The organism is Streptomyces flaveolus (assembly GCF_000716535.1).
Classification (GTDB): domain Bacteria; phylum Actinomycetota; class Actinomycetes; order Streptomycetales; family Streptomycetaceae; genus Streptomyces; species Streptomyces flaveolus_A.
The window spans coordinates 113,188-224,618 of record NZ_JNWV01000002.1; the positions used below are offsets into that span (position 1 = coordinate 113,188).

The window sequence follows — 111,431 nt, forward strand, 5'->3', positions numbered from 1 at the left end:
ACAGCGTGAGCAACACCTGATGACCGCCCCGAGGGTGTCGACCAGCTCCTGCTCGATGCGGGTCTCCATGTCTGTGACGGCACCCCGGCGGCAGCATGCGGAAGACCAGTGCCGACAACTTGAACCTCCCTGCCACGAAAGGGCCGATGGCTTTCCGCCCGCTGTCCGAAACGATGTGCTGGCTTCCGTCCGCAGCGGCTCCGGGTCCATGTGACCGGGCCGTGACGGCGAATCAGGACATCACGGACGCGGCCGACCCGGCTCACCTCGGGCGGTCCGTTCCCTGTCGCCCAAGCCCGGGTGACGTGAGTTCGTCACCCCCGAATCGGGAACTTGATGACAAAGAAATCGATGCCACGCCGGAAGCACGCGTCCCGGCGGCGCCCCGTCGTGTTCGGAGCGGCCGCCATGGTGGTGGCGGGAGCCATCGCCGTTCCGGTGGTGGCGCAGGCGTCCCCGGACGCCCCTCCCGCAGACACGGCACTTCAGCGGGCGTTCGCGACGGCGTCCGCCGAGTACAAGGTGCCCCAGTCCGTCCTGATGGCGGTGGCCTACCAACAGACGGCATGGGAGGCCCACCGGGGCCACCACAGCACAACCGGCGGTTACGGTCCCCTGGAACTGACCGACGTCACACCCGACATGGTGTCCGGCGGCCCCGCCGGCATGGCCGGCCGGGCCGAGGCCGAGGAGCTGGCCGAGGGCGCGGCCCAGCACACGCACCAGGCCGCGGCGAAGCTGACAGGTCTGACGACGGAGGAACTGCGGGACGACCCCGCGAGCAACATCCGGGGTGGTGCCGCTCTGCTGGCGTCGTACCAGGAGCAGTTGAACGGCAGGACGTCCGACAACCCGGGTGACTGGTACGGCGCGGTGGCCCGCTACAGCCGCTCCACGGAGCGCCGGGGCGCGACCGCGTTCGCCGACCGGGTCTTCGCCACCATGAAGAAGGGCGTCACCCGCAGAACGGCCGACGGTCAGAACGTCGAGCTCAGCCCCGATCCCACGGTCACTCCCGTCACCTCTCAGGTGGACGGACTCAAGCTGGCCACGGCCACGGTGGCGGACACGGAATGCCCCCCGACGCTCGACTGCACCTTTGTCCCGGCCGGCCCCAAGAACGGTCAGGTGTCCGACCGGCCCGCGAACGGTGTCCGGATCGACCAGATCGTCATCCACGACACCGAATCGCCCTACGAGTCGGCCATCGCCACCTTCCAGGACCCGGCGAGCAGCACTGCCGCGCACTACGTGATGCGGTCCTCGGACGGTGCGGTGACCCAGATGGTGCCCACGAAGGACCTGGGCTTCCACGCGGGCAACTACTCCACCAACCTGCACTCGATCGGCATCGAACACGAAGGCTACGCCGCGCACGGTGCCACCTGGTACTCCGAGACCCGGCCTCCCGGTTCCCGCCGGTGCGGTCCGCCTGGTGTGTCGGTGACCCCCTTCAACTCGAGGAGACATCAATGTCGACATCATCCCTCTCGTCCGACGGCACCACCGGCGCGGCGGGCACAGAAGACCGGCTGATGGACCGCAGGGCTGTCCTGGGTGCCGGCGCCGGCGCGGTCGCCTTGGCCGTGGCGGGCGGAACGGCGGGTACCGCGGCGGCGGCGGCGCCCCGGCCCTCCGGGCAGACGTCGAAGACGGACGCGCCCGGTTCCGAGGGGAACGTCGGTACTCGGCTCGTGCTGGAGGTGCCGTTCGCGTTCGAGGAGGCGGTGGCGCGTTTCGAGGGGGCATTGCCTCAGATACCCGTGACCGCATTGCCTCAGATACCCGTGACCGCGACCCTGGCGGCCGAGCAGGCGGCGGCGGGCGGTCGCGACGGGCTGGCCGCTTTCCCGTATGACCCTCCACGAGGACCACGAGCAGAACGTCCGCTTCCTGATCGACCAGCCCAGCCTTCAGCTCGGGACCTTCGGCAGCGAGCAGATCAGCGACATCGGCCACGGCCTGGACAAGCGTGTGGGCAAGCTGCTCGGCGGCATCGGCTTCCCCGTCCCCGCCGAGCTGGCCTGACAGCCGAGGCGTGCGGTCGCCCCCCTCAGAAGACGCAGCCGCACCCCGGTCAAGGTGACCTCGGTGAGCGCGAGGCACCAGGGTGACCGGCGACTGGCACCGGCTTTCGAACTCACGCCCGGACGCACCATGACGGTGCGCCCGCGCCAGGACGAGAAATACCTCTTCGACATCCTTGTGCTCACGGTTGGCGCGCGCTCGGGGACGGCTGGGTCGTGGACGGGCTCACCGGGCTCGGGACGGGGGTCGGCGTGCCGATCGGTGGACGCGGGGAACGGGCGGGTTCGGCCGGGCGGGCCGGTTCGCCGCGCACGGAGAGGAACACCAGCGCGGCCACGGCGGCCAGGACCAGCACGCCCGCCACCGCCCGGCGCACCAGCACCCGCCGGGACCGCACCGGCCGGGTCGGCGGGCGCAGGGGCCGCAGGTCGGCCGGGCCGACGGAGTGCGCCCGCGCGGCCAGTGCGGCCCGCAGCCGCTCCTCCACCGGCGTCGCCGTGGTCCCCGTACCGGACTCGTTCATCGCAGCCCCTCCAGACGCCGGCCCAGGGCGTCCAGCGCCCTGCTGGCCGTGGACTTGACGGCACCGCGCGACAGACCGAGCGTCGTCGCGATCTCGGCCTCGGTCAGATGCGACCAGTAGCGCAGCACCAGCACCTCCCGCTGCCGCCGGGTCAGCGTGCCCAGCGCCGCCAGTACCTCCCGGTGGTCCTCGTGCAGCAGCACGTCCTCCTCGGGGGCGGGCGCGTGTCCCTCGGGGGCGGGGGTGTGCGCCCGTGCGGTCCTGCGCCGGCGCAGCACCGAGCGGGCCGCGTTGACGACACTGGTCCGCAGATACGCCTCCGGGTCGTCCAGCCGCGCGAGCCGGTGGCCGTGCCGCCGGAACAGCGCGGTGAACGCGTCCTGTACGACGTCTTCGGCCGTGGGCAGGTCGTCCACCAGCAGCACCGCCAGGCGCACCAGGGACAGCCGGCGGTGGTGGTACAGCTCCTCGATGCCCGGTGGCCGCCCGGTGTCCACGGCGGTCCGGGTGCCGGTACGGGGCTCGGTGCCGGGCGCGGCCGGTGTCGTACCCGCGCGGGTGCGGGCGAGGACGCGGGCCCGCAGCGCTCCGGTGAAGCGCCGCCAGGACGCGGGGGGCTTCCGGGTGCCCGGCCGCTCCCAGGGCACGGCCGTCGCCGGTGGTGTCGCTGTCGTCATGGATCTCCCGGAGCCGGGAGCGGGGGAGCCGCCGCGCGACGGCTCCCCCGCTCCGGCCCTGCCTCAGTGCTGCTGCGGAACCGGCGCCGGCGTGGCGTGACGGTGGTGCGGTACGGGCGCCGGACGCGCGTGTCCCGGAACGGGGGCCGGGTGCCGGGGCGCGGGAGCGGCGGTGGACGGCACCGGGCTCGGGGCCGCCGGTCCCGGGGTGGCGGGCACCGGCGAAGGCGTGGCCGGGGCGGGCGCCGGTGCGGGACCGGTCGTGTGCACGGGGGAGGGGACGGGGGACGGGGTTCCCGTGCGGACCGGCGACGGCACCGGGGACGGGACCGTGTGGCCACGCGCCGGGGCCGGGGCCGGGGCGGCGGCGCTCTCGGAGTGGGTCCGGGGGTGGGCGGCACGGCTGCCGGCCGTGGTGTGGCTGTCGCCCTGGGCCGCCTGGGCGGTCAGGGTGCCGGCGACGGCCAGGGCAGCGCCTACGGCGGAGACCCCCAGGGCGGCGCGCAGCCGGTTGGTGCGGTTCGGGCGCGGGTCACGGTGTGCGGACATGTGTTCCTTCGGTCGCTCGGGGTCGGACAACTGGACGGGGTGGAGGCCTCCACCCCGACAGACGTCCGGCCCCGGGCGAGGTTGCAGGTGACGTCCGGCGAATTTTCCGCCACCCGTTCCCGCACCCCGACGCCGGAATCCGTCTCCGCCCCGGTGCAGCCCCCCGCAGTCCCTGTGCGGCAACCCCGGTCCCGCAACCCGTGTCCCGCCACTCGCGAGCGACCGCGGCCCGAGGTGTCTCAGCCCAGCCGCTTCAGCAGTTCCTCGGCGACCGGGGCCGAGGAGGCCGGGTTCTGGCCGGTGATCAGATTGCGGTCCACCACGACGTGCGGCGCCCACGGCTCGCCCGCCCGCACCTCGACACCCGCCTCGGTCAGCCGGTCCTGGAGCAGCCACTTGGCCTGTCCGGCGAGGCCTCCCTGCGTCTCCTCCTCGTTGGTGAAGGCCGCAGCGCGATAGCCGGCGAAGGCGTTGCCGCCGTCGGAGCGGACCGCGGCGAGCAGGGCGGCCGGACCGTGGCAGACCACGGCCAGCGGCTTGCCCGAGTCCAGGGCCGCCACCAGCAGCCGGCCCGACTCGGCGTCCACGGCCAGGTCCTCCATGGGGCCGTGCCCGCCCGGGTAGAACACGGCGGCGAAGTCGGCGAGGTCCACCTCCGCGAGCTTCACCGGCGTCCGCAGCTCGGTCATCTCCTCCAGCGCGCGGGCGATCTCCTCGGCCTTCTCCTGACCGCCGTTGACCTCGGCGGCCAGGCTCGCCCGGTCGACCGGCGGCACCACACCGCCCGGCGTGGCGACGACGACCTCGTGACCGGCGGCCTTGACGGCCCGGTAGGGGACCACGGCCTCCTCGGCCCAGAAGCCGGTCGGGTGCGCGGTGCCGTCGGCGAGCGTCCAGTGATCGGCGCCGGTCATCACGAACAGGATCTTCGACATGGGTTCCCTCTCCAGAAGGCTTGCGTCCGCAGGCGGCTCGGGCCGCGGATGCGGCGGCTCGGGCCTGCGAGAAAGAACGTAGGCGAGACGACCCATAGGAATCCAATGCAGAGCCGAATAGCTGACATTGGATTTCCTATGGCGGCCGGGGAATGCACGGCGGCCATACTCGGACCCGTGGAGACCGCTTCCCTCGACCTGAACCTGCTGCGCACCTTCCTCGCCGTGTACCGCTCCGGTTCCTTCACCGGCGCCGCCCGGCTGCTGGGACTGTCACAGCCGACGGTGACGACGCAGATGCGCGCGCTGGAACGGCAGACCGGCCGGGAGCTGTTCGAACGGCTGCCGCGCGGGGTCACACCGACCCCGGTGGCCGACGAGCTGGCGGCCCGGATCGCCGCGCCCCTGGACGAGCTGGCCGCCGTCGCCGGCCCCACGCCGCCCTCCGGGACCCGGACCGAGCCCGTCCATCTGGCCGGCCCGGCGGAACTCCTGTGCACCAGGGTGCTGCCGGCCCTCGCGCCGCTGGTCGCCGAGGGCGTACGGCTGCGGGTGGCGACCGGGCTGACCGATCCGCTGCTGGACGAACTGCGCGCCGGCCGCCACGACCTGGTGATCGCCACCACCCGCCCCCGCGGCCGTACGCTGCACGCCGTCCCGCTCACCGACGAGGAGTTCGTGCTGGTCACGGCCCCGGTCTGGGCCGAGCGGCTGACGGGACGCCGGTTCGCGGGGGAGACCGGGGGGCGAGGAACCGTCGTGCGGGACGCGGACGCTGAAGGAGGGGGTGTCGTACAGGAGCCCGAGGACCAAGGAGCCGCCGGGCGGGACGCCGAGCGCCCAGAGGCCGTCGTGCGGGACGCCGACGGGCAAGGGACCGCCGCCGTGACCGTTGCGGACTCCTTCGACCCCGCCGTCCTGCACCGGGTTCCGCTCATCACCTACGCCGAGGACCTGCCGATCGCCCGCCGTTACTGGCGGCACGTCTTCGGCCGGCGTCTGTCGCGTACCGCCGCCGTGACCGTTCCCGATCTGCGCGGGGTGCTCGCGGCCGTGGCCGCCGGCGCCGGGTTCAGCGTGCTGCCCCGCTATCTGTGCCAGGACCTCCTGGCATCCGGCGCGCTCGTCGCGCTGCTGGAACCGGAGGACCCGCCGATCAACACCGGCTTCCTCGTCCAGCGCCCCGGCGCCTCCGACAACCCCGACGTGGCCCGCGTCCGCGCCCTCCTGCTGCGCGCGGCGCGCAGTTGGTAGGCCGGCGGGAGAGGCCGCTCAGGAGGAGGTGGCTGCCGGGCCGGCCGTCCACTCCGGGGCCAGGACCGACCAGATCTCCTCGTCGTGCCGCTCACCCCGGTACGGGTAACTCTCCCGCAGCACGGCCTCCTTGCGCATGCCGAGCCGGCGGGCGACCGCGATGCTGGGGGTGTTGCCGGCCGACACCCACCACTCGACGCGGTGGATGCCCCGCTCCCGGATCGCCCAGTCGATGAGCAGGCGGGCCGCCCGGGTCACCAGACCACGGCCCACCGCGGCCGGTTCCAGCCAGCAGCCCGCCTCCGCCGTACCCTGCGGCACGTCCATCCGGCGCAGGATCACCGCCCCCACCAGGGTTCCGCCGAGGCGGATCGCCCGGACGAGCCCCGCGTCGGCCGCTTCCTTCTCGGCGTACGCCTCCAGGAACGCCCGGGCGGACGCCGGATCGGTGACCACGTCCGGCAGTCCGTTGAACCGCCCGATGAACTCCCGGCCCCGGTCCACATGGGCGAGGAACTCCTCGGCCTGCCAGGGCCGGAGAGGACACAGCTCGGCACCGTCGGCACCGAGAGGGGTCGCGAACATGGTCACCTTCGGCCGAGAGGGTGGGACATCTGATACGCCAGCCTACGGTCCGCGCCCTCCCCGACGGCGGTCAGGGCTTCGTCCAGCTCCATGAACCACTGCCAGGCGGGCCGTCCGTCGGCCTCGGCCAGCCGCGCCACCACCAGGTCCTCCAGCTCCGGGACGCGCTTGTTCTTCCAGACCTTGTCGGCCAGGCTCACCAGCAGGTCCTCCACGCCGGTCCCGGGAGCCGTCCAGGACGCGTGGGTGCCGGCGAACCGGGCGAGACCCGCCGGCACACCGTGCTCCAGCAGCAACTCCCGCCCCGCCGCCTCGTGCCGTGCGCCGGGACCGGACAGCTCGGCCGGGTGCAGGGCCTTGCCGATGTCGTGCGTGGCGGCTCCGAACAGCACCGCGTCCGCGTCCAACTCAAGCCGCGGACAGTGCTGCCGCACCCATGCCACGAGCTGTGCCGCGACATCGTGCACCGCCCGGAGGTGGGCCACCAGCCGTGGCGGCGCCGCCACTTGCTCCAGCAGCAGCGCGACCCGTCCGGGCAGGGGGCGCAGGGGCGGGTCGTCGAGGTCGTCCGTCGCGATCGACGGTGTGTCGCCGGCTGTCACCGTGCCAGAGTAATCAGCGACGCGCGTCCCGACTCCTGCCCGGTGCCGCTGACATCGTTGTCCCGTAGCTCCTGGATGGCGGTGCCGGGTCGCGGGGCCGACGATGGTGGCGTGGGGCACGGCCGCCGCCGCAGCGCCGGTGCCGTCCGAGGCCGCCGGGGGACGGAGGCCGGCCCCGGCCGTGGGCAGCGGCCGGAAGGGAGGACACCGTCATGCTGGAAGTGAAGACGGTCGAGAAGCCGGACGAACGGCGCGACTTCCCCCGCGGCCACCTCGAAGCCCTCCACCTGACCGGGCTCGACTTCGCGGTGGGCACGTTCGAACCCGGGTGGCGCTGGTCGGAGTCCGTGGCGCCGATCGCGGGCACCGCGAGCTGCATGGTGCACCACAACGGGTACGTGGCGCAGGGTCGGTTGCACATCCGCATGGACGACGGCGGTGAGAGCGAGGTCGGCCCCGGCGACGTCTTCGTCTGCCCACCCGGCCACGACGCCTGGGTGGTGGGCGACGAGCAGGTCGTGGTCTACGACTTCGCCGGCACGATGGCGAACGAGTACGCGAAGGGTTAGCCGAGCACTGGATCCGTCCGCCCGTTTCCCCGCCCCGCCGGACCGCCCGCGAGCGGTCCGGCGGGGCCGGTCTACGCGCCGAAGAGCCGCGTCCCCTCCTCGGCGAAGGCGATCGTGTCCGGGTGGCCGAAGAGGCCCGGGAGGCCGCCGGTGTGGAGGAAGACCGTCCGCTCGCCCGGGCGGACGGTGCCGTCGCGGACCGCGGCGTGCAGGCCGGCCAGGGCGCGGCCGGTGTAGACGGGGTCGAGGACCAGGCCCTCGGAGCGGGCGGCGAGGCGGAGCGCGTCCCGTACCGGGGCGGTGAGGGCCGCATAGCCGGCGCCCACCTGGTCCCGGCGGATCCGCAGCGCGTCCGGTGTGATCTCCTCCGCCGTGAGCGGTGCGGCGAACTCCACGACCGCCGCGGCCGGGTCGGCCAGCGCGCCCACGTCGACGCCGAGTACCGACCCGCTGCCCAGGGCCGCGACCAGCCCTGCCATCGTGCCGCCCGAGCCGAGGGCCACGACCGCCGTTCGCAGGTCCGGCAGTTGCTCGCGCAGCTCCGTGCCGCAGCGTACGTACCCCCTGGCTCCCAGTGTGCTGGAGCCGCCGAACGGGATCAGTGCCGGGCGGGCGCCGTCGGCCCGCAGGCGCGCGCAGACCTCGGCCGCCGCCGTGTCCAGCCCGGCCTGGTCCACCTCGCCGGCCCAGGCGAGCCGCGCCCCGAACAGGCCGTCCAGGGCGAGGTTCCCGGAGCGGGAGGCACCCGGGGTGCCGCGCAGGACGAGGACGACGTCCAGCCCTAGCCGGGCGCCCGCGGCGGCGGTCAGCCGGGCGTGGTTGCTCTGCGGGGCACCGGTGGTCACGAGCGTGTCCGCGCCCTCGGCGAGGGCCGCGCCCACCGTCCACTCCAGCTTGCGGATCTTGTTGCCGCCGGCGCCCAGGCCGGTCAGGTCGTCCCGCTTCACCCACAGGTCCTCCGGCCCGAGCCCGAGCGCGGCGGCCAGTCGGGGCGCCGGTTCCAGAGGGGTGGGGAAGGTTCCCAGCGGCACGGGCGGGTGGGTCATGGTGGCGTCCTCGAATCGGTGTCGGCGTTGGGGCCAGTCGATCACGACCGGGCGCTCGGCGTCATACCGGCGGCCCAAGCGCGCATGATCGGCGCCCTGAGCCGCACGGCGTGCGGGGCAGGCCAGTCGATCACGCGGCCGTGCCGGCACACCGGGCGATCACGGTCTCGCGCCCCCTCTCACACCGGCAGCAGTCCCGCGATCAGCTCGCTGAGCTGCCTGGCCGTGCGGCACTCGTGCATCTCCACCAGCTCGGCGTACGCGGGCGCGGCCGAGTCGCCGGTGCCCCAGCGGTCGCGTGGCTCGGGGTTGAGCCAGTAGACGCGCCGGGCCCGCCGGGCCAGCTCGCGTACGGCGGGCAGGTTCGGGTCGCTCATGTTCGTGCGGGCGTCACCGAGGACGAACACCGTCGTACGCGGCCCCACCGCACCGCCGTACCGCTCGGCGAACTCGCCCAACGCCACGCCGTAGTCGCTGCTGCCGTGCCAGCCGGTGAGCGTGGCCTCGGCGCGGATGCGGGCGCCGAGACCGTCGGGGTCGGCACGGCCGTGGTCGAGCAGGCCGGTGACCTCGTCCAGCCGGTTGACGAACGCGAACACACGCACCTTGCTGAACTGGTCGTGCAGGGCCTGCACGAGGAGCATGGTGAAGTCCGAGAAGCCGGACACCGAGCCGGACACATCGCAGAGCAGCACGAGTTCCGGCCGGACCGGACGGCGCCGCCGCAGCACCGGCCGCATCGGCACGCCGCCCGTGGAGAGCGAGGAGCGCAGGGTGCGGCGCAGGTCGATCGTGCCGCGCGCGGCCCGGCGGCGGCGCGCGGCGAGCCGGGTGGCCAGCTTGCGCGCCAACGGCTGCACCGCCCTGCGGAGTTCGGTCAGCTGGTCCCGGTTCGCGATCAGGAAGTCGACCCGGTCGGCGGTCGGCCGCACACCGCGCCGCGCGATCTCGTCCCGACCGCGCCGCTCGGCCACCCGGCGCCGGGCCTCCGCCCCCACCAGCCGCCGGAACTCCTCGATGCGACGCCGGATCTCGTCGTCCAGCAACCGGTCCGCGAACCCGGCGCCGCTGTCGCCGTTCCGGCCCCGGATGTCGGCCCGCACCCGGGCCAGCAGGGTCTGGGGGCGCAGCCGGTCCAGCGTCTGGTACGCCGACCAGCCGTCCGAGCCCGGTGAACTCCCGTACCCGCCCAGCCCGTCGACCGCCTCCGCGGCCAACTGGGCCATCATCGCCCGGTCGTCGGCGGCCAGCGCCTCGGCGAGCCGGTCGCGCAGGGTCTCCCGGTCCCGGGGGGCGTCCTCGGGACCGCCGACACCGCGCGGGAAGTAGAGGTCGAAGACCGAGTCGAACACGGCCCGTTGGCCCGGTCCGTGCAACAGCGTCGCCGCCAGCCCCTCACGCAGCAGCTCCCGGTCCGCGAGTCCCAGCGCCTCCACCGCCCGCGCCGCGTCCACGGTCTCCCCGGTGCCGATCCGCACCCCGTGTGCGCGCAGCGCCCCGGCCAGGCCGGTGATCCGGTCGGCGACGGCGGTCACAGCGCGTCCAGGTCGAGCTTGGCCGCCGCCTTCTGGATGTCGTCCTGGTGCTTGAGGATCACCCCGAGGGTGTCCCGCACGACGGTCTCGTCCAGCGTGCCGGCGCCCAGGGCGAGCAGGGTGCGGGCCCAGTCGATGGTCTCGGCGACGGACGGCACCTTGCGCAGGTCCATCGCGCGCAGCGCCCCGACCACCCGGACCACGGACTCGGTCAGCGCCGCGCCGAGGCCCGGCACCTTCAGCCGTACGATCCGCCGCTCCAGCTCCTCCTCGGGGAAGCCGATGTGCAGGAACAGGCAGCGGCGGCGCAGCGCCTCGGACAGCTCACGGCCGGCGTTGGAGGTGAGGACGACGAACGGGCGGCGGGTCGCCGTGACCGTGCCCAGCTCAGGGACCGTGACCTGGAAGTCGCTGAGCACCTCCAGCAGCAGCCCCTCCATCTCGACGTCGGCCTTGTCGGTCTCGTCGATGAGCAGCACGGTCGGCTCGTCGCCGCGGATGGCGGTCAGCAGCGGACGGGGGAGCAGGAACTCCTCGGTGAAGATGTCGGTACGGGCCTCGTCCCAGCTCTCGCCGCGGCCCGCGCTGATGCGCAGCAGTTGCTTGGCGTGGTTCCACTCGTACAGCGCCCGGGACTCGTCCACGCCCTCGTAGCACTGGAGCCGGACGAGCCGGGCTTCGGCCACCTGGGCGACGGCCTTGGCCAGCTCGGTCTTGCCGACCCCGGCGGGGCCCTCCACCAGCAGCGGCTTGCCCAGCCGGGCGGCGAGGAACACGGTCGTGGCGACGGCGGGCGAGGCGAGATAGCCGGTCTCGGCGAGGCGGGCGGAGACGTCGTCGACGGACGTGAACAACGGGGCCTCCGGCGGGGTCGGGGACAGGGGCGGAGCGGAGCGGTGTCCGACGTCTATCTAAGCGCTTGTTCAGCTTCCGCGCCACGGTGTACACCGATCGGTGTCCTTTGTCGGCGTGTCGCGGTAACCTCACGGTATGACCACCAGCACGCAGAAGGCGTCCCCCCGCGACCGGCTGCTCGACGCCGCCGCGCGGCTCTCCTACCGCGAGGGTGTCTCCATCGGCATCGAGGCGCTGTGCCGGGAGGCGGGCGTCTCGAAGCGGTCGATGTACCAGCTCTTCGACAGCAAGGACGAGATGCTGGCCGCCAGCCTGGAGCGGCGGATGCCGGGGTACCAGGCCCGGCTGACCCACCCCGATCCGGCGGCCGCGACCCCGCGCGAGAGCATCCTGTACGTCTTCGAACAGATGGAGAAGGGCTCCCTGGATCCCGAGTACCACGGCTGCCCCTACCTGGCCGCGCTGGTCGAGCTGAAGGATCCCGAGCATCCGGCGAGCGTGGTCGCCCGCGAGGCCAAGGACACCCTGCTGAGCGCCTTCCGCGCCGAGGCGGAGCGGGGCGGCGCGCGGGACCCCGAGCTGCTCGCCCGCCAGCTCCTGCTCGTCTTCGACGGCGCCAACGCCCGCGCCGGCGCCCGGGTGGAACGCCTGGACGACGGACTCGCCACGACGACGGCGACGGCCCTGCTGGACGCGGCGGGAGTCCACTAGGCCCTGTCGGTTTGGATCAGCCAGCTACGAGGAGCGGTGCCATCTAGCCGAGCCGAGCCGAGCCGAGCCGAGCGGGGTCTGGTGCGTGCGGCTGCAAGGCGGAGGAGGGCGACAACGCGATGGGGGTCCCCCCGCGCGAGCGCAGCCGAGCGCGGGGGAGTCGGCAACCGACGACAACGCGGCGGATGCGCGTGCCAGGCCCCGCGACGCCGTGATGATCCAAACGACAGGGCCTAGCCACACGCCCCTGGCTCCGGGCCGCCAGGGCACACACCCCCGGTCGGGGTCGTCACGGCACGCCCCCTCACCAGCCACCAGGACCAGCCGCCACGACAGCCGCCCCCCGTCCGGGTCACCACAACGCGCCGCCCCTCTCGCCCGCCCGGTCCAATGGATCCGTGATCGCGCCCCCGGACGACTGCCTCGCGCGCAACGAGTGGATCTGCGGCGCCTATCTGAGCACCCGCCGCCAGATCCTGCTCGACGCGGTCGTCCAGCACCTTGAGCTGACCTTCCTGTCGGTCCTGATCGGCCTGGTCATCGCGCTGCCGCTGGCGGTGCTGGCCCGTCGCTGGGGCTGGGCGGCCGGCCCGGTCCTGGCCGTGACGACGATCCTCTACACCATTCCGTCGCTGGCCATGTTCTCCCTGCTCCTGCCCCTCTACGGCCTCTCGGCCACCCTGGTCGTCGCCGGACTCGTGCTGTACTCGCTCACCCTGCTCGTCCGGAACATCCTCGCGGGCCTGCGCGCGGTTCCGGAGGAGACCCGGCAGGCCGCGCGAGGCCTCGGATACGGCCCCGTCCGCCTGCTGCTGACCGTGGAGCTGCCCCTGGCCCTGCCCGCCGCGATGGCCGGCCTGCGCATCGCCACCGTCTCGGCGGTCTCCCTGCTGACGGTCGGCGCGATCGTCGGCTTCGGCGGTCTCGGCAACCTGATCTACGCCGGCATGAACACCTACTTCAAGGCCCAGGTGCTCACCGCGTCCGTGCTCTGCGTGCTGATCGCCGTCGCCGCCGACCTGCTCCTGCTGGGCGTCCAGCGGCTGATCACCCCCTGGACGCGGGCGGCCCGCACATGAGCACCCTCACCGCCGCCTGGGACTGGCTCACCGACCCCGCGCACTGGTCGGGCGACGACGGCATCCGGCACCGGCTGCTCCAGCACCTCCTGCTCACCGTCGTCTGCCTGGTCCTCAGCTGCCTGATCGCGCTGCCCGTCGCGCTCGTCCTCGGCCACCTCGGCAAGGGCGGCGCGCTCGCCGTGAACATCTCCAACGTCGGCCGGGCCGTGCCCACCTTCGCCGTGCTGGTCCTGCTCCTGCTGACCCCGGTCGGGAGGTGGGGCGACGGCCCCACGGTGGTCGCCCTCGTGCTGTTCGCCGTACCGCCGCTGCTCACCAACGCCTACGTCGGCATGCGTGAGGTCGACCGCAGCGTCGTCCAGGCCGCCCGGGGCATGGGCATGACCGGCCGACAACTGCTGTTTCACGTGGAACTGCCCCTTTCGCTCCCCCTGCTGCTGAACGGTGTACGGATCGCCGCCGTCCAGCTCGTCGCCACCGCCACGATCGCCGCGCTCGCGGGTGGCGGCGGCCTCGGCCGGATCATCACGGCGGGCTTCAACCTCGCCAGCACACCCCAGGTGGTCGCGGGCGCGCTGCTCGTCGCGGTGTTCGCCCTGCTCGTGGAGGCCGTCTTCGAGATCGCCGAGCGACTGGCACCCACCTGGGTCCGGGGCGGCCGATGAGAGACCGACCGGCGAGGACACCCGCCACCCTCGCACCACCCAGCCGCCGTACGGCACGCGCCGGGCCCGCGCTCCTGAGCCGCCGTACCGCGCTCGCCACGTCCGCCCTCCTCGCGCTGGGCGCCTGCGCCACCGGTCCGTCCCTGGAGGACCGCGGCCAGGTCACCGCACCTCCCGGGGACAGCCGTCACCTGACCATCGGCTCGGCCGGCTTCACCGAGAGCGATCTGCTCGCCCAGATGTACGCCCAGCTGCTCGATCAGGCCGGCTACAAGACGTCCCTCCTCACGGTCGCCAACCGGGAGCTGTACGAACCGGCCCTGGAGTCCGGCCAGATCGACGTCGTGCCCGAGTACGCGGCGACCCTCGCCGACTGGCTGAGCGCCAAGACCCACGGCGCCGACGCGCCCCCGGCCGGCTCGCCCGACCTCGGCACCACGATGAAGGCCCTGCGCGCCCTCGCGGCACCCCGTGGCCTCACCGTCCTCCCGCCCGGCCGTGCCGTCGACCAGAACGCCTTCGCAGTGACCGCCGCCTACGCCCACCGGCACCACCTCAGGACCCTCAGCGACCTCGGCGCCTCCGGACTGAAGGTGCGGCTCGCGGCGGGCGACGAATGCGTGCGACGGCCGTACTGCGCGCCCGGGCTGAAGAAGGTGTACGGCATCGCCATCACCGGCGTCGATCCCAAGGGTGTCGGCACCACCCAGGCCAAGCGGGCCGTGCAGGAGGGCCGCGACCAGATGGTGCTGACCACCACGACCGACGCCACCCTCGACTCCTTCGGCCTGGTCCTGCTCGCCGACGACAAGCGACTGCAGAACGCCGACTACGTCGTCCCGGTCGTCAACCGCTCCCGCGCGGGCGGTGCCGGCGTGGCGAAGGCGCTCGGAAGGCTCAACGACGTCCTCACCACCGGCGACCTGGCCGCCATGAACCGGCAGGTCGACAGCTGGCGGCGGCTGCCGGCCGACGTGGCCCGCGCCTACGTCGAGGACAAGGGCCTGCTCAAATGACCCGGCTCAGGCGTCCGCCACCGAGTCGAACGGCACCTGCCCCCGGGCCACCCCGCGCGCGTCGGCGTCCACCGAGCGGCGCAGTGCCTCGTGCAGCTTCGCCGGGGTCAGCACGCCGAGGAACCGCGCCCCGTCCAGCACGGCGACCCACCCGGCGTCGTGCTGGAGCATCACCCCGAACGCCTGCTTCAGCGGCGCGCCGACCGGCACCCAGGCGGTCATGCGGTGGGCGAGTTCCCCGACTGTGCCGCCCGCCGGCAGTTCCTCGATCCCGACCCAGCCGTGCAGGTCACCGCCCGTGTCCAGGACCACCGCCCACCGGGCGCCCTCGGACCGCAGCCGCTCCAGGGCCCGCGCGGCGGGCTCGTCGGCGCGGGCCACGGGCGGCTGCTCCAGGTCGTCCGGCTCGATCGCGGTGACCGACAGCCGCTTCAGCCCGCGGTCGGCGCCCACGAAGGAGGCGACGTACGGCGTCGCGGGCGACCCGAGCACCGCGCCGGGCGTGTCGAACTGCTCGATGCGGCCCTGCCCGTACACGGCGATCCGGTCGCCGAGCCGGACGGCCTCCTCGATGTCGTGCGTGACCAGCAGCACCGTCTTGCGCACGGCCGCCTGCATCCGCAGGAACTCGTCCTGCAACTGCTCGCGCACCACCGGGTCGACCGCGCCGAACGGCTCGTCCATCAGCAGCACCGGCGGATCGGCGGCCAGCGCCCGCGCCACGCCGACCCGCTGCCGCTGACCGCCGGACAACTGCTCCGGATAGCGGGGCCCGTACGTCTTCGGATCCAGCCCCACCAGGTCCAGCAGCTCGGCCGCCCGGGCCCGCGCCTTCGCCCGCTTCCAGCCGAGCAGCGCGGGCACGGTCGCGGTGTTGTCCAGGACGGTGCGGTGCGGGAAGAGGCCCACCTGCTGGATGACGTACCCGATCCGGCGGCGCAGCCGCACCGGGTCGACGGTCGCGATGTCGTCGCCGCCGACGAGGATCCGGCCGGAGGTCGGCTCGATGAGCCGGTTCACCATCATCATGGTCGTCGTCTTGCCGCACCCGGAGGGCCCGACGAGCGTGACCAGTTCCCCCTCGGCCACCTCGAAGGAGAGGTCGTCCACGGCCGTCGTACCGTCCGGATACCGCTTGGTGACCTGCTCGAACCGGATCATTCCCTCACGCTACGGCAGGACGCCGCGCGCCTCATTCCGTCGTGCCCCGACCGGCGGACTCGCGGGAGGTGCCGTCAGCCGAGGAGGATCACCTCCAGGGTGCGGGGGCCGTGGACGCCCTCCACCCGGTCCAGTTCGATGTCGCTGGTGGCCGACGGGCCGGAGATCCAGGTCAACGGGCGGGCCGGATCGAGGCGTTCGAGGGCCTGGGGAACGGAGGAGACGACCTGGTCCGGTACGCGGACGACACAGATGTGGTGGTCCGGGACGAGCGAGATACGGCGCCGTCCCTGGTCGGGGGAGCCGTCGAGCACGATCGTGCCGGTCTCGGCGATCGCCACGGCACACCCCGTCAGCACGCTGTCCACCCGGTCCAGCCGCTGGGCGGTGTCCGCCGCCCGGTCGTGGATGCGCACGGGATTGGCGGCGGACAGCCACTCCGGCGGCAGCCCCGGCGGGACCAGCACCTCCTGGGAGCAGCGCTCGGCCAGCAGCCGCATGACGAGCAGCGGCAGCTCCTCCGCGTCGCAGCGGTGCACGATCGCCCGGTAGTCCACCAGGTTCTCCGCCAGCAGCTCCACCGTCTCCTCGGTGCTCCGCCGCCCGTGCTCGCGCAGATAGTCCCGGGCCACGGCCTCCTCGTACGGCCCCTCGTCCGCGGGTACGTCCGCGAGCGCGCGCCGCACCCGGCCCAGGATCCGCTCCCTGCTGCTCACTTCGCACCGTCCTTCCCGCCGCGCGTGCGCTGCCACCAGTCCCGGAACGGTTCCGGCGGCACGGCCGGCAGGTCCCGGGTGCCGCTCCACGCCCGGCCGGGGCCAGGCAGGGTACGTGGGTGCAGGCGGCGGGTCCGGGAGGCCAGCCGCTGGCCCGTGCGCAGCGCGCCGGGGTGGGTGAACGCCCAGCGCGCCGCCCGCATCGCCGCCCGCTCGGCCGCGTGCCCCTTCGCCGGCTGGAGCACCACCGTGTTGCCCTGCCGTACCGCCGGGCCGCCCTCGACCACCCGCTCCCGCAGGTGCACCAGCACCTCGGGGATGTCGATGGCGACCGGGCACACCTCGTAGCAGGCCCCGCACAGGCTCGACGCGTACGGCAGGGAGGCGTCGATCTCGCTGGCCGTGCCCCTCAGCTGGGGGCTGAGGATGGCGCCGATGGGACCCGGGTAGACCGAGCCGTACGCGTGCCCGCCCGCCCGCTCGTACACCGGGCACACGTTCAGGCAGGCCGAGCAGCGGATGCAGCGCAGCGCCTGGCGGCCGACCCGGTCGGCGAGGGTGTCGGTGCGGCCGTTGTCGAGCAGGACCAGGTGGAAGGCGCTCGGACCGTCGCCGTCCGTCGTCCCGGTCCACGTGCTCGTGTACGGGTTCATGCGCTCGGCGGTGGAGGAGCGGGGGAGGGTCTGCAGGAAGACCTCCAGGTCACGCCAGGTGGGCACCACCTTCTCGATGCCGACGACCGAGATCAGCGTCTCCGGCAGGGTCAGGCACATCCGGCCGTTGCCCTCCGACTCCACCACGACCAGCGTGCCGGTCTCGGCGACCATGAAGTTGGCGCCGGAGATGCCGACCTTGGCGCGCAGGAACTTCTCCCGCAGGTGCAGCCGGGCCGCCTCGGCGAGTTCGGCCGGCGTGTCCGTCAGGCCCTCCGGGGCAGGGCGGCCCCACTCGCCCATCTCGGTGCGGAAGATGTCCCTGATCTCGCCCCGGTTGCGGTGGATGGCCGGGACCAGGATGTGCGAGGGGCGGTCCTTGCCCAACTGCACGATCAGTTCGGCGAGATCGGTCTCGTAGGCGCGGATGCCCTCGGCCTCCAGGGCCTCGTTGAGGCCGATCTCCTGCGTGGCCATCGACTTGACCTTCACGACCTCCGACTCGCCGGTCTCCTTGACCAGCCGGGCGACGATCCGGTTGGCCTCCTCGGCGTCCGCCGCCCAGTGGACCGTACCGCCGGCCGCGGTGACCGACTCCTCCAACTGGACGAGGTAGCGGTCGAGGTGGCGCAGGGTGTGGTCCTTGATCCGGCTGCCCGCCTCGCGCAGCGCCGCCCAGTCGGACAACTCGCCCACCGCCTTGGCCCGTTTGGCCCGGATGGTGTGGGTGGCGTGCCGCAGGTTGCCCCGCAGGACGGGGTTGTGGACGGCGTCGTGCGCGGCCTTCGGGAAGGCCGGCATGCCGAGATACGTTCCGGTCATACCGCCGGTTCCTCCTCCGTGCTCGCCAGGATCTCCGCGATGTGCACCGGCCGCATGCCCGTCCGCAGCCGGCTCATCGTCCCGCCCAGGTGCATCAGACACGAGTTGTCGGCCGCGCACAGCACCTCCGCGCCCGTCGACTCCGCGTTGCGCACCTTGTCGGCGCCCATCGCCGCCGACACCTCCGCGTTCTTCAGCGCGAACGTGCCGCCGAAGCCGCAGCACTCCTCCGCGCCCGGCAACTCCACCAGCTCCAGCCCCTTGACGGCCTGGAGCAGCCGGCGCGGCCGGTCGCCGAGCCCGAGGCCGCGCAGCCCGTGGCAGGTCGGGTGGTAGGTCACGGTGTGCGGGTAGTAGGCGCCGACGTCCGTCACCCCGAGGACGTCGACCAGGAACTCCGTCAGCTCGTACGTCTTCGGCACCACCGGCGCCAGCGTCCGCGCCAGCGTGTCCCCGCGCCCCTCGGCCCGGGCCCGCTCGCCCATGCGCGGATACAGCTCCCGCACCATCGCCCCGCATGACCCGGACGGGGTCACGATCGCCTCGTACTCCCCGAAGACATCGGAGAAATGCCGGGCCAAGGGCTCGGCCTCATGCCGGTAGCCGGTGTTGTAGTGGGCCTGTCCGCAGCAGGTCTGCGCCATCGGGAAGTCGACGTCGACACCCAGTCTGGTCAGCAGCTTCACCACGGCCCGGCCGGTGTCCGGATACAGCGTGTCGTTGACACAGGTCAGGAACAGGGCGACACGCATCGCGGCTCCTCGGTGTCGGTCATCGGACGAGTGCAGGGTAGTCGGCGGGCGGCCCCGACGGGAGAGCGCGGCTCACCGGGTGGCGAGCCGGGACTGGGCCGCCCGCCACGGGCCGGTGTCGCCGCGCGGTGTGTACCGGGTGAGCGGCTGGGTCCGGGTGAGCAGCCGGCGCAGGGCGGCGAGATCGCCGACGAGCCCGTCCGTGCGGGCCTGCACGAGGACGTTGCCGAGTGCCGCCGCCTCGGTGGCGCCGGCCACCACGGGCAGCCCGCAGGCGTCGGCCGTGAGCTGGCACAGCAGCGCGTTGCGGGTGCCGCCGCCGACCAGGTACACCACGTCCACCGGATGATCGGCCAGCCGCTGCGCGTCCAGCACGGCCCGCCGGTGGGCGAGGGCCAGGGAGTCGAGGATGCACCGGGTGATCTCGGCCCGGCTCTCCGGCACCGGCTGCCCCGACGCCCGGCAGGCCTCGGCGATCCGCTCCGGCATCCGCCCCGGCGCCAGGAACGCCTCGTCCCCGGCGTCCACCACCGAGCGCAGCGCCGGCACGGTCGCCGCCTTCCGCAGCAGCGCCCCGAGATCCGGCCCGCCCCAGGCCCGTACGCATTCCTGGAGCAGCCACAATCCCATGATGTTGCGCAGATAGCGGACGGTGCCGTCGAGCCCCAGCTCATTGGTGAAGTTCGCGGCCCGGCTCTCCTCGGTGAGCACCGGAGCGGACAGCTCCAGGCCGGCCAGGGACCAGGTGCCGGTGCAGATGTAGGCGAAGCGCCCCCCGGTCGCCGGGACGGCGGCCACCGCCGACGCGGTGTCGTGCGAGCCGACGGCCGTCACGGGCACGGGACCGGCCAGGCCCGTCTCCGCCAGCACCTCCGGTCGCAGTGTCCCGGCCGGATCGCCGGGCTGTCGCAGCGGCGCGAACAGGCCGAGGTCGATGCCCAGCCGCTCGGCGACCTCGTACGACCAGTCCCGGGTCCGGGGATCGACGAGCTGGGTGGTGGAGGCGTTGGTCAGCTCGGTGCCCTGTTCGCCGGTGAGCCAGTACGTCAGCAGGTCCGGGATCAGCAACAGCCGCCTGGCGTGGGCGAACTGCTCCGAGTTCCGGGCGGCCGTGAGCTGGTAGAGGGTGTTGAACGGCGCGTACTGGATGCCGGTCGCCGCGTACAGCTCCGCCGCCGGCACGGTCGCCCACACCTTCTCCGCGACGCCCTCGGTGCGGGCGTCGCGGTAGTGCACCGGGTTGCCGAGCAGGGCCCCGTCGGCGTCCAGCAGGCCGTAGTCGACGGCCCAGCTGTCGACGCCCACGGAGGCGAGCCCTCCGTCGCAATGGGCACCGGCTTCCCGGAGCCCGTCGAGGACACCGCCGTAGAGCGCCAGGACGTCCCAGCGCAGCTCCTCGGGGACGCGCACCGGCCGGTTGGGGAACCGGTGCGCCTCGCTCAGCTCCACCGAGTCCGGGCTCACCCGCCCCACCATCACCCGCCCGCTGGAGGCGCCGAGGTCGACCGCGGCGTACGACTTCACGTCCGCGCTCATCGCAGGAACGCGGCCGCCACACCCGCGTCGACCGGGATGTGCAGACCGGTGGTGTGCGTGAGCTCCCCGCCCGTGAGCGCGAACACCGCGTTCGCCACGTGCTCGGGCAGCACCTCCCGCTTCAGGATCGTCCGCTGCGCGTAGAACTCGCCCAGCTTCTCCTCCGGCACCCCGTACACGGCGGCCCGCTGCGCCCCCCAGCCCCCGGCGAAGATCCCGGACCCGCGCACCACACCGTCGGGGTTGACCCCGTTCACCCGGATCCCGTGCTCCCCCAGCTCGGCGGCCAGCAGCCGCACCTGGTGGGCCTGGTCGGCCTTGGTGGCGGAGTAGGCGATGTTGTTCGGCCCGGCGAACACGGCGTTCTTGGAGGCGATGTAGACGATGTCACCGCCCAGCCCCTGCGCGGTCATCACCCGCGCCGCTTCCCGCGACACCAGGAAGGACCCGCGGGCCATGATGTCGTGCTGGAGGTCCCAGTCCCTGGCCGACGTCTCCAGCAGCGGCTTGGAGATGGAGATCCCGGCGTTGTTCACGGCGAGGTCCACCCCGCCGAAGGCGAGGGCGGCCGTCCTGAACGCGGCGGCGATCTGCTCCTCGTCGGTGACGTCCACGGTGACGGCGACGGCCTTGTCGGGCCCGCCCAGCTCCTCGGCGACCCGCGCCGCGCCGTCGCCGTTCAGGTCGGCGACGACGACACACGCCCCCTCGGCGGCCAGCCGGTGCGCGATGGCCTTGCCGATCCCGCTGCCGGCCCCCGTCACGAGCGCGACCCGCGTGGCGAGCGGCTTGGGCTTCGGCATCCGCTGGAGCTTGGCCTCCTCCAGCGCCCAGTACTCGATCCGGAACTTCTCGGCTTCCTCGATCGGCGCGTACGACGACACCGCCTCGGCCCCGCGCATGACATTGACGGCGTTGACGTAGAACTCGCCCGCCACCCGGGCGGTCTGCTTGTCCTTGCCGAAGCTGAACATGCCGACGCCCGGGACGAGCACGATGGCCGGGTCGGCGCCGCGCATGGCGGGGGAGTCGGGCTGGGCGTGCCGCCGGTAGTAGGCGGCGTACTCCTCGCGGTAGGCGGCGTGCAGCTCCCGCAGCCGCGCGACGGCGTCCTCCAGGGGCGCGGCCGGCGGCAGGTCCAGGACGAGCGGCCGGACCTTGGTGCGCAGGAAGTGGTCCGGGCAGGAGGTGCCGAGGGCGGCCAGCCGGGGGTGCTCGGCGCGGGCGAGGAAGTCGAGCACGGCCTCGGAGTCGGTGAAGTGCCCGACCTGCGGCCGGTCCTGTGACGCCAGACCCCGGACGTACGGCGCGAGAGCGGCGGCCCGCTCCCTGCGCTCGGCCTCGGGCAGGGCCTCGTACCCTTCGACGACCGGCCCGAAGGGCTCCGCCTTCCCCTTCTCCGCGAGGAACGCCTCGGCGGTCCGGATGATGTGCAGCGAGTTGCGCTCACACTCCTCGGACGTCGATCCCCACGCGGTGATCCCGTGCCCGCCGAGGACGCAACCGATGGCCTGCGGGTTGGCCTCCTTGATCGCGGCGATGTCCAGCCCGAGCTGGAATCCGGGCCGCCGCCACGGGACCCACACCACGCTGTCCCCGAAGCACTCGGCGGTCAGCTTCTCCCCGTCGGCCGCGCATGCGAGCGCGATGCCCGAGTCGGGATGCAGATGGTCCACGTGCGGGGCGTCCACCAGCCCGTGCATGGCGGTGTCGATGGAGGGCGCGGCCCCGCCCTTGCCGTGCAGGCAGTAGTCGAACGCGCCGACCATCTCGTCCTCGCGCTCGACACCGGGGTAGACGTCCACGAGGGCCCGCAACCGGTCCAGTCGCAGCACGGCCAGCCCGGACTCGGTGAGCGTGCCGAGGTCACCCCCGGACCCCTTCACCCACATCAGCTCCACGTCACCCCCGGTGACGGGGTCGGTGGCGGTGCCCTTGGCGGACGCGTTCCCGCCGGCGTAGTTGGTGTTGCGGGGGTCGGAGCCGAGCCGGTGGGAGCGGTCGAGGAGGGCGGTAACTTCGGGATGGGTCGACATGGCAGTCAGTTCCTGTTCAGGGGAGGGGGAGGACAAGAAGGGGCGCGGGGAACGGCGCGATCAGCCACATACGGCCCGCACCCCGCAGACGACGGAACTCGGCGGACGCTTCACGCCCCCCAACCGGCCTGCTCCCCACCCACGCGCTCGGCAACGATCTTCTCGGCCCACCCGGACCGCGCATACGCGCCCATCGGATCGGGGTCCAGCCCCGACTCCTCACGGACCTCGCGGAGCAGCCCCCGCACATCCGTGTTGTACGCGTCCATCAGCACGGCATTGGCCCCCAGCACGTCACCCGAGGCCTGAGCGTCGGCCAACACGGCCTTGTCCACGAGCAGTGCCTTGGCCGTGGCCTCCTGGACGTTCATCACCGACCGGATGATCGCGGGGATCTTGGCCTCGATGTTGTGGCACTGGTCGAGCATGAAGGCGACCTCGGAGGTGAACCCCCCGCCGCGTACCACCTCGTACATGATCCGGAAGAGCTGGAACGGATCCGCCGCCCCCACCATCAGGTCGTCGTCGGCGTAGAACCGCGAGTTGAAGTCGAACCCCCCGAGCTTCCCCTCCCGCAACAGCGTCGCCACGATGAACTCGATGTTGGTCCCCGGCGCGTGGTGCCCGGTGTCGACGACCACCTGGGCCTTGTCGCCGAGCTTGAGGCAGTGCGCGTAGGCGGTCCCCCAGTCCGGGACGTCGGTCGTGTAGAAGGCCGGCTCGAAGAACTTGTACTCCAGCAGCATCCGCTGCCCCTCGCCGAGCCGCGCGTACACCTCGGCCAGCCCCTCGGCGAGCCGGTCCTGCCGGGCACGGATGTCGTCCTGCCCGGGATAGTTCGTCCCGTCGGCGAACCACAGCTTCAGGTCCCGTGACCCGGTGGCGTCCATGATGTCGACGCACCGCAGCAGGTGGTCGACGGCCTTGCGCCGCACCGCCGCGTCCGGATGGCAGATGCTGCCCAGCTTGTAGTCGTCGTCCTGGAAGGTGTTGGAGTTGATCGCGCCCAGCCGCACCCCCCGCTCCTCGGCGTACTTCGCGAGCGCCGCGTAGTCGTCCACGGTGTCCCACGGGATGTGCAGGGCGACCGTCGGCGCGACCCCGGTGAAGGCGTGCACCTGGGCGGCGTCCTCCAGTTTCTCCCACGGCGAGCGCGGCACACCGGCCTGGGCGAACACCTTGAACCGGGTGCCCGAGTTCCCGTACGCCCACGACGGCGTCTCGACGGCCTGGGTCTTGAGCGCGGCCTTCACCGCGGCGAGGTCGGTCACTTCGGGGCTCCTGTGGTGTCGGGGGTACGACTGAGCGGATGTCGGGCGGAACGGCCGAGCATGCGAACGCAGAATGTGAAACGATTCAGGACGGCAAGCTAGGTGCCGCTCGGAGGGGTGTCAAGGACTCCGGCGAACCCCGCCTTCCGTGACCCCGCTGTGACCTTTGGCTATCGAAAACTTTTCGATACGGACCCATTGACGTGACATGACTGTGGTGCCTACGGTCCCGGCAATCCATTTGAAACCTTTCACGACACCGTGGCGGCCTCGCGGCCCCTCCGCCGGTGTCGTCGAGGAGCCCCCATGACCCACCCGCCTGACACGGGACCGGCCCCGGTGCTGGCACTGAAGGGCGTCTCGAAGTCCTTCGGCGCCGTACGCGCCCTGAGGGACGTCTCCCTGGAGCTGCTGCCCGGCGAGGTGCACGCCCTCGCCGGTGAGAACGGCGCGGGCAAGTCGACGCTGATCAAGACCCTCGCCGGAGTGCACCGGCCGGACACCGGTCAGGTGCTGCTCGACGGCGAGCCCGTCGTCTTCCACGGCCCCGGCGACGCCCGCGACGCCGGCATCGCCGTCATCTACCAGGAACCCACGCTCTTCCCCGACCTGTCGATCGCCGAGAACATCTTCATGGGCCGCCGGCCCCGGCGCGCCCTCGGCCGGATCGACCACAAGGCCACCCACGCGGCCACGGCGGCCCTGATGCAGCGGCTCGGCGTCGACCTCGACCCCGACCGGCCGGCCCGCGGCCTGTCCATCGCCGACCAGCAGATCGTGGAGATCGCCAAGGCGCTGTCCTTCGACGCCCGGGTCCTGATCATGGACGAGCCGACCGCCGCCCTCACCGGCAGCGAGGTCGCCCGCCTCTTCGGCGTCGTCCGCACCCTGCGCGAACAGGGTGCGGCGGTGCTGTTCATCTCCCACCGGCTGGAGGAGATCTTCGAGATCTGCCAGAAGGTCACCACGCTGCGGGACGGCGCCTGGATCGCCAGCGAGCCCCTCGCCGGGATGACCGAGGACGACCTGGTCCGCCGCATGGTCGGCCGCGACCTGGCCGAGCTGTACCCGAAGCAGCAGGTCCAGGCCGGTGACGTCGCGCTCAGCGTGCGACGGCTGACCCGGGAGGGCGTCTTCACCGACGTCTCCTTCGAGGTCCGGCGCGGCGAGATCGTCGGCCTCGCCGGGCTGGTCGGCGCCGGACGCACCGAGGTCGCCCGGGCCGTCTTCGGCGTCGACCGCTGGGACGCGGGCGAGGTCGAGGTCGCCGGACGCCGGCTCACGAACGGTGCCCCGTCCGCCGCGATGGCGGCCGGACTCGCCCTCGTGCCGGAGGACCGGCGGGCCCAGGGCCTGGTGATGGACATGTCCATCGAACGGAACATCGGCCTGACCGGACTCCGTACGACCGCCCGGGCCGGGCTGATGAACCGGACCGCCGAACGCAGCCGGTCACTGGACTGGGCCGTGAAGCTCCAGGTGAAGTACGCCCGGATCGCGGACGCCGTCTCCACCCTGTCCGGCGGCAACCAGCAGAAGGTCGTCCTCGCCAAGTGGCTCGCCACCGGCCCCCAGGTGCTCATCGTGGACGAGCCGACCCGGGGCATCGACGTCGGCACCAAGGCCGAGGTGCACCGGTTGCTCGGCGAGCTGGCCGCCGACGGTGTCGCCGTCCTGATGATCTCCTCCGACCTGCCCGAGATCCTCGGCATGGCCGACCGCGTCCTGGTGATGCACGAGGGCCGGATCACCGCCGAGATACCCCGCGCCGACGCCACCGAGGAGACCGTGATGGCCGCAGCCACCGGGAGGGCCGCCGCATGACGGTCACCACCACCGACGAGACCCCCGTCGCCGGGGCACCCCGGTCGAGCGGCACCCGGCTGGTCGACCGGGTCTTCAAGATGCGCGAACTCGCCATCCTGGCCGTCTTCCTGCTGATGATCGCCGTCACCCAGGCGGGCAACAGCGAGTTCCTGTCCGAGCAGGGCATCAAGGACCTGCTCCTCAACGCGACGATCCTGGTGCTGGTCGCCACCGGCCAGTCACTGGTGGTCCTCAGCCGCAACGTCGACCTGTCCGTCGGCTCCACGCTCGGCATCAGCGCCTTCGCCGCCGGAAGCTATCTGCAGGGCGGCGGGAACGCGGTCGTCGCGATCCTCCTCGCCGTCCTGCTGGGCATCGGCCTCGGGCTGCTCAACGGCCTCCTCGTGAGCCTCGGCCAGGTCCCCGCCCTCGTCGTCACCCTCGGCACGCTGTACGTCATCCGGGGCGTCGACTCCATCTGGGTCGGCTCCCGCCAGATCACCGCGGCCGACCTGCCCGGCGGCTTCGTCGACTTCGGCTCCGGGGGCATCTCCGCGATCCCCTGGCTCGCCGTGATCGCGCTGGTGGTGCTCGTGGCGACGGGCTACTACCTCAAGCACTACGGCAGCGGCCGGGAGCTGTACGCCCTCGGTTCCAATCCGGAGGCCGCCCGGCTCGCCGGCATCCCGGTCCGCAAGCGCATCCTGGCCGCGTACACCTTCTGCGGGGCGCTCGCCGGACTCGCCGGCGCGATGTACCTGGCCCGGTTCGGCAACGTCGACTCCGGCACCGGCAACGGCTACGAACTCACCGTCGTGAGCGCCGTGGTGGTCGGCGGCATCGCCTTCACCGGCGGCTCCGGCAGCGTCTACGGCGCCGCCCTCGGCGCCCTGCTGCTCACCTCGATCAACAGCGTGCTGCCCGCGCTCGGCGTCAGCTCCGTGTGGGTGCTCGCCATCAACGGCGTCCTGCTGCTGCTCGCCATCGCCGTCGACCGGATCGTGGCGCTGCGCGTGGCCGCCGCCCTGAAGAAGAAGTCGGCCCCCAGGAGGTCCGCCATGGCGAAGGAGAAGGCCGGTGCCTGAGTCGCTCACCCGCGCGGTCCGCTGGGACACGGTCGTCGGCGCGCTGCTCATCGTCCTGTTGCTGCTGTCGTTCGGCTTCGTCGACGGCTTCGGCAACGCGCTCAACCTGTCGTTCCTCATCGGCAACACGCTCCCGATCGCGCTGATCGCCCTGCCGATGACCCTGCTGGTCGTCGCCGGCGAGATCGACCTGTCCGTCGCGTCCACGGCCGGGCTGTCCGGCGCGGTGATGGGCAAGCTCTGGAACGAGGGCATGGCCATCGAGACGATCATTCCGCTGTGCCTGCTGCTCGGGGTGGCGTGCGGGCTGGTCAACGGCCTGCTGGTGACCCGGCTCGGGCTGCCGTCGCTGGCGGTCACCATCGGCACGCTGGCCGCGTACCGGGGAATCGCGCAGATCGTGCTCGGCTCCGACGCCGTGACCGACTTCCCCTCGCAGTACCTGGACTTCGCCGCCGGTCGCCTCGGGGACTCCTTCCTGCCGCAGGCCTTCCTGCCCTTCCTGGTGCTGCTCGCCATCGCCGTGGTGCTGCTGCACGCCACGCCGTTCGGCCGGTCGCTGTTCGCGATCGGAGCGGGGGAGGAGGCGGCACGGTTCGCGGGGATCCGGGTGAAGCGGACCAAGCTGCTGCTCTTCGTCGCCACCGGGGTCATGTCCGCGCTGACCGGTGTCTTCTGGGCGCTGCACTACGCCAGCGCCCGGTACGACAACGCCACCGGGCTCGAGCTCTCCGTCGTGGCCGCCGTGTTGCTGGGCGGGATCGACTTCGACGGGGGCAAGGGAACGATCGGTGGTGCCATCGCCGGTGTCTTCCTGCTGGGTGCGCTGCAGAACGTGATGAGTCTGCTGAACGTCTCGGCCCAGTCGCAGATCGTCGTCACCGGTGTGCTGCTCGTGGTGTCCGTGCTGGGCCCCCGGGTCGCGCGGCAGATCTCCCTCGCGCGGGCGGCCGGTTCCACCGGATAGGCCGTCCGCCGGCCGCCCGCGGCCGGTCGCGCACGCGGCGGAGCCGCACCTCGGTACAACCCGCGCCCTCCAGGGCGCACCACCTACTCCACTCTCGACAAGGGGCCCCTTCCATGCGCAAGCCAACCCTCCGCCGCACCTGTGCCGCCCTCGCCGCCGGCACCTCCCTCGCCCTCGCGCTCACCGCCTGCGGCGGCACCACCAAGAAGGACGTCAAGGACGACAACGCCTCCGCCGCCTCCGCCGGCAAGGCCGATCCGAACGCCGCCACCAAGAAGGGGCTGACCGTCGGATTCCTGCCCAAGCAGGTCAACAACCCCTACTTCACCACCGCCGACAAGGGCGGTGAGAAGGCGCTCGCCGAGCTCGGGTCGAAGTACAAGGAGGTGGGGCCCAGCAGCGCCACCGACACCGCCGGGCAGGTGAGCTACGTCAACACGCTCACCCAGCAGCGGGTGAACGCCATGGCGGTGTCCGCGCAGGACCCGGGGGCGCTGTGCACCGCGCTGAAGCAGGCCATGAGCAACGGCATCAAGGTCGTCACCTACGACTCCGACACCAGCCCGGGCTGCCGCAACGCCTTCGTCTCGCAGGCCAGTGCCGAGGACCTGGGCCGTACCGAGGTGCAGTTGCTCGCCAAGCAGATCGGGTACAAGGGCGAGATCGCGATCCTGTCGGCCGCGCAGACCGCGACCAACCAGAACACCTGGATCGGCTACATGAAGGACGAGCTGAAGGACCCGAAGTACAAGGACGTCAAGCTCGTCAAGATCGCGTACGGCAACGACGACGCCCAGCAGTCCTTCCAGCAGACCCAGGGCCTGCTCCAGGAGCACCCGAACCTGAAGGGGATCATCTCCCCGACCACCGTCGGCATCAAGGCGGCCGCCCAGTACCTGTCGGGCTCCAAGTACAAGGGCAAGGTCAAGCTGACCGGGCTCGGCACCCCCAACGACATGCGCAAGTACGTGAAGAACGGCACCGTCGACGCCTTCGAGCTGTGGGACCCGGCCAAGCTCGGCGCCCTGGCCGCCCGGACCGCGGTCGCGCTGGCCTCGGGGCAGATCACCGGCAAGGAGGGCGAGACCTTCAAGGCCGGCGCCACGACGTACACCATCGGCAAGGACGGCGTGATCAACCTGGGCAAGCCGACCGTGTTCGACGCCAAGAACATCGACCAGTTCAACTTCTGAGACGACGGGGGCTCTTGATGCGGCGCGTGTGCTTCCTGCTGAAGGTCAGGGCGGACCGGCTCGACGAGTACCGTGAGCGTCACGCGGCCGTCTGGCCGGAGATGCTCGACGCCCTGAAGGCGACCGGCTGGCACAACTACTCGCTCTTCCTGCGCGAGGACGGCCTGCTCGTCGGCTACCTGGAGACCGAGGACTTCGCCGCCGCCCAGGCGGGCATGGCGGCCACCGACGTCAACGCGCGCTGGCAGAAGGAGATGGCACCGTTCTTCGAGTCCCTGGACGGTACCCGGCCCGACGAGGCCATGCGACCGCTCACCGAAGTGTTCCACCTCGACTGACGCGGGAGCCGCGCGGATGAGACCCTCCGTCACCCGGCAGGGCGTCACACAACTGGACGCCCACGCCGTCTACTTCGTCTCCTACGACGGCCTGGTCAACACCAACTCGTTCCAGAAGAACGGTCTGTTGACCCATCGAGGCCACCAGTACGCCGCCTGGTACACGGCGAGCCGCGACGCGGTCGTGGCCCGCCGGGCCCTCGGTGCCACCGACTGGTCGACGGTCACCCTGCCGCACCGGCTCAAGGCCGACGACTCCCACAACGTCATCTCCCTGGGCGTCTCCGCCGTCGACGGCCGCCTCCACCTGACCATGGACTCGCACAGCGACGGCTTCTTCTACGTCAAGTCCGCCGCCGGGCTGCTGGACGACCCCGCGTCCACGGCCTGGACCCCGTCCGCCTTCGGTGCCGTACAGACGACACTCGACGGCCTGGCGCTCACCTCGCGGTTCACCTACCCGCAGTTCGTCGCCACGCCCGAGGGGCGGCTCCAGCTCAGCTACCGCGCCGGAGTCTCGGGCGACGGCCGCAACGCCCTGGCCGAGTACGACGGTTCGCGGTGGACGGCGCTGGGGGAGTGGACCGACGCGACCGGCACGTACACCAGCGCGCTCGGCTCCAGCACCGCCCGGAGCATGTACCTGCACGGCATCGACTACGACAGGCGGGGCCGGCTGCACGCCCTGTTCACCTGGCGGGAGCGGGACGCGGCCGTCATGCGCGGCCGCGGCAGTCTCACCAACCACGACACCGGCTATGTGTACTCCGACGACCGGGGCCGCACCTGGCGCAACGACGCGGGCGCGGTGGTCGGTGTCACCGGCGGGTCCGAGAAGGTCTCCGTCGGCGCGAACGGTCTCGTCGTCGACCCGCTGGGCCCGGACCACGCGCTGATGAACCAGGAGAGTCAGTTCACCGACTCGGCGGGCCGCCCGCACGCCGTCGTCAGCCACGTCCCGGTCCGTTCCGGGCCGTGCACCAAGGACTACGTCGCCGACCGGACCGCCCACGGGCGCGCCTTCCACCTGTGCAAGACTGCCTCCGGTGGCTGGCGGAAGACCGAGATCCCCGTCCCGCTCCGCTCCAGTCAGCGCACCGGACTCGTCCTCGACCGGTACGACAACGCCTACGCCGTCCTCCCGTTCGGCCGGATCGCCGCGGCCTCGCGGGCCTCCGGGTACACCGACTGGACGCTCCTGTTCGACGGCGCCGGGCTGAACGCGTTCGGCGAGGTGGTGGTCGACGAGACCCGGATCAGGGCGGACAACGTCCTGTCGTTCCTGTACCAGGAGAAGTCCGCCGGCACGACGCCCTCGGCGTTGTACGTGGCCGACTTCGCCCTGTCGGCGTGACGGTAATGTGAAGGTCGTCCCGCCGCATCCCCGTTCCCTGGAGGTCCGAAGCCCGATGGCCCAGTCGGTGGGTATCAAGGATGTCGCCCGCGCCGCCGGAGTGTCGGTGGGCACGGTGTCCAACGTCATCAACCGCCCGGACACCGTCGCCGGGGAGACCCGTGCCCGGGTGCTGTCCGCGATCGACCGGCTCGGCTACGTCCGCAGCGAGTCGGCGCGCCAGCTCCGGGCGGGCCGCAGCCGGATCATGGGGCTGCTCGTGCTCGACATGGGCAACCCCTTCTTCGTGGACGTGGCGCGCGGTGCCGAGCGCGCGGCCCGGGAGGCCGGTCTCGGCGTGATGGTCTGCAACAGCGCGCAGGACGCCGCCGAGGAGGCCGAGTACCTGTCGCTCTTCGCCGAACAGCGGGTGCGGGGCGTGCTGCTGACCCCGGCGGACGCCACCGGCCGCAACATCGCCGCCTTCCGCCGGCACGGCATCCCGTTCGTACTGGTCGACCGGGTCGCCGAGGGCACCACCGAGTGCTCGGTCTCCGTGGACGACGTCGCGGGCGGCGCGCTCGCGGTGCGGCACCTGGTGGACGCCGGGCACCGTTCGATCGCCTACGTCAGCGGGCCGCCCGGGCTCAACCAGGTCCGCGACCGGCGCACCGGCGCGCTGAACGCCCTCGCCGAGGCCGGGCTCGGCCCCGAGGCCCTGCGCGAACTGCCCACCGAGCGGCTCGACGTGGCCGCCGGCCGGGACGCGGGCGCCCGGCTGCTCGGCCTCGCCGACCGGCCCACCGCCGTGTTCTGCGCCAACGACCTGCTCGCCCTCGGCGTGCTCCAGGCGATGTACGCGGCGGGCGTGACCGTGCCGGACGACCTGGCGATCGTCGGCTACGACGACATCGAGTTCGCCGCCGCGGCGGCCGTACCCCTCACCTCGGTGCGCCAGCCCGCCGTCACGATGGGCGCCCTCGCCGCCGACCTGCTGCTGGAGGAGACCGAGCAGGGCGAGGAGGACGGCAAGGGCAAGCGGAAGCACGAGCACCGGCGGGTGGTACTCCAGCCGGAGCTGGTGGTGCGCCGCTCCAGCCTCGCCGCGCGCTGAGCCCCGCGGTGTGCCCGGCGCCGAGCCTCGCGCCGGCCGGAAGCGCCGGCCGGAAGTGCTGACCGACAGTTCAGCAACAATGCATGATCCCGGGGCTCGGCCCACGCCCGCTCATGTGCTCAACTGGGAGACGTCCAGCCCGTCCGTCCCAGGAGACCCGTTGAGCCTCAGCTACCGTCAGCCCGGCGTCGTCCTCACCGACCGCCACTTCACCGTGCCCCTCGACCACGCCGTCCCGGGCGGCGAGACCATCGAGCTGTACGCCCGTGAGGCGGTGGCGAGCGACAAGGCCGGGCAGGACCTGCCCTGGCTGGTGTACCTGCAGGGCGGCCCCGGCTTCGGGGCGAATCGTTTCGTCGGGCGTCAAGCCTGGCTCGACCGGGCCTTGAAGGAGTACCGCGTCCTGCTCCTCGACCAGCGCGGCACCGGACGCTCCACGCCCGCCACCCGGCAGACGCTCCCGCTGCGCGGCGGCCCCGCCGCCCAGGCCGACTACCTCACCCACTTCCGCGCCGACTCCATCGTCCGCGACTGCGAGGCCATCCGCCCCCAGGTCACCGGCGGCGCCCCGTGGACCGTGCTCGGCCAGAGCTTCGGCGGCTTCTGCACGGTGTCGTACCTCTCCCTCGCCCCCGAGGGCGTCGCCACCGCGCTCATCACCGGCGGCCTGCCCTCCCTGCACGCCCACGCCGACGACGTCTACCGGGCCGCCTACCCGCGCGTCGAGCGCAAGGTCGCCGCGCACTACGCCCGCTACCCGCAGGACGTGGAGCGGGCCCGCCGGATCGCCGACCACCTCCTCACCCACGACGTGGCGCTGCCGAACGGCTACCGCTTCACGGTGGAGGCCTTCCAGTCACTGGGCATCATGCTGGGCACGAGCGACGGCAGCCACCGGCTGCACCACCTCCTGGAGGACGCCTTCGTGGTGACCCCGGCCGGCCTGGAGCTGTCCGACGCCTTCCAGGAGCAGGCCCAGTCCCTCCTGTCGTACGCCGCCCACCCCCTCTACGCCCTCGTCCACGAGGTGATCTACGGCCAGGACGCCCGCCCCACCGCCTGGTCGGCCGAGCGCGTCCGCGCCGAGTTCCCGCAGTTCGACGCGGCCAAGGCGCTCACCGGCGACGGCCCGGTGCTGTTCACCGGCGAGACGGTCCACCCCTGGATGTTCGACGCCGACCCGGCCCTGCGCCCTCTGCGCGAGACGGCCGGACTGCTCGCCGCCCGCACCGACTGGCGCCCCCTCTACGACCCCGCGCGGCTCGCCGCCAACGAGGTCCCGGTCGCCGCGGCCGTCTACCACGACGACATGTACGTCGACACCGGCCACTCCCTGGAGACGGCCGGTGCGATCCGTGGCCTGCGCCCCTGGGTCACCAACGAGTACGAGCACGACGGTCTGCGCGCGGGCGCGCCCCGGGTGCTGGACCGGCTGCTGGCACTGGTGCGCGACGAGGTGTGACATACGCGATATGACGGACCGGGTGCGCCGCAAAAGGCGTCGCGCGTGGGGCAGGGCGGCATAGTGTGCCGCCCATGACGGAGTCCAAGATCACTCAGCTCCAGCCCCTGCCCGACGACTGGCAGCGTGCCCTCGCCGTGGTGGCGCACCCGGACGACCTGGAGTACGGGTGCTCCGCGGCGGTCGCCGCCTGGACCGACGCCGGCCGTGAGGTCGCCTATGTGCTGGCCACCCGTGGCGAGGCGGGCATCGACACCCTGGACCCGGTCGCCTGCGGCCCGCTGCGCGAGCGTGAGCAGCGGGCCAGTGCGGCCGTCGTCGGCGTCGGCACCGTGGAGTTCCTCGACCACCGGGACGGCGTGATCGAGTACGGCAGCGCGCTGCGCCGCGACATCGCCGCCGCGATCCGACGCCACCGCCCCGAACTCGTCGTCACGCTCAACCACCGCGACACCTGGGGCGGTGTCGCCTGGAACACCCCCGACCACGTCGCCGTCGGCCGTGCCACCCTGGACGCCGCCGCCGACGCCGGCAACCGCTGGATCTTCCCCGAACTCGCCGAGCAGGGCCTCAAGCCCTGGAACGGCGTCCGCTGGGTGGCCGTCGCCGGTTCCAGCAGCCCCACCCACGCCGTGGACGCCAGGCCGGGCCTGGACCGGGCGGTGCGCTCGCTGCTCGAACACCGCACCTACATCGCGGCGTTGACCGACCAGGACCCGGAAGCCTACGTCCGTGACTTCCTGACCGAGACCACCACCGCCACCGGCAAGCGCTTCGGCGGCACACCGGCGGTGGCCTTCGAGCTGTTCGCCCGCTAGCGGCGCCCCGGGCAGCCGTCGCGGGGGCCGCGCGGGTGCGGGGGCAAGCGCGCAGGTCAGTACGCTGGACCCCATGCCGGATCAGATAGCCGACCCCTCCGACCTGCGCGGCGACTGCGCCCAGTGCTTCGGGCTGTGCTGTGTCGCCCTGCCCTTCGCCCGCTCCGCCGACTTCGCGCTGGACAAGCCCGCGGGCAAGCCCTGCCCGAACCTCCAGGGCGACCACCGCTGCGGCATCCACGCCGGCCTGCGCCAGAAGGGTTTCACCGGCTGCACGGTCTACGACTGCTTCGGCGCCGGCCAGAAGGTCTCGCAGGTCACCTTCGGCGGGCAGGACTGGCGTACGGGGTCCACGGAGCACGCGCGCCGGATGTTCGACGTGTTCCCGGTCGTACGGCAGCTCCACGAGCTGCTGTGGTACCTGACCGAGGCGCTGGGCCTGCCCGCCGCCCGGCCCGTCCACCCCGAGCTGCGCCGGGCGCTGGAGCGGACCGAGCGGCTGACCCGGCGGACTCCCGAGGAGCTCGCCGCGCTGGACGTCGCCGCGCACCGGCAGGAGGTCAACGTGCTCCTGCTGCGCACCAGCGAGCTGGCCCGGGCCGGCGTCGGCGGCAAGGGCAAGGGAAAGGGCCGGGGCAAGGACCGCAGGGGCGCGGACCTCATGGGCGCCCGCCTCAGGGGCGCCGACCTCCGCGGGGTGAGCCTGCGCGGTGCCTATCTCATCGCCGCCGACCTCACCGGTGCCGACCTGCGCGGCGCGGATCTGATCGGTGCCGACCTGCGCGATGCCGATCTGACCGATGCGGACCTGACGGGCGCCTTCTTCCTCACCCAGCCGCAGCTGAACGCGGCGCGGGGCAGCGGCGGTACTCGACTGCCGGCGTCAGTCGGTCGCCCGGTGCACTGGACAGCGGGCGGTTGAGGCCGGGCGCTCCGGCGTCGTAGCCGCGCTGTGCGTGTGCCGTGAGGTGTCGTCCGCCGTCTGCGGGTTCGTCGTGCCTGGTCGCGCCCACGCGGTGTCCGCCGCAGGTCGGACACTGCCCCTCGCCCCTTCGGGGAGCCTCTCGCCGAGCCCCTTGGGAGCCGGCCGCCGCTCCAGTCGCAGCCGCAGCCCCTCCGGCATCAGCGTGAGCCGCTCGGCCACGGTGAGCCGGTAGCCCGGGTCGGCGTGCAGGTCGTAGCGGCGCAGGAGCAGGCCGAGGACCAGGGTCGCCTCGTGGAGGGCGAACTGGCGGCCGATGCAGGCCCGTGCGCCGGTGCCGAACGGCTTGAAGGTGTGCGGTGGCCGGGACCGTACGGCCTGCGCGGTGAAGCGGTCCGGGTCGAACCGTTCGGCGTCCTCGCCCCACACCTCCGGGTCGCGGTGCAGCATCGGCGTCAGCACCAGGGCCCACGCGCCCCGGCGCATCGGATGGTCCCCGGCGAGGACGGTGTCCCGCCGGGCCTCGCGGGCGAAGGCGGGCGCGGTCGGCCACAGCCGCAGCGACTCGTCCAGCACCCGGCGGACGTAGCGCAGCTTGGCGACCTGGTCGTAGCCGGGCCGCGGGGTGTCGCCCCAGACCTGTTCGACCTCGGCGCGGGCCCGGGCGGCGATCTCCGGGTGCCGGGCGAGGTAGTGCAGGGCGAAGGAGAGCGCGCCCGAGGTGGTCTCGTGGCCCGCCACCAGGAACGTGATCACCTGCTTGCGGACGTTCTCCGACGACAGCTTCTCCCCGGTCTCCGGGTGCGCCGTCGCCAGCATGCGGTCCAGCAGGTCCCCCTCGCCGCTGCCGGACCTGCGCCGGGCGGCGACCAGGCCGTCGACCGTGCGGTCGAGGTGGGCCATGTCGGCCGCGTTGCGCCGGGCGGCGGCGCGCAGCAGCAGCGGGGCGAGCGGCCCGGGCACGCTGTTCAGCCGTTGCGCGTAGGTCAGCGTGCCGACCATCGCCGTGACGAAGGGGTGCGGCCGGTCCCGCTCGAAGGAGCCGAAGTCGTGTCCGAAACCGGTCCGGGCGATCGTCTCCAGGGTCAGCCGGGTCATGTCGTCCGGCACGTCCACCGTGCGCCCGGCCGCCACGTGACGGTCCCAGTGGTCGGTCAGCCGGCCGGCGACCGCCAGCATCATCCCGTGGTAGCCCTCCATGGCCTCCCGGCTGAACCCGGGTGCCAGGACGTCGTGCGCGAGCTGCCAGTTGGGCTCGTGGTTGTAGGCGGTGAACAGTCCGTCGCCCGCGACGGGCCGCAGGTTGGCGACGCCGAGCCCGACGTGCTTGGCGAACCGGGACTCGTCGGCGAGATCGGCCACGAGCCGCGCTCCCCACACGAACACGAACTCCTTGCCGAACGCCCGCCGCCGGAAGACCGGCCCCAGCTCGCGCGCGAAGCGCATCGAGTCCTGCAACGGCCGGTGCCGGTCGGCACCGAGCACGTCGCCGAGCAGCGGCAGCCGACGCGGCGGATGCGGGATCCGGCGCAGTTCGGGCCAGCCCTGTTCGGCGCTCCGGAAACCCTTCGGCAGCCCGGTCTGCATGGACTCCGTCGTCGCCGCCATGACGCGATCTCCCTTGATCCAGCCGATGGTTGAGGCAGTGAGCGGGCGTGTTGTACGTGGGTTCAATAACGGGTTTCAGTGTGGTGCCCTTGTTGAACCGACGTCAAGTAAAGTGACACCATGCCCGCGAACCAGGGGGAGCGCGCCCGGCGCAGACTCAGCACCGAGGAGCGCCGTGAGCAGCTCCTGTCGGTCGGCGCCAAGCTGTTCTCGGAGAGCCCCTACGACGACGTGTGGATCGAGCAGGTCGCCGAGATCGCCGGGGTCTCGCGGGGGCTGCTGTACCACTACTTCCCGACCAAGCGGGACTTCTTCGCCGCCGTCGTGGAGCGGGAGAGCAAGCGCATGCTGCGCATGACGGCGGCCGAGCCCGGGGTGCCGGTGCGCGAGCAGCTCGCCGCCGGCCTCGACACCTACCTCGGCTACGTCCAGGCGCACGCCCACGGCTTCCGCGCCTTCCATCGTGCCGACGCGGCCGGCGACCAGGCCGTGCGCCGGGTCTACCAGCGCGCGCTGGCCGCCCAGGAGAAGCAGATCCTGGCCGCGCTCGCCGCCGATCCCGAGTTCGGGCCCGCCGCCGAGGCCACCCCGCGGGTGCGCCTGGCGGTGCGCGGCTGGCTAGCCTTCACCACCGCCGTCTGTCTCGAATGGCTGCGCGGCGAGGGAGAGCTGAGCCGGGAGCAGGTGCGCGACCTGTGCGCCCGCGCTCTGCTGGGCGTTCTCGCGTAAGAGCTGCCCCGTTACTTCAGACCGCGTGGGGCGGTGCGTTCGTAGATGGTCCCGCCGGGCACGTACCAGCCCGCTTTCTTGCGGACCGCCGGGCTCGCGTCTTGGGCGTGGGACGCTCGCAAGGCGGCGATGGCGCGGGCATCGGTGTGGGCGAACTTGCCGACGAGTTCGACGGCCATGCTCCGGACGTGCGGGTCGGGGTCGGAGGCCAGGTGGCGCAGCGCGGGGTGAAGGACCCGGTCCGCGCCAGGTGCGCAGGTGTCGCCCTTGCGCCGGTCGCAGGCCAGGGCGTGGAAGGCCGCGATCCTGACCCGGGCGTCGGGGTCGTCGGCCATGGCGACGAGGTCGTCCATGGAATCGGTGTCTACCAGGTGGTCGAGGAGGCGGCAGCAGCCTTCGCGGACCGCCGGATTCTCGTGGCGCAGTCCGGTACGGATGGCGCTCAGCGCGCCCTCGGCGCGCCGCAGCAGTTCGTGGTACGCCGCCACCGCGCGCTGCGGGTCACCCAAAGAGGAGACGAGGGCCTCGTCGTCGGTCCTGACGAATCCGAGCATGACCTCAGTCTTGAGCCCCGCCCGGAAGCCTGGCAAAGGATTTGGCGGCTGCCGAGGCAAGCGCGCACCGGGAGACGACCTCGATCACGGCTCGCGTGAATGCTCGTTCGGGTGCGTTCCTCGTGCCGTTTCCGGCCCAGGTGTCCAGGCTTGACCTCGGGACGAGTCTTCTCGTGAAGGTGAAAGAACATGCCGACGTACGTCGCCCTGCTGAGCTGGACCGATCAAGGGGTCCGCAACTACAAGGACACCGCGAAGCGCGCCGAGACCTTCGGATCAGCGGCACAGAAGCTCGGGGCGAAGCTCCTGAGCATCTACTGGACCGTCGGTCCGTACGACCTCGTGGCCATCATCGAGGCGTCCGACGACGAAACCGCCACCGCGGCACTGCTGCAGCTCGGTGGTGTGGGCAACGTCCGTTCCACGACTCTGCGGGCCTTCGGCCGAGAGGAGATGGAACGCATCATCGCCAAGGCGGCCGGCTGACGGCCACCGCGTAGTGCGGGCGATGGCGTCCGGCGAGTCGGCTCAGCAGCCCGCTACGGCCCCCTGAGGTCCGAGTAGTCCATGTGCCTGCGTGTCAGGTCCGCCACCGGCGCGGTCCCGCGCGGGGGCGGTGTGGTTGGCGTGCGCCCCGATCTCCGATAGGTTAGGCAAGGCTTACCTAAGGAGGCTCGGATGGGTGACACGCAGGACTGGACGGCCGCCCCCGGAGCGGCGGAACGGGCACGCTCGGTGCTGGCCGCCGCGTGGTCGTGCGCGGTGACCGCGGACGGCGTCCGCGAGGAGTACGTCGGCGCGCACACCGTGACCGAGGACGGCGCGGTACGGCTGGCGGTGCCCGACGACAGCGGCCTGTTCGGGGCGGTGCTGTGCGCCCCGCGCCAAGAACCCTCCGCACTGCTGGAGTTCGCCGACACGGCGCCCGTACCGGTGCGCCACCGCATCCGCGCCCGGCTCTTCCTCTCCGGCTGGTTCGCCCCGTCCGGGGGCACCCTCCTGTTCCGGCCCACCCGCGTGGTGCTGCGCCGGTCGGCCGGGGCCGTGGTGGTCGGCCTGGACGAGTTCACCACCGCCCGGCCCGACCCCCTGTGCGGCGCCGAGGCCCGGCTGCTCACCCACCTCGCCGACGCCCACCCGGACGCCGTCGAGCGGCTCACCCGCCTGGTGCGGCCCGAGAGCCTGCACGCCGCGACCCGGGTGGCGCCGCTCGCCGTCGACCGGCACGGACTCACCCTGCGCATCGAACGCGCCCGCGCCCACGGCGACGTACGGCTGCCCTTCCACACACCCGCCGACGACGTCACCCAGCTCACCGAGCGCATGCACGCCCTGCTCGCCCAGGCCGGTGCCGCCGCCTGCCCCCGCGCGCTACAGCGGCAGCGTGCAGACGGCGACGGGTGACGCGAACGGCTCACCGGTCAGGCGGAGTTCACCGCGGTCCGCGTCGACGCGGAAGACGGTGACCGTGCCCGAGCGCTGGTTCGCCGCGAACAGCAGCCGGCCGTCGGGCGAGAACGCGATCTGCCGGGGGAAGTCCCCGCCCACCGGCACCGTGCCGAGCAGCCGCAGCCGGGCCCCGCCGTCCTCGACGGCGTACCGCGCGAGGCTGTTGTGGCCCCGGTTGGCGAGGAACGCGTACCGGCCGTTCGCCGTCACCAGGACCTGCGCCGGATAGTTCGTGCCGCCACCCGAGCCTGTCGACTGCGGCTCGCCGACCGTCAGGCGTCCGGATCCCGGCTCGTACGCGCACACGGCCACGGTGTCGTCCACCTCGTTGGCCAGATAGGCGTACCGGCCACCCGGATGGAAGGTCAGATGGCGCGGCCCCGCGCCGGGCCGGGTCCGCGCCCGCGCCACCTCCGCGAGCGTGCCCTTCGCCCGGTCGAGGCGGTAGGTGTAGACGGTGTCGGTGCCGAGGTCCACGGCGAGGACGTGCCCGCCGTCCGGACTCGTGAGGAACTGATGGGCGTGCGGGCCCTGTTGACCGGGGCCGGGCGGCGGAGAGCTGTGCGTGACCAGATCGGTGCGCTCGCCCAGCGCGCCGGAGGCGTCGATCGGGTGCACGGCGACACTGCCCGAGCCGTAGTTGGCGCTGAGCAGCCAGCGCCCGGAGGGATGCACCGACAGATGGCACGGGCCCGCGCCGCCGGTGCTCCGGGTGCCGAGGACGCGCCGGTCCGCGAGGCGTACGGCCGTCACCCCGCCGTCCTCCCGCTCGTCCACCGCGTACAGCGTGCGGCCGTCCGGGTGCACGGCGAGGTACGACGGGTCGGGGACCCCGGTGAGGGTGCCCGACCCGGTGATCCGGCCCGACTCGGGGTCGTACGACGCCAGGCCGATTCCGGTGCCACCGCCCTCGACGGAGGTGTAGGTGCCCACGTACAGCGGGCGCGGCCCGGACGGCTTCCGGGGCGGCGGGGCCGCCTCCGGCTTGTCCCGCCCGGCCGGCGTGTCCGTCGGCGGGGCCGCCGGGGACGGCACCGCGACGACCGCCGCCGTACCGGCCACGGCGCCGACGAACCGGCGTCTGGTCAAGCCGCCCTGCTCCCGGTTCGGGTCCCGGTCCCGCCGGGGGAGGGGAGACCCTCCTCCCGTCGTCCGTGCCTCCGTGTCCATGCCGCTACCTCAGGTCGTCGGGCCCCCACTCGTGACAGCCACCTTGGCCCGAGCACGCCGCCAAGGGCAAGCCGGGCAACAGCCGTTGCGCCCTACGCAACGCCGAGGCCCCTACCAGTCCCCGTCCTCCACCGGCTTGCCCGGCGCGTCCTTCAGCGGTGTCACCTGGCCGTCGGACGGTGCCTGCCAGGGCTCCAGGTCGTCCCCGAGCCACTCGCCGACCGGCTCGACCGCCTCCAGGGCCCGTGTGGGGGCGAGGTCCTCGGCGTCCGCGTCGTAGTAGTCGTACCAGGGCAGGCCCGCCCGGGTGTACGCCGCCCGGTCCACCGGTGACGGCGGTGCTGCCTCGCCGGTGATCCGGCGCCACTCGGGGGGCGTGACCAGGTGCACGAACACCCGCCCGGCGGGCCGCTCGGACCAGTCGTCCAGCGGCCGGTCGTCCCGGTACACCTCCTGCCGCATCGAGCCGCCGACACCGAGCCCCATGGCCGTGGCGCGCCGCGGGGGAGCGGCGGACGGGGAGGGCGGAGCGCCGAAGGCGGCGGCGGGCGCGGACGGCGGCACTCCGGGCGGTCCGCTGGGGGCCTGGGCGGCCATGGGCAGGGCCGCCCCGTAACCGCCCTGCGCGTCGGCCAGGCGCCGCTGCCGCTCCCGCTCCTGGCGCCGCCACCCGGCGAGGGCCTCCTCCTTCAGCGGGAACGACTGGAGCTGGACGCCGCCCCAGACCTCCTCGCCGGTGACCTGCCCCTCCACGGTCGCGCCCAGCCCCAGCGGTACGGCCACGAACTGGCGGACCGTGCCCTTGCCGGCGTTGATGCCGTCCAGCCAAGGCTGGCGGGGCAGCACCACGTAGTTCTGCGGACGCCGGGACAGCCGGTCGCGCCAGGGCTCGCCGGAGACCGCGCACACCTTTCCCACGCCGACCTGGAGCGCGGCCGGCTCCGACGCGGCGAAGCTCAGCCACATCGCCTCGCGCAGGTACACCGGCAGCATGACGCCGCCGCGCGCCCGCATCCGCTCGGGCACCCGGTCGGCGTGGTCGGCCACCCGCCGGACCGGGAACTCGCCCAGCCCCGGCGGCAGCGGATGCGTACCGCTCTCGGGCAGGCGCAGCGTGCGGATGAACCGCACCGCCACCCCGCCGGGCAGCCGCAGCGTGTTCCCGTCGATCCGGACTCCGTCACCGATCACCCGTACGCTCCTTCGCCTCCGGCGCCTCTGCGGTCATGGGGTGCGCCTTGCCGTTCGGCGCCGTATGGGGGCGTTCGTACGTGTGCGCTCTCGGGGTCGGCGCGGTGCGTGGTCGTGCGGGTACGCCTTCGGGTCCGGCGCGGTCCGCGGTCATGTGTACGTCTCCTCGCCCCTGGCGCCGTCACCGGTCAGCCGTGTGTGCCCCCGCCTCCGGCGCCTGCCCGGTCCGGCGGCTCCCTCACCGATAACGCTCACCGAACCCCGCGCGGTTCCGCCACAGCTCCTCCTGGACCCCGAGGCGGTCGCGCAGCCGGGCGAGCCGGGGCAGCTTGGCCCGCTGCTCGCGCGAGACCCGGTCCAGCTCCTCCAGCAGGCGGCGGGTGCGGTGCTCGGTGTTCAGCTCGTCGATGATCCTGGTCGTCTCGGTCAGGACGGCCCCGAGCAGCTGCCAGTGCGCCCAGTCCTTGCGGATCTCCTCCTGGAGCAGCTCGGCCAGCCGGTCCCGGGTGCCGGCCGCCGTGTGCAGCTCCGCCGACAGCCGTGCCTCCGCCGACTCGGCGTTCTCGCTCAGATGGGTCGTCACCAGCACCGCGAAGCTGACCACCGCGTCGGCGATCTCCGACAGCAGTTGCTCCACGGTCGCCCCCACCTGGGACGGGAACAGTTCGTCCGACCCACGGGCCTTCGCCAGGTCCGTGAACGAGCGGGCCAGTACCCGCAGCACCACCGTGCAGATCTCCAGCGTGTCCAGACCGGTGCGCAGCACCACCCGGTGCAGCAGCCCCTCCTTCACCCGTGGATTGAGCCGCAGACTGTCCTCGGCCTGCCGCAGTGCCGCGTCGACCTGCACGATGTGGTGGTCAAGCCGGCGCGCCTCGTGCAGCCGTTCGGCCGCCTGCTGCCAGGGGGTCCGGCCCGCGGCCTCCTCGCCCAGCCGCAGCATGAGCTGGCGCACCCGCCGCGCCAGGTCCTCGATGGACCGGCCGGCCTCGTCCACCCACACCGGGGGTGGCAGCAGCAGGTTGCACGCGGTGCCGACGACCGCGCCGATCAGCGTCTCGACGATCCGCGCCCACGCGGTGAACCCGACCGTGGTGACCCCGAGCACCAGCATGGCGCTGATCGCCACCTCGGCCACGTACTCGTCGACGCGGACCAGGTGTCCCACCGCCAGCGCGGCGACGATCAGCAGGGCGAGGCTCCACCAGGTCAGGCCCACCAGCACGCTGAAGGCGATGGCGACCAGGACGCCGGCGACCACCGAGTTCACCCGGCGGATGCCGTTGGTGAGCGTGGCGTAGAAGGTCACCTGGACGACCAGCAGCGCGGTCAGCGGCGCGGTGAGCGGGGCCGGCTCGGGGCTCAGTCGGAGGGCGATCACGTAGGCGACCGTCGCCGCCGCGGCCGACCGCAGCGTCTGGACGACCACCGGCTCCCGGCGGCGCTTCGCCAGTCGCAGTAGTCCCGTGGTCAACTTTCGTTCGCGCATCCCTTGGCCTGTTCCCGTTCATCGGGTGCATCGAACGTAGCCGTTTGCGGACTGATTCCGACTGATTTACGCCAGATACTTACGCGTACAGCTTGTCGATGAAGGCGGCCAGATTGCCCGTCTCGCGCGCGATCTGCTGCTCCAGGGTGAGGCTCTCCTCGAACCGGGTGCCGGACTCGGGGGCCTTCCTGCCGCGCACGTACAGCGAACAGGCCAGGTCGGTGCACATGTACAGCCCGACCGAGTTGCCCTCCCGGCCAGCCGCCCCGGCCTTCCGCGCGGTCATCAGCGACACCCCGCCGCCGGGATGCGTGGTCAGACACACCGAGCACATGCTCCGGTGCAGGAAGCCGTGCTGCGAGGCGGGGAAGCGGAGGGCCACTCCGACGAGCCGGCCGTCCCGCTCCGTGACCAGATAGCTGCGGTCGGGAGCACCCGGATCGCGCCAGCCGAGGAAGTCCAGATCGTCCCAGGGGCGGTCGCCGAGATCGCGCGGGACGGCCAACCGCTTGGCCTCGCCCTTGGAGCAGTTGATAAAGGAGTTGCGGATGTCCTGCTCGGTGAGCGATCTCATTGGGGGGGTCCTTCCGGATGTCCAGTGGGAACCTAGGGGCTCTAGGTTGTTGGCTATCGTATTTAGTCAGAGGGGGGTGAGCCAATGGATTTGCCGTGGGGGCTGCCCGGGCTGCCGCAGCGTGCCCGGCGAGCGCTGGACCATGTCACCGGTGCCGTGTCCGGGCCACCGCTCGACCCCGGCCTGCGCGTCACGCTCAACTTCCATCCCGACCGGATCTCCGCCGGCCTGCCGATCCTGGAGTCACTGGCACGGGACGGCGCCTACCACTCGCAGTTCGTCACCGGCACCAGCAACGGCGGCCTCACCGCCCACCCGGACGGCGACCGGACGCGCTGGGAGAGCCGGATCTTCGGCGGCGCGTACGACGACGCCGACCCGGCCGAGCGCCCGGTGTACGGCGCGCTGGACTTCCGGCGCCAGGTGGTCGGCGCGGCCCCACGCTTCGGCTCCTCCCACCTCAGGCTCTCCGGAGCGGTCCTGGGCCGGGCCACCTTCTGCTACCCGGACAGCTCGACCGGGCCCACCGACTTCGGCGTGGCCGGCGCCATGCCGCTGATCGCGCTCGCCGAGGCCGACGAGCAGGACGCCCTGAACGACTACATCGAGGCCCATGTGCACGGGGGCGTGCTGCTCGACCGGGACGTGGAGGCGCTGGTACTGGACGCGAGCTACCGGGGCACACCGGTGGAGACGGCCGCCCGGCGCCTGCCCTTCCCCCTCACCTGGCACCGCGGCTACCGCCTCACCGTCACCGCACTGCGCCGGCACGCCGACTACCGCGGCCCGGAGTACGCCGACCTCGGCGCCCGCATCGCCGACCGCGGCCTCATCACCCCCCGCGTCATCGGCGACGCTGCCCGCAGCGGCCGGTACGACCTCCAGGACCTGAAGATGGTCTGGCACACCCTGGCCCGCTTCGGAGCCCCGGAGGGCGCCGGAACGGCGAGGCTCTCCCCGCCACCGGCCCTCCCGCCCCGCGCCGTCGGAGGACCTGCGGCCACGGCTCCCACGGCGGGCGCCGCCGTGGAGGTCCCGCCGGAGCACTGCGACTGAGGTTTCCGGGCGCCTGCCGCCGTGGCGGGCGCGGTTCGGCTTCTGAGGGTGCTCTGAGGTGCCGCCCCTGCAAGCGCTGCCGCTGCCTGGACAGGCCCCTACCAGGACCGAACCCACCGGACGGCGCTCACCGCCCCGGCTGCGGCCTGCGTGCGCCTGACGACCTGCCCCGCCAGTCCGAGCCCGCCGCCTCGGCTACCGCCGGCCTGCCCCTAAGACCGATCCCGCCAGTCCGACCCCACCGCCTCGGCTACGGCCGACGTGCGTCTGACGACCTGCCCCGCCAGTCCGAGCCCGCCGCCTCCGCTACCGCCGCCTGCCCCGAAGACCCACCCCGCCAGCCCGAGCCCGCCGCCCCGGCTACCGCCGCCTGCCCCCGAAGACCCACCCCGCCAGTCCGAGCCCGACGACCCGAGCCCGACGACCCGCCACGGCCGACGTGCCCCAGCGTGTCCGCCCGTTACTCCCCACCCCCCGTGCCCGGCTCCGGTGGCCACACCCCCGTGGCCAGCACCCCCGTGGCATAGGCTCGGGCGACCAGTTCCGTGCGGTTCGTCGCGCCCCATCGTGCCGACAGGCGGCGCAGGTGGTAGGTGACGCCGTCCTTGGTGAGGCCGAGTTCGCGGGCGGCGCGGGCCGTGGTGGCGCCGCCGGCCAGGAGGGCCAGGACCCGTTGCTCCGTATCCGTGACCCGTACCGGCTCCGGTTCCGGTTCCGGTTCCGGTGCGGGGCGCTCGCCCAGGACCCGCAGCATCACCAGCAGCGCAGGTGTCTCCTCCACCGTGTCGCTCACCGGGTCCGCCGTCAGCTCCCCGCGCCGTTCGGCCCCGCCGGGCGCCCGCCAGCACACCGACACCTGGTAGCGGGAGCGGTGCCGCAGCCGCAGCGCCTCGGCGATCCGCCCCGGCGGACCGCTCGACGCCCTCGCCGAGCGGCACGGGCTGGTCCCGATGACGGTCACCGAGGCGTACGACCTCACCGCGCCCGGTCATCCGCGCACCAAGCGGTTCCTGCGCGTCGCCCTGCCCGAGGGGGTCACCTACCGCACCGCCGACCACCTGACCGTGCTGCCCGCCAACTCCCCCGAGCTGGTGGACCGTGCCGTCGCCGCGTTCGGCCTCGACGGCGACGCCGTGCTGGACATCCGGCCCACCCGTCCGCGCCCCGACCACCTCGTCGTCGACCGGCCCTTGACGGTACGGCAACTGCTCACGCATCACGTCGAGTTGCAGGAACGGCCGACCGGCCGCCGGCTGGCCCTCCTCGCCGAGGCCAACCCCTGCCCGCCCGAGCGGGCCGCCCTCGCCGCCCTGCCCGGCGACGACCCGCGCACCCTCGTGGAGCTGGCCGAGGACCACCCCGCCCTGCGCGGCGCCCTGGACTGGCCGCTGCTGCTCGACCTGCTGACCCCGCTGCGTCCCCGCCACTACTCCATCTCCTCCGCACCGTCGGCCGACGCCCGCCACGCCGACCTCATGGTGTCCGTGCTCGACGCCCCCGCGCGCTCCGGCAAGGGCCGCTACCGGGGCACCGGTTCCGGTCACCTCGCCTCCCTGCGGCCCGGTGACACCGTGTACGCCCGCGTCCAGCCCTGCCGCGAGGCGTTCCGGATCGACCACGCGGCACCGGTCGTGATGGTCGCCGCCGGCACCGGACTCGCCCCGTTCCGGGGTGCCGTCGCCGACCGTCTGGCCGCCCGCCGTACCGGCGCCCGACTCCCGGCGGGGCTCCTGTACTTCGGCTGCGACGCCCCCGACGCCGACTACCTGCACACCGAGGAGCTGCGGGCCGCCGAGCGGGCCGGCGCGGTCTCGCTGCGGCCCGCCTTCAGTGCCGCACCGGAGAACGGCGCCGCCTTCGTCCAGCACCGCATCGCCGCCGAGGCCGACGAGGTGTGGGAGCTGCTGAGCGCCGGCGCCCGGGTGTACGTCTGCGGCGACGGCGCCCGGATGGCTCCCGGCGTCCGCGCGGCCTTCCGTACGCTGTACCGGGAACGGACCCCCGGCGCCGACGAGGCCGCGGCCGACCGGTGGTTCGACACGCTGGTGGCGGACGGGCGTTACGTGGAGGACGTGTACGCGGCGGGCTGAGCCGCCGGGGGAGGGGTGCGGGGTGCGGGACACGGAGGAACGGGCCCGGCGGATCCTGGCCACGGCGGGCCTGCCGCCCGCCCGGCCGGGCGGGGTGCGCCCGCTCGGCGGCGGCACCTACAACACCGTCGAGGAACTGCGGCTCACCGACGGCCGCCGCTTTGTGCTGAAGGTCGCGCCGGACGGGCCGGGCCTGCGCTACGAGTCCCGGCTGCCGCGCTCGGAGGAGGAGTTCTGCCGCGCCGCCGCCGAGGCCGGCGTCCCCGCGCCCCGCACCGTGCACACCGACGGCGGCCCCGCCGCACGGCACACCCTGCAGACCCACTGCCCCGGCACCCCCTGGGACGACTCCCTCACCGCCGCCGAACAGGCCGCCCTGCGCCGGGAGCTGGGCGGCCACGTGGCCCGGCTGCACCGGGTGACCGGCCCCGGCTTCGGGTACCCGTCCGGCGCCCTCGGCCCGCTCGCCCCGAACTGGCGGACGGCGTTCACCACGATGACCGACGCCGTGCTGGCCGACGCCCGCGACTACGCGGCCGACCTGCCGTGCCCCGTGGACGAGGTGGCCCGAACCCTCCGGTCCGACCACGACGCGCTGGACGAGGTCACCGTCCCGCGCGCCGTCGACTTCGATCTGTGGCCGGGCAACATCCTGGTCCACCGCACGCCCGCCGGGCCCCGCGTCGGCGGGCTCATCGACGGCGAGCGCATGTTCTGGGGCGACCCGGTCGCCGACCTCGTCTCCCTCGCCCTGCTGGACGACATCGAGAAGGACCAGGACTTCCTCGCCGGCTACCGGGACGCCGGCGGCCGGATCTCCTTCGACCGCTCGGAGCGGCTGCGGCTCGCGCTCTACCGCGCCTGTCTCTACCTGATCATGCTGGTCGAGACGGTGCCCCGGGCGGTCGACGCGGAGCGGCGGCGCCGGACCCGGGAGACCGTCGCGCCGGAACTTGTCGCGGCGCTGGACGAGATCAAACGTCTCCGCCTTAGCTCATAGCGTGAACTAAGGGTTGGGGGAATGTCGCGCCCCGGCTGTCCGAAGGGGTATGTTGCAGGTCGGGCAGGGTTCGTGAAGGGAGCCACATGGCGGCGCGCAACGGGCGCACGGTACGCGACCTGAGACGAGGCAACCGTACGGCGGTGCTCCAGCGGCTGTACTTCGACGGCCCGCTCAGCCGGTTCGAGCTGGGCCCGGCCACCGGTCTGAGCTCCGGCTCGGTCAGCAACGTGGTCGCGGACCTGATCGCCGACGGACTGGTCGAGGAGGCCGGCAGCGTCGACTCCGACGGCGGCCGGCCGCGCACGCTGCTGCGTGTCGCCCCGCACAGCGGCCAGATGATCGGCGTGGACGTCGGCGAGACCCGCGTCCGGGTCGAGCTGTTCGACCTGGCCCTCACGGAACTGGCCCGTGCCGAACGCCCGTTGACCCCGCAGGGCTACGACGTCGACGTCATCGCCGGCCATATCCGCGACGGCGTCGCCGAGGTCCTCACCGCCGAACAGGCCGTCCCCGACCGGCTCCTCGGCGTCGGCGTCGGCGTCCCGGGCATCGTGGAGCACACCCCGGACCGGGGTGCCGTCGTGCACGGGCAGACCATCGGCTGGGACGCGGTCCCGCTGGAGCAACTGCTCCGCTCGGCCTCCCAGCTTCCCGACGGAGTGCCGTACCTCATCGACAACGGCGCCAAGACGCTCGGCCAGGCCGAGATGTGGTTCGGCGCCGGGCGCGGTGCCCGCAACGCCGTCGTCGTGCTCTTCGGCTCCGGCGTCGGCGCCTGCCTGGTCACCCCGGAGGTGGAGTACGGGCGGGCCGTGGAGTGGGGCCATCTGACGGTACGGGTGCGCGGGCGCCGCTGCCGCTGCGGAGCTCCCGGCTGCCTGGAGGCCTACGCGGGCGCCGAGTCGCTGCTCGCCCGCTGGCGCGAGGAGGGCGGCCGGCCGCCCGAGGACACCGACGAGGAGACCGCGCTCACCGCGATGCTCGCCGCCGCGTACCCCTCCGAGGGCGGTACGGCCGACCCGGTCGCGCTGGCCGTCCTGGAGGAGACCGCCGAGTACCTGGGCGCCGGTCTGTCCGACCTGATCAACCTCTTCCAGCCGGAGCGGATCCTCATCGGCGGCTGGGCCGGGCTCCAGCTCGGCACGCGGTTCCTGCCCGCCGTACGCCGGCACGCGGCCACGTACGCCCTGCGGCACCCGGCCGACAAGGTGACCATCGACCTCGGCCGGCTCGGCCCGGACGCGGTCACCGTCGGCGCCGCGATCCTGCCGCTCGCCGACTTCTTCGCCAGCGGCGGGCGCCGCCCCGAACCGGCGACCGAGGACCGACTGCCCGCCTGGCGCGCCGCACTCCAGGAACGCGCCCCGCACTGAGCCGCACGCCCGCTGGGCGAGGTCCTACTCCCCGGGCCGACACCGAGGGGCCGGGCTCAGCAGGAGGTTCGCCGGCCGAGGCTGCCGCGTCCTGGACTCAGGACCGTGCCCCGAAACCGGGCCGCCGTGTCTCGAGCAGAGTCCGACGTCCGCCGATGCCCAGGCCGCAGTGGCCGGGCTGAGGCTGCCGCGCCCTGGACCTGGGCCGCCGTGCTCCGGGGCAGAGGCCGACGTCCGGCGGGTCCAGCCGAGGCGGCCTGGGATCACGCCGACGTCCGTCAGGCCAAGCCGAGATCCGCCAGGCCAGGCCGACGTCCGCCACCTCATGCCGACGGCCCTGGGGCTCAGGCCGACGGTTCGCTGGCTGAGGCCGAGGTTCCCCGGCCGGGGCCACCGTGCCCTGAAACCGGGCCGCCAGGCTGCCGTCCTTGGGGAGAGGCTGATTTCCCGCCGATGTCCAGGCCGCAGTGGCCGGGCTGAGGCTGCCGCGCTGGACCTGGGCCGCCGTGCTCCGGGGCAGAGGCCGACGTCCGGCGGGTCCAGCCGAGGCGGCCTGGGATCACGTAGACGCCCGTTAGGCCAAGCCGAGATCCGTCAGGCCAGGCCGACGGCGCTGGGGCTCAGGCCGACGGTTCGTCCGGGCTCGGGTGTTCCGGGTGTACCGTGCCCGGCCGGGGTGCGCCCCGGGGGCCGGTGCCGGCCTCGTCCGTGTCCGGTACGACGTCCTCGTCCGGTTCGTCGTCGACCGCGTGTTCCGGGGTCACGTCCCACGGGTCCTCGCCGAGCCCGGCCTGCTGGTCGGGCAGGTCCCGGGGCACCGGCCGCTCCTCGGCTCCGGACCCGGAACCGGGCTCCCGCACCGTCATGATCTTCTCCGCTCCTCGTCGGCTCGATGCTCCGGCGACTCGTTGGGGGGCTCAGCCGACCTTCCGTCCCCGCATCGGCTCGGTCTCCATGCCGCCGCCCTTCCGCAGGCCGTCCAGGAACTCCTGGATCACCTCGGTCGCCGTGTGCCGGGGCTCCCAGCCCAGTTCGGCGCGGGCCCGCGCGCAGTCCATCAGCGGCAGCCGCAGCACGGCGTCGAAGAGGTGCGGGGAGGCGGGGAGCAGGTGCAGCCCCCAGGCGGCGGCGATGGCCGAGCGGGCCGCCGTACGCGGCAGCCGTACCGGCCGGGAGCCGAGCAGCTCGGCGAGCACACCCGCGTCCAGCGCGGGATCGGCGGCCAGGTTGAAGGCGCCCCGGGCGCTGTCCGAGCGCACCGCGAGCCGGTAGGCCTCGGCGGCGTCGTCCGTGTGCAGCGCCTGTACCCGCAGGCCGGGGACGTCCGGCAGGAACGGCAGCAGGTCCGGCCGGGCCAGCGGACCGGGCAGGAACCGCCCGCCGAAGATCCGCCGCTGCTCGCTCGCCGACTCCCACTTGAACAGGAACGCCGGGCGCATCCGGACCACCCGCACCCCGGGGTGGTCGCGCTCGAACACGTCCAGCGTGCGCTCCAGATAGGCCTTCTCCCGGCAGTACGCGGCGTCCGGCCAGCCGTGTGTGGGCCAGGACTCGTCCACCGGACGGTCCTTCGGACCCGGCGAGTACGCCCCGACGGAGGAGGCGTGCACCAGTACCGGCACCCGGGCCGCGGCGACCGCCTCGAACACCCGGATGCCGCCGAGCACATTGGTCCGCCAGGTGGTGGCCGGATCATGCGTCGGCTGGAAGGCCCAGGCCAGATGGATCACGGCGTCGGCACCCTCGAACCGCTCGGCGAGGTTCGCCTGGTCCCCGGCCAGGTCCACGGCGGACCACTCGGTCTTCGGCGGCGACCACTCGGGCGTCCGCCGCGCCAGCCCGCGCACGGACTTGATGTCCGGGTCCTCGGAGAGCAGGCGCACCACACTCGTCCCGACGTTGCCGGTGGCCCCTGTCACGACGACCCTGCTGCCCGCTGAGCTGCTCACCTTCGGCTCCTCTCGTCGGGTACGGCGGAGGCCTGCGACGAGCGGCCGGGTACCCGGGCGCCGCGTCCGCACACGCGGCTCGGGACGGCATGAGGAAGCCCCGGCCGTGACGGGGGAATCACGACCGGGGCGGTCGGTGGTGGGGGCGGATGGCGGTCGCCTCTCGGCGAGACGCTCCACAGGGCTTCAGCCGAACGATCGTCCCTGTGGGCAAAAGGTGAGGCCCGGGGACACTGTCCCATCCGCACCCACGGCTCGTTCAACGGGCAACCACACCCAGGTGTTCCAGCCCCCCAGGTGACGTGCGTCACCACCGGAACCGCTCAGGCCAGCGGGCTGTCGGCCAGCCGCGCCAGCAGATCCGCGGGGTCCGCGTACACCGCCTCCGCCCCCGCCTCCTCCAGGTCGGCCCGGGGGATCCCGCCGCACAGCACGCCCACACAGCGCACCCCGGCCTTGCTGCCCGCCCGCATGTCCCACACCGTGTCCCCGACGAACACCGCCCGCGAGGCCGGCACCCCGGCCAGCTCCAGCGCGTGCTCCACGGGCTCCGGGGCGGGCTTGCCCTCCCGCACGTCGTCCGCGCTCGCCGTGGCCGCGATGGCGTCGTCCGCGTCGATCGCCCGGCGCAGCGCACCCAGCTCGGCACCGCTCGCCGAGGTGGCGAGGACCACGGTCCAGCCGTCCCCGTGCAGCCGCCGCAGCAGCTCGCCGGCCCCGGGCAGGGCAGGGAGCCGGTCGAAGTACTGGCCGTACAGCGCCGTGTGGGCGGCGCTCAGTTCGGCGTCCTGGTCCGGGTCCCGGTCGTCGCCGAGCAGATGGGCGACGAGGTCCGCGGAGCCGAGTCCGACGGCCCGGTGCACGGCGTGCATGGGCACCTCGTGGCCCGCCTGCCGGAACGCCTCCCACCAGGTCACGACGTGCAGGTGATTGGTGTCGACGAGGGTCCCGTCGACGTCGAACACGGCGGCACGGTCCATTCCAGGTCCTCTCTGTCAGCCCCGGGTTCTTCCCTCGGCCCCGGGTCCTCACTGTCGGCTCCCGGAGCGGGTACCACGCCCGGAACCCGCCACGCGTGCCGGCAGCCGTCCCTCCCGCGTCCAGCCGAGCAGCTCGTCGGCCGACCAGGTGGTCACCACGCGCTCGGGCGGCACCCCGCACTCCTCGGCCCGGGCGCAGCCGAGGATCTGCCAGTCGAGCTGGCCGGGCGCGTGGGCGTCGGTGTCGACCGAGAACAGCACCCCGGCCTCGACCGCCCGGCGCAGCAGCCGCCGGGGCGGGTCGAGCCGTTCCGGACGGCTGTTGATCTCCACGGCGGTCCCCGACTCGGCGCACGCGGCGAACACCTCGTCCGCGTCGAACTGCGACTCCGGCCGCCCTCGGCCCGTCACCAGGCGCCCGGTGCAGTGCCCGAGGACGTCGGCATGCGGATCGCGGACGGCGGTGACCATCCGCCGGGTCATGGGCCGGGCGTCCATCCGCAGCTTGGAGTGGACCGACACCACGACCACGTCGAGCTGCTCCAGCAACTCCGGTTCCTGGTCCAGCGAGCCGTCCTCCAGGATGTCGCACTCGATGCCGGTGAGCAGCCGGAACGGCGCCCAGCGCGCGTTCAGCTCCGCGACCACCGCCAGTTGCTCGCGCAGCCGCGCGGGCGACAGCCCACGGGCCACGGTCAGCCGTGGCGAGTGGTCGGTGAGCGCGGTCCATTCGTGCCCCAGCTCGGCCGCCGCCCGTCCCATCTCCTCGATCGGGCTGCCTCCGTCGGACCAGTCCGAGTGCGTGTGACAGTCCCCGCGGATCAGTGCCCGCAGCCCGGCCCCGGCCCCTTCGGCGTCGACCGACGCCCCGGCCTCCTCCTCCAGTTTCCGCAGGTAGCCGGGCACCTCACCGCCCAGCGCCTCCCGCACCGCCTGCGCGGTCTTCGGCCCGACCCCCTTCAGGGACTCCAGCGTCCCCGCGGCGGCCCGCTCGGCCACCTCGCCCTCGGGCAGCGCGGCCAGCGTCCGGGCGGCGGTACGGAAGGCCCGTACCCGGTAGGTGGGCGCTAGCGCCCGCTCCAGAAGGAACGCGATCCGGTCGAGGGCGGCGACGGGGTCCATGAGAACCAAGGGTGCCGCAGACGCCCCAGAGGGGCGCGGGGAACCGCGCGACCAGCCGCACCGCCCGCGCCCCGGACCTTCCGTGCCCGCCATGGCGGGTCCGTTTGCCCCCACCACCCCCGGGTACTGCGTGACCCGTCCACGTGACCCACCGTGAGGAGGTTCGTCATGTCCGTACCGGATGCGCAGCGAACAGCCGTGGTGACCGGCGCAGACAGCGGCATCGGCCGGGCCACCGCCGTACGGCTGGCCGAGGCGGGCCTGGACGTCGGCATCACCTGGCACACGGACGAGAAGGGCGCCGAGGAGACGGCGGAGGAGGTCCGCGCGCACGGCCGCCGCGCCGCCGTGACCCGGCTGGACCTGACCCGGCTGCCCGAGGCCGCCGACGCCGTGGACGAGCTGTGCGAGGAACTCGGCCGGATCGACGTCCTCGTCAACAACGCCGGTACGGGCACGATGACCCCCTACCTCGACCTGACGCTCACGGATGTGCGCCGGGTCCTGGACGTCGATCTCGTCGGCCCGTTCCTGCTCGGGCAACGGGCCGCGCGGCGCATGATCCGGCAGGGCGAGGGCGGCCGGATCGTGAACGTCACCTCCGTGCACGAGCACCAGCCCCGGGTCGGCGCGGCCCCGTACTGCGCGGCCAAGGGCGGGCTCGGCCTGCTCACCCAGGTGATGGCCCTGGAGCTGGCCGAGTACGGCATCACCGTGAACGCGGTCGCGCCGGGGGAGATCGCCACCCCGATGACCGGCCAGGAGGACACCGACGTGCGGACCGAGCGCCGCCCCGGCGTGCCGCTCGGCCGGCCCGGCGACGCCCGCGAGGTCGCCGCCGTGATCGCGTTCCTCGCGAGCCCGGACGCCTCCTACGTCACCGGCGCCTCGTGGAGCGTCGACGGCGGCATGCTGCGCATGGGCCCACAGGCCGGTTCCCATCTGACCAGCGACGACTGGCGCCGGCCCTGAGGCGGCGGGGGAAGCAGGACGAGGGCGGGGGGAGAGACCACGGTGAGGCTGCGTACCAGTTCCTGCGAGGCCGCCGGCGCCGGCAGATCGCCCGGGCCGTCCGCGAGGTCAGCCGCTACCTGGGCAACACGCCCGCGGTGTGCCGGGCGTCGTACATCGACCCGAAGGTCTTCGAACTGTTCGAGCGGGGCGTGACCGTCGCCCCCGTGCTCACCCGGCTGGGCGAACACGGGGAGTTCGGGCGTCCGGCCACGCAGGGAGCCGTCGAGGCGGCCGTACTCGATCTTCTGGACGGCTCCGGCGGGTGACCCGTCGGCGCGGGTTGCGTTCTACCCTCGATTGCATGACCGAACAAGCAGCTCCCCACATCTCCCGCCCGCGGATCCTGGTCCTCGGTGTGTGCCCCGGCCGGCACGGCGAGCCGCCCTTCCGGATCATGGAGATCGACGGTCAGGTGGTCGGTGAGGCCAGGACCATCACGGACGTGCTGGAGACGGCCGCCTCCTACGGCATCCCCATCCACGACCTGGACGACCCGGACGCCGTCCGCTGGGTGGGCGGCGACAAGTACACCTGGACGCTGCACTGACCGGTCGCGGGGCCAGGCTCAGCCCACCGTCCACTTCTGGTTGGCGCCGCCCGTGCAGGTCCAGATCTGCAGCCGTGTCCCGTTGGCCGAGTTGTTGCCGGTGACGTCGAGGCACTTGTTCGCCTGCGGGTTGACGATGTCGCGGGCCGCCGGGAGGGCCCACTTCTGGGCGGGGCTGCCGTTGCAGTCCCACAGCTGGACGGGCGTGCCGTCGGCGGTTCCGCCGCCGCTGACGTCGAGGCACTTGCCGAGCGCCCGGAGCGTACCGTCCGAGCCCACCGTCCACGCCTGCGCGGCCGTGCCGTTGCAGTCGTAGAGCTGGACCGGGGTGCCGTTCGCGGGGTTGGCTCCGGCCACGTCCACGCACTTGCCCGCCAGGCCCCGGATCGGCACACCGGCGGCGCTGTCGCTCGTCGTGACCGACACCGAGTCCACCAGCAGCGTCTGCGGGAACTGCGTGGAACCGTCGGGGTCGCCGGGCCAGTAGCCGCCGACCGCGAGGTTCAGGATCAGGAAGAACGGCTTGTTGAACACCCAGGTCTTCCCGCCCAGGTCGGCCGGGGTGCGCCGCTGGTAGACGTTGCCGTCCACGGACCAGGTGATCGAGTCGGGTGCCCAGTCGACCGCGAAGGTGTGGAAGGCGTCCGCGAAGGCCTGCCCGTTCGGCAGCGAGTAGGCCGCGCCTATGCCGCCCGAGCCGGAGTAGCCGGGGCCGTGGATGGTGCCGTGGACGGTCGAGGGTTCGAAGCCGACGTTCTCCATCACGTCGATCTCACCCGAGTCCGGCCAGTTGACCGGTGTGCCGAGCATCCAGAACGCGGGCCACATGCCCTGGCCGCGCGGGATCTTCATCCGGGCCTCGACGTGGCCGTACTGCGCGTTGAACTTCCCTGCCGTGTTCAGCCGGGCCGAGGTGTACTGGCAGCTTCCGTACCAGCACTGGTAGCCGGCCGGGTTTTCCTTGCGGGCCGTGATCACCAGGTGGCCCTGGCCGTCCAGGGCGGCGTTCTTCGTGCCCGAGGTGTAGTACTGCCGCTCGTGGTTGTTGACGTTGTCACCCGTCTCCAGGGTCCACTTCGAGGAGTCGACCGCGGCGCCCGCGGGTCCGTCGAAGGTGTCGGAGAAGGTGGTGACGGCCGCCGCCGCGGGAGCGGCGGTGTCGGCCCGCGCGGGACCGACGGCGGCGGAGCCGATCAGTGCCGCGGACAGGGCGGCCAGCAGACATCTGCGGAGCAGGCGTGGGGAGGCCATGACTCTCCGTTCGTGTGGGGGTTCGAGCGGTGCGCCTCTTGATTTAAGGAGTGAGATAAGGGGCCGTCAATACTCTGGTACGGACCTGCTGCTGACGATCAGCCGGCGGACGGCTCACGCACGCGCCGGTGCACCCCGCGTCCGAGCCGCCGCCCCAGCAGCAGCCAACCCAGCAGCGCCCCGCCCGTGTTGAGGATGACGTCGTCGATGTCGAAGGCCCGCCCGGTGACCAGCGCCCCCTGGACGAGCTCCACCATCAGCATCACCAGGGCCGTCAGCGCGAGCACCTGGAGCGCACCCCGGGCGCGCGGCGCGAGGACCGGCACCAGCACCCCGAACGGCACGCCGAGCAACAGGTTCCCGCCGAGCTGCCGGACCGCGTCCCGCACCGACGCCTGCTCCAGATAGGCCCGGAGCGAGCGGCCCGGGTGCAGGTTGCTGTGCGTCAGCGGCACCGACGCGGGCGACGGTTGGAGCGTGATGCGGGCCAGGACGACGGCGAACGCCACCATGCACGCGAAGGCGACGAGGATCGCCAGCAGCCGGACGGGCAGCGGCCACACGTGCCGGGGGCGCCCCTCTCCGGCGGGCCGTCGCTTCCCGGTGTCCTCGTCCGGGCGCCGCTTCAGGGCGAATCGGGGGCGTACCTTCCCGGCCGGCCACCACTTACGGGTGGGTCGGGGGCGTACCTCGTCGGCCGGCTGCCGGTTCCGGGCGGTGCGCAGGATCTCCGGCAGGCGCGGGACGGTACGGGCCATGCGGTCCTCCACTCGTCAACTTCCGCGTTCCGATCGTCGGTTACCCGCGCCGCGGCCCAGGATGCCCGCCGCCTGGCCCGCACCCGTGGTTTCCGTTCACGCCTGAGGGGCACTCCGGGTGCGGACCCGCGTGCCGCGCGCTCCCGCCCGGGTCCGGCGGTGCTTGGATGCCCCCAGCGGCACTCCGGACACATCGCCGCACATCCGAGCACAGCGGACCGAGGAGGTGCTGCGTGACCCGTCGTACGGCGCTCCGCGCGGTCCTCCTCGCCGCCGGTGAACTCCTCGGCTGGTGGGCGGCGCTGGCGCTGCTGTGGCTGGTGTTGATCACCACGGTCGACACCCTGGAACGGATCGTCGGCGCGAGCTGTGCCGCCGTGGGCGCGGTCCTCGCCAGGACCGGCCGCCGGGCGGTGACCTGGCGGTGAACGGCTGGATCCTCGCGGCGACCGTCGAGCTGGGCGGGGGAGGCGCGGCCGCCCTGTGGGGCGTGACCACCGGCCCGCCGGCCCGCCGGGTGATCGCCCAGAACCTGACCACCTCCGTCGTCTGCCCGGCCCTGCTGCTCCTCGCCCAGGGCTACGGCCGCCCGGCTTACGTCGACCTCGCCCTGCTGCTCGCCCTGCTCGGCCCGGTCGGCACGCTCGTCTTCGCCCGGTTGCTCTCCGGCGACCTGACCGGGGAACGCCCGGGCGCCTGGGCGCTGACCTGGACGGCGGCGGGACTGGGCGCCGCGGTCGTACTGGCCGTGTGCGTGGCCGGCGATCCGGGCCGGGCGACGGCGAAGCTCCTGGTGATCGGCACCCTGCTGATCGGCGGCAACCTGATCGCCTCCCGCGCGCTGGCGGGCGGATTCCGGGGGGTGCGGGGTGGCTGACACGAGGGAGGGCGCGGCCGGTGCCGGCGCCGGAGGATTCCCGGGCGCCGGGCGCGTGGTGGCCGGACGGGCCACGGGCGGCGGCGCGGCCGGGTGCGCCGTGGCCGACGGGACGCCGGGGGTGGCCGGTGCCCGGCACGCCCCGCGCGGCGGACGCGCGCCGGCCGGCGTACCGAAGGCAGGTGCCGTGTGTCCGACGCCGTGATCGTCGTCGCCCTGCTGCTCGTGGCCGGTGCCGCCACCGCGGCCGTGGCCCAGCGCGACCCCGCCCGCCAAGCGCTCGTGCTGTCCTTCCTCGGAGTGCTGCTGGCCGCGCTGTTCACCGTGCTCCAGGCCCCGGACGTGGGCCTGTCCCAACTGGCCGTCGGCTCCGCCCTCACCCCGCTGCTGATCATGCTGTCGGTGCGCAAGGTCAGACGCCGGGGCCGCTCGAAGGAGGGGCCCGAGTGAACCGGCTGCGGCTGTGGCTGCTGGCCGTCGGCGGCGCGGGCCTGGCCGCCCTGCTCGTCGCGGCCTGCCTCGACCTGCCCGGCTTCGGCGGGCCCCGGCACCCGTACGGCGAACGCGCCGTCCACGCCTCCCTCTCCCGGCACACCGCCAACACCATCGCCTCCGTCAACTTCGACCAGCGCGCCTACGACACCCTCGGCGAGATGAGCATCCTGTTCGCCGCCGTCCTCGGCTGCGTGGTGCTGCTGCGCGAGGCCCGCGACGAGCACCGGGCACGGCCGGAACCCGCCGACGTGGCCCGCCCGGTCCGCCGCTACGCCCTTCTCGTGCTGCCCGTCGCCCTGGTCACCGGCCTGTACGTCATCGCCCACGGCCAGCTCAGTCCCGGCGGCGGCTTCCAGGGCGGGGTCGTCGCCGCGACCGCCCTGCACCTGCTCTACCTCGGCGCCGACTACCACGCGCTGGAACGCGTCCGTCCACTCGGCGTCTACGAGACCACCGACGCGCTCGCCGTCTCCTCCTACCTCGTGCTCGGCGCCGCCGGAGTCCTGGCCGGCACCGCGTTCCTCGCCAACACCCTGCTGCCGTACGGCACGTTCAACACGCTGTCGTCCGGCGGCGCCGTCCCCCTGCTGAACGCGGCCATCGGCATGGAGGTGGCGAGCGCGGTCGTCGTCCTGCTCGCCCACTTCCTCGACCAGGCCGTGGAGATCGAGGAAGAGCCCGGGAGGGGAACACCGTGATGCACGTCCTGCCGTACCTGGTCGCCGCCTACATCTTCCTGACGGGCTGCTACGGCCTCGCCACCAGCCGGAACCTCATCCACGCAGTCGGCTGCCTCGCGGTCTGCCAGTCCGCCACCTACGTCCTGCTGCTGGCGGCCGGTTACCGCGACGGCGGCACCGCGCCGGTCTTCTCCGACATGCAGCCCGGCTCCCGTCCCGTGGTCGACCCGGTGGTGCAGGCCCTCACCCTCACCGACATCGTCGTCGGCGCCACCGTCACCGCGCTGCTACTCGCCCTCGTCCTGCAGATCGCCAAACGGCACGGCACGGTCGACCCCGACGAACTGCGGGAGCTGCGCGGCTGATGCACCACCTGATCCCGCTGCCCGTCGCGGTCCCGCTGCTCGGCGCCGCCCTGCTCGTGGCCACGGGCCGCCATCTCCCCCGGATCGCCGCCGAGATCACCGGGTTCGTCTTCTCCGGCGGTACGGCCGCCCTCGCGCTGGTCCTGCTGCTGAACTCGGCCCCGCCGATGGTCGAGTGGGTCGGCGGCTGGCTGCCCGTCGACGGCGAGAGCGTCGGCATCCTCGTGGTCGGCGACGGCCCGGCGCTCGGCATGGCCGCGCTGGCCTCGCTGCTGACCCTCGCCGCACTCGCCTACTCCTGGCGCTACTTCGACGAACCCCCGCGCGACCGCACCGGCTCCTTCACCGCGCTGATGCTGGTCTTCCAGGGCGCCATGTGCGGCTTCGCCGTCGCCGGAGACCTGTTCAACGCCTTCGTGTTCTTCGAGCTGATGAGCGTGGTGGCCTATGCCCTGACCGGCTACCGCATCGACGAGGCCAAGGCCGTGCAGGGCGCCCTGACCTTCGGGATCGTCAACTCCCTCGGCGCCTACGGGCTGTTGACGGGCATCGCCCTGCTGTACGCCCGTACGGGCGAACTGGCCATGGCGAAGATCGGCCGCGGGCTCGACGCCGCCGCCGGGCAGGGCGGCCCGGACGCGCTGGTCCTCGCCTCCTTCGTGCTGGTGCTGACCGGGCTGCTGGTCAAGGCGGCGGCTGTGCCCTTCCACTTCTGGCTGCCGGACGCGCACGCCGTCGCCCCCACCCCGGTCTGCATGCTCCTGTCCGGCGTCATGGTCGAACTCGGCGCCTACGGCGTGTGGCGGGTGTACGGCACCGTCTTCGCCGGGCCCGGCGGCATCCCCGCCGCCGACCTGACCCGCGCCCTGGTCACGCTCGGAGCCCTCACGGCCGCGACCGGCGCCGTCATGTGCTGGTACCAGCGGCACATCAAACGGCTCCTCGCCTACTCCACCGTCGCCCACACCGGCCTGTTCCTCATCGGCCTGGGCGTCCTCACCCCCGAGGGCGACGACGGGGTCGCCCTGTACCTCCTCGGCCACGCCGGCGTGAAGGCCGCGCTGTTCGCCTGCGCGGGCGTCCTGCTGGACCGGTTCGGCAGCGTCGACGAGCACGCGCTGCACGGCCGGGCCCGGGGACAACTGCGCGCCACCGCCGTGATGTTCGCCGTCGGCGCCCTCGGCCTGGCCGGCCTGCCGCCGTTCGGTACGGCGCTGGGCAAGTCGATCGCCGAGGAGGCGGTCGGCGGCCCGCTCACCGTGGTGTACGTGGCCGCCTCCGCGATCACCGCCGGCGCGGTCCTGCGGGTCACCGCCCGCGTCTTCCTGGGCCTCGGACCGCGTCCCGAGGACGCGGAGTACGAGACCAGCGGCTCCGACGAGGAGCCCGAGACTCCCGGCCTGCTGCGCCGGATCCCGGACACCATGACGACCGTGCCCGCCGTGCTGCTCGCCGCCGCCCTCGCCGTCGGGGTGGCCCCCGGCTTCGGCGCCCTGGCCGCCCGCTCCGTCAACGAGGCCGGCTCGGGCGGCGCCCACGCCTCCGCGCACTGGACCCTGCCCGGCGTCCTGCTGGGCGTGGCCTCCACCGCGCTGGCCCTGGCGCTGGCCGGCCTCGCGGTCAGCCGCCCGAGCTGGGTGGCCGCCCCCGACTGGGCCGCACCCCTCAGGCGCCTGCAGTCCGGGCACGTCGGCGACTACGTGGCCTGGCTGCTGGTGGGCGCGACCGTGCTGGGGGCGCTGACCCTGCCGGGGATCCTCGGCTCCTGATCAGGTGCCGTACTCGATGCGCACCTCCGTGAAGCCGAGGGAGCGCAGCAGGCCCTGGAGCATGCCGGTGGTGTTGCGCTCGGCCCGGGCGGTCAGCCCGCTGGTGCGCGCCGCGTCCCCGATGTGCCGGACGGCGAGCTGCTGCACGGCCTGCTCGCTGTTGGGGTTGTCGGAGAACAGGTCACCGAGCCGGTCCAGCAGCCCGCGCTGCTTGGACACGGCGTAGGAGTGGTCGGGGTCAAGGGCCGGCCTGCCGAGCCGCGCGTGCGGCAGCCGGATGGTGGCGGACGTACGGTCGCCATTGACCGTCACGTCCTTCTCGCCGACCCGGCCCAGGTCGACGTAGGCGTCCACGGTGCCTGCGCCGACGTACAGGGTGCGGGTGCCGCGGATGGCGTCGGGCAGGAACTTCGCGTCCTTGTCCAGGTCCACGACGACCTGGAAGTTGCCCGACGCGGCGTCGTAACGGCTCATGTCCTGGATGGACTTGAGGAGAGCCGGGCCGGAGCGGTCATGGGTCTCGGTGCCGAACAGGTCCTTGATGCCGGGCAGTACGGCCAGCCGGATCCCGGCGAACAGCACGGCGAGCACCAGCACGAGCGCCGCCACGGCCTTGGCCCACCCCGGCAGGCGCCTCACGGAAGTCGTCATCGCGACGGTCCTCCTTCCTGTTGACCACATGCCCGCCAACGGCCGGAGCAGTCAACAGCCGGAGCAGGCCGGTGGCCGGCCTCACAGCGAGCCGGACGCGGCCCCCGAGCGGGTCAGGGCCGCGTCCAGGCTCGGATGCGGGGGCAGCAGCCGGGTCAGACCGGTGACCCGGAACACGCGCAGCGTCAACGGGTGCGTGCACACGAGGTGCAGCTGCCCGCCGCGCTCCAGCACCCGCAGGCGCGCCCGGTACAGCAGCCGCAGCCCCGAGCAGTCGAAGAACTCCACGGGCCGCAGGTCGATGACGACCCGTGCCCCGGGCCGGCCGGTGGCCCGGTCGAGGAACGGGCCGATCTCCGTCGCCGAGGCGATGTCGATCTCACCCCGGAACTCCAGCACCGTGTGCCCGCGGTACGCGTACATGCCCAGTTGCCGGGGGAGAGGTACGGGTTCGTGTCGCACCTCGCCACCACCTCCCACCCGCGCCCGGACGTCGTATCCCGATCGTCAAGTTACCCTCGATGGAAGGAATTTGAGCATGTTCGATTGACATATGTCTTCGAGTTTGTGGCGTGTCGCCTGCCCCGCGCTCAGTCCGCCAGCAGCACCAGCTTGCCCGTCGTCCGCCCGGTGTCCCCCAGTTCGTGCGCCTTCGCCGCGTCGGCCAGCGGGAACGTCCCGGCGATCGTCGCCTTCAGCCGGCCGGACTCCGCCAGCTCCGCGACCGCCCGCATCCCGGCCCGGTCGGCGTCGACCAGCATCCGCACCGCCCGCACCCCGAGCCGCTCGGCCTCCTTGTGGAACTCCTCGGAGCCCACCGGCAGGATCGACACCACGACACCGCCCGGCCGCAGCACCCGCAGGGAGCGCACGGAGGTCTCACCGCCCAGGGTGTCCAGGACGACGTCGACGTCCCGCACCGCCTCCGTGACGTCCGTCGTGTGGTAGTCGACCGGCTCGTCCACACCGATCTCCCGCAGGAAGTCGTGCTTGCCCGCGCTCGCCGTCCCGATCACGTACGCCCCGCGCGCCTTCGCGATCTGCACGGCCACGTGACCGACCCCGCCGGCCGCCGCGTGGATCAGCACCCGCTGCCCCGGCCCGACGTCCGCGTGCTCGGTCAGCGCCTGCCAGGCGGTCAGGGACACCAGCGGCAGCGCGCCCGCCTGCACGTGGTCGACGGAGGCCGGCTTGTGCACCAGGGCCCGGGCCGGGACGGTGACGTACTCGGCGTGCGAGCCGTGGCCGAAGGGGTAGGGCAGCATGCCGAAGACCTCGTCGCCGGGCCGGAACGCGGCCACGCCGATCCCGGTCTCCGCGACCTCCCCGGAGACGTCCCAGCCGAGGACGAACGGGGGCTCGCCCAGGAACCCGCCGGTGGCCCGGTGCTTCCAGTCGGTGGGGTTCACCCCGGCCGCCCGCACCCGGACCAGCACCTCGTTCGGCCGCGGCTTCGGCCGCTCGACCCGTACCTCCTTCAGGACCTCGGGACCGCCGAGGACGTCCTGGCTGATGGCTCGCATCGTGTTCACATCGCTCATGGTCACCCAGCCTGCCGAAGTCCGCCCGGCCGGAAAATGGCATGATTGCCAACCTTCGATAAGATCGTGCCATGCGTGGCACACCGAGTCCCGAACGCGTGGTCGTCCTGGCCCTCGACGGCGTCTACCCCTTCGAGCTGGGCATCCCCAGTCGCATCTTCGGCGCGGCCGACGGCCACTACGAGGTCTTCACCTGCTCGGTCGACGGCCGTCCGGTGCGCACCAACGCCGACTTCACCATCGGTGTCGCCCACGGCCCCGAGATCCTGGAGACGGCCGACACGGTCGTCGTCGCCTCCATGGCGACCCCCCACATCCCCACCGAGCTGCCGGCGGAGGTCACCGCCGCGCTCGACCGGATCCGCCCGGACGCCCGGATCGTCTCCATCTGCACGGCCGCCTTCGTCCTCGCCGAGGCCGGACTGCTCGACGGCCGCCGGGCGACCACCCACTGGCAGGTGGCCGACCACTTCCGCCGCCGCTACCCCCAGGTGGACCTCGACCCGGACGTCCTCTTCGTCGAAGACGGCCGCGTCCTCACCTCCGCAGGCGCGGCCTCCGGCGTCGACATCTGCCTGCACATCGTCCGCACCGACCACGGCAGCGCACTGGCGAACGCCGTCGCCCGCCGCTGTGTCGTGCCCCCGTTCCGCGACGGCGGCCAGGCCCAGTACATCGAGCAGCCGGTCCCCCCGAGCGGCGCCGCAGGCACGGCCGCGACCCGCGCCTGGGCGCTGGAACGACTGGACGAGCCGCTCACCCTGGCGGACCTCGCCGGGCACGCCCGGATGAGCCTGCGCACTTTCGCCCGCCGCTTCAGCGACGAGGTCGGCGTCAGCCCCGGCCGTTGGCTGATCCAGCAGCGGGTGGCCCGCGCCCGGCAGCTCCTGGAGGCCAGCGACCTGCCGGTGGACCGGATCGCCACCGAGGTCGGCTTCGCCACCGGCGCCTCGCTGCGCCAGCACCTGCACGCGGCGATCGGGGTGTCCCCGCAGGCCTACCGGAGGACCTTCCAGCAGGCCCGCTGAACGTTCCGTCCGGCTCCGGCGTCGAAGGAGCGCAAGGAGCACGGGAGAACAGGGGCGGGAATGCGCAGAGGGCTCGTGGCGGTGGCGGTACTGACGGCCGTGACGGTGGGGGCGGTCGCGGGGTGCGACGACGGACCCCGGTCGGACCTGGTGGTGAGGGGCACCCCTCCGGCGACCCCGTACAGCGGTCCGCTCGACGTACCGACCAGGGAACTCGACGAGAGCACGCCCCGGGCGCTGCGCCTGGCCTCCGGGGCGGCCGGCCGGGCGCTGGAGTGCGACGGGGAGATCTTCGAGGGCTCCGGACCCGACGGCTGGAGCGGATCGGACGGCGGGGACACCCCGGAGGAGGGGCTGGCCCTCTACTTCGACATGGTCCAGCCGGAGGAGCCCGACCACGGGTACCGCGTGGAACGCCGGGAGGCGGACCGGGTCCTGTACTCCTACGACGTGGGCGGCCGCACCAAGGTGGCGGTCGTGGTGGCCAAGGACCAGAAGAACCGGCCCGGCTGGGGCCCGGAGACGAACGCGTCCTGCGACCCGGCCGAACTCCCGGAGAGCTTCACGGCCACCACGGACTGGCAGATCTGGACCGACGGCGCGGGCCGGAGGGTGCCGGTGACCCGGCTGCACAGCTCGCCGGGGCCGGAGCACTGCGGCTGGCAGTCGGCCGACTTCCTCGCCCTGGAGGACCGGACCTATGCCCGCGACCCCGAGGGCGTGCTGGACCGGGACGGGCTGCTCCGGGCGCCGTACCGCGCGGAGGTCCGCATGCCCGCGGACGCCCGGGACACCGGGTACCACCACCGCGGCCGGCGGCTGTGGCTGACGGCCGACAAGGCGACGGCGTACGTCCGCACGGACCACGGCGTGGAGGCGTGGCCGCTGCTCAAGCAGGGCATCGGTTGCCATTGACCGGCGCCGCCGGGAGCCCCCGGAGGTGCGCGGGGCGACCGCGCACCGGCACGCGACCCTCGGCCACTGATGCCTGCTCACTCCGCGGCGTACACGCACTCGCCTCCCACGTAGGTCAGCGCCACGGCCGTCTCGGCGATCGACTCCGGCGGCCCGGCGAACGGGTCGCGGTCCAGGACCACCAGGTCGGCGAGCGCGCCCACGGCCACCCGGCCGGCGTCGTCCAGGTGGTTCACGTACGCCGACCCGGCCGTGTACGCCGTCAGCGCGTCGGTGAGGCGCAGCCGTTCGTCCGGCAGGAACACCGGCCCGGTGCCGCCCGGCTCGACCCGGTTGACCGCGACATGGACGCCCTGGAGCGGATCGGGGCTGCTCACCGGCCAGTCGCTGCCCGCGGCGAGCCGTGCCCCGGAGCGCAGCAACGACCCGAACGGGTACTGCCGGGCGGCCCGTTCGCGGCCGAGGAACGGGATCGTCAGCTCGTCCATCTGCGGCTCGTGCGCGGCCCACAGCGGCTGGACGGTCGCGGTGGCGCCGAGCCGGGCGAAGCGGGGTACGTCGTCGGGGTGCACGACCTGGAGGTGCGCGAGGTGCGGCCGGGTGTCGCCCGGCCCGCCCGCCGCCCGGGCCGCCTCGATCGCGTCCAGCGCGTCCCGGACGGCCCGGTCGCCCAGCGCGTGGAAGTGGCACTGGAAGCCGAGCGCGTCCAACTCGGTGACGTACTCGCGAAGTCGGTCCGGGTCGATGAAACTCGTGCCGCGGTTGGCCGTGACGCAGCCGCAGCGGTCCAGGTACGGGTCGAGCAGCGCGGCCGTGTGGTTCTCCGCGACGCCGTCCAGCATCAGCTTCACCGCGCCCGCCCGGAACCGCCCCCGGCTGAACGCGGCGCGCTTGTCGACGAGTTCGGGTATCTGTTCGCCGCCGCGCTCCCGGTCCCACCACAGGGCACCCACGACCCGGGCGGTGAGCGAGCCGTCCTGCGCGGCGGTGAGATACGCCTGAGCCGGATCGTCCATGCCGAGGAAGTCGCCGACCAGCGCGTCCTGCCAGGCGGTGATGCCCAGCGCGTGCAGATGCCGCTGGGCGCGCAGCAGCGCCGCCAGCCGGTCGGCCGCCGTGGCGGGCGGGGCCAGCCGGCCGACGAGCCGCATGGCGCCCTCCTGAAGGGTGCCCGCGGGTGCGCCTGAGGCGTCCCGCTCGATCCGCCCGTCGGCCGGGTCGGGCGTGTCCGGGCCGACGCCGGCCAGCTCCAGCGCCCGGCTGTTCACCCAGGCACCGTGGTGGTCCCGGTTGGGCAGGTACACCGGCCGGTCCGGGACGACCGCGTCCAGCAGCTCCTTCGTGGGCGTGCCCCCGGCGAACGCCTCCATCGACCAGCCGCCGCCGAGGATCCACTCCCGCTCCGGGTGCGCGTCGGCGTAGGCCCGTACGGCGGCCACGGTCGCCTCCGCCGTCGTCGCGCCGCTCAGATCGCACCGGGACAGTTCCAGCCCGGCCGGCACCGGGTGGACGTGCGCGTCCTGGAAGCCGGGCAGCAGCAGCCGCCCGGCGAGGTAGACCACCTCCGTGCGGGGCCCGGCGAGCTCGCGCAGTGAGGCGTGGCCGACGGCGGTGATCCGGTCGCCGGTGACGGCCACGGCGGTCGCCGTACGGCCCTCGGGGGTGAGGACGGGGCCGCCGGTGAAGAGGAGATCAGCGTGCATGATGCCTTTCCGGGTCGGTCGGTGGGCGGTGGCCGGCGGACGCGTGCTCGACAGGCCGACGGTGTGCTCGTGGGGCGCCCTCCACGCCCGTCACCCGGACACGCCTCGAGCGGCTTCGTGCGCGGAGCGGGGGGCCACGGCCACACTGTTCGCAACGATCACGCCGAGGAGGCCGTACGCCATGACACCGCCCCCCGCCCGCACCGCCGAACAGCGCAAGAAGGACACCCTGCACCGATTGGATCACGACGTCGACGCCTGGGTCGCCACCGCCGCCCCCGACGGCGGAGCGCCGTATCTCGTGCCGCTGTCGTTCGTGTGGGACGGCAGTTGCCTGCTGATCGCCACCGCGGCGGACAGCCCCACCGGACGCAATCTCGTGGCCACCGGCCGCGCCCGTCTCGGCATCGGCCCCACCCGGGACGTCGTCCTGGTCGACGGCACCGTCCGCGCGGTGACGCCCGAGGACCTGCCCGAGGAGGACGCCGAGGTCTTCGCCGGGAAGACCGGGTTCGACCCGCGCCGACTGGCCGCCCGCTACCTGTACTTCAGGGTCTTCCCGGAGCGGATCCAGGCGTGGCGCGAGGAGAACGAGCTGCGCGGCCGGGAGCTGATGCGCGACGGACGGTGGCTGCCCGCCGACTGAATCCGGGGGCCCGGGATATCCGCTGGGGAGAGGACACTTCCCGGGAGGACCGATGACACTGGTGAAAGCGGGCGTGGTCGTGCTGGACTGCGCCGAGCCCGAGAAACTCGCCGCATTCTATCGGGAGTTGCTGGACGGAGAGCGGACGAGCGCGTCCGCCAACCTCGTGGAGATCAGGGGCGCCGACGGCGCCCGGCTGGCCTTCCGGCGTGACGTCAACGCGACCCCGCCCAGCTGGCCGCGCCCGGAGAACTCCCTCCAGGTCCATCTCGACTTCCTGGTCGAGGACTTGGACGAGGCCGAGCGACGCGTCGTGGGACTCGGCGGCCGGCCGATCGAGACGAGGGACGCGGCGGGGCCGTACGAGGAACGGGGCTACGCCGACCCCGCCGGCCACTCCTTCACCCTGCGCCTGCTGCCGCCGACAGCACCGAAGCAGGGGTGACCCGAGGAGCGGGGGCACCGGAGCCGGGGTGGGTGGCCGGCGCCGCGTGGCGCGGGGCGGTGGTGCCGAGGCAGGGGTGAACCCCGGCGCCCCGCCGGGGGTCGGCCGGGGCGCCGGGGCACGCAGTGGGCGGTCCGGTCAGTCCCGGCCGCCCTTGTCGGTCGCCGGCCACACACCCGTCGACCGGGCGATGGCCTTCGCGCCGGTGCGGTCCACGGCGCTGCGCACCACCGCGAAGATCGCGCCCTGGACCGCGGCGGCCAGCAGGATCTCGCCCCAGCCGCGGTCCGGGTCCAGGGCGTCCGGGGCGTCATCCTCGTGCCGGATCGCCATCCACGCCTTGCGGAAAGCCATGCCGGCCAGCGCACCGCCCGCCCAGCTGAGCACGAATCCGACCGGCTGGTAGACGAGAGGGAGCTTCTTCTTCTTGTTCTTGGCCATGTGTGACTACTTCCTCGTCAATCGGCCCTCATGCGGGCCGTCCCTGCGGGGCCACCCGTTCGCCCGGAGCCACCGGTCCCGGCGGCACACCGTCACCGAACGGCCGGCCCCCCAGCTCCGCACGGCCGTGCGGGCTCAGCCAGCCGTCGAGGTCCGGGCCGAGCGGCACGATGCCGGTTGGGTTGATACCGGTGTGCACCTGGTAGTAGTGCCGCTTGATGTGATCGAAGTCCACCGTGTCACCGAACCCCGGCGTCTGGAACAGGTCCCGGGCGTACGCCCACAGCACCGGGTGCTCCGCCAGCTTCCAGCGGTTGCACTTGAAGTGGCCGTGGTAGACCGCGTCGAACCGGACCAGCGTGGTGAACAGCCGGATGTCCGCTTCCGTGAGGGTGTCACCGACCAGATAACGCTGCTCGGACAACCGCTCGCCGAGCAGTTCCAGCCGCCGGAACACGGCCGCGCACGCCTCCTCGTACTCCTTCTGGTGCGTGGCGAACCCGGCCCGGTACACCCCGTTGTTCACGTCCTCGTAGACCTCGGCCATCACCTGGTCGATCTCGTCGCGCCGGTCGGCCGGGTAGAGGTCGGGCGCGCCGGTGCGGTGCAGGGCCGTCCACTCGGTGGCCAGGTCCAGGGTGATCCGCTGGTAGTCGTTGGTGACCAGCCGTCCGCTGGGGACGTCCACGATCGCGGGCACGCTCACCCCGCCCGGGTAGTCGGTCTCCCGCTTGTCGTAGGCCTCGCCGAGGAACCGGATGCCGAGCACCGGGTCGCGGCCGCCCGGGTCCAGGGTGAACCGCCAGCTCCGATCGTCCTGGACCGGATCGGCGATCGCCATCGAGAGCGCGTCCTCCAGGCCCAGCAGCCGGCGCGAGATCACCGCGCGGCTGGCCCAGGGACAGGCACGGGAGATCACCAGCCGGTAGCGGCCCGCCTCGACCGGCCAGCCGTCCCGGCCGTCGGCCGTGATCCGGTCCTGGAAGTGGCTCCTGGACCGGCTGAAGGTCCGGTGTCCGTAGGCGCGGTTGCCGTCGCCGCTCATGTCTCCTCCTCGCCGCCCGGGTGGTCCTGGCCACCGCGTTCCCCGTTTCACCCGGCTCGCACGGTGTGAGCCGCCCGGTCGGGGGCAATCGGCGAGAGATGAGCGGGACACCCTCGGAACGGGAGCCGGCCGCAAGCACGGCCGAGGACAACGGAACACGACCGGCACACGCCACGGACGGGGCACCGGTACGGGCACAGGCCACGGACGGGGCACCGGCACGGGCACAGGCCACGGACGGGGCACCGGCACGGGCACAGGCCACGGACGGGGCACCGGCACGGGCACAGGCCACGGACGGGGCACCGGTACGGGCACAGGCCACGGATGAGGCACCGGTACGGGCACAGGCCACGGACGGGGCACCGGTACGGGCACAGGCCACGGACGGGGCACCGGCACGGGCACACGCCACCGACGGCGCACCGGCACCGGCTCCGGACCGGAAGGCGCCATCAACCCATGCCTCGCGCCCGGACGCGCCATCGGCACACGCCGAGGAGGGCGAACCGGAACGGTCAGGCACCCACGCCGGAGGCGACCCCGGCGGGCGAGCCGGTGCCAAGGGCGACCGGCACACCAAGGTCACCGTCCTCGTGGCGCTCGCCGCGAATCTGGTGATCGCCGTCGCCAAGGCGGCCGGTGGCGTCCTCGCGGGCTCGCCCGCGCTGCTGTCGGAGGCCGCGCACTCGGTCGCCGACAGCCTCAACGAGGTCTTCCTGCTGGCCGCCCTGCGCCGCAGCCGCCGCCCCGCCGACACCCGGCACCCCTTCGGCTATGGCAAGGAGCGCTTCTTCTGGTCGCTGCTCGCCGCCGTGGGCATCTTCGTCATGGGCGGCTGCTTCTCCTTCTTCCAGGGCGTCGAGGCCCTCACCAGCGGCGCCGAGGAGAAGTTCAGCGGCTATGTGGCGGGCCTGATCGTGCTGGGCCTGGCCCTGGTCGCCGAGGGCGTCTCGCTGCTGCGGGCCCTGCACCAGGTGCGCCGGCAGGGCGGCGGCCTCGGCGCGCTGCGCGACCCGGCGCTGCGCACGGTGGTCGCCGAGGACGGCACGGCGGTGCTCGGCGTGACCCTCGCCCTGGCCGGGATGGCCCTGCACATGGTCACCGGGCAGGTCGTCTGGGAGGCGTCCGCCTCGCTGGCGATCGGCCTGCTCCTGGTCTACGTCGCCTTCCGGCTCGGCCGCGACGCGCGCGCCCAGCTGATCGGGGAGGCCGCCGACCCGGAGCTGAGCGGCAGGATCCGCGCGCTGCTGCGGGCGCAGCCGGAGATCGACAGCGTGGAGGCGCTGTTCACCATGAAGATGGGCCTCGACTCCACGCTGGTCGCCGCCCGCGTCGACCTGGTGCCGGGCCTGGACAGCGAACGCGTCGAGGAGGTCGCCGTACGCATCAAGCGGTCCCTCGCCCAGACGTTCCCCGACGCCGACCAGATCTTCCTCGACGTCACCGACCGGCCGGCGGGCGAGGCACGCGAAAGCCCCGCCGCGACGGGGGAACGCGGCGGGGCCTGACGCACGAGTGCCCGCCGGAGGGCCGCTTCACACCTCCCCGGAACAGATATTTCTGAAGCGGAGCGGTCCCCGGCCCGAACCGGCGCTCGTCGAGGCCGGGTCAGCTCTCGTCGAGCGGCTCCAGTACGAAGACCGGGATCTCCCGGGACGTCTTCTTCTGGTAGTCGGCGTACGCCGGGTACGCGGCCACCGCCCGCTCCCACCACTCGGCCTTCTCCGCCCCGGTGACCTCACGGGCCCGCATGTCCCGCTTCACCGGGCCGTCCTGCAACTCGACATGCGGGTCGGACTTCACGTTGAAGTACCAGACCGGATGCTTGGGCGCACCGCCGAGGGAGGCCACCGCCGCGTACCGGCCCTCGTGCTCCACGCGCATCAACGGCGTCTTGCGGATCTTCCCGCTCTTCGCGCCCCGGGTGGTCAGCACGATCACCGGCATCCCGGTGTCGAGCAGCGTCGTCCCCTTCGTCCCGCCCGAGCTCTCGTACAGCTCGACCTGCTCGCGCACCCACTGGGTCGGGCTGGGCTCGTACTCGCCCTCAAGAGGCATGGGATTCCGTTCCCTTCGTCGGTCCAAACGGCTGCCTGCCACCGCGACAACGCCGGTGACGCCATGAATCATCCGTACCGCGCACCGATTCGGCCGATGGGGTGATCGCCGTCCGTCCGCGGCGATGACCTCCGGGGTCATCGCGCCGCCCCGCCGCGCGCGGCACAGTGGTCCGCGTCCCGATCACCGCCCACCCGGGGAGGGAACCACCCGTGTCCACCGACCGCACCGCCGTGACCCGCGCCGTCGTCCAGGAACTCCTCCGCAGGATCGGCCAGGGCGATCCGGAGCGGATCGCCGAGCTGTACGCGGAGGGCTGCGACTGGCGGCTGGACTGGCCCGAGGAGGAACACGGCCGCGCCGACACACCGTGGATCCGGCACCGCGCCACCCGCGCCGACGCCGCCGCCCACTACCGGGAGCTGGCGGCCCACCACGTCCCGGAGGAGGCCGGCACCACGATCGGGCACGTCCTGGCCGACGGCGAGGACGCGGTCGTACTCGGCGTCATCCGGCAGACCGCCGCCCCGACCGGCCGGGCCTACTCCGCCCGGTTCGCCCTGCACCTCACCGTCCGGGACGGCCTGGTCGTACGGCACCACGTGTACGAGGACAGCCTCGCCGTCGCCCGCGCCTTCGCCCCCGACGAGCACGACGCCCGGCTGCCGTGACCAGGCCCGACAAGGTCGACACCCGGCCGCTGCCCCGAGCCGCACGCGACCGTGGCCGGTTTCCGTCCGCCGGACCCCGGGTACTTCGGCCAGATGACGAAGGTCACCGAAGTGGCCGAACTTGGCGTCGACCCATAGGTGCCTGGGGCATCTAATGAAGATCGGCACGACGCACCTCTTCGTCTGCGAGGTCTTTCCATGACGGAACTGACGGACATCTCCGGCCCGGCTGCCCCGCCCGACCCCGTCGCCTTCCCCCAGGACCGCACCTGCCCCTATCACCCGCCCGCCGGCTACGACCCACTGCGCGACGGGCGCCCCCTGTCCCGCGTCACCCTCTACGACGGCCGTGAGGTCTGGCTGGTCACCGGGTACTCCGCCGCCCGCACGCTGCTCGCCGACCCCCGCCTGTCCACCGAGCGCCGCCACCCCGGCTTTCCCGTGCCCACGCCCCGGTTCGAGGCGGGACGCGACCGCAGGGTGGCCCTGCTCGGGGTGGACGACCCCGAGCACCACCGGCAGCGCCGGATGCTGATCCCGTCGTTCACCGTCAAACGCGCGGCGGCGCTGCGCCCCTGGATCCAGCGGATCGTGGACGAACTGCTGGACGCGATGATCGCCCAGGGCCCGCCCGCCGAGCTGGTCTCCGCCTTCGCACTGCCCGTGCCGTCCATGGTGATCTGCGGCCTGCTCGGCGTGCCGTACGACGACCACGAGTTCTTCGAGGAGCAGTCCCGCCGGCTGCTGCGCGGCCCGACCGCCGCCGACACGGTTCAGGCCCGCAACCGGCTGGAGGACTACCTCGGCGGACTGATTGACGCCAAGGCCAAGGAGGCGGAGCCCGGCGACGGCATCCTCGACGAGCTGGTCCACGAACGGCTCCGCACGGGCGAGCTGGACCGCGCCGACGCCGTGTCGCTGGCCATCATCCTGCTGGTCGCCGGCCACGAGACCACCGCCAACATGATCTCCCTCGGCACCTACACCCTGCTCCGGCACCCCGGCCGGCTGGCCGAGCTGCGCGCCGACCCCGCGCTGCTGCCCGCCGTCGTGGAGGAGCTGATGCGGATGCTGTCCATCGCCGAGGGGTTGCAGCGGGTGGCGCTGGAGGACATCGAGATCGCCGGCACCACGATCCGGGCCGGCGACGGCGTGCTCTTCTCGACGTCCGTGATCAACCGCGACACGTCCGTGTACGACGACCCCGACGCCCTGGACTTCCACCGCCCCGACCGCCACCACGTCGCCTTCGGTTTCGGCATCCACCAGTGCCTGGGCCAGAACCTGGCCCGCGCGGAACTGGAGATCGCCCTGGGGAGCCTGTTCACCCGGCTGCCGGACCTGCGGCTGGCCGTGCCGGCAAAGGACATCCCCTTCAAACCCGGCGACACGATCCAAGGGATGCTGGAACTCCCCGTGACCTGGTAAGAGGCTCTGCTCATGCACATCGACATCGACAAGGACGTCTGTATCGGCGCCGGGCAGTGCGCGCTGGCCGCGCCGGGCGTCTTCACCCAGGACGACGACGGCTACAGCACGCTCGTGCCCGGACACGAGGACGGCGGGGGCGACCCCATGGTCCGGGCGGCGGCCCGCGCCTGCCCGGTCAGCGCGATCACCGTACGGGACAGCACCGGCTGACGACCGTCCGGCGGTACGGCGCCCGGACCGCCGTGCCGCCGGACGACCACCCGAGGGCGGCGACCGGATCAGCGCACCGCGCGGACGTACCCGGCGCTGCCCGGCGTGGACACGTCCCGGTCCCGGCGGACGATGCTCAGCCGGTCGCCCCAGCGGGCGCGGGCCGCGCGCAGGCCGGCGTCGGTGTACTCGACGTCCACCACCCGGTCGTCGAACGCCTTCGCGTACACCTCGCACTCGTCGTACTGCCCGCACTCCTCCGTCACCGCGAAGTCCAGCCCGGCACGCTCGCGCCGCGCGGCCAGCTCCGCGGTGTTCTTCTGTCCGACGGCCAGGTACCGGGTGTGCGCGTGCCGGGACAGCAGGGCCATGAAGGCCGTCGCGTCGGACGCGGTGAGCAGCCGGTGGGAGCGGGTGTAGCTGTCGTAGTTGTCGGGCTCCACGGCGTCGAAGCCCTTGTCCGCGCAGCCGTCGATCCAGCGGTTCACCCGCCGCGCCACCCGTTCCCGCTTGGCCGGGGTGCCGATGTCGAGCAGCGGCTCGTTCCAGTCCTCGTCGACGACGACCTCGCCGTGCGCGTCGCGCAGCAGCAGGTCGGCCGGCCAGGAGGAACGCTCGGCGGGCTGGGCCTGGAACGCGTTGACGTAACAGATGTTGTACAGGCCCGGCGCGGGGGAGTCCGACCGGTCGCGGCTGACGATCCGCACGCCCGCGGGCGGGGGATAGGCGCCGCCGATCTGGTAGTCGAACCCGGCGTGCCGCGGGGGCAGCCGCAGCGCGGCGCGCCGGGCAGGGCCCTCCTTCTCCCGCTCGCCGGAGGCGCAGCCGGACAGTGCCGTCACCGCGACGACCAGGGCCGCTGCCAGCGCGCCCAGGGCCGTGCGCGACCCCGTGGCGCGGCGCACACGCGTGGGGGGCACGTCCGCTCCGTCCTGTCCACGCCGGGCGGCGCGGTACGTGTCAGGATCACATCGCCCGCACGCTCCGGACGTCAAGTCGGCGCACGTCACGTCGTAGGCTCGGCCCTGACCATCGTCCTGAAGGCAGGAGCAGCAACGATGCAGTACGTGAAGCTCGGTTCCACGGGCCTGGACGTCTCGCGGATCTGTCTGGGCTGCATGACCTACGGACTGCCGGACCGCGGCACGCACGAGTGGACCCTGGACGAGGAGGCGTCCCGCCCGCTGATCCGGCAGGCGCTGGAGGCGGGCATCAACTTCTTCGACACCGCGAACGTCTACTCCGACGGCACCAGCGAGGAGATCGTCGGGAAGGCCCTGCGGGACTTCGCCCAGCGCGACGAGATCGTGCTCGCCACCAAGGTGAACGGCCGGATGCGGCCGGGTCCCAACGGGGCCGGCCTGTCCCGCAAGGCCATCATGAGCGAGATCGACCACAGCCTGCGCCGCCTCGGCACCGACTACGTCGACCTCTACCAGATCCACCGCTACGACCACGCGACCCCCGTCGAGGAGACGATGGAGGCGCTGCACGACCTGGTCAAGGCGGGCAAGGTCCGCTACATCGGGGCGAGTTCGATGTACGCGTGGGAGTTCTCCAAGGCGCAGTACACCGCCGAGCGGCACGGCTGGACCAAGTTCGTGTCCATGCAGAACCACTACAACCTGCTCTACCGCGAGGAGGAGCGGGAGATGCTGCCCCTGTGCGCGGACCAGGGGGTCGGTGTGCTGCCGTGGAGCCCGCTCGCCCGTGGCCGGCTCACCCGTGACTGGGGCGCGGTGACCGAGCGCAGCGCGAACGACGACTTCGGCAGCCGGCTCTATCTGGAGGGCGACCGGGCGATCGTGGAGGCCGTCACCCGGATCGCCGGTGAGCGGGGCGTACCCCGTGCCCAGGTGGCCCTCGCGTGGCTGCTGCACCAGGACACCGTGGTCGCGCCGATCGTCGGCGCCGCCAAGCCGCACCACATCGAGGACGCGGTGGCCGCCGTCGAACTGAAGCTCAGCGACAAGGAGATCGAGGAACTGGAGCAGCCGTACGCGCCCCACGAGATCAGCGGCCACTGACCGGTCAGTGCGGTCCGTGCGGTGCGAACTCCGTGCCGCACGGACCCGCGCCCTCGCTCTCCGGCAGCGGCACCCGTGCTCCCGACATCGTCAGCGTCCGGTAGTAGGCGCCGATGCGCTCGGCCGAGCGGCCCACGTAGTGGCCGATGAAGGTGCGCCGGAAGCGGTCGGCGCTGCGGTTGGGCCCCGAGCCGTGCACCAGGCTGCCGTTGAAGAACAGCACGTCACCCGGCGCCAGATCCACCGGAACCGGTGTCAGTCCGGGCGGCGGCGGGACGTACTCACGGGCGAACGACAGCCCGGCGTCGGCCACTTCGGGGCAGAACAGGTCCATCCGGTGGGTCCCCGGGACGACTTCGAGGCCGCCGTTGTCCCGGTCGACCGGCTCGCACGCCACCCACGCGGCCACGCACGTGCCCGGCTCGACCCGGAGGTAGAAGTTGTCCTGGTGCAGCGCCTGCCCGCGCGCACCGGGCGGCTTGAAGTAGAACATGCTCTGCGCGGCCAGCACCTCCTCCCCGAACAGCGCCTCCAGCACCGCCCGCAGCCGCGTGTCCAGCAGGAACCGCCGGGCCACCGGGCTGATGTCGTGGGGCTGCATCACCCGTGGATGCCGGCACAGGGGGTCGGAGTGGTCGGGCTCGGGTGCGAAGTGGCCCGGCACCGGCCCCGCCGCGTGCAGCGCGGCGAACTCCGCGCACAGCCGCGCGATCTCGTCACGGCCGAACAGGCCGGGTACGACGACGAATCCGTCCTCCTCGAACGGGTGCCGCAGTTGCTCGGGCAGGATGGGGGTGCCGGTGGCACCGGGGTCCGTGGCTGTCATGATCCGCTCCTCGCGTCCGCTGGGAACCGGTCCCACGCTAGGCGGGTGCGTCCGACGGGAGGGATGCCTGTGCGTGCTGAGGGTCTGCCTGTGACTGCTGCCGCCGGCGACCCGTCCCCGCCGCCCGGCCTCGTCGTGACCGGCCGCTACGACCAGGCACCGGGCTACGGCGTCAACCGGCCGCGGGGATCGGCGAGTTGGCTGTTCACCTTCACCACGGGCGGACGCGGTCTGCTGCGGCAGGGCAGCGCCCGCGTCCGGGCCGGCGCGGGTGACCTGGTGGTGCTCGCCCCCGGAGTCGGCCACCGCTACGCGGTCGAGCCCGGTGCCGGGCGGTGGCGGTTCTGGTGGGCGCACTGCCAGGCCCGGCCGGCCTGGACGCACTGGCTCGGCCCGCACGCCGTGGCCGACGGCCTGTACGCCGTCCCCTCCGTGCCGGACGCCCAACTACCCCGGGTCGACGCGGCGTTCGGCCGGATGCTCACCGACTTTCGCGCAGGGGGTGCACCGCAGGGGCCGGAGCCGGTGGCCGTGGCACACGGCGGCTTCGCGCGCGAACTGGCGCTGTGCGCACTGGAGGAGGTCGTCCTGCTCGCCGTCGCCGGGGCCGCCCCCGCACCGGCGGCCGACGCGGGCGCCGACGCCCGGGTGCGCCGTGCCGAGGAGCTGATCGCCGCCGACCCCGGCGCCCCGCACACCGTCCGCTCGCTCTCCGCGGGTGTCGCGCTGTCCCCGTCCCGGTTCGCGCACCTGTTCACGCAGCGGACCGGCCGGTCCCCGATGCGGGCCGTGCGCGAGGCCCGGCTGCGGCACGCGGCCCGGCTGCTGGAGGTCACCGACCTGACGGTGGAACGCGTGGCGGCCGCCTCCGGATTTCCGAGCCCCTTTCACTTCAGCCGGGTGTTCCGCGCGCGGTACGGGGTGCCGCCCGGCGCCTATCGGGCGGGTGAACGGCGGTAAAGCCAGGAAATGACGGCCCTTGACGAAATGTCAATAAAGAAAATCCTGGGCGGGAAATCCCGAGAATCGGGAGATAGCTTGTTCCGGCGTCTCGGACTGTGTAAAAGTGCCGCCTCAGGTGGACGTTCGAGCTGCCATGACCTCGCCGTACCGATTGGTATGGACTAATTCCGGTAATGCGTCTGGAGGAATTCGGCCGTGACCGAGGCAGGCCTGTCGGACGAGCAGCTGAGCGCCGAACTGAAGAAGTGGACGGGAGCGACACCCGCCCTGCATCCCGTCGGCGAACTCCTCGACCGGCACTGGGCGTCGGCCTTCGCCTACGCCCGGCTGTGCACCGACGGACCGCGCGCCGCCGGCATGCTCACCACCGCGGCCTTCACCCGGCTCTTCGGCGCGTCCCTCCGGCAGTCCGGCCCGACCGCCGCCTGGCGGCCCCATGTCCTGGTCGCCGTCCGCCGGATCGCGGCCGAGTGGGACACCGACGGCCGCCAGGAACTCCTCCACCCCGCCCTGCGCTCCGGGGACGGCACCGGGGAGCGGGCGTCGGCCCGGCTGCTGCCACCGCCCGGCCGGCGGCTGCTGTCCCGCGCGTTCCAGCGAGTCCCCGAGACCTCCCGCGCCCTGCTGTGGCACACCGAGGTCGAGGCCGAACCCCTGGCCGTGCCCGCCGCGCTGCTCGGCCTGGACGAGGAGGACGCCCGCGTCGAACTGCGCCGGGCCCGCGAGCGGCTGCGCGAGGAATGCCTCCAGGTGCACCGTGAACTCGCCCCCGAGGAGGACTGCCAGCGCTATCTGCGCATGCTCGACGTGACCTTCCGGCGCGGCGGCACCGACATCGACCCCGACCTGCGCCAGCACCTGGCCGGCTGCTCCCACTGCGCCCGGACCGCCGACCAGCTCGCCCGCTTCAACGACGGCCTGCCCCTCGCACTCGCCGAGGCGGTCCTCGGCTGGGGTGCCTCCGGCTACCTGGAGTCCAGGACGGCGGACCCGGACCAGCCGGCCGCACCCGCGCCGACTGCCGCCACCCTCGCGCCCGCGGGCGAGGACACCGCCGCACCGCCAGCCGGGGAAGCCTTCATACCGGCCGAGCCCGCCGCCCCCCGCGCAGGGACCAGCCGCCGAGCAGCCCACGGGGGCACGTCGCCCGACCACGGTGAGGGCGCCGCCGGCACGGAGCCGGTCGCGTCCGACGGAGGAACCACCCGCGGCCGACGGGCCGCCCGCGGCGTCTCCCCGGCCCGCCGCCGGAAGGGCGCGGCCTCCGTCGGCCCCGGAGACGGCGCCGGGTCCGCTGTGCCGGGCGGGTCGGCTGGTGGCGGATGGGCGGGTCGGGGCGCGTCGCTCGCCCGCCGCCGAAAGGGGACGGCCTCCGTTGGCCCCGGAGACGGCGCCGGGTCCGCTGTGCCGGGCGGGACCGCCGGCCGTGGTGCGGCGCCACGTCGCCTGGCGGGAGCGGTTGCCGCCGTTGCGCCGAGCGGCGGCGGTGCCGAACCCGCCGTCGGGTCCCGGCGGTTCGCCCTGCGGGCCGCCCGGCGGGCCCGGCGCCGGAATCTCGCGCTGGCCGTCGTCACCGTCGGCGGTCTGGTCGTCCTGCCACTGGCGCTGTGGTCGGCGCTCGGCTCCGACGGTGGCCCGGCGCCCGGCACCGCCGGCACGCCCTCGCGTACGCCGGGCGGGGACGCGGCCTCCCCGGGACCCTCCTGGGCCGGACGGAACGCCGCGGGCCAGGGCGCCCTCGAGGGCAGGCTGCGCAACCTCGCCTCCGGCCTGTGCGTCGGCGTCGTCGGCGACAAGGCCGTCCAGGGCGCCGAGACGGAACTCGCCGCCTGCTCCGCCGCCCCGGCCCAGCAGTGGAGGTACGAGACCGACGGTCTGCTGCGCAGCGCCGCCGCCCCGGACCTGTGCCTGGACTCCCGCCTCGGCTACTCCGTGCGCCTCGCCCCCTGCACCGCCACCGGCAAGGCCGCCCGCGCCCTCCGCTACGACTTCACGCTCCAGGGCGTCCTGGTACCGCGCTCCGACCAGGAGCTGGCCCTGACCCCGGCCGCCACCGACGGCTCCGGCGCGCTCGTGGTGAAGACCCGCGCCGCGGGCACCGCCCAGCGCTGGGCCATCGACACCGCCCACCCGGACCTGCGGATGGAGAACGTCCACTGGGACGGCGTCGGCACGCCGGAGCAAGCCCCACGACCGTGACGAGAGGCGGCCCCGCACCCCGGCGCGGCCCGAGCGGTCAGGGGTGGTGGTGCGGCGGCGGTGGCGGGATCGTGTCCAGGTCCGGAGCCGGTTCCGGCCAGACCAGCAGGACCGGGCAGGGCGCGTGGTCGACGGCGAAGCGGACGGCCGGGCCGAGGCTCTTCGGGCCCAGCCGGGACCGGTCCCCGTCCCGCGCCAGCACCAGCAGCCCGGCACCCTCGGCGGCGGCCACCACCTCCCGCTCGACCCGGCCCGACCGCTCCTCGCGCACACAGGGCCGGCCCAGCCGTTCGGCCGCCGCGTCGAGCAGGGCGGTCGCCGACGTGCCGCCGAGCGCTTCGAGACGGTCACCCGGGTCCTGGCCCCGCCGCCCCAGCAGCCCGGCGAAGGCCCCGTGCGCCAGCGCCGGCACGTCCGGTCCGCTCACATGGAGCAGCACCACCTCGGCGTCCTCCGGTGCGTGGACGCGCACCGCGTCCACGCAGGCGGGCCAGGTGCCCTCCACGAGCCAGGCGATCACGCGCATTCCTCGGCCTCCTCCGCTCACTACCCGTCACATGAGCCGCAGCGATCCCCACAGTGCCACCACCGCGACGGCGAGGGAGGAGGGCACGGCGAGCAGCCCGAGCCGGGTGAACTCCCGGAGGTCCACGTCGTGCTCGTGCTGGTGGACGATCCGCCGCCACAGCAGCGTGGCCAGCGACCCGGCGTAGGTGAGGTTCGGGCCGATGTTCACGCCGAGCAGTACGGCCAGGACGGCCCCGGGACCGGCGGGTGCCGCCAGCGGCAGCAGCACCAGGACCGCGGGCAGGTTGTTGATCAGGTTGGCGAGCAGGGCGGCCAGCGCGGCGATCCCGAGCAGCGCGACCAGCCCGGTGCCACCCGGCATCACCCGCCCGAGCACGTCCGCGAGCCCGTTGTCGACCACCGCCCGCACCACGATGCCCAGCGCCAGCACGAACGCGAGGAAAGCCGGGGCCGCCGCCCGTACGACGGTCAGCGGGCTCGCCTTCCGGCGGACCAGCGCCCGCCCGGCCAGCACCAGAGCGCCCGCCGCGGCCACCCACGCGGGCTCCACGCCGAACGCCGACGCCACCACGAACCCGGCCAGCGTGCAGCCCACGGTCACCAGCGCGAACAGCGGCAGCTCGGGCGCCTCAGCGGTGTCCCGGCCCGCCGGTGCCGCCGCCGCGAGGTCCCGGGCGAAGAACCACCGGAACACCAGGTACTCGACGCCGATCGCGGCCAGCCACGGCAGCGCCATCAGCGCCGCGAACCGGGTGAAGCTGAGCCCGCTCGCCGCGAACGCCAGCAGATTCGTCAGGTTGGACACGGGCAGCAGCAGCGACGCCGTGTTCGACAGATGCGTACAGGCGTAGACATGCGGTTTGGGCCGTACGCCCGTCCGCGCGGCCGTGGCGAACACCACCGGGGTGAGCAGCACGATCGTCGCGTCCAGGCTGAGGACGGCGGTGATGGCCGACGCCAGCGCGAACACCGCCGTCAGCAGCCGCACCGGGCGGCCCGCCGCCCACCGCGCCGTCCACGCCCCGCACGCCTGGAACAGCCCCTCCACGTCACAGAAGTGGGCGAGCACCAGCACCGCCGCCAGGAACCCGACCACCGGGCCGAGCCGCTCCGCCTCGGCCCGCGCGTGGCCGAGCGAGATCGCGCCGGTCGCGACGGCGATCCCGGCGGCGGGCACGGCCATGACCGCCTCCGGCCATCCGAAGGGCCGTACGACGGCCCAGGCCAGCACGGCGACCAGCAGAACGGCGGACAGGGCCTCGGCGAGCGGGGTGTTCAGGGCGGGTCCTTCCACGGTGGAGCAGACGGTGCCCGCCCATCAAAACAGACGATCCTGAACGCGTTACGACGCCCCGGCGCCCGCCGCGCCCAGGAACTCGGCCCAGCCGCCCGCGGGGGACTGCCCGGGCACGAGCGTGCGCAGCTTGCGCAGCACCGCCGGGTCCTGCGCCTCCAGCCAGGCCACCAACTGCTTGAAGGACACGAAGCGCACGTCGTCGTAGGCGGCCATCTTCCCGATCGCCTCCTCGACGGCGTCCATGTAGATGCCGCCGTTCCAGCGTTCGAAGTGGTTGCCGATGAAGAGGGGCGCGCGGTTGGACTCGTAGGCCCGCCGGAAACCGGCCAGGTAGGTGTCGCGGGCCTGGACGCGCCAGGTGTCGTACTGGGCGCGGTCGCCGAGCGGGTTGCCGCCGGACTGGTTGAACATCATGTTGTAGTCCATCGAGAGGACCTGGAAGGAGTGCCCGGCGAACGGTATGGACTGCAGCGGGAAGTCCCAGAGCCGGCCGTCCCGCACCTTGCCCGGCCAGACCTGGAGGCCGCCGGGGGAGCTGGCGTCGTACTTCCAGCCGAGCGCGGCGGCGGTGGGCAGTAGATTGGCCTGGCCCTCCAGACAGGGGGTGCGGCCGCCGATCAGCTCCTTGCGGTAGTCGAAGGGCAGCGGGTCGAGGTCGGTGAAGCCGGTGTTGGTCTTCCACTTCGTCACGAAGTCCACCGCCTGGTCGATCTCGCTGCGCCACTCGGCCGGGGACCAGTTGCGCACGCCGGTCGCCCCGCAGAAGTGCCCGTTGAAGTGCGTGCCGATCTCGTGGCCCGCCAGCCAGGCCGCGCGCACCTGCTGGAGCGTGGCGTGGATGTGCCGGTCGGCGAGGTAGCCGATCGCGGAGGCGCCGACCGGGTGCTGCGGCGGCCGGTACAGGTGCTTCTTGGACTCGGGCAGGGTGTAGATGCCGCTGAGGAAGAACGTCATCTTGGCGCCGTGGTCGGCGGCCACCTTGCGGAACCGGGAGAACAGCCTGTTGCTCAGCTCGCCCGCGCCGTCCCACGAGAACACCACGAACTGCGGGGGCCGCTGACCGGGACGCAGCCGGTCCGGCTCCGGCTGGTGCGGCTGGGCGCCGGTGTCGGCGGTGGAGCCGTCGCCGATCGGTTTCACCGGCCGGGCCTGCGCGGTGCCCTTCCCGTCCGCCGGGTCCGGCCCGCCGGTCCTGAGGCCGGTGCCGGAGGAGCAGGCGGCCAGTGTCCCGAGGGCGCCCGCCGCCCCGGCCGTCAGCACCCGCCTGCGTGATATCCCGCTCATCGTCTCCCCGATTCCCTGGTCATGGCCCGTGGTGGGCCACCTCGCCGTGTGGTCGACCGGGTTCGATGAACGGGGGTCGGGAAAAGATCGCGGCCGGGGGCGGCTGTTGCCGTCCTGTGACAGTTGTGGCGCCGGCATGACGAACCGGGCTCGTCCGGCGCCGGCATGAGGGACCCCGCTGTCTCGGGGGTGACAGCGGGGTCCGCGCGGGGGGTGCCGGGTCAGGAAGGCCCGGCGCCGGGGCTGAACACCGTCAGGCGGACGGTCGAGGAGTTGCCGGAGACCGGTACCGGCCCGCCCTTCCAGACCACCTTCAACTGGTCCCGCTCGTCCGGCGGGGTGACCAGCAGCGCGGCCGGCGTGGCCGTCTTCGCCCCGCTGATCCCCGGGTTGGAGAAGGTCAGCCCCGCCCAGGCGCTCTGCCCGGGCTTGAGCCTGACGGTCACCGGGGTCCCCGGGGACCGCTTCGGGTCCGGACCCAGCTGGTCGCCGGACGCGCTCACGAAGGCCGCGCCCGGATAGCCGTGCAGGGTGCAGGTCCGGGCGGAGGCGTTGGTGAGGACCACGGGGAAGTTCTCCTGGCCGGCGCCCGGGTCGTTGCGGCCCACGGAGGCACGCAGCTCGGAGGTGTGGCAGCGGGTGCTCGCCGCGGCCGGGGTCGTCGTGGCCGCACCGCCGCCCGAGGACGCCGTCGCCCGGGGCGAGGACGATGTGCCGGTGGCGGAGGAGGCCGTGGCGGACGGCGCCGGGCTCGTCGCGCCCTCCGTCGCGGGTGCGGCCGTACCGGAGACGGTGGCCGGGGCTTCGCTGTGCGCGCTCGTGCCGTTGCCGCACGCGGTCAGCAGGCCCAGCACGGCGACCGTGCCCACGAGCAGGGCCCCGTGCCGCGCGGACCGGGGGGCGGACCGGGGGGTGTACACCATGTCGCTCAACACTCCTGGAGGTCACGGCACGCGACGGGAACGCGTGCCTACGGCGCCGGGTGCGCCGTCATCTCCGTCCGATGCACGGACCGCCGGAAAAGTTCGGGACCCGCCGGGTTCTGTCGGGTTCCTTTCCCCGCCCGGCCCCTCGGCAGGCGCCGTTCAGGCCACCCGCAGCGAACGGAGCACGCCGTCGGTGGCGTCGTCGTCGTCCCGCTCGCGCACCTGTACGTACACCTGCGGCCGCGCCGCCCCGTCCGCCGGGACCAGCGCGGACTCGGTGACCGAGCCGCCGTCCGGGCAGCCGTTCCAGGCCCGGACCAGCCCGTGCCAGTCGGCGTCCGTGAAGCGGTGGGCGCCCGCGTAGCGGCAGCCGGGGTGCGCGAGCACCTTCACCTCCGCGGTGACGTCGCCGTGCTCGGCGATCCCGACGAACACCCCGTCCACGGCGGCCTTCAGATCGGACCAGCGGGACAGGTCGTCGGCCACCACGAGACCCGGTTCGTGCCCCGCCGCCAGCCCGAGCGCGTGCGGGTCCCAGCCGGAGCCGCGCAGCTCGCGGCCCCAGCCGGCGGGCACCCGGAGGGTCACCCGCCCGGTGGCGTCCGCGACCCGCACCCCGTCGTCCGTGCCGCCGCCCCGGTGCAGCGCCACGGTCACCGTGACCGCGGCGGCGGTGGCGGCGAGGACCGCGGCCACGGCCAGCGTCACGCCGTTGAGCCGGCCGCGCACCCCGTCCAGGCGCCGCGCGCGCCGCACCGACGGACCGGCGGCCAGCCGGTCCAGCTCATGGGCGAACGCCAGGGCGCCGGGCCAGCGCCGCGCGCGGTCCGGCTCCAGCGCGCGCAGCAGCGCCCGCTCCACGTCGGCGCCGAGTTCCGGCCGCAGCCGCCGGGGCGGTATCACCTTCCCCGGCGGGCCCGGCACGGTCCCGGTGAGCAGTTCGTAGCCGACCGCGCCCAGGCTGTAGACATCCGCCCGCTCGTCGATGCCCGCGCCGGGCTCGGCCTGCTCCGGCGGCTGGTAGCCCGCCGAACCGGCCGCCAGGGTCAGCACCGACGCCTGCGCGAGGCTCTTGGCCAGCCCGAGGTCGGCCAGCAGCACCCGCCGGGTGCCGTCCGGGGCGGTGTGCAGCAGCACGTTGGTCGGCTTGATGTCGCGGTGGACGATGCCCGCCTCGTGCAGCGCGGCGGCGCTGCGCGCGGCCTCGGCGGTCAGCGCGAGCGCCTCCCGCACCGGCAGCGGGCCGCCCGCCCGCAGATCGGCGAGGGTCCCGCCGGCGGCGTACTCCATCACGAAGTACGGCCTGCCGTCCGGGAGTTCCCCGATGTCGTAGACCTGCACCACCCGGCTGGACCCGGCCCGGCGCAGCAGCCGGGCCTCGGACAGGAAGCGCTCCCGGATGTCGAGCCGGTGGGACCAGTTCTCGGCGAGCACCTTCACCGCCACCGGGGCCTGGAGCTCGGGGTCGTGCGCGAGCCACACCGTGGCGAAGGCGCCGCTGCCCAGCGGCCGTTCGAGGCGGTGGCGGCCGATCCGCTCCAGGGGGTGCATACGACTATCATGCCTGGCCTGAGATCGACTTGGAGGGGGGCCCGTCCGTGCAGGACCAGGCGCCGACGGAAGACCTCGCCCGGCGCGCCGCCGCCGGCGACAGCGGGGCCCTGGACCGGCTGCTGACCGAGATCCGGCCCGAGGTCGTGCGCCGCTGCGCGCGCTTCCTGCCGTGCCGGGAGGACGCCGAGGAGGCCGCCCAGGACGTGCTGCTCCAGGTGGCCCGGCACATCACCGGCTTCCAGGGCCGCAGCCGCTTCGGCACCTGGCTGTACACCGTCGTCGCCAACTGCTGCCGGCAGAAGTACCGCGAGCTGAAGCGGCGGGCCGCCGAGCAGCCCGCGGCCATCGAGCCCGCGCACGCCGTCGACCCGCGCACCACCAGCGTCATCGCCGGCTCCCGGGTGGATCTGCTGGAGGCCCTGGACCGGCTGGAGCGCGAGCACCCGCATCTGGTGGCGCCGCTGGTCTACCGGGACATCTGCCAGCTTGACTACGCCGAGGCCGCCGAGCGCGCGGGCATCCCGCTCGGCACCCTCAAGTCCCGCCTGCACGAGGCCCGCAAGCAGGTGCGGCCCTGGCTGACCGCCTCCTGAGGCGCGGGCCCGCGCCTACTGGTCCTCCTCGTACAGCGGCAGCTCGGCCCAGATCGTCTTGCCCTCCGGGGTGTGCCGGCTGCCCCAGCGCTGGGTGAGCTGGGCGACGAGCAGCAGACCCCGGCCGCCCTCGTCGAAGGTCTTCGCCCGGCGCAGGTGCGGGGCGGTGTGGCTGGTGTCGGAGACCTCGCAGATCAGCGTGGTCTCGTCGTGGATCAGCCGGAGCCGGATCGGCCGTGCCCCGTACCGGATGGCGTTGGTGACCAGCTCGCTGACCACCAGCTCCGCCGTGAACGTCGCCTCGCTCAGCGACCAGGCGTCCAGCTGGTCCACGACCTGCTTGCGGATCGGCGCGACCAGCGCCGGGTCGGCGGGGATGTCCCAGGTCGCCACCTGCGAGGCGGGCAGGCCCCGGGTGCGGGCCAGCAGCAGCGCCACGTCGTCCGGTGCGGCCCCGCCCGGGAGCAGGGCGTGCAGGACGCAGTCGCACGCCTCGTCCAGGGAGTCCCTGTCCTGCCCCAGCGCCCGGTACAGCAGCTCGCGGCTGGCGTCCAGGTCCCGCTCCCGGGACTGCACCAGGCCGTCCGTGTACAGGGCGAGGACGGTGCCCTCGGGCAGGTCCACCTCGGTGGACTCGAACGGCAGCCCGCCGAGGCCCAGCGGGGGACCGGCGGGCAGGTCGAGCACCTGCGGCCGGCCGCCCGGCCGCAGCAGCACGGGCGGCGGGTGCCCGGCGCGGGCCAGCGCGCAGCGGCGGGACACCGGGTCGTAGACGGCGTACAGGCAGGTCGCGCCGACCTCGCCCGGGCTGCCTTCGGCTCCGGCGTCCTCCGACAGCCGCAGCACCAGGTCGTCCAGGTGGGTGAGCAGCTCGTCCGGGGCCAGGTCGATGTCGGCGAGGGTGCGTACGGCGGTGCGGAGCCGGCCCATGGTGGCCGAGGCCTGGATGCCGTGCCCGACGACGTCCCCGACGACCATCGCGACCCGCATCCCGGACAGCGGGATCACGTCGAACCAGTCCCCGCCCACGCCGGCGCGCGAGGCCGGCAGGTAGCGGGAGGAGGCGTCCAGCGCGGCCGTGCGCGGCAGCGAGCGGGGCAGCAGGCTGCGCTGGAGCGCGAGCGCCGTCTCCCGCTCGCGCGAGTAGCGGCGGGCGTTGTCGATGCAGACGGCCGCGCGTGCGGTGATCTCCTCGGCCAGCAGCACGTCGTCCGCGGTGAAGGGGTCCGGGCGGCGGTGCCGGGTGAGCACCGCGACCCCGAGGGTGAGCCCGCGTGCCTGGATCGGCACGGACATCGAGGAGTGGATGCCGAACCGCCGCACCCGCTCGCCGCGCTCCGGACGCCAGGTCAGCCACCGGTCCATGTCACCGGCGGACACGCTGGCGGTGATCGTGCGGCCCGCGGTCAGCGAGTCGGCCTGTGGGGAGAGGGCCGGGTACTCCTCCGTCGTCCCGGGCCGGACCACCACCTCCGGCAGGTCCGGCAGCACCGACTGGTGCGCGGCGCGGCGCAGCCGCACCGGCGCGGTGATCCGGGCCGGGGGCTCACCGCCGTACTCCTGCGGGTCCAGCAGGTCGATGGTGACGAAGTCGGCGAGCGCGGGCACGCACATGTCGGCCAGTTCCTGCGCGGTACGCGTGACGTCGAGCGTGGTCCCGATGCGCACGCTGGCCTCGTTGAGCAGTTGCAGCCGCTGCCGGGCGCGGTGGTTGTCGGTGACGTCGTGCGCGGCCAGGCACACGCCCCGGACCCGGCCGGCCGGGTCCCGGACCGGTGCCATGCTGGCGAGCCAGGCGTGGGCCCGGTCCTCGCCGCCGGTGCGCATGAAGGTCTGCACGTCCAGGGGCCGGCCCGAGGTCAGTACCCGGAGCATGCTCTCCTCCAGGTCCTCGCTCTGCGGTTTGCCGCCGATCTCCGCGAGCCGCAGCCCCCGTACCCGCTCCTCGGGCAGCCCGACGACGCCGGCCATCGCCTCGTTCATCCGGCGCAGCCGCAGCCGGTCGTCGTACACGGCGACCGGGCACGGCGACTGGAGCAGGCCCGCCTCGGTGAGCGGGTCGTCCCCCGCGGGCGGATCGGTGCCGGTGAGCGGGGTGACGACGAGCCATTCACCCGGGTGCTCGTCGTGCGCCGGGTGGTGGTGGGCGAGCAGCCACACGGGGACGGTACGGCCGTCCCGGTGGCGCAATTCGACCGTTCCCGCCCAACGGGGGCCCAGGGGCGGCACGGGGGTGCCGGCGTCGGCCAGCAGTTCGGCGGCGGGGCGGCCCAGGACGGCGTCCGCCGGGTGGCCGAGCAGGCGGCGGGCGCCCTCGTTCCACTCCACCAGCGTTCCGTCGTCACCGATGACAGCCCGGGCCGTCGCCGCATCGTCGAACGGATAGGCCCGGCTCATCGTCCCCGCTCCCAAGCGCACACTCACAGTGAACAGGTGGCACCACTCGCGTACCAGCCTAGTGCTTCGCGCCCTCCCGTGAGCGCCGATCCGGGACCGTCCGACCGACCCGTCGAACACGCCGGGGGCACGGTCAAGGGGGAAATCCGGCCGATGTGCTGCCGACGGTACTCGCAAGGTTCCGGACCCTTGACGGTCATGTGTGGCAGGACGTCAGAATCTGTTTGTTCACGATCAGTTGTGAGTACTTCTGGGCCCTGATGAGGGAGAGCCGCCCATGTCGGTCACGCGTAGATCGGTTCTGGTCGCAGCCACGGCAGCGCCCGCGGCCGGGACGCTCCTGAACGTTTCCGCGGCTCCGGCCGCCCTCGCCGCCGACGCGCCCGCCGCCGGGCGGCGCCACACCGTGCCGCTGCGGGACGGCTGGCGCTTCGCCCTGGCCGACCCGGCCGACGTCACCGACCCCACAGGCGCCTACGCACGGGCCGCCGACCCGGGCTACGACGACTCGGCCTGGCGGGAGGTCCCCGTACCCCACGACTGGAGCATCGAGCAGACCCCCACGACCGACCACGGCACCACCAGCGGCACCGGCTTCTTCCCGGGCGGCCTCGGCTGGTACCGGCTCGCCTTCACCATCCCGCGCGACTGCGCCGGCAAGCGGATCTCGGTCGAGTTCGACGGCGTCTACATGGACGCCCACGTGTACTGCAACGGCACCGAGGTGGGCCGCCACCCCTACGGCTACACCGGCTTCGCCTTCGACCTCACCGACCTCGTCCACACCGACGGCACCACCCCCGACGTGCTCGCGGTCAAGGTCCAGAACCGGCTGCCCAGCAGCCGCTGGTACTCCGGCAGCGGCATCTACCGCGAGGCCCGCCTGGTGATCACCGAGCCGGTGCACGTGGCCCGCTGGGGCACCTGCGTCACCACGCCGGAGGTCTCCGCCGACCGGGCGCTGGTCCGGGTGCGGACCACCGTGCGGAACGCGTCCGGCACCGGCGCGGACGTGGAGATCCGCTCCCGAATCGTCGCTCCGGACGGCCGGACCGTCGCCCGTACGGCCACCACGGCCGCCGTCGCGGACGAGGCCACCGAGACCCACGAACTGACCGTCCCCGAGCCCCTCCTGTGGGACTTCGCGACCCCGGAGCACCGCTACACCCTGCACACCGAACTGCGCGTCGGGGGCCGCACCACCGACACCTACCGCACGCCCTTCGGTATCCGCACCTTCCGCTTCGACCCCGACGAGGGCTTCTCCCTCAACGGCGCGTACACCAAGATCAAGGGGGTCGACCTCCACCACGACCAGGGCGCGCTCGGCGCGGCGATCAGCGTCGACGCCGTGCGCCGGCAGATGCGCATCATGAAGTCGATGGGCGTCAACGCCTTCCGCACCTCCCACAACCCGCCCTCGCCGCAGATGATCCAGGTCTGCGAGGAGCTGGGCATCGTGATGATGGTGGAGGCCTTCGACTGCTGGCGCACCGGCAAGACGAAGTACGACTACGGCCGGTTCTTCGACGAGTGGTGCGAACGGGACGCCACCGAGATGGTCCTGGCCGCCCGCAACTCGCCCGCCGTGGTGCTGTGGTCCATCGGCAACGAGATCCCCGACTCCACCTCCACCGCCGGGCTCGCCATGGCGGACCGGATCATCGCCGCCGTCAAGGCCGCCGACGACACCCGGCCGCTCGTCATCGGCTCCGACAAGTACCGGCGCGTACCCGCCAAGGGCTCGGCGGCCGACCTGATGCTCGCCAAACTGGACGGCCTCGGCCTCAACTACAACACGGCCAAGTCGGTGGACGCCCTGCACGCGGCCTACCCCCACCTGTTCCTCTTCGAGTCCGAGTCCTCCTCGGAGACCTCGACCCGCGGCACCTACCAGGAACCGGAACACCTCAACACGGGCGAGAACCACACGCCCGGCAGACGCGAGGTCTCCTCCTACGACAACAACCTCGCCTCGTGGACGATGAGCGGCGAGTACGGGCACAAGAAGGACCGGGACCGGAAGTGGTTCGCTGGCCAGTTCCTGTGGTCCGGCATCGACTACATCGGCGAACCGACGCCGTACGACGTCTTCCCGGTCAAGGCGTCCTTCTTCGGCGCCGTCGACACCGCCGGCTTCCCCAAGGACATGTACCACCTCTTCCGGAGCCAGTGGACGACCGAGCCGATGGTCCATCTGCTGCCGATGACCTGGAACCACGAGGAGGGCGACACCGTCGAGGTGTGGGCCTACGCCAACGTGCCCAGCGTCGAGCTGTTCCTCGACGGAGAGTCCCTGGGAGTGAGGGAGTTCGACGTCAAGCGGACCACCGACGGCCGCGGCTACCTGGAGACCACCGAACCCACCGGCGACGACAAGACCTTCACCGACGGCCCCTACCCGGGCAGTTACACCAGCCCCAACGGCAGCGCGGGCAAACTGCACCTGACCTGGAAGGTGCCGTACCGGCCGGGCGAGCTGAAGGCGGTGGCCCGGCGGGACGGCAAGGTCGTCGCCACCGACGTGCTGCGCACGGCCGGCGCCCCGCACGCCGTACGGCTCACCGCCGACCGCACGTCCCTCGCCGCCGACGGCCGTTCGCTCGCCTTCGTCACCGTCGAGATCGTCGACGCGCACGGCGTGGTCGTGCCCGACGCGGACCACCTCATCGCCTTCGACGTCACCGGCGGCTCCCTGGCCGGCGTCGACAACGGCCGCCAGGAGAGCGCCGAGCGCTACCAGGCGAGCACCCGCACCGCCTTCCACGGCAAGGCCCTCGCCATCGTCCGCTCCGGCACCAGGCCCGGCGCCCTGAAGGTCACCGCCCGGGTGGACGGCCTGCGCACGGGCACGGCCCACCTGCACACCACCCCGGCCCGCTCGGCCGCGACCACCGAACCCGCCGCCTTCCGGCCCGACCACCCGGCGCCCATCGGCCATCCGTACGCGGACGCCAGTTACTCCGGCCGCCCGGACAGCCTGCCCGCCGCGATGCTGGACGGCGACCCGGCCACCGGCTGGTCCAACGCCTTCGTCAAGTCGGCCACCGCGCTGCTGCCCGCGTTCAGCGGGGCCCGGGCGAAGGACTGGGTGTCCGTCGACTTCGGGCGCACCCGGACCCTCGACCGGGTGGCGGCCTCCTTCACGGTCGACGCCGGCCACACCCTGCCCGCGCGGGCCGAGGTGGCGGTGTGGGACGGGCACGCCTGGGTCCCGGTGACCGGGGCGAAGACGGAGTGGGCCACCGCCTCCGACAGCCCGACGGTCATCACCTTCGACGCGGTACGCGGCTCCCGGCTGCGGCTGACGCTCACCAGCGCGTACCCGGGGCAGGCGAAGGGGGCGGTGCGGATCAGCCGGCTGGACGTCTGACTCGGGCCTCCGCGGCCGCGCCCTCCGGCTGCCGGCGTGCGGTCGGCCGGGGGCCCGTGACGGCCGGCCGCGCAGGTCTTCACCCGGCTCTTCGGCGTGTCCCTCCGGCAGTCCGGCCCGACCGCCGCGTGGCGGCCCCATGTCCTGGTCGCCGTCCGCCGGATCGCGGCCGAGTGGGACACCGACGGCCGCCAGGAACTCCTCCACCCCGCCCTGCGCTCGGGGACGGCACCGGGGAGCGGGCGTCGGCCCGGCCGCCGGCCGCTGTTCCCCGCGCCCCTGGAGGAGCCGCGGTGCCGCCCGGGTCAGGCCGCGTCGTGGAAGACCAGGCCCAGGGTCCGCCGCCGCCCCGACCGCACCGTGCTCACCCCGTGCCGCATCGCACCGGCCGACCAGCCGCGCCGGGTGCGCACGGGGCGGTCCCGGGTGGTGAACACCAGTCCGTGCCCCTGGCGCAGGACGCTCGCCGTACCCCGGGACTGGGCGCGTGGGCGCTGTTCGACCATGAGGAACTCGCCGCCGGTGTAGTCGGTGCCGTACGCGTCCAGCGCGATCACCACCTGGAGCGGGAAGACCAGCTCCCCGAACACGTCCCGGTGCAGCGCGTTCCAGTCGCCCGGCCCGTAGCTGAGCAGGATCTGCGCCGACCGGTCCTGGCCGGCCGCGTGGCAGCGCGCCAGCCACGCGTCGAGCGAGTCGGGCCAGGGCGCCGGGCGGTCCAGCCGGGCCGCCCAGTCCCGGGCGACCGGCAGCAGACGGGGATAGAGCGCGGCCCGCAGCGCGGCGACCGGGGCGGGCAGGTCGTGCGTGAAGTAGCGGTACTCGCCGGAGCCGAACCGGTGCCGGCCCAGGTCGACCGTGGTGCGGAACAGCTCCGGCTCGTCGTACAGCGCGGCCAGGTCCGCGCACTCGGCGGGCGTCAGCAGCGGGCCGGTGGGCGCGCTGCCGTGCTCGTCCAGCTCGGCGGCGAGCGCGGTCCAGTCGGTGCGGGCGGCCCGGCGACGGGCCTCGGCCCGGGTGAACGTCATGGGTCCTCCGGTCACAGCAACGTCGGCTGCAACGCACCCTCGTGCGTGAGCAGCCACCGCTTGTGCTCGACCCCGCCCGCGTACCCGCGCAGCGAGCCGTCCGCGCCGATCACCCGGTGACACGGGCGGACCAGCAGGTGGGGATTGGCGCCCAGGGCGCGGCCCAGCGCGCGCAGTTCGGACCGGGGCACGCCGACCCGGGCGGCCAGCTCGCCGTACGTGGTCGTCGTGCCGTACGGGATGTCGTCCAGCGCCTGCCACACGGCCCGCTCAAACGGGCTGCCGGCGGGGGAGAGCGGCAGGTCGAAGCGGGTCCGGCGGCCCGCGAAGTACGCCTCCAGCTGCCGGTGGACCTCGCTGAACGGCCGGTCGTCGCGGTCCTCGGGCCGGACCGCGGGCGCGCCGCGCTGCCCTGGCAGCGAGAGCGAGGCGAGCGTGAGACGGCCGGCCGGGGACACGGATCCGGTCAGCAGCAGGTCGCCCAGCGGGCTGGGGTGCGCGGTGTGCACGGTGTGCGTCTTCATCGGTGCTCCCACCTGTTTCCTCGGTGCTTCTTCGGCTGCTTCCGCGCTGTCGAGTCTGCTGCCCCGCCCGCGGCGTCACCGGCGGGAATCGGACATGGCCTTCGGACCTGGCCGGTACCGCACCATGCGGCTGTTGACCTGGGCATATTTACGCGTGAGTACCCGCGCGGTACCGTGAGGGACATGCCAGCTCTCAACGTGGAGTTCAGCGAACGGGAACTAGAGGACCTGCGGCAGATCGCCAAGGAGCGCGGTACGTCGATGAAGGCCCTCGTGCGCGAGGCCGCCGCCGCCGACATCGCCCGGCACCGGGCCCTTCAGGAGGGCGCCGAGGCGTTCCGTCGCTTCTTCGCCGGCCATGCCGAGGAGTTCGCGGCTGCCTTCCCCGACGACGAGCGCCCCGCCAAGGGCGAGGCCGCCTGAGCGATGCCCTCCGTCATCCATATCGACGTCCCGTGGCTGCTCCAGCGGCACGAGGAGGTCCTGCCCGAACAGCCCGCCGTGGACGACTTCTCCGCGCTGGTCGCCGCCGTCGCCCGGCACCGGGTGGACCCGCCCCGGCTCGGCGTGGACTCCGACGCGGCCTGGCGCGCCGCCGCGCTGCTGCACACCCTCGCCGTGCTCAAGCCGCTGCCCGCGGCCAACGCCCGCTTCGCCTGCGCGACCGCCGTCGCCTACATGTTCGTCAGCGGTGTCGGCATCGACCCGCCCTACGGCGCCCTCGTCGACCTGGCCCGCGACCTCATCTCCGGCAAGACCGACGTGTACGGTGCCGCCGACCGGCTCCGCTCCTGGCAGATCTGACGCGGCCGGGCCCGCCCTGTCCCCGGCCGGCGGGGGAAGCCGCCGGGAGCCGCCGGCCGGGGACGGGCCTTTTCGAGGAGGACCGGTACCCAGTCCACTACCGGGCCGCCCGCTGCGGGAGCGTGCGCGTCCGGTGGACGCGTGCACACGATTCACACGGGGCGCATGAGAAATCCGGCCGCTTTCGCGACAACCCCTGGCCGCGGCCCCGATTCTGACTTTCCTTCAAACCTGCCGATGTCCTCCGTGCGCCTTGTTGCCCGTGTGGAAGGTGTGCAAGGGTTCAAACGCGGTGAATTTCCCGCTCGCATCACGCGCCAAAAGGAATCCGCTCCGTGCTCACCCCCCACCCCCCTCGTCCTCCGTATCCGCCGTCCGGCGCCGATCCCGGGGAATCCGACGAGTTCCTCGCCGGCCCGCTGCGGGCCGGCTCCGACGCGGAGGCGTCCCGGTCGGCCGCCCTCCTGATGGCCCGGCACTGGCAGCCGGCCCAGGAGTACGCGGTCATCTGCCTGGCCGCCTCCGGACCCCTCGCCCACATGGTCACCGCCACCGCCTTCCACCAGGTCCTCGGCCGGCTGGCGCTCGGCGAACCCGCCGACGCGCTGCGGCCCCGCCTGCTGGTGGCCGTCCGCGACACGGTCTTGAACTGGTCCGGCACCGACGGGATCACCGCCGTACTACCGGGACTCGGCAAACCCGCCGGGGGCCGCGGGATGCGCGCCGCGCAACCGCTCGTACCGGAGAACCGCGCCCTGTCCGACCGCTCCTTCCACGGCCTTTCCCGCCTGGAACAGGCCCTGTTGTGGCACGCCGAGGTCGAGGCCGAACCGCTGTACGTCCCCGCCGGACTGCTCGGCGTGGACATCCAGAACGCGTCCGCCGCGCTCGAACAGGCCCGGGAGAAGTTCCGCGAGGGCCTGGTGCGCGCCCACCGGGAGCTCGCGCCCGGCAAGGAGTGCCGTTACTACAACCGTCTGCTCGACGTCCCGATCCGCCGGGGCGGCGCCCTGCTGCCCGATGTCCAGGAGCATCTGGCCGGCTGCGCCTACTGCCGGCACGCGGCCGAGCAACTCGGCCACGCCGAGGCGGCGTTGGGCGTGCTGCTCGCCGAGGCCGTGCTCGGCTGGGGCGCCCGCCGCTACCTCGACTCGCGCCCCGGCCGCCGCCCCGGTCCCGCCCGCGGCGGGTCCCGGCGGTCCGGCGGACGCCGGCGCGGCGGCGGTCGTCGCGGTGCCGAGGAGGGCGGAAGGGGGCTGCCGGCCCGCTTCCTCGCCGGGGTGTCCGCGCACCGCGCGCCCGGCACCGCCTGGTCGTCCCGGACGCTGCTGACCGGGGTCGGAGTGGCCTCGGCCGGGCTGCTCGCCACCGTCCTCGCGGTCAGCGTGTGGCCGGACGGCGACGACGGCACCGCCCCCGTCGCCACCAGCGCGGTCCCCGGCGCGTCGGCTCCGTCGGGCACCGCGGGCCTGCCCGCCGCCGGCCGGCCGGGTCCGCTGCGCAACGCCGCCGGACGGTGCCTGGACGTCAAGGGCACGGCGGAGGCCGGGGCGAGTGCCGTGCTCGCCGAGTGCTCCGGTTCGGCCACGCAGCGGTGGACGTACGAGACCGACGGGCTGCTGCGCAGTGCCGCCGACACCGGTCTGTGCCTGGACTCGCACGCCGACGCCGGCGTGGTGCTCCTCGGCCGCTGCGCCGACGCCGGATCGGAACGCGGCGACGACGTGCGCTACGACCTCTCCGCCGAGGGCGAGTTGCTGCCGCGGTGGGACCGGACCCTCGCGCTCGCCGCCGGCGGCGACCAGGCGGGGGCCGACCTCGTCGTCAAGGTCCGGGACGGGTCCGCAGGCCAGCGGTGGGCCTCCGGCGTCTCGCCGTAGGGATGCGACAGGTCGCCTCGCCGGCCGCGGCCCTCAGGAGGGCGCGCCTGCGCCGGCTTCCAGGTCCGACCGCGTCACCGTGCCCGGACGCGCGTGACCCGACAGGGCGAGCGTCAGGTCGAACTCCGCCAGGAGGCAGCGGATGACGTGCTCCACGCCCGCCTGGCCGTCCAGGCCCAGGCCGTAGACGTACGGGCGGCCGAGCAGGACCGCCCGGGCGCCCAGGGCCAGGGCCTTGAAGACGTCGTCGCCGGTGCGCACCCCGCTGTCGAACAGCACCGTCAGCCGGTCGCCCACCGCGTCCGCGACCCGGGGCAGCGCGTCGGCCGCCGCGACCGAACCGGCCACCTGCCGGCCGCCGTGGTTGGAGACCACCACGCCGTCCATCCCGGCGTCCGCGGCGAGCCGGGCGTCGTCCGGGTGCAGGACGCCCTTGAGCACGATCGGACCGTCCCAGTGCTCGCGCAGGAAGGCCAGGTCCGGCCAGGTGTGGCCCGCGTCCCCGAACAGGCCGAGGAAGTGCAGCACCGCCGCGTTCGGGTCCTCGTGCACCGGCTTGGCGAGGCCCGCCTGGAACGCCGGGTCGGTGAAGTAGTTGGCGGTGCCCACGCCGTGCACGAACGGCAGGTAGGCCTGGTCCAGATCGCGGGGCCGCCACGCCAGCAGCGGGGTGTCCAGCGTGACGACCAGCACCGAGAAGCCGGCCGCCCGCGCCCGGGCGAGGAAACTCCGCGTCACCTCGCGGTCCTTGCCCCAGTAGAGCTGGAACCACCGCTCGGCGTCCCCCATCGCCTCCGCGACCTGCTCCATCGGCGTGCTCGACGCCGACGACAGCACGAAGGGCACGCCCTGCGCGGCGGCGGCCCGGGCGGCGGCGGTCTCGGCGTCCGGGTGCATGATCGACAGCACGCCGACGGGGGCGAGGGCGAGGGGTGCCGGCAGGGTCCGCCCGAGCACCTCGGTGGTGAGGTCGCGCTCGTGCACGTCCCGCAGCATGCGCGGCACGATCCGGTGCCGGGATAGGGCCGCCCGGTTGGCGCGTGCCGTGCCGCCGTCGCCCGCGCTGCCCGCCACGTAGCCCACCGGGCCCGGGCCGAGCCGGTGTTCGGCCAGTTCCTCCAGCCGGGTCAGATCGGTGGGGAGCCGGGGCACGGCCCCGGTCATCCCGTTCAGGTAGATCTCGTACTGGAAGTCCGCCCAGTGCCGTGTCATCCGTCAACTCCCGCGCGTCGTCGGCCGCGTGCGCCCCCGACGATACCGACCGGTACGTGGGACGGCGCGCCACGGGATCACCTCACCCGGCCCCTCCCGCCGGCACCGGGGCGGGGGCGTCGGCGGTGGCTCCCGGGCCGGTGACCGGCGGCACCGGGACCTCGACCGTACGGACCAGCCGGGCGCCCTCGGGGCCGTACGCGGCCCGGGGTTCGGGGAACAGCCACAGCAGGGCCAGGAAGAGCACCGCGGCCGCCGCCAGCGAGAGCGGCAGGCTGATGTCGACACCGTGCGCCAGATCGCCCAGCGGGCCCACGAACTGGCCCGGGATGTTCGTGAACAGCACGCCGATGAGCGCCGACACCCACCACGCGGTCATGCCGCGCCAGTTCCAGCCGTGCGCGAACCAGTAGCGGCCGCCGCGCTGACGGCGGTTGAAGACCTGGAGCGCGTCCGGGTCGTACCAGCCGCGGCGGGTCCAGAAGCCCAGCATCATCACGACCATCCAGGGCGTGGTGCAGGTGATGATCATCGTGGCGAAGGTGGAGATCGACTGGACCAGGTCCAGGGCGAACCGGCCCACGAAGATGAACGCGATCGACAACACGCCGACCAGCAGCGTCGCCTGGACCCGCGACAGCCTCGGGAACACCGAGGAGAAGTCCAGGCCGGTGCCGTACAGGGAGGTCGTGCCGGTCGACATGCCGCCGATCAGCGCCAGCAGGCACACCGGCAGGAAGAACCAGCTCGGCGAGATCGCCAGCAGCCCGCCCACGAAGTCCGGCGCGGCCGGGTCCACGTACTTCGGCGCCTTCGTCGCCACGATGCTGGCCGTCGCCAGACCGAACACGAACGGCAGCAGCGTCGCGAGCTGGGACAGGAACGCGGCCCCGACCACCCGGCGGCGCGGGGTGGAAGCCGGGATGTAGCGCGACCAGTCGCCGAGGAACGCGCCGAACGACACCGGGTTGGACAGCACGATCAGCGCCGCGCCGATGAAGGACGGCCAGAACATCGACCGCGTCGCCGCGTCCGCCGAGGCCGTGAACACCCCGGCGTACGACGGGTCGAAGTCGCCGGCGAACGCGACCGCGCCGAGCAGGAACAGCACGCTCGCCGAGGTCACCGCGATCTTGTTGACGAACAGCATGAAGCGGAAGCCGTAGACGCACACCGCGAGCACCAGAGCGGCGAAGAGCGCGTAGGCGACGACGTACGACAGGTCGTTCCGCTCCAGGCCGAACAGCCGGTGCGCGCCGCCGACCAGGGCGTCGCCCGAACTCCACACCGACAGCGAGAAGAACGCGACGGCCGTCAGCAGGGAGAGGAACGAACCGACCACCCGGCCGTGCACGCCGAGGTGCGCCGAGGACGACACGGCGTTGTTGGTGCCGTTGACCGGGCCGAACACCGCCATCGGGCACAGGATCAGCGCGCCCGCGAGGACACCGAGCACGGTGGCCGCGAGGCCCTGCCAGAAGGAGAGCCCGAACAGGATCGGGAAGGCGCCGAGGACGCAGGTGGAGAAGGTGTTCGCGCCGCCGAAGGCGAGCCGGAACAGGTCCAGCGGGGTCGCGGTGCGGTCGGCGTCGGGGATGCGTTCCACACCGTGGGCCTCGACCTCGGTGAGGGCGGGTCCGGGCGAGGAGGCGGGCGCGGCGGGCGGTTCGGGCTGTGCGGACACGGGCGCTCCAGCGGGGACGGCAGCGGGGTGCGCCGACGGTACGGCGGGCGGAACCGTGTGATCCAGAGGACGGTTCATCCAACTTTCGCGCCGCCGATGGATGAATCGCCCATGGACCGGGCGGGCGGGGCACCGGCGCCTGGTGATCACTTCGTGAACACGAGGAGTCATGAAGGGGCGCGACGCGGTCAGAGCCGGAATGTTTCAGGACGATTAACGAAGCGCTGTTTTTCGGCCACCTGGCCGCTTCCGCGAGGGGGGATCCGCTCAGTTCCGGGGTCACGGCGTTCGAATTCCGTGACTTCACGCCACTGATTCAACACGAAAGGTTACTGAAACCCATGGGTTCGATGTGAGTTTCGCCGGTGGAGTCGGCAGAGTGGCGCACGCCGCTCCGGCACCCGACCGGACCGGAGCCGGCAACCCGACTGTTCGAGCGGAAGGATGCACACAATGCGGAACACCGCGCGCTGGGCAGCGGCCCTCGGCCTCACGGCCGCCGCCGTTTGCGGACCCCTGACCGGGGCCGCCGTCGCTGCACCGGGCGCCGCCCCGTCGTCGCTCTACGCCCCCTCGGCGCTGGTGCTCACCACCGGCCACGGCAACGACGCGGCCACGGCCACTCCGGAGCGCGCCGTCACCCTCACCTGCGCCCCCACCGCCTCCGGCACCCATCCGGCCGCCGCCCAGGCCTGCGCCGAACTGCGCGGTGTCGGTGGCGAACTGGAGGCCCTGAAGCCGGCCGACGACGTGATGTGCACCAAGGTCTACGACCCCGTCGTCGTCACCGTCCAGGGGGTCTGGCAGGGCAAGCGCGTCTCCTACGAGCGCACCTTCGGCAACACGTGCATGAGGGACGCCGTCGGCGGCAGCCTGTTCGCCTTCTAGGACCGGGATCGCACGGGTCCCCGTGGACGCCGGATCAGGTTCGCAACTGGGGAGTGCGGCCCCCTGGAGCGGGGAACCTGCGATCTCGCGCCGGGACCGGCGGGCGGAGTGGGGCCGCCCGCCGGACCCGGGCACACAGCCGCTCCCCGGGCCGGTCCGTGGGGGACCGCCCGGGGAGCGGCGAAAAACAATCTGTTTCAACCAGTGTTCAGGCCTTGCGCCGGTGACTCGTGTCGCACCAGGGGTAGCGGCGACTGCGCCGGCAGGTACACAGAGCAACGCGGAAACGGTCCGAGGAGACCGTGGTCCCGTCTTCCAGTTCGATCTCCACGGGCCCTTCCACGAGGAGGGGCCCGCGCTTCTGCACGGTGATCCGCCGGGCCCGGTCGGCCGAAGCCTTGGCCGGCGGGCCGGCAGGGCCGTTGGAGTCAGCGGGGCCGTGGGAGCCGGCAGGGCTCCTGGCGTCAGCAGGGTCGTTCGGCACGGATGACCACCAGCTCTTCCCTGTCCTCGGCCGGCGCGAGCAGCCCGCTCCGGCGCAGCCAGTCCTCACGGGAGCGCAGCACCGGGCCGAAGGCGATCCAGCGGCGCCGGACCACCGAGGCCTTCAGGTCCGCCGCCCGCAGCAGCTCCAGGGTGCGGTCGGGGCCGCTCAGCGCCGAGTGCACGATCAGCAGGACCCCTCCGGGGCGCAGCAGCGCGGGCGCGTCCCGGCAGATCCGGTCCAGCAGCAGCCGCCCGTCGCGCCCCGCGTCCCAGGCCCGGGCCCGGCCCTGCGGCCCTCGCCCGGCGTCGGGGGCCGGTACGTAGGGCGGGTTCGCCAGGATGAGGTCGTACGTCCGGCCCCGCACCGGTGCGAAGAGGTTGCCGCGCCGGATGCGCACGGGCAGCCGCGTCAGCCATGCGTTCAGCCGGGCCGTCCACACCGCCCGCCGGGACACGTCCACCGCGGTCACCGCGGCGCCCCGGCGGGCCGCCTCCAGGGCCAGCGCACCGCTCCCGGTGCCGACGTCCAGTACCCGGGCGCCGGGCGGCGGAGCTTCCTCGCGGAGGGCCTCGGCCAGCAGCTCCGTGTCGTCCTGCGGGGCGTACACACCCGGAAGTACCAAAGCGATCACATCGCGCGGGTACCCCGGGAATCAGGATGTATGGGAAATCTCCTGTTCCAGCGGTGTTCCCAGGGGTGACCGCGGGGCGGTGCGCACGGGAGAGTCCAGAGGTGTCCGCAGGGACGATCGTCCCGCGCGCCAGTCCGCGAGCAGCCGCCGGGCCAGCCGGTCCTCCAGGTACTCGGTCGCGTCGATCCCGAAGGCGATGTCCGGCGCCAGCTCAGGTTCCTCGGCGAGCAGTCCGCCGATCACCTCGTGCCGGACGACCTGCTCGTGGACCGCGTCCGCCTCCACGTGCTCGTCGTAGAAGAACTCCGCGGCCGGGCCGGCGCCGGTGCGGCGCATCGCCTCGGCCAGCCGGCGGGAGCCGGGCGAGGAGGTGATCTCCACCTCGGCGAAGTGGCCCACCAGCGCGCCGCGCAGGTCACGGTGCAGGCCGAACAGGGACATCAGGTTGACCACGGCCAGCATCTCGGCCGGGGCCGCGTCCAGGTGGCGGCCGTACGCGGTGTCCAGGCCCAGGTCCGTCATCAGGTCGGCGAACAGGCGTGCGTGCACCCGCTCGGCCCGGCCGCCGCCGAACTCGTCATACTCCACGGCGGCCATCGCCGCCTTCGCCCGGCCCCACAGCCGCGGCAGCACCCAGGCGTGCGGGTCGGCCTCCTTGAGGTGGTACAGCGAACGCAGGGCCGCGTACTCCCGTAGCTGCCACAGCTCGCCCTGGGCACACAGGAAGTGGGTGACCCCCGTGCCCTCGGCCGGTTCCACCAGGAGGGCGGCGAGCGCGTCGTCCAGGCTGTCGTGGACCGGGGTGTCGGCGCGCAGCGCGGCGCCGAAGCGGCGTTCCAGCGCGGCCCGGACGCGCAGCAGCTCCGGGTCCCACTCGGTCTCCGGCGGGACACCGGCGAAGCCGCGGTAGTGCAGCTCGTAGCAGAGGTACAGGGCGAGCTGGAGATCGTCGCCGTACGGGTCGGCGGCCCCGGCGTCCGCGGGGTCCGGGAGCGGGCCCGTGCCGCGCAGGTACGCGGTGACCGCGGCGGAGAGCGGGCCTCGGGGCGGGGGCAGCAGGGGTCCTCGCGCATGGTGGTTCATGGGGCCCAAGTACCCGCCCGGCGTGAAAGCAGTAGTGATCCGCCGCCCTTGAAGAGGTCGCCGGACCGGGGCGGGCGGGCCGTCGAACCGGCCGTCGGGCCGGCGCCCCCAGGTGATCGGCGGATCCCGTGCCCACTTTGCGGAGCGCCCCGGGGGCGCGCCGACCGGCCTCAGTCGCCCTTCGCCTGCTCCTGCGCCCCGGTGTTCGGGGTGATGGCGTCCCCGGCCTCGCCGGAGGCGGCCTTGTCCTGGTCGCGCTTCTCGGCCTCCTCGACCTCCCGGAGCACCTCGTCCAGGGCCGTCTCCGGCCGGTCCTCGTGGTCGTCGTGGCCGTTACCGCCAGGCATGACCTCTCCTTTCCGTCGGCAGGTGATCTCCTCTGCGAGTTACCCGACGGCGGCGTCCCAAGCGTGCCCCGGACAGGGCGAGGGGCCGCCGTCTCCCTGCTGACGGCGGCCCCTCGCCCTGACCGCACCGGGTGTCACATGTGGACGACGGGGGCGGCGCCCGCGTCCTGCCGCGGCACCCCGCGCCGGTAGCCGAGGAAGGCGATGACCGTGCCGGCACCGAAGAGGAGCGCCGACCACCAGAAGGCGGTGGTGTAGCTCTCGATCGTGGCCTGCGCCTGGACCAGCTTGCTGGTGGCGTTCCGGCCGGCCAGGTAGTCGGTGGCCGCGCTCGCCGCGAGGGTGTTCAGCAGGGCCGTACCGATCGAGCCGCCCACCTGCTGCATGGCGTTGACGGTCGCGGAAGCCACGCCCGCGTCCTCGGCCGCGACCCCGCCGGTGGCCAGCTGCATGGCCGTCGGCATGACGAGGCCGAGGCCCACGCCGATCACGATGAGCTGGGGGAGCACCGCGCCGAGGTAGTGGGAACCGAGGCCGATGCCGGTCAGCCAGGCCATGCCGGCCGTGGCGATCGCGAAGCCCAGCGGGATGACCACCTTGGGGCCGGTCCGGGGCAGCAGGAGCGTGGTGCCCACCTGTGCGGTCACCATCAGCGCGCCGACCATCGGCAGGAACGCCACACCGGTCTTCGTGGGGCTGAAGCCGAGGTTGAGCTGGAGGTAGTAGGTCAGGAAGAGGAACACGCCGAACATGCCGCCGGCCGCGATCAGCACCGCGAGGAAGGAGGCCGCGCGGTCGCGGTCGAGCAGGATGCGCAGCGGCAGCAGCGGGTGCGCGGTCCGGGTCTGCCACCAGGCGAAGGCCGCCAGCAGCACCCCGCCCGCGATCAGGAAGCCCCAGGTCAGCGGCGAGCCCCAGTCGTGGGTCTCGGCGTTGGAGAAGCCGTAGACCAGGGAGAACAGACCGGCGGCGACCAGGACCGTGCCCGGGACGTCGAGCCTCGCGTTCGCCGCGTCGCGGTGGTTGCTCAGCAGCATCCAGCCGCCGGCGAAGGCGACGACCGCGATGGCCACGTTCACGTACAGCGTCCAGCGCCAGTCCAGCGCGTCGGTCAGCACACCGCCGAGCAGCAGGCCGAAGGCACCGCCCGCGCCGGCGATCGCGCCGTACACGCTGAACGCGCGCGCCCGCTCCCGGGCGTCGGTGAACGTGGTGTTGAGCAGCGACAGCGCGGCGGGCGCGAGCAGCGCGCCGAAGACGCCCTGAAGGGCGCGGGCCACGACCAGCATGGTGAATCCGTTCGCCGCGCCGCCGAGCGCGGAGACCGCGGCGAAGCCGACGACGCCGACGAGGAAGGCGGTCTTGCGGCCGAACATGTCCGCGATCCGGCCGCCGAGCAGCAGCAGGGAGGCGAAGGCCAGCGCGTAGGCGGTGACGATCCACTGCCGGTTGCCGTCGGAGAAGCCGAGGTCGGTCTGGGCGGACGGCAGGGCGATGTTCACGATCGTGGCGTCGAGCACCACCATGAGCTGGGCTGTCGCGATGACCGCGAGGATCCACCACCGCTTGGGTGAGGCCTCACCGCGCTCTGTCGCCGCGGCTCCCGCGCGGGAGCCTGCGGCCAGGGTCTTCTGGGGCATGCGGAACCACTCCAGGGAAGTCGTTCGGGTACGAGAGGGCAGAGAGGTACGACAAGGCGAACAGCTCGTAAACGAAACTGTTTCGTACAGCTAGACCCTAGAGCACTCCGAACGAAACGGCAACGTTTCTTTAGGGCGGCCCACTTCGCCGTGCGCGGTGTTTCAGTGTGTGGCGCCCTGGATACACCGCGAAGGTTCGGCCCCGGAGTTCGCGTAGCCCGTGCAACGCCGTCGCAGTGAGGTCGTCACCATGTCCCATGCCCCGTCCCCCGCAGGACCGTCGAACGACACCCGGCCGCTCCCGGCCCCGGCCGGAACGGCGGACACCGCCCCGCACCCCGGCCGGGGCGGTGCCGCCCTGGTGACGGGCGCATCCTCGGGCATCGGCGCGGCCGTGGCCCGCCGGCTGGCCGCCGAGGGCGGCTGGCGACTGGCCCTGAACGGACGCGACGTCACCCGGCTGGAGCAGGTGGCCGCACAGGCCGGTGCCGTCGCCCTGCCCGGCGACCTGACCCGGCCCGGCGCCGACCGCCGGCTCGCCGGCCTCGCCCTGGACCACCTCGGACGGCTGGACCTGCTCGTCGCGGGCGCCGGCGTCGGCTGGGCCGGGGACTTCGCCGGTATGCCGGCCGCGCGCATCGACGAGATCGTGGGGGTCGACCTGCTGGCCACCGTGCACCTGGTGCGGACCGTGCTGCCGCACATGGTCGCGGCCGGATCCGGGCGCGTCGTGCTCATCGGATCCCTCGCCGGCAGCGTGGGCGTGCGCGGGGAGGCCGTCTACTCCGCGGCGAAGGCCGCGCTGGCCACCTTCGCCGACTGCCTGCGCTACGAGCTGCGCGGCACCGGAGTGGGCGTCAGCCATGTCATCCCCGGCGTGGTCGCCACCCCCTTCTTCGACCGGCGGGGCACCCCTTACACCCGCGCCTGGCCGAGGCCCGTGTCCGCCGACCGCGTGGCCGACGCGGTCTGCGCCGCCGTCCTGCACGGCCGGGACGAGGTGTACGTCCCCGGATGGCTGCGTCTGCCCGCCCGGGTGCGCGGTGCCGCGCCCGGACTCTACCGGCGGCTCGCCGCCCGCTTCGGGTGAGCGGCCATGACCGCGCTGACGGTCCTGCTCGCCCTGCTCGCGGCCCTGTCCAACGCGGGCGCGTCGGTCCTCCAGCGCCGGGCCGCCGTGCAGGAGCCGGACCAGGGCGACGGGGCGGGCTCCGTCGTGCGCCGGTTCGCCCATCTGCTGCGCAGACCCTACTGGCTGGCGGGCGCCGGGCTGCTGGGGCTGTCCAGCCTGTTGCAGGCCGGGGCGCTGGCCGTGGGCAGCCTGTCCCTGGTCCAGCCCCTGCTTGCCGCCGAGCTGCTGTTCACGCTGGCCGTGGGCAGTGTCGTCTTCCGGCGCCGCCCGGAGGCCCGCACCTGGCTGGCCTTCGTCGCCCTCGCCGGCGGGCTGGCCCTGTTCCTGCTGGCGGCGGCGCCGTCCCCGGGCCGGGCCACCGCGCGGCCGGGGGACTGGCTGCTGGGCGGCGGCGGGGCGCTCGGTGTCGTGGTCCTGCTCGTGGTGGTCGCGCGCCCGACCCGGGGCGCCTCCCGGGCCGCGCTGCTCGGACTCGCCTCCGCCGTGTCCTTCGCCGCGACCGCGGCGCTGCTGAAGGAGGCCGTGGGACGGCTCGGGCAGGGGCCCGCGGAGATGTTCGGGCACTGGTCGCTGTACGCCACCGGGGCCGCCGGACTCGTCGCGTTCCTGCTGCTTCAGGGCGCCCTCGGGGCCGGCTCGCTGACGGCCTCCCAGCCCGCCCTCACCCTCGGCGACGCCCTCACCAGCGTCGTGCTCGGCTGGCTGCTGTTCGGCGAATCGATCCACGTGGGCCTGAGCCTGCTGCCGGAGGCGATCGGCGTCGCCCTGATCGGCGCGGGCAGCATCGGCCTGGTCCACTCGCCGTCCGTCGGCGGGGAGTGGGACGCCACGGACCCGGAGGAGTCCCCCGGCTCCACCGCCGCTCTTCCCCGCACCCCTAGGAGGTAGGTCACCGATGTCCCTCGTGTCCGGCCGCGCCGCGCGGACGGCCGCCGTCCTGCTGCCCGCAGCAGTCGCCGCGGCCCACATCGGCCCGGCGGCCACCTGGCTCCCGGGCGTACGGCTGCTCCTCTTCCCCGGGCTCGCCGGCACCGGACCCCGCCGGCACATCGCGCTCACCTTCGACGACGGACCGGACCCGGTGTCGACCCCGCGCTTCCTCGACGCGCTGGACGAGCTCGGGGTGCGGGCCACCTTCTTCGTCCTCGGCGAGCAGGCGGTCCGCCATCCCGCACTGGTCGGTGAGACGGTGCGGCGCGGGCACGAGCTGGGGGTGCACGGCTGGACCCACGGCCGGCCCTGGTGGCCGGCGTTCGCCCGCGACGCCGAGGAGGTCGCCCGGACCGTCCGCGCGGTGCACGACCTCACCGGCCACCGCCCCCGGTGGTACCGACCGCCGTACGGCATCCTCACCACGAGCCGCTGGCTGGCCGCCCGGCGGGCCGGACTGCGGACGGTGCTGTGGTCGGCGTGGGGCAGGGACTGGACCGCCGACGCGACGGCGGCGTCCGTACGGGCCCGGGTCGCCGCGGACCTGCGCGGCGGCGGCACCGTCCTGCTCCACGACTCCGACAGCCACTCCGCCCCCGGTTGCTGGCACGCGACCCTGGCCGCCCTGCCGACGGTGGTCCGGGAGTGCCGGGAAGCGGGGCTGACGGTGGGCCCCCTGCGCGAGCACGGGCCGGCTCCGGTGCCGGCCGGGGTGGTGGGGGGAGTGAGGGGTGGTGCCCGGGGCCGCGCGGGCTGACCGCTGTCCGGGCGCGGGGCGCGGGGCGGAGGGCGCCTGGGGCCGTGGAGGACGGGGGCTGGTGCCGATCGGCCGTGGGGTGTGGCCCGGACCGATGACCGTACGGCTGTCGGCCACAATCTCCGTGCCGCCCGGCTCGGTGCCGCACGCAGCCCTGCCCAGGCCATGGCTTCCGGCCCCCCGGCGCGCTCACGGGTCCGGCGGCAGATCCGTCACGAACTCGAGGGCGTCCCCCCGGAACAAGGTGCGCCCGCGGGCCACCCGGTCCGTGCGTTCCCGGGTGTTCTCCCCGAGGCGTCCGAGTGCCGCCAGCAGGGCGGGGGCGTCCGGGGCCAGTTCGGACAGGCCCAGCTCGGTCATGCGGCGCACGCCGTCCGTGCCGTGGCCGGGGAGCGGGCGGTGGGCGATCACGGGCAGGCCCGCGGCGAGGGCCTGGACGGCGGTCTGGCCGGCCGCGTTGTCCACCAGGGCGTAGCAGGCGGCCAGCAGACCCGGCATGTCCTCGACCCAGCCCAGGGCCAGCGCCGCCGGCTCCCGGGAGACGCCCGCGCGCAGCCGCTCGTTGCGGCCGCACAGCACCACCGGCAGATAGCCGGCCGCCGCCAGCAGCCGGGCGGTGGCGGCCGGGCGGGACGCCGCGCCCCAGGCACCGGCGGACAGCAGCACCGGGGGCCGGCCGGGCGCCCGCCGCGCGAACCGCTCACGCCAGCGGGCCGCCCCGGGGGCGGGCGCGCGGAAGACGGGCGCGACCACCGGGCCGGTCGTGACCACCGGCACGGTCAGGAACCGGCGCACCTCCGCCGCCGCCGCGTCCGTGAGGCACAGGTACCGGTCGTTGCCCGGATGCAGCCACTGCCGGTGCACGGCGAAGTCGAGCAGGAAGACGGCGCTCGGCACCCGCAGCCCGCCCCGCTCCCGCAGATGCCCGGTGAGCTGGGCGGCCAGGTGGAAGACGGACACCACCACGTCGGCGTCCAGCCGGTCCACGAGTTCCGTCAGCCGGTCCCCGGCCAGCCGGGCCAGCGGGACCCCGCTGGGCCGCCGGCCGGGCCCGCCGCGCAGGAACGCGCCGTAGACGCCGCCGTACAGCCAGGGCAGGTGCCGTACCGACGCCTGGTAGCCGCGGCGCAGCCCGGTGCCCAGGCCGTACGGCAGCAGCGCCAGCACGTCGGCCACCCGGGCCTCGTGGCCCTGGGCGGTGGCCCGCCGCGCCAGCTCGGCCGCCACGGTGTCGTGACCGGCTCCCATGCTCGCGCTCACGATCAGCATGCGCCGCCGGCCGCCCGGCGCGTCCTCGGTGGTAGGCACGGAGTCCGATTCTCCGCCGCCGCGCCGCGCAAACCGCGCACCCTCCGGCCGTGTCGCGCGGTCGGACGGTCACCCGTGCGCAGCAGCGCGCCGTGCCGGTGCCCGTCCTCCGGCTGCGAGTCGCGCGGCGCGTGCCAGGCTGGATGAATCGGCACAGGAGAGCGTGTGGTGGGCGGCGAGCAGCGGGAGGAGCCGTGAGGCGGTTGCGGCGCGGCCTGCACCGTGCGTGGCGGTGGCTGCGGGTCCAGGCCTTGTTCGAACACGGCCGGGAACTGGAGCTGATGCACCGGGCCATGGGCTTCGCCACCCTGGCCCTGGTCACACTGGCACCGCTGCTGATCGTGGTCGCCGCGGCCGACCCGCTGGTCCGGGGCGGCTTCGCCTCCTGGCTCACCGACGGCATGGGCCTGTCCGGACGGTCCGCCCACGTCGTCACCGACGTCATCAGCCCCCCGCGCAAGGTCATCGGCACCACCAGCGTGTGGAGTGGCGTCCTGCTCGCCGTGTTCGGCGTGTCCTTCGGCGGCAGCGTGCAGAACGCCTACGAGCGGATCTGGGGCCTGGCCTCCGGTCCCTGGCACCGGGTGTGGCGGCAGGCGACCTGGCTGGTGGTGCTGACGGCGTACCTCTACCAGGAGGTCGCGACGAAGTCGACGCTGCACGGCACGCAGCGGATCCTGTTCTCCGCGCTGAGCGGTGTGCTGTTCTTCTGGTGGGGGCAGCGCTTCCTGCTCGGCGGGCAGGTCCACTGGCGCTCGCTGCTGCCCGGCGCGGTGGCCACCGTCATCGGCCTGGCCGGCCTCCGCGCCTTCTCCTACCTCGTGTTCACCCCGCTCATCGTCACCAACGCCCTGAGCTACGGCGCCGTCGGCACCGTGCTCGTCGTCGAGTCCTGGCTCATCGGCGTCGGCTTCGTCATCTACGGCGGTGCCCTGTTCGGCCGCTGGTTCACCCAGCACCACTGGGTGCCGTCCCACCACCACGACGAGCCGGCCGGGACGGACGACGAGGAAACCCCCTAGGCGAGCTGCCGGCGCACCAGCTCGTGCAGCCGGCCCCCGGTGTCCGCGAGGAGCTCGGCGGGGGTGCCCTGCTGGACGACCTTGCCGTCCTCCATCACGATCACCCGGTCGGCGTCCATGACGGTCGACAACCGGTGGGCGATGACGATCCGGGTGGCGTTCAGCTTGCGGGTGCTGTCGATGACGACGCGCTGGGTGTCGTTGTCCAGGGCACTGGTCGCCTCGTCGAAGAACAGGATGCGCGGGCGCCGGATGAGGGCCTGCGCGATCATCAGGCGCTGCCGCTGGCCACCGGAGATCGCGCCGTTGCCCGCGACGATCGTGTGCAGCCCCATCGGCATCCGCTTGATGTCCTCCGCGAGCCCCGCCAGTTCGGCCGCCGCCATCGCCTCCTCCGGCGTGTACGGTTCGGTGCCGCAGATGACGTCCATGATCGAGCCGGTGAACGGCTGGGCGTGCTGGAGGACCACCCCGCACTGGCGGCGCACCGCGGACTGGTCGAGCGCCGCCAGGTCCTGACCGTCGTACAGGACGCTGCCGGAGACCGGCCGGTCGAAGCCGATGAGCAGGCGCAGCAGCGTGGACTTGCCGCAGCCGCTCGGGCCGACGACCGCAACGAACTCGCCCGGCCGTACGGCGAAGGACACGTCGTCCAGCACGAGCGGGCCGTCGTCGGCGTACCGGAAGGACAGCCGGCGGGCCTCCACCGCGCCGGACAGCGGACCGGGGCGGGTGCTCGCCGTGCGCACCTCGGGCGTGGCCTCCAGCACCGGCTTGATCTCCTCGAACAGCGGCAGCGCCGCCACCGCCGAGACGAACGCGCCCGTCAGCTGGGTGACCGAGGTCAGCACCATGGTCACCGACGTGTTGAAGGCGAGGAAGTCCGCCGCCGACATCGCCCCCCTGGCCGGGCCCGCGAGCAGCATGAACATCAGCAGGGTGCACACCGGCAGGTAGACCGCGCCGAGGACCGTGGTGAGGTTCTTGATCCGGCCGGCCTTCTGCTGGAGTTCCCGGCTGTGCGCGAACTGGCGCGCCCAGGCCGCGTAGGCGTAGTTCTCGGCCGCCGCCACCCTCAGCTTCGGCAGCCCGCGCAGGGTCTGGAAGGCCTGGTTGTTCAGCTTGTTGCCGAGCACCACCAGGCGCCGCTGCCAGCGCACCTGCCACAGCCCGAGCCCGCCGAACACCGCCGCGATGACGACGAGCATCCCGATCGCGGCCGTCGCCATCGCCGGGCTGTACCAGAACAGCAGGGCGAGGTTCATCGTGCCGACGGTCACCGACTGGGCGACGACCGGGCCGACGCCCGCCAGCAGCCGGCGGATCGTGCTGATGCCCATCGCCGCACTGGCCAGCTCGCCCGTGGAGCGCTGGGTGAAGAAGCGGGTGGGCAGCCGCAGCAGCCGGTCCCAGACGGCGGGTTGCAGCGCCGCCTCGATCCGGCCCTCCAGGCGCAGGATGGACAGGTTCTCCAACAGCGTGAACGCCGCCGCGACCACCCCGCTCACCATGACCGCCAGGCAGACCTGGACGATCAGGTCCTCCTGCGCCTTCGGCACGTACTCGCCGAGCACCTTGCCGGTGGCGATCGGCACCAGCGCGCCGATCGCCACCGTCACCAGACCCGCGAGGAGCAGGTTCAGCAGGTCGGCGCGAGTGCCGCGCAGACTGAACCGCAGCAGCCCGAGCGGCCCGAGCCGCTTGTCGGGCAGCGGCCGGTAGAACATCACCGCGCGCGGCTCGAACTCCTCCGCGTTCGCCTTCTCGACCGGTGTCTCGCGCCCCGTCCCGGGGTGCACGGCGACATAGCTGCCGCGCCGCCACAGCAGCGCGACCGGTGCCCCGGACAGCGCCCGGTGGCCGACCAGCGGGCCCACGTTCTCCCGCCACCAGCGCCCGTCCAGGCGGACGGCCCGCGTCCGCACCCGGGAGGCCAGCGCCACCCGCTCCACCGGGTCCAGCCGGTCGCTCTCCGTGCCGCTCTGCGCGGGCTCCGCGAGCCGGATGCCGGCCGCCTCGGCGACCAGCTTGCAGGCCGCGTAGGTGGCGTCGGCGTCGGCGGCCGTGGTACGGCGGGCGGAGCGCTTGCCGATGGAGGCCAGCAGGGTCCGGTCGGCCTGGGCGCGGACCGCCTCACCGGCCTTGATCCCGGCGGCCGTCCGCGTCTCGTGCGTGCGCTCGAGCTGCTCGATCCACCGGTCCAGCGCCGTCAGCAGCCGGTACTGCTGGTCCACCATGCTCTGCCACAGCGCCGGGTCCATCAGCAGATCGGCGGCGGCCTCCGCGCCGTACAGCGAGCCGTACTGCACGCTGCCCGGCGGCACCTGCATCCAGAACACGTCGTCGTCCGCCGGGGCCGTCGCCCGCTCCTCGGCCAGCGGGGCCTGGAAGAGGACGGACAGGCCGCGGCCGACACCGAGCGCGAGCGCGTACTCCAGCGGGCTCGACGTCGGAGGCACGTACTGCGGGTTGCCGTACTCGTCGTACGACCAGGTCTGGGTCTGCGCCGGCTGGTACAGCTCGCGCAGGTTCACGCGGTGCACGACGCAGTCCCGGACCGGGCGGGCGACCAGGGTGTGCTGGGGGCCGGCGACCGGGCCGAGCAGCAG

At 73.6% G+C, this 111,431-nt stretch carries 107 protein-coding genes and 3 pseudogenes (1 of these 110 running past the window's edge); 55 read left to right on the forward strand and 55 right to left on the reverse strand.

The features are described 5' to 3' along the window. The first annotated feature begins 351 nt into the window (after positions 1-351). Positions 352-1,536, forward strand: coding sequence for an N-acetylmuramoyl-L-alanine amidase (locus OO52_RS01870; RefSeq protein WP_051818130.1), 1,185 nt, complete (start codon positions 352-354; stop codon positions 1,534-1,536). Positions 1,537-1,854: 318 nt separating this feature from the next. Beyond that, positions 1,855-2,028, forward strand: a complete 174-nt coding sequence (locus tag OO52_RS50670; RefSeq protein ID WP_158712468.1) for a hypothetical protein — start codon at positions 1,855-1,857, stop codon at positions 2,026-2,028. A gap of 181 nt (positions 2,029-2,209) precedes the next feature. Here OO52_RS50670 and OO52_RS01875 read toward each other — a convergent pair whose 3' ends face one another. The 4 genes from OO52_RS01875 to OO52_RS01890 form a co-directional block, all read right to left on the reverse strand. Further along, complete coding sequence (locus OO52_RS01875) at positions 2,210-2,551, reverse strand: hypothetical protein (protein WP_030639698.1); 342 nt, start codon at positions 2,549-2,551, stop codon at positions 2,210-2,212. Continuing rightward, positions 2,548-3,228, reverse strand: a complete 681-nt coding sequence (locus OO52_RS01880) for an RNA polymerase sigma factor (RefSeq protein WP_030639697.1) — start codon at positions 3,226-3,228, stop codon at positions 2,548-2,550. The genes OO52_RS01875 and OO52_RS01880 overlap by 4 nt, the downstream gene beginning before the upstream one ends. Positions 3,229-3,291: 63 nt before the next feature. Continuing rightward, positions 3,292-3,777 (reverse strand): hypothetical protein, encoded by a 486-nt coding sequence (locus OO52_RS01885; protein ID WP_030639695.1) that lies wholly within the window; start codon positions 3,775-3,777, stop codon positions 3,292-3,294. Positions 3,778-4,016: 239 nt separating this feature from the next. Continuing rightward, positions 4,017-4,712 (reverse strand): type 1 glutamine amidotransferase domain-containing protein, encoded by a 696-nt coding sequence (locus OO52_RS01890; protein WP_030639693.1) that lies wholly within the window; start codon positions 4,710-4,712, stop codon positions 4,017-4,019. A 138-nt stretch (positions 4,713-4,850) separates the two neighbouring features. Here OO52_RS01890 and OO52_RS01895 point away from each other — a divergent pair, with 138 nt between their 5' ends. Next, positions 4,851-5,966 (forward strand): LysR family transcriptional regulator, encoded by a 1,116-nt coding sequence (locus OO52_RS01895; protein ID WP_030639691.1) that lies wholly within the window; start codon positions 4,851-4,853, stop codon positions 5,964-5,966. 18 nt (positions 5,967-5,984) lie between these two features. On the opposite strand, the gene OO52_RS01900 is transcribed toward OO52_RS01895, so the two are convergent. Together OO52_RS01900 and OO52_RS01905 are read right to left on the reverse strand one after the other, a co-directional pair. After that, entirely contained in the window at positions 5,985-6,551 is a 567-nt protein-coding gene (locus tag OO52_RS01900; RefSeq protein WP_030639689.1) for a GNAT family N-acetyltransferase, read from the reverse strand. Positions 6,552-6,553: 2 nt separating this feature from the next. Continuing rightward, entirely contained in the window at positions 6,554-7,153 is a 600-nt protein-coding gene (locus OO52_RS01905; protein ID WP_030938018.1) for an HD domain-containing protein, read from the reverse strand. 212 nt (positions 7,154-7,365) lie between these two features. Here OO52_RS01905 and OO52_RS01910 point away from each other — a divergent pair, with 212 nt between their 5' ends. After that, complete coding sequence (locus OO52_RS01910) at positions 7,366-7,722, forward strand: cupin domain-containing protein (protein ID WP_030639685.1); 357 nt, start codon at positions 7,366-7,368, stop codon at positions 7,720-7,722. 71 nt (positions 7,723-7,793) lie between these two features. On the opposite strand, the gene OO52_RS01915 is transcribed toward OO52_RS01910, so the two are convergent. The 3 genes from OO52_RS01915 to OO52_RS01925 all read right to left on the reverse strand — a co-directional run bounded on the left by OO52_RS01915 (position 7,794) and on the right by OO52_RS01925 (position 11,157). Then, positions 7,794-8,768, reverse strand: coding sequence for a D-cysteine desulfhydrase family protein (locus OO52_RS01915; protein ID WP_030639683.1), 975 nt, complete (start codon positions 8,766-8,768; stop codon positions 7,794-7,796). 179 nt (positions 8,769-8,947) lie between these two features. Continuing rightward, entirely contained in the window at positions 8,948-10,303 is a 1,356-nt protein-coding gene (locus OO52_RS01920; protein ID WP_030639681.1) for a vWA domain-containing protein, read from the reverse strand. Further along, complete coding sequence (locus OO52_RS01925; protein WP_030639679.1) at positions 10,300-11,157, reverse strand: AAA family ATPase; 858 nt, start codon at positions 11,155-11,157, stop codon at positions 10,300-10,302. The genes OO52_RS01920 and OO52_RS01925 overlap by 4 nt, the downstream gene beginning before the upstream one ends. A gap of 136 nt (positions 11,158-11,293) precedes the next feature. Here OO52_RS01925 and OO52_RS01930 point away from each other — a divergent pair, with 136 nt between their 5' ends. The 4 genes from OO52_RS01930 to OO52_RS01945 all read left to right on the forward strand — a co-directional run bounded on the left by OO52_RS01930 (position 11,294) and on the right by OO52_RS01945 (position 14,632). Further along, positions 11,294-11,869: a TetR/AcrR family transcriptional regulator gene (locus tag OO52_RS01930; RefSeq protein ID WP_030639677.1), complete on the forward strand. Its 576-nt coding sequence runs from the start codon at positions 11,294-11,296 to the stop codon at positions 11,867-11,869. A 398-nt stretch (positions 11,870-12,267) separates the two neighbouring features. Then, positions 12,268-12,948 (forward strand): ABC transporter permease, encoded by a 681-nt coding sequence (locus OO52_RS01935; protein WP_030639674.1) that lies wholly within the window; start codon positions 12,268-12,270, stop codon positions 12,946-12,948. Beyond that, a complete protein-coding gene (locus OO52_RS01940) occupies positions 12,945-13,616 on the forward strand; it encodes an ABC transporter permease (RefSeq protein WP_030639672.1) in 672 nt (223 codons plus the stop codon). The genes OO52_RS01935 and OO52_RS01940 overlap by 4 nt, the downstream gene beginning before the upstream one ends. Continuing rightward, positions 13,613-14,632 (forward strand): ABC transporter substrate-binding protein, encoded by a 1,020-nt coding sequence (locus OO52_RS01945; protein WP_420711421.1) that lies wholly within the window; start codon positions 13,613-13,615, stop codon positions 14,630-14,632. Before OO52_RS01940 ends, OO52_RS01945 begins: the two co-directional genes overlap by 4 nt. Before the next feature lie 6 nt (positions 14,633-14,638). Here the strand turns inward: OO52_RS01945 and OO52_RS01950 are convergent, their stop codons facing one another. The 7 genes from OO52_RS01950 to rhaI all read right to left on the reverse strand — a co-directional run bounded on the left by OO52_RS01950 (position 14,639) and on the right by rhaI (position 23,579). Next, positions 14,639-15,793: an ABC transporter ATP-binding protein gene (locus tag OO52_RS01950; protein ID WP_030639668.1), complete on the reverse strand. Its 1,155-nt coding sequence runs from the start codon at positions 15,791-15,793 to the stop codon at positions 14,639-14,641. 74 nt (positions 15,794-15,867) lie between these two features. Further along, the gene (locus tag OO52_RS01955) at positions 15,868-16,509 is read right to left on the reverse strand and encodes a LutC/YkgG family protein (RefSeq protein WP_030938023.1); all 642 of its coding nucleotides are present in this window, start codon (positions 16,507-16,509) and stop codon (positions 15,868-15,870) included. Beyond that, a complete protein-coding gene (locus OO52_RS01960; protein WP_030639665.1) occupies positions 16,506-17,984 on the reverse strand; it encodes a LutB/LldF family L-lactate oxidation iron-sulfur protein in 1,479 nt (492 codons plus the stop codon). The genes OO52_RS01955 and OO52_RS01960 overlap by 4 nt, the downstream gene beginning before the upstream one ends. Next, complete coding sequence (locus OO52_RS01965) at positions 17,981-18,736, reverse strand: (Fe-S)-binding protein (protein WP_030639664.1); 756 nt, start codon at positions 18,734-18,736, stop codon at positions 17,981-17,983. The genes OO52_RS01960 and OO52_RS01965 overlap by 4 nt, the downstream gene beginning before the upstream one ends. 72 nt (positions 18,737-18,808) lie before the next feature. Next, positions 18,809-20,272, reverse strand: coding sequence for a rhamnulokinase (locus OO52_RS01970; RefSeq protein ID WP_030938026.1), 1,464 nt, complete (start codon positions 20,270-20,272; stop codon positions 18,809-18,811). Then, the gene (locus tag OO52_RS01975) at positions 20,269-22,308 is read right to left on the reverse strand and encodes a bifunctional rhamnulose-1-phosphate aldolase/short-chain dehydrogenase (protein WP_030639662.1); all 2,040 of its coding nucleotides are present in this window, start codon (positions 22,306-22,308) and stop codon (positions 20,269-20,271) included. The genes OO52_RS01970 and OO52_RS01975 overlap by 4 nt, the downstream gene beginning before the upstream one ends. Before the next feature lie 110 nt (positions 22,309-22,418). Beyond that, positions 22,419-23,579, reverse strand: coding sequence for an L-rhamnose isomerase (rhaI, locus tag OO52_RS01980; RefSeq protein ID WP_030639661.1), 1,161 nt, complete (start codon positions 23,577-23,579; stop codon positions 22,419-22,421). 306 nt (positions 23,580-23,885) lie between these two features. Here rhaI and OO52_RS01985 point away from each other — a divergent pair, with 306 nt between their 5' ends. The 10 genes from OO52_RS01985 to OO52_RS02030 all read left to right on the forward strand — a co-directional run bounded on the left by OO52_RS01985 (position 23,886) and on the right by OO52_RS02030 (position 34,617). Then, positions 23,886-25,403, forward strand: a complete 1,518-nt coding sequence (locus tag OO52_RS01985) for a sugar ABC transporter ATP-binding protein (protein ID WP_030639660.1) — start codon at positions 23,886-23,888, stop codon at positions 25,401-25,403. Then, on the forward strand, positions 25,400-26,470 hold the full coding sequence (locus OO52_RS01990; RefSeq protein ID WP_030639659.1) for an ABC transporter permease: 1,071 nt from the start codon (positions 25,400-25,402) through the stop codon (positions 26,468-26,470). The genes OO52_RS01985 and OO52_RS01990 overlap by 4 nt, the downstream gene beginning before the upstream one ends. Next, the gene (locus OO52_RS01995; protein ID WP_030639658.1) at positions 26,463-27,437 is read left to right on the forward strand and encodes an ABC transporter permease; all 975 of its coding nucleotides are present in this window, start codon (positions 26,463-26,465) and stop codon (positions 27,435-27,437) included. Before OO52_RS01990 ends, OO52_RS01995 begins: the two co-directional genes overlap by 8 nt. A 113-nt stretch (positions 27,438-27,550) precedes the next feature. Continuing rightward, positions 27,551-28,630 (forward strand): rhamnose ABC transporter substrate-binding protein, encoded by a 1,080-nt coding sequence (gene rhaS, locus OO52_RS02000; protein WP_030639657.1) that lies wholly within the window; start codon positions 27,551-27,553, stop codon positions 28,628-28,630. A 17-nt stretch (positions 28,631-28,647) separates the two neighbouring features. Continuing rightward, positions 28,648-28,968, forward strand: a complete 321-nt coding sequence (locus OO52_RS02005; RefSeq protein WP_030639656.1) for an L-rhamnose mutarotase — start codon at positions 28,648-28,650, stop codon at positions 28,966-28,968. 16 nt (positions 28,969-28,984) lie between these two features. Next, a complete protein-coding gene (locus OO52_RS02010; protein ID WP_030639655.1) occupies positions 28,985-30,322 on the forward strand; it encodes a BNR repeat-containing protein in 1,338 nt (445 codons plus the stop codon). A gap of 55 nt (positions 30,323-30,377) precedes the next feature. Beyond that, positions 30,378-31,415 carry a LacI family DNA-binding transcriptional regulator gene (locus OO52_RS02015; RefSeq protein ID WP_030639654.1) on the forward strand — a complete coding sequence of 346 codons (1,038 nt, stop codon included), beginning with the start codon at positions 30,378-30,380 and terminating at the stop codon, positions 31,413-31,415. Between the two features lie 160 nt (positions 31,416-31,575). Then, a complete protein-coding gene (locus OO52_RS02020; protein WP_030639653.1) occupies positions 31,576-32,877 on the forward strand; it encodes an alpha/beta fold hydrolase in 1,302 nt (433 codons plus the stop codon). 74 nt (positions 32,878-32,951) lie between these two features. After that, positions 32,952-33,695, forward strand: a complete 744-nt coding sequence (locus OO52_RS02025; RefSeq protein ID WP_030639649.1) for a PIG-L deacetylase family protein — start codon at positions 32,952-32,954, stop codon at positions 33,693-33,695. Positions 33,696-33,768: 73 nt separating this feature from the next. Then, the gene (locus tag OO52_RS02030) at positions 33,769-34,617 is read left to right on the forward strand and encodes a pentapeptide repeat-containing protein (protein WP_030639647.1); all 849 of its coding nucleotides are present in this window, start codon (positions 33,769-33,771) and stop codon (positions 34,615-34,617) included. Here the strand turns inward: OO52_RS02030 and OO52_RS02035 are convergent. Beyond that, the gene (locus tag OO52_RS02035; protein WP_030639645.1) at positions 34,579-36,225 is read right to left on the reverse strand and encodes a cytochrome P450; all 1,647 of its coding nucleotides are present in this window, start codon (positions 36,223-36,225) and stop codon (positions 34,579-34,581) included. The genes OO52_RS02030 and OO52_RS02035 overlap by 39 nt on opposite strands. Positions 36,226-36,345: 120 nt before the next feature. On the opposite strand from OO52_RS02035, the gene OO52_RS02040 reads away from it, so the two are divergent. Beyond that, entirely contained in the window at positions 36,346-36,954 is a 609-nt protein-coding gene (locus OO52_RS02040; protein ID WP_030639643.1) for a TetR/AcrR family transcriptional regulator, read from the forward strand. A gap of 11 nt (positions 36,955-36,965) precedes the next feature. On the opposite strand, the gene OO52_RS02045 is transcribed toward OO52_RS02040, so the two are convergent. Continuing rightward, on the reverse strand, positions 36,966-37,508 hold the full coding sequence (locus tag OO52_RS02045) for a HEAT repeat domain-containing protein (protein WP_030639641.1): 543 nt from the start codon (positions 37,506-37,508) through the stop codon (positions 36,966-36,968). Positions 37,509-37,697: 189 nt separating this feature from the next. Here OO52_RS02045 and OO52_RS02050 point away from each other — a divergent pair, with 189 nt between their 5' ends. Both OO52_RS02050 and OO52_RS02055 read left to right on the forward strand, forming a co-directional pair. Next, positions 37,698-37,994, forward strand: coding sequence for a GYD domain-containing protein (locus OO52_RS02050; RefSeq protein WP_030639639.1), 297 nt, complete (start codon positions 37,698-37,700; stop codon positions 37,992-37,994). 192 nt (positions 37,995-38,186) lie between these two features. Further along, positions 38,187-38,912, forward strand: coding sequence for a DUF2470 domain-containing protein (locus OO52_RS02055; RefSeq protein ID WP_030639638.1), 726 nt, complete (start codon positions 38,187-38,189; stop codon positions 38,910-38,912). Here OO52_RS02055 and OO52_RS02060 read toward each other — a convergent pair. From OO52_RS02060 to OO52_RS02075, 4 genes are all read right to left on the reverse strand, one after another. Next, positions 38,880-40,019: a lactonase family protein gene (locus tag OO52_RS02060; RefSeq protein ID WP_037628398.1), complete on the reverse strand. Its 1,140-nt coding sequence runs from the start codon at positions 40,017-40,019 to the stop codon at positions 38,880-38,882. The genes OO52_RS02055 and OO52_RS02060 overlap by 33 nt on opposite strands. A gap of 219 nt (positions 40,020-40,238) precedes the next feature. Continuing rightward, positions 40,239-41,318 carry a hypothetical protein gene (locus OO52_RS02065; RefSeq protein ID WP_106971925.1) on the reverse strand — a complete coding sequence of 360 codons (1,080 nt, stop codon included), beginning with the start codon at positions 41,316-41,318 and terminating at the stop codon, positions 40,239-40,241. 238 nt (positions 41,319-41,556) lie between these two features. Beyond that, positions 41,557-42,807 carry an aromatic acid exporter family protein gene (locus OO52_RS02070; protein WP_030639632.1) on the reverse strand — a complete coding sequence of 417 codons (1,251 nt, stop codon included), beginning with the start codon at positions 42,805-42,807 and terminating at the stop codon, positions 41,557-41,559. Between the two features lie 79 nt (positions 42,808-42,886). Then, complete coding sequence (locus tag OO52_RS02075; RefSeq protein WP_030639629.1) at positions 42,887-43,381, reverse strand: FBP domain-containing protein; 495 nt, start codon at positions 43,379-43,381, stop codon at positions 42,887-42,889. Between the two features lie 84 nt (positions 43,382-43,465). Here OO52_RS02075 and OO52_RS02080 point away from each other — a divergent pair, with 84 nt between their 5' ends. Next, a complete protein-coding gene (locus OO52_RS02080) occupies positions 43,466-44,437 on the forward strand; it encodes a DUF3626 domain-containing protein (RefSeq protein WP_030639627.1) in 972 nt (323 codons plus the stop codon). Positions 44,438-44,897: 460 nt separating this feature from the next. On the opposite strand, the pseudogene OO52_RS02085 reads toward OO52_RS02080, so the two are convergent. Continuing rightward, positions 44,898-45,338 (reverse strand): annotated as a pseudogene (locus OO52_RS02085) (helix-turn-helix transcriptional regulator); the annotation flags it as partial. A gap of 4 nt (positions 45,339-45,342) precedes the next feature. Between OO52_RS02085 and OO52_RS02090 the strand changes: the two are divergent. From OO52_RS02090 to OO52_RS02100, 3 genes and pseudogenes are all read left to right on the forward strand, one after another. Beyond that, positions 45,343-46,527 (forward strand): annotated as a pseudogene (locus tag OO52_RS02090) (reductase); the annotation flags it as partial. Positions 46,528-46,549: 22 nt separating this feature from the next. Continuing rightward, positions 46,550-47,527 (forward strand): phosphotransferase family protein, encoded by a 978-nt coding sequence (locus OO52_RS02095; RefSeq protein ID WP_030639622.1) that lies wholly within the window; start codon positions 46,550-46,552, stop codon positions 47,525-47,527. A gap of 86 nt (positions 47,528-47,613) precedes the next feature. Then, positions 47,614-48,903: an ROK family transcriptional regulator gene (locus OO52_RS02100; protein ID WP_030639621.1), complete on the forward strand. Its 1,290-nt coding sequence runs from the start codon at positions 47,614-47,616 to the stop codon at positions 48,901-48,903. A 620-nt stretch (positions 48,904-49,523) separates the two neighbouring features. Here OO52_RS02100 and OO52_RS02105 read toward each other — a convergent pair. From OO52_RS02105 to OO52_RS02120, 4 genes are all read right to left on the reverse strand, one after another. After that, on the reverse strand, positions 49,524-49,769 hold the full coding sequence (locus OO52_RS02105) for a hypothetical protein (RefSeq protein ID WP_030639620.1): 246 nt from the start codon (positions 49,767-49,769) through the stop codon (positions 49,524-49,526). 51 nt (positions 49,770-49,820) lie between these two features. Further along, complete coding sequence (locus tag OO52_RS02110; RefSeq protein ID WP_030639614.1) at positions 49,821-50,852, reverse strand: SDR family oxidoreductase; 1,032 nt, start codon at positions 50,850-50,852, stop codon at positions 49,821-49,823. A gap of 323 nt (positions 50,853-51,175) precedes the next feature. Continuing rightward, positions 51,176-51,832 carry an HAD family hydrolase gene (locus tag OO52_RS02115; protein WP_030639608.1) on the reverse strand — a complete coding sequence of 219 codons (657 nt, stop codon included), beginning with the start codon at positions 51,830-51,832 and terminating at the stop codon, positions 51,176-51,178. 48 nt (positions 51,833-51,880) lie between these two features. Further along, complete coding sequence (locus tag OO52_RS02120) at positions 51,881-52,954, reverse strand: PHP domain-containing protein (RefSeq protein ID WP_030639606.1); 1,074 nt, start codon at positions 52,952-52,954, stop codon at positions 51,881-51,883. Positions 52,955-53,122: 168 nt separating this feature from the next. Between OO52_RS02120 and OO52_RS02125 the strand changes: the two genes are divergently transcribed. The 3 genes and pseudogenes from OO52_RS02125 (at position 53,123) to OO52_RS02130 (ending at position 54,515) form a co-directional block, all read left to right on the forward strand. Continuing rightward, complete coding sequence (locus OO52_RS02125; protein ID WP_048910538.1) at positions 53,123-53,926, forward strand: SDR family oxidoreductase; 804 nt, start codon at positions 53,123-53,125, stop codon at positions 53,924-53,926. Positions 53,927-54,000: 74 nt separating this feature from the next. Beyond that, positions 54,001-54,234, forward strand: a pseudogene (locus OO52_RS46760) (DNA topoisomerase IB); the annotation flags it as partial. 35 nt (positions 54,235-54,269) lie between these two features. Next, positions 54,270-54,515, forward strand: coding sequence for a hypothetical protein (locus OO52_RS02130; RefSeq protein ID WP_014676612.1), 246 nt, complete (start codon positions 54,270-54,272; stop codon positions 54,513-54,515). A gap of 18 nt (positions 54,516-54,533) precedes the next feature. On the opposite strand, the gene OO52_RS02135 is transcribed toward OO52_RS02130, so the two are convergent. Both OO52_RS02135 and OO52_RS52420 read right to left on the reverse strand, forming a co-directional pair. Continuing rightward, positions 54,534-55,766, reverse strand: coding sequence for a glycoside hydrolase family 16 protein (locus OO52_RS02135; RefSeq protein ID WP_030639602.1), 1,233 nt, complete (start codon positions 55,764-55,766; stop codon positions 54,534-54,536). A 98-nt stretch (positions 55,767-55,864) separates the two neighbouring features. Beyond that, entirely contained in the window at positions 55,865-56,524 is a 660-nt protein-coding gene (locus OO52_RS52420; protein WP_231406687.1) for a VanZ family protein, read from the reverse strand. 233 nt (positions 56,525-56,757) lie between these two features. Between OO52_RS52420 and OO52_RS02145 the strand changes: the two genes are divergently transcribed. From OO52_RS02145 to OO52_RS02170, 6 genes are all read left to right on the forward strand, one after another. After that, a complete protein-coding gene (locus OO52_RS02145; RefSeq protein ID WP_030639598.1) occupies positions 56,758-56,952 on the forward strand; it encodes a hypothetical protein in 195 nt (64 codons plus the stop codon). Further along, positions 56,949-57,401: an MrpF/PhaF family protein gene (locus OO52_RS02150; protein ID WP_030639597.1), complete on the forward strand. Its 453-nt coding sequence runs from the start codon at positions 56,949-56,951 to the stop codon at positions 57,399-57,401. The genes OO52_RS02145 and OO52_RS02150 overlap by 4 nt, the downstream gene beginning before the upstream one ends. Positions 57,402-57,590: 189 nt before the next feature. Further along, on the forward strand, positions 57,591-57,851 hold the full coding sequence (locus OO52_RS02155; protein ID WP_030639594.1) for a Na(+)/H(+) antiporter subunit B: 261 nt from the start codon (positions 57,591-57,593) through the stop codon (positions 57,849-57,851). Beyond that, on the forward strand, positions 57,848-58,594 hold the full coding sequence (locus OO52_RS02160) for an MnhB domain-containing protein (protein WP_030639593.1): 747 nt from the start codon (positions 57,848-57,850) through the stop codon (positions 58,592-58,594). The genes OO52_RS02155 and OO52_RS02160 overlap by 4 nt, the downstream gene beginning before the upstream one ends. After that, positions 58,594-58,941, forward strand: coding sequence for a sodium:proton antiporter (locus tag OO52_RS02165; protein ID WP_030639592.1), 348 nt, complete (start codon positions 58,594-58,596; stop codon positions 58,939-58,941). The genes OO52_RS02160 and OO52_RS02165 overlap by 1 nt, the downstream gene beginning before the upstream one ends. Beyond that, the gene (locus OO52_RS02170; protein WP_030639591.1) at positions 58,941-60,710 is read left to right on the forward strand and encodes a complex I subunit 5 family protein; all 1,770 of its coding nucleotides are present in this window, start codon (positions 58,941-58,943) and stop codon (positions 60,708-60,710) included. The genes OO52_RS02165 and OO52_RS02170 overlap by 1 nt, the downstream gene beginning before the upstream one ends. Here the strand turns inward: OO52_RS02170 and OO52_RS02175 are convergent, their stop codons facing one another. The 3 genes from OO52_RS02175 to OO52_RS02185 form a co-directional block, all read right to left on the reverse strand. Continuing rightward, positions 60,711-61,361: a DUF4230 domain-containing protein gene (locus OO52_RS02175; protein ID WP_030639589.1), complete on the reverse strand. Its 651-nt coding sequence runs from the start codon at positions 61,359-61,361 to the stop codon at positions 60,711-60,713. It abuts the gene before it with no gap. Positions 61,362-61,442: 81 nt separating this feature from the next. After that, positions 61,443-61,823, reverse strand: coding sequence for an anti-sigma factor antagonist (locus tag OO52_RS02180; protein WP_030639587.1), 381 nt, complete (start codon positions 61,821-61,823; stop codon positions 61,443-61,445). A 128-nt stretch (positions 61,824-61,951) separates the two neighbouring features. Next, on the reverse strand, positions 61,952-62,902 hold the full coding sequence (locus OO52_RS02185; protein WP_030639584.1) for an NADP-dependent oxidoreductase: 951 nt from the start codon (positions 62,900-62,902) through the stop codon (positions 61,952-61,954). A gap of 71 nt (positions 62,903-62,973) precedes the next feature. On the opposite strand from OO52_RS02185, the gene OO52_RS02190 reads away from it, so the two are divergent. Beyond that, on the forward strand, positions 62,974-63,930 hold the full coding sequence (locus tag OO52_RS02190; protein ID WP_030639582.1) for a GlxA family transcriptional regulator: 957 nt from the start codon (positions 62,974-62,976) through the stop codon (positions 63,928-63,930). Between the two features lie 60 nt (positions 63,931-63,990). Next, entirely contained in the window at positions 63,991-64,845 is an 855-nt protein-coding gene (locus OO52_RS02195) for a hypothetical protein (protein WP_030639574.1), read from the forward strand. 77 nt (positions 64,846-64,922) lie between these two features. On the opposite strand, the gene OO52_RS02200 is transcribed toward OO52_RS02195, so the two are convergent. Continuing rightward, on the reverse strand, positions 64,923-66,548 hold the full coding sequence (locus OO52_RS02200) for an amidohydrolase (protein WP_030639572.1): 1,626 nt from the start codon (positions 66,546-66,548) through the stop codon (positions 64,923-64,925). A 181-nt stretch (positions 66,549-66,729) separates the two neighbouring features. Here OO52_RS02200 and OO52_RS02205 point away from each other — a divergent pair, with 181 nt between their 5' ends. Together OO52_RS02205 and OO52_RS02210 are read left to right on the forward strand one after the other, a co-directional pair. Continuing rightward, entirely contained in the window at positions 66,730-67,194 is a 465-nt protein-coding gene (locus tag OO52_RS02205) for a pyridoxamine 5'-phosphate oxidase family protein (RefSeq protein WP_030639570.1), read from the forward strand. Positions 67,195-67,246: 52 nt separating this feature from the next. Continuing rightward, positions 67,247-67,639: a VOC family protein gene (locus tag OO52_RS02210; protein WP_030639568.1), complete on the forward strand. Its 393-nt coding sequence runs from the start codon at positions 67,247-67,249 to the stop codon at positions 67,637-67,639. Between the two features lie 138 nt (positions 67,640-67,777). Here the strand turns inward: OO52_RS02210 and OO52_RS02215 are convergent, their stop codons facing one another. Both OO52_RS02215 and OO52_RS02220 read right to left on the reverse strand, forming a co-directional pair. Further along, positions 67,778-68,080 carry a DUF4235 domain-containing protein gene (locus OO52_RS02215; protein ID WP_030639566.1) on the reverse strand — a complete coding sequence of 101 codons (303 nt, stop codon included), beginning with the start codon at positions 68,078-68,080 and terminating at the stop codon, positions 67,778-67,780. Between the two features lie 28 nt (positions 68,081-68,108). Next, positions 68,109-69,125 carry a glutathione S-transferase family protein gene (locus OO52_RS02220; RefSeq protein WP_030639564.1) on the reverse strand — a complete coding sequence of 339 codons (1,017 nt, stop codon included), beginning with the start codon at positions 69,123-69,125 and terminating at the stop codon, positions 68,109-68,111. A gap of 596 nt (positions 69,126-69,721) precedes the next feature. Between OO52_RS02220 and OO52_RS02225 the strand changes: the two genes are divergently transcribed. Next, positions 69,722-70,636, forward strand: a complete 915-nt coding sequence (locus OO52_RS02225) for a cation diffusion facilitator family transporter (protein ID WP_030639562.1) — start codon at positions 69,722-69,724, stop codon at positions 70,634-70,636. A gap of 100 nt (positions 70,637-70,736) precedes the next feature. Here OO52_RS02225 and OO52_RS02230 read toward each other — a convergent pair whose 3' ends face one another. Further along, positions 70,737-71,186 carry a nitroreductase family deazaflavin-dependent oxidoreductase gene (locus OO52_RS02230; RefSeq protein ID WP_030639560.1) on the reverse strand — a complete coding sequence of 150 codons (450 nt, stop codon included), beginning with the start codon at positions 71,184-71,186 and terminating at the stop codon, positions 70,737-70,739. A 212-nt stretch (positions 71,187-71,398) separates the two neighbouring features. On the opposite strand from OO52_RS02230, the gene OO52_RS02235 reads away from it, so the two are divergent. The 3 genes from OO52_RS02235 to OO52_RS02245 all read left to right on the forward strand — a co-directional run bounded on the left by OO52_RS02235 (position 71,399) and on the right by OO52_RS02245 (position 73,498). Then, positions 71,399-71,857, forward strand: coding sequence for a nuclear transport factor 2 family protein (locus OO52_RS02235; protein WP_030639558.1), 459 nt, complete (start codon positions 71,399-71,401; stop codon positions 71,855-71,857). A gap of 198 nt (positions 71,858-72,055) precedes the next feature. Then, on the forward strand, positions 72,056-73,285 hold the full coding sequence (locus OO52_RS02240) for a cytochrome P450 (RefSeq protein WP_030639556.1): 1,230 nt from the start codon (positions 72,056-72,058) through the stop codon (positions 73,283-73,285). A gap of 12 nt (positions 73,286-73,297) precedes the next feature. After that, positions 73,298-73,498: a ferredoxin gene (locus OO52_RS02245; RefSeq protein WP_014676634.1), complete on the forward strand. Its 201-nt coding sequence runs from the start codon at positions 73,298-73,300 to the stop codon at positions 73,496-73,498. A gap of 68 nt (positions 73,499-73,566) precedes the next feature. On the opposite strand, the gene OO52_RS02250 is transcribed toward OO52_RS02245, so the two are convergent. Then, positions 73,567-74,418, reverse strand: a complete 852-nt coding sequence (locus tag OO52_RS02250; RefSeq protein WP_030639553.1) for an endo alpha-1,4 polygalactosaminidase — start codon at positions 74,416-74,418, stop codon at positions 73,567-73,569. Positions 74,419-74,556: 138 nt separating this feature from the next. Between OO52_RS02250 and OO52_RS02255 the strand changes: the two genes are divergently transcribed. Next, entirely contained in the window at positions 74,557-75,525 is a 969-nt protein-coding gene (locus tag OO52_RS02255; protein WP_030639551.1) for an aldo/keto reductase, read from the forward strand. A gap of 4 nt (positions 75,526-75,529) precedes the next feature. Here OO52_RS02255 and OO52_RS02260 read toward each other — a convergent pair whose 3' ends face one another. After that, positions 75,530-76,351: a phytanoyl-CoA dioxygenase family protein gene (locus tag OO52_RS02260; RefSeq protein ID WP_030639549.1), complete on the reverse strand. Its 822-nt coding sequence runs from the start codon at positions 76,349-76,351 to the stop codon at positions 75,530-75,532. A 63-nt stretch (positions 76,352-76,414) separates the two neighbouring features. Here OO52_RS02260 and OO52_RS02265 point away from each other — a divergent pair, with 63 nt between their 5' ends. Both OO52_RS02265 and OO52_RS02270 read left to right on the forward strand, forming a co-directional pair. Further along, positions 76,415-77,311, forward strand: a complete 897-nt coding sequence (locus OO52_RS02265) for a helix-turn-helix domain-containing protein (RefSeq protein ID WP_030639547.1) — start codon at positions 76,415-76,417, stop codon at positions 77,309-77,311. A gap of 198 nt (positions 77,312-77,509) precedes the next feature. Continuing rightward, positions 77,510-79,513 carry an RICIN domain-containing protein gene (locus OO52_RS02270; protein WP_030639545.1) on the forward strand — a complete coding sequence of 668 codons (2,004 nt, stop codon included), beginning with the start codon at positions 77,510-77,512 and terminating at the stop codon, positions 79,511-79,513. Between the two features lie 37 nt (positions 79,514-79,550). Here the strand turns inward: OO52_RS02270 and OO52_RS02275 are convergent, their stop codons facing one another. The 5 genes from OO52_RS02275 to OO52_RS02295 all read right to left on the reverse strand — a co-directional run bounded on the left by OO52_RS02275 (position 79,551) and on the right by OO52_RS02295 (position 85,099). Beyond that, positions 79,551-80,039 (reverse strand): universal stress protein, encoded by a 489-nt coding sequence (locus tag OO52_RS02275; RefSeq protein WP_030639543.1) that lies wholly within the window; start codon positions 80,037-80,039, stop codon positions 79,551-79,553. 27 nt (positions 80,040-80,066) lie between these two features. Next, positions 80,067-81,320 (reverse strand): SLC13 family permease, encoded by a 1,254-nt coding sequence (locus tag OO52_RS02280; RefSeq protein WP_199819974.1) that lies wholly within the window; start codon positions 81,318-81,320, stop codon positions 80,067-80,069. 63 nt (positions 81,321-81,383) lie between these two features. Then, positions 81,384-82,622 (reverse strand): hypothetical protein, encoded by a 1,239-nt coding sequence (locus OO52_RS02285; RefSeq protein WP_030639539.1) that lies wholly within the window; start codon positions 82,620-82,622, stop codon positions 81,384-81,386. A 221-nt stretch (positions 82,623-82,843) separates the two neighbouring features. After that, positions 82,844-83,545 (reverse strand): DUF4232 domain-containing protein, encoded by a 702-nt coding sequence (locus OO52_RS02290; protein WP_030639537.1) that lies wholly within the window; start codon positions 83,543-83,545, stop codon positions 82,844-82,846. Between the two features lie 162 nt (positions 83,546-83,707). After that, the gene (locus tag OO52_RS02295) at positions 83,708-85,099 is read right to left on the reverse strand and encodes a serine/threonine-protein kinase (protein WP_030639535.1); all 1,392 of its coding nucleotides are present in this window, start codon (positions 85,097-85,099) and stop codon (positions 83,708-83,710) included. 47 nt (positions 85,100-85,146) lie between these two features. Here OO52_RS02295 and OO52_RS02300 point away from each other — a divergent pair, with 47 nt between their 5' ends. Then, positions 85,147-85,695 carry an RNA polymerase sigma factor gene (locus OO52_RS02300; protein WP_030639534.1) on the forward strand — a complete coding sequence of 183 codons (549 nt, stop codon included), beginning with the start codon at positions 85,147-85,149 and terminating at the stop codon, positions 85,693-85,695. Between the two features lie 15 nt (positions 85,696-85,710). Here OO52_RS02300 and OO52_RS02305 read toward each other — a convergent pair whose 3' ends face one another. Next, the gene (locus OO52_RS02305; protein WP_030639532.1) at positions 85,711-88,092 is read right to left on the reverse strand and encodes a SpoIIE family protein phosphatase; all 2,382 of its coding nucleotides are present in this window, start codon (positions 88,090-88,092) and stop codon (positions 85,711-85,713) included. Positions 88,093-88,369: 277 nt separating this feature from the next. On the opposite strand from OO52_RS02305, the gene OO52_RS02310 reads away from it, so the two are divergent. Continuing rightward, positions 88,370-91,465 carry a glycoside hydrolase family 2 TIM barrel-domain containing protein gene (locus OO52_RS02310; RefSeq protein WP_030639530.1) on the forward strand — a complete coding sequence of 1,032 codons (3,096 nt, stop codon included), beginning with the start codon at positions 88,370-88,372 and terminating at the stop codon, positions 91,463-91,465. A 305-nt stretch (positions 91,466-91,770) separates the two neighbouring features. On the opposite strand, the gene OO52_RS02315 is transcribed toward OO52_RS02310, so the two are convergent. Continuing rightward, positions 91,771-92,493 carry a 2OG-Fe(II) oxygenase gene (locus OO52_RS02315; RefSeq protein ID WP_030639528.1) on the reverse strand — a complete coding sequence of 241 codons (723 nt, stop codon included), beginning with the start codon at positions 92,491-92,493 and terminating at the stop codon, positions 91,771-91,773. Between the two features lie 11 nt (positions 92,494-92,504). Next, entirely contained in the window at positions 92,505-93,017 is a 513-nt protein-coding gene (locus OO52_RS02320) for a methylated-DNA--[protein]-cysteine S-methyltransferase (protein ID WP_030639526.1), read from the reverse strand. A 183-nt stretch (positions 93,018-93,200) separates the two neighbouring features. Between OO52_RS02320 and OO52_RS02325 the strand changes: the two genes are divergently transcribed. The 3 genes from OO52_RS02325 to OO52_RS02335 all read left to right on the forward strand — a co-directional run bounded on the left by OO52_RS02325 (position 93,201) and on the right by OO52_RS02335 (position 95,701). Next, entirely contained in the window at positions 93,201-93,440 is a 240-nt protein-coding gene (locus OO52_RS02325) for a hypothetical protein (protein WP_030344647.1), read from the forward strand. 3 nt (positions 93,441-93,443) lie between these two features. Next, positions 93,444-93,821: a hypothetical protein gene (locus OO52_RS02330; protein ID WP_030639523.1), complete on the forward strand. Its 378-nt coding sequence runs from the start codon at positions 93,444-93,446 to the stop codon at positions 93,819-93,821. 335 nt (positions 93,822-94,156) lie between these two features. After that, a complete protein-coding gene (locus OO52_RS02335; RefSeq protein WP_030639521.1) occupies positions 94,157-95,701 on the forward strand; it encodes an RICIN domain-containing protein in 1,545 nt (514 codons plus the stop codon). A gap of 33 nt (positions 95,702-95,734) precedes the next feature. Here the strand turns inward: OO52_RS02335 and OO52_RS02340 are convergent, their stop codons facing one another. Then, on the reverse strand, positions 95,735-96,913 hold the full coding sequence (locus OO52_RS02340; protein ID WP_030639519.1) for a lactate 2-monooxygenase: 1,179 nt from the start codon (positions 96,911-96,913) through the stop codon (positions 95,735-95,737). Positions 96,914-96,995: 82 nt separating this feature from the next. Further along, complete coding sequence (locus OO52_RS02345) at positions 96,996-98,597, reverse strand: purine-cytosine permease family protein (protein ID WP_030639517.1); 1,602 nt, start codon at positions 98,595-98,597, stop codon at positions 96,996-96,998. A gap of 453 nt (positions 98,598-99,050) precedes the next feature. Between OO52_RS02345 and OO52_RS02350 the strand changes: the two genes are divergently transcribed. Next, entirely contained in the window at positions 99,051-99,485 is a 435-nt protein-coding gene (locus OO52_RS02350; protein WP_030639515.1) for a protease inhibitor, read from the forward strand. A gap of 208 nt (positions 99,486-99,693) precedes the next feature. Here OO52_RS02350 and OO52_RS49380 read toward each other — a convergent pair whose 3' ends face one another. The 5 genes from OO52_RS49380 to OO52_RS02365 all read right to left on the reverse strand — a co-directional run bounded on the left by OO52_RS49380 (position 99,694) and on the right by OO52_RS02365 (position 103,673). Continuing rightward, entirely contained in the window at positions 99,694-99,858 is a 165-nt protein-coding gene (locus OO52_RS49380) for a CDGSH iron-sulfur domain-containing protein (RefSeq protein WP_106971928.1), read from the reverse strand. Positions 99,859-99,949: 91 nt separating this feature from the next. Beyond that, entirely contained in the window at positions 99,950-100,579 is a 630-nt protein-coding gene (locus tag OO52_RS02355) for a HemK2/MTQ2 family protein methyltransferase (RefSeq protein ID WP_030938363.1), read from the reverse strand. A gap of 45 nt (positions 100,580-100,624) precedes the next feature. Continuing rightward, entirely contained in the window at positions 100,625-101,686 is a 1,062-nt protein-coding gene (locus OO52_RS02360) for an iron-containing redox enzyme family protein (protein WP_030639511.1), read from the reverse strand. 170 nt (positions 101,687-101,856) lie between these two features. Next, on the reverse strand, positions 101,857-102,033 hold the full coding sequence (locus OO52_RS51345; RefSeq protein ID WP_167347894.1) for a hypothetical protein: 177 nt from the start codon (positions 102,031-102,033) through the stop codon (positions 101,857-101,859). A gap of 134 nt (positions 102,034-102,167) precedes the next feature. Next, on the reverse strand, positions 102,168-103,673 hold the full coding sequence (locus OO52_RS02365) for an MFS transporter (RefSeq protein ID WP_030639508.1): 1,506 nt from the start codon (positions 103,671-103,673) through the stop codon (positions 102,168-102,170). Positions 103,674-103,923: 250 nt separating this feature from the next. On the opposite strand from OO52_RS02365, the gene OO52_RS02370 reads away from it, so the two are divergent. From OO52_RS02370 to OO52_RS02380, 3 genes are read left to right on the forward strand one after another with little or no spacing between them, the layout of a single operon-like run. After that, entirely contained in the window at positions 103,924-104,763 is an 840-nt protein-coding gene (locus OO52_RS02370; RefSeq protein WP_030639506.1) for an SDR family NAD(P)-dependent oxidoreductase, read from the forward strand. Positions 104,764-104,769: 6 nt separating this feature from the next. Beyond that, complete coding sequence (locus OO52_RS02375; protein ID WP_030639504.1) at positions 104,770-105,693, forward strand: DMT family transporter; 924 nt, start codon at positions 104,770-104,772, stop codon at positions 105,691-105,693. Positions 105,694-105,700: 7 nt separating this feature from the next. Then, a complete protein-coding gene (locus tag OO52_RS02380) occupies positions 105,701-106,492 on the forward strand; it encodes a polysaccharide deacetylase family protein (protein ID WP_030639502.1) in 792 nt (263 codons plus the stop codon). A gap of 189 nt (positions 106,493-106,681) precedes the next feature. Here the strand turns inward: OO52_RS02380 and OO52_RS02385 are convergent, their stop codons facing one another. After that, positions 106,682-107,800: an MGDG synthase family glycosyltransferase gene (locus OO52_RS02385; protein WP_030639500.1), complete on the reverse strand. Its 1,119-nt coding sequence runs from the start codon at positions 107,798-107,800 to the stop codon at positions 106,682-106,684. 194 nt (positions 107,801-107,994) lie between these two features. Between OO52_RS02385 and OO52_RS02390 the strand changes: the two genes are divergently transcribed. Beyond that, positions 107,995-108,822, forward strand: a complete 828-nt coding sequence (locus OO52_RS02390; RefSeq protein ID WP_106971926.1) for a ribonuclease BN — start codon at positions 107,995-107,997, stop codon at positions 108,820-108,822. On the opposite strand, the gene OO52_RS02395 is transcribed toward OO52_RS02390, so the two are convergent. Beyond that, positions 108,819-111,431, reverse strand: partial view of an NHLP bacteriocin export ABC transporter permease/ATPase subunit gene (locus OO52_RS02395; protein WP_030639496.1) — the 3' portion only. 213 nt of this gene lie beyond the right edge of the window; 2,613 of the gene's 2,826 nt are visible here — the last part of the coding sequence; its start codon lies beyond the right edge, outside the window — the gene reads right to left on this strand; its stop codon occupies positions 108,819-108,821. The two genes, OO52_RS02390 and OO52_RS02395, sit on opposite strands and share 4 nt — an antisense overlap.

Excerpts from the sequence above, each read along its gene's own strand:
- OO52_RS01870 (WP_051818130.1), top strand. The coding sequence starts at position 352 with ATGCCACGCCGGAAGCACGCGTCCCGGCGGCGCCCCGTCGTGTTCGGA.
- OO52_RS50670 (WP_158712468.1), top strand. The coding sequence starts at position 1,855 with ATGACCCTCCACGAGGACCACGAGCAGAACGTCCGCTTCCTGATCGAC.
- OO52_RS01875 (WP_030639698.1), bottom strand. The coding sequence starts at position 2,551 with ATGAACGAGTCCGGTACGGGGACCACGGCGACGCCGGTGGAGGAGCGG.
- OO52_RS01880 (WP_030639697.1), bottom strand. The coding sequence starts at position 3,228 with ATGACGACAGCGACACCACCGGCGACGGCCGTGCCCTGGGAGCGGCCG.
- OO52_RS01885 (WP_030639695.1), bottom strand. The coding sequence starts at position 3,777 with ATGTCCGCACACCGTGACCCGCGCCCGAACCGCACCAACCGGCTGCGC.
- OO52_RS01890 (WP_030639693.1), bottom strand. The coding sequence starts at position 4,712 with ATGTCGAAGATCCTGTTCGTGATGACCGGCGCCGATCACTGGACGCTC.
- OO52_RS01895 (WP_030639691.1), top strand. The coding sequence starts at position 4,851 with ATGGCGGCCGGGGAATGCACGGCGGCCATACTCGGACCCGTGGAGACC.
- OO52_RS01900 (WP_030639689.1), bottom strand. The coding sequence starts at position 6,551 with ATGTTCGCGACCCCTCTCGGTGCCGACGGTGCCGAGCTGTGTCCTCTC.
- OO52_RS01910 (WP_030639685.1), top strand. The coding sequence starts at position 7,366 with ATGCTGGAAGTGAAGACGGTCGAGAAGCCGGACGAACGGCGCGACTTC.
- OO52_RS01915 (WP_030639683.1), bottom strand. The coding sequence starts at position 8,768 with ATGACCCACCCGCCCGTGCCGCTGGGAACCTTCCCCACCCCTCTGGAA.
- OO52_RS01930 (WP_030639677.1), top strand. The coding sequence starts at position 11,294 with ATGACCACCAGCACGCAGAAGGCGTCCCCCCGCGACCGGCTGCTCGAC.
- OO52_RS01940 (WP_030639672.1), top strand. The coding sequence starts at position 12,945 with ATGAGCACCCTCACCGCCGCCTGGGACTGGCTCACCGACCCCGCGCAC.
- OO52_RS01945 (WP_420711421.1), top strand. The coding sequence starts at position 13,613 with ATGAGAGACCGACCGGCGAGGACACCCGCCACCCTCGCACCACCCAGC.
- OO52_RS01950 (WP_030639668.1), bottom strand. The coding sequence starts at position 15,793 with ATGATCCGGTTCGAGCAGGTCACCAAGCGGTATCCGGACGGTACGACG.
- OO52_RS01960 (WP_030639665.1), bottom strand. The coding sequence starts at position 17,984 with ATGACCGGAACGTATCTCGGCATGCCGGCCTTCCCGAAGGCCGCGCAC.
- OO52_RS01965 (WP_030639664.1), bottom strand. The coding sequence starts at position 18,736 with ATGCGTGTCGCCCTGTTCCTGACCTGTGTCAACGACACGCTGTATCCG.
- OO52_RS01970 (WP_030938026.1), bottom strand. The coding sequence starts at position 20,272 with ATGAGCGCGGACGTGAAGTCGTACGCCGCGGTCGACCTCGGCGCCTCC.
- OO52_RS01975 (WP_030639662.1), bottom strand. The coding sequence starts at position 22,308 with ATGTCGACCCATCCCGAAGTTACCGCCCTCCTCGACCGCTCCCACCGG.
- OO52_RS01985 (WP_030639660.1), top strand. The coding sequence starts at position 23,886 with ATGACCCACCCGCCTGACACGGGACCGGCCCCGGTGCTGGCACTGAAG.
- OO52_RS01990 (WP_030639659.1), top strand. The coding sequence starts at position 25,400 with ATGACGGTCACCACCACCGACGAGACCCCCGTCGCCGGGGCACCCCGG.
- rhaS (WP_030639657.1), top strand. The coding sequence starts at position 27,551 with ATGCGCAAGCCAACCCTCCGCCGCACCTGTGCCGCCCTCGCCGCCGGC.
- OO52_RS02005 (WP_030639656.1), top strand. The coding sequence starts at position 28,648 with ATGCGGCGCGTGTGCTTCCTGCTGAAGGTCAGGGCGGACCGGCTCGAC.
- OO52_RS02010 (WP_030639655.1), top strand. The coding sequence starts at position 28,985 with ATGAGACCCTCCGTCACCCGGCAGGGCGTCACACAACTGGACGCCCAC.
- OO52_RS02015 (WP_030639654.1), top strand. The coding sequence starts at position 30,378 with ATGGCCCAGTCGGTGGGTATCAAGGATGTCGCCCGCGCCGCCGGAGTG.
- OO52_RS02025 (WP_030639649.1), top strand. The coding sequence starts at position 32,952 with ATGACGGAGTCCAAGATCACTCAGCTCCAGCCCCTGCCCGACGACTGG.
- OO52_RS02030 (WP_030639647.1), top strand. The coding sequence starts at position 33,769 with ATGCCGGATCAGATAGCCGACCCCTCCGACCTGCGCGGCGACTGCGCC.
- OO52_RS02035 (WP_030639645.1), bottom strand. The coding sequence starts at position 36,225 with ATGGCGGCGACGACGGAGTCCATGCAGACCGGGCTGCCGAAGGGTTTC.
- OO52_RS02040 (WP_030639643.1), top strand. The coding sequence starts at position 36,346 with ATGCCCGCGAACCAGGGGGAGCGCGCCCGGCGCAGACTCAGCACCGAG.
- OO52_RS02045 (WP_030639641.1), bottom strand. The coding sequence starts at position 37,508 with ATGCTCGGATTCGTCAGGACCGACGACGAGGCCCTCGTCTCCTCTTTG.
- OO52_RS02050 (WP_030639639.1), top strand. The coding sequence starts at position 37,698 with ATGCCGACGTACGTCGCCCTGCTGAGCTGGACCGATCAAGGGGTCCGC.
- OO52_RS02055 (WP_030639638.1), top strand. The coding sequence starts at position 38,187 with ATGGGTGACACGCAGGACTGGACGGCCGCCCCCGGAGCGGCGGAACGG.
- OO52_RS02070 (WP_030639632.1), bottom strand. The coding sequence starts at position 42,807 with ATGCGCGAACGAAAGTTGACCACGGGACTACTGCGACTGGCGAAGCGC.
- OO52_RS02075 (WP_030639629.1), bottom strand. The coding sequence starts at position 43,381 with ATGAGATCGCTCACCGAGCAGGACATCCGCAACTCCTTTATCAACTGC.
- OO52_RS02080 (WP_030639627.1), top strand. The coding sequence starts at position 43,466 with ATGGATTTGCCGTGGGGGCTGCCCGGGCTGCCGCAGCGTGCCCGGCGA.
- OO52_RS02100 (WP_030639621.1), top strand. The coding sequence starts at position 47,614 with ATGGCGGCGCGCAACGGGCGCACGGTACGCGACCTGAGACGAGGCAAC.
- OO52_RS02105 (WP_030639620.1), bottom strand. The coding sequence starts at position 49,769 with ATGACGGTGCGGGAGCCCGGTTCCGGGTCCGGAGCCGAGGAGCGGCCG.
- OO52_RS02115 (WP_030639608.1), bottom strand. The coding sequence starts at position 51,832 with ATGGACCGTGCCGCCGTGTTCGACGTCGACGGGACCCTCGTCGACACC.
- OO52_RS02120 (WP_030639606.1), bottom strand. The coding sequence starts at position 52,954 with ATGGACCCCGTCGCCGCCCTCGACCGGATCGCGTTCCTTCTGGAGCGG.
- OO52_RS02125 (WP_048910538.1), top strand. The coding sequence starts at position 53,123 with ATGTCCGTACCGGATGCGCAGCGAACAGCCGTGGTGACCGGCGCAGAC.
- OO52_RS02130 (WP_014676612.1), top strand. The coding sequence starts at position 54,270 with ATGACCGAACAAGCAGCTCCCCACATCTCCCGCCCGCGGATCCTGGTC.
- OO52_RS02135 (WP_030639602.1), bottom strand. The coding sequence starts at position 55,766 with ATGGCCTCCCCACGCCTGCTCCGCAGATGTCTGCTGGCCGCCCTGTCC.
- OO52_RS52420 (WP_231406687.1), bottom strand. The coding sequence starts at position 56,524 with ATGGCCCGTACCGTCCCGCGCCTGCCGGAGATCCTGCGCACCGCCCGG.
- OO52_RS02165 (WP_030639592.1), top strand. The coding sequence starts at position 58,594 with ATGCACGTCCTGCCGTACCTGGTCGCCGCCTACATCTTCCTGACGGGC.
- OO52_RS02170 (WP_030639591.1), top strand. The coding sequence starts at position 58,941 with ATGCACCACCTGATCCCGCTGCCCGTCGCGGTCCCGCTGCTCGGCGCC.
- OO52_RS02175 (WP_030639589.1), bottom strand. The coding sequence starts at position 61,361 with ATGACGACTTCCGTGAGGCGCCTGCCGGGGTGGGCCAAGGCCGTGGCG.
- OO52_RS02185 (WP_030639584.1), bottom strand. The coding sequence starts at position 62,902 with ATGAGCGATGTGAACACGATGCGAGCCATCAGCCAGGACGTCCTCGGC.
- OO52_RS02190 (WP_030639582.1), top strand. The coding sequence starts at position 62,974 with ATGCGTGGCACACCGAGTCCCGAACGCGTGGTCGTCCTGGCCCTCGAC.
- OO52_RS02195 (WP_030639574.1), top strand. The coding sequence starts at position 63,991 with ATGCGCAGAGGGCTCGTGGCGGTGGCGGTACTGACGGCCGTGACGGTG.
- OO52_RS02200 (WP_030639572.1), bottom strand. The coding sequence starts at position 66,548 with ATGCACGCTGATCTCCTCTTCACCGGCGGCCCCGTCCTCACCCCCGAG.
- OO52_RS02205 (WP_030639570.1), top strand. The coding sequence starts at position 66,730 with ATGACACCGCCCCCCGCCCGCACCGCCGAACAGCGCAAGAAGGACACC.
- OO52_RS02210 (WP_030639568.1), top strand. The coding sequence starts at position 67,247 with ATGACACTGGTGAAAGCGGGCGTGGTCGTGCTGGACTGCGCCGAGCCC.
- OO52_RS02215 (WP_030639566.1), bottom strand. The coding sequence starts at position 68,080 with ATGGCCAAGAACAAGAAGAAGAAGCTCCCTCTCGTCTACCAGCCGGTC.
- OO52_RS02220 (WP_030639564.1), bottom strand. The coding sequence starts at position 69,125 with ATGAGCGGCGACGGCAACCGCGCCTACGGACACCGGACCTTCAGCCGG.
- OO52_RS02230 (WP_030639560.1), bottom strand. The coding sequence starts at position 71,186 with ATGCCTCTTGAGGGCGAGTACGAGCCCAGCCCGACCCAGTGGGTGCGC.
- OO52_RS02240 (WP_030639556.1), top strand. The coding sequence starts at position 72,056 with ATGACGGAACTGACGGACATCTCCGGCCCGGCTGCCCCGCCCGACCCC.
- OO52_RS02245 (WP_014676634.1), top strand. The coding sequence starts at position 73,298 with ATGCACATCGACATCGACAAGGACGTCTGTATCGGCGCCGGGCAGTGC.
- OO52_RS02255 (WP_030639551.1), top strand. The coding sequence starts at position 74,557 with ATGCAGTACGTGAAGCTCGGTTCCACGGGCCTGGACGTCTCGCGGATC.
- OO52_RS02260 (WP_030639549.1), bottom strand. The coding sequence starts at position 76,351 with ATGACAGCCACGGACCCCGGTGCCACCGGCACCCCCATCCTGCCCGAG.
- OO52_RS02265 (WP_030639547.1), top strand. The coding sequence starts at position 76,415 with ATGCCTGTGCGTGCTGAGGGTCTGCCTGTGACTGCTGCCGCCGGCGAC.
- OO52_RS02275 (WP_030639543.1), bottom strand. The coding sequence starts at position 80,039 with ATGCGCGTGATCGCCTGGCTCGTGGAGGGCACCTGGCCCGCCTGCGTG.
- OO52_RS02285 (WP_030639539.1), bottom strand. The coding sequence starts at position 82,622 with ATGAGCGGGATATCACGCAGGCGGGTGCTGACGGCCGGGGCGGCGGGC.
- OO52_RS02290 (WP_030639537.1), bottom strand. The coding sequence starts at position 83,545 with ATGGTGTACACCCCCCGGTCCGCCCCCCGGTCCGCGCGGCACGGGGCC.
- OO52_RS02295 (WP_030639535.1), bottom strand. The coding sequence starts at position 85,099 with ATGCACCCCCTGGAGCGGATCGGCCGCCACCGCCTCGAACGGCCGCTG.
- OO52_RS02305 (WP_030639532.1), bottom strand. The coding sequence starts at position 88,092 with ATGAGCCGGGCCTATCCGTTCGACGATGCGGCGACGGCCCGGGCTGTC.
- OO52_RS02310 (WP_030639530.1), top strand. The coding sequence starts at position 88,370 with ATGTCGGTCACGCGTAGATCGGTTCTGGTCGCAGCCACGGCAGCGCCC.
- OO52_RS02315 (WP_030639528.1), bottom strand. The coding sequence starts at position 92,493 with ATGACGTTCACCCGGGCCGAGGCCCGTCGCCGGGCCGCCCGCACCGAC.
- OO52_RS02320 (WP_030639526.1), bottom strand. The coding sequence starts at position 93,017 with ATGAAGACGCACACCGTGCACACCGCGCACCCCAGCCCGCTGGGCGAC.
- OO52_RS02325 (WP_030344647.1), top strand. The coding sequence starts at position 93,201 with ATGCCAGCTCTCAACGTGGAGTTCAGCGAACGGGAACTAGAGGACCTG.
- OO52_RS02330 (WP_030639523.1), top strand. The coding sequence starts at position 93,444 with ATGCCCTCCGTCATCCATATCGACGTCCCGTGGCTGCTCCAGCGGCAC.
- OO52_RS02340 (WP_030639519.1), bottom strand. The coding sequence starts at position 96,913 with ATGACACGGCACTGGGCGGACTTCCAGTACGAGATCTACCTGAACGGG.
- OO52_RS02350 (WP_030639515.1), top strand. The coding sequence starts at position 99,051 with ATGCGGAACACCGCGCGCTGGGCAGCGGCCCTCGGCCTCACGGCCGCC.
- OO52_RS02360 (WP_030639511.1), bottom strand. The coding sequence starts at position 101,686 with ATGAACCACCATGCGCGAGGACCCCTGCTGCCCCCGCCCCGAGGCCCG.
- OO52_RS51345 (WP_167347894.1), bottom strand. The coding sequence starts at position 102,033 with ATGCCTGGCGGTAACGGCCACGACGACCACGAGGACCGGCCGGAGACG.
- OO52_RS02365 (WP_030639508.1), bottom strand. The coding sequence starts at position 103,673 with ATGCCCCAGAAGACCCTGGCCGCAGGCTCCCGCGCGGGAGCCGCGGCG.
- OO52_RS02370 (WP_030639506.1), top strand. The coding sequence starts at position 103,924 with ATGTCCCATGCCCCGTCCCCCGCAGGACCGTCGAACGACACCCGGCCG.
- OO52_RS02375 (WP_030639504.1), top strand. The coding sequence starts at position 104,770 with ATGACCGCGCTGACGGTCCTGCTCGCCCTGCTCGCGGCCCTGTCCAAC.
- OO52_RS02380 (WP_030639502.1), top strand. The coding sequence starts at position 105,701 with ATGTCCCTCGTGTCCGGCCGCGCCGCGCGGACGGCCGCCGTCCTGCTG.